Origin of the sequence: Methanolobus sp. WCC4, from assembly GCF_038022665.1 — an archaeon.
In the GTDB taxonomy this organism is placed as follows: domain Archaea; phylum Halobacteriota; class Methanosarcinia; order Methanosarcinales; family Methanosarcinaceae; genus Methanolobus.
Genome location: NZ_CP150629.1, coordinates 1,211,103 through 1,326,445 on the forward strand (window position 1 = coordinate 1,211,103; position 115,343 = coordinate 1,326,445).

General features: G+C 44.9%; 106 protein-coding genes and 2 tRNA genes (2 of these 108 cut by a window edge). 38 read left to right on the top strand and 70 right to left on the bottom strand.

All coding sequences use genetic code 11. The annotated features are described in order from the left end of the window. Nucleotides 1–2,229: the 5' portion of an FAD-binding and (Fe-S)-binding domain-containing protein gene (locus tag V7O63_RS06010; protein ID WP_340820601.1), read on the bottom strand. It extends 819 nt beyond the left edge of the window; 2,229 of the gene's 3,048 nt are visible here — the first part of the coding sequence; it begins with the start codon at nt 2,227–2,229; its stop codon lies beyond the left edge, outside the window. Nucleotides 2,230–2,448: 219 nt separating this feature from the next. Here V7O63_RS06010 and pyk point away from each other — a divergent pair, with 219 nt between their 5' ends. Together pyk and V7O63_RS06020 are read left to right on the top strand one after the other, a co-directional pair. Continuing rightward, on the top strand, nt 2,449–3,888 hold the full coding sequence (gene pyk, locus V7O63_RS06015; RefSeq protein ID WP_340820602.1) for a pyruvate kinase: 1,440 nt from the start codon (nt 2,449–2,451) through the stop codon (nt 3,886–3,888). Between the two features lie 99 nt (nt 3,889–3,987). Then, the gene (locus V7O63_RS06020; protein ID WP_340820603.1) at nt 3,988–5,700 is read left to right on the top strand and encodes a sensor histidine kinase; all 1,713 of its coding nucleotides are present in this window, start codon (nt 3,988–3,990) and stop codon (nt 5,698–5,700) included. 2 nt (nt 5,701–5,702) lie between these two features. Here V7O63_RS06020 and V7O63_RS06025 read toward each other — a convergent pair whose 3' ends face one another. From V7O63_RS06025 to V7O63_RS06040, 4 genes are all read right to left on the bottom strand, one after another. Next, nucleotides 5,703–6,683: a formylmethanofuran dehydrogenase gene (locus V7O63_RS06025; protein ID WP_340820604.1), complete on the bottom strand. Its 981-nt coding sequence runs from the start codon at nt 6,681–6,683 to the stop codon at nt 5,703–5,705. Between the two features lie 4 nt (nt 6,684–6,687). Beyond that, a complete protein-coding gene (locus V7O63_RS06030; protein ID WP_340820605.1) occupies nt 6,688–7,056 on the bottom strand; it encodes a 4Fe-4S dicluster-binding protein in 369 nt (122 codons plus the stop codon). Between the two features lie 17 nt (nt 7,057–7,073). Then, a complete protein-coding gene (locus V7O63_RS06035) occupies nt 7,074–7,415 on the bottom strand; it encodes a CGGC domain-containing protein (RefSeq protein ID WP_340820808.1) in 342 nt (113 codons plus the stop codon). 79 nt (nt 7,416–7,494) lie between these two features. Then, entirely contained in the window at nt 7,495–8,154 is a 660-nt protein-coding gene (locus tag V7O63_RS06040) for an NAD(P)/FAD-dependent oxidoreductase (RefSeq protein ID WP_340820606.1), read from the bottom strand. An 89-nt stretch (nt 8,155–8,243) separates the two neighbouring features. On the opposite strand from V7O63_RS06040, the gene V7O63_RS06045 reads away from it, so the two are divergent. The 4 genes from V7O63_RS06045 (at nt 8,244) to V7O63_RS06060 (ending at nt 11,046) form a co-directional block, all read left to right on the top strand. Next, on the top strand, nt 8,244–8,600 hold the full coding sequence (locus V7O63_RS06045; protein ID WP_340820607.1) for a helix-turn-helix domain-containing protein: 357 nt from the start codon (nt 8,244–8,246) through the stop codon (nt 8,598–8,600). A 104-nt stretch (nt 8,601–8,704) separates the two neighbouring features. Further along, nucleotides 8,705–8,890: a PspC domain-containing protein gene (locus V7O63_RS06050; RefSeq protein WP_340820608.1), complete on the top strand. Its 186-nt coding sequence runs from the start codon at nt 8,705–8,707 to the stop codon at nt 8,888–8,890. A gap of 119 nt (nt 8,891–9,009) precedes the next feature. Beyond that, nucleotides 9,010–9,675: a YbhB/YbcL family Raf kinase inhibitor-like protein gene (locus V7O63_RS06055; RefSeq protein WP_340820609.1), complete on the top strand. Its 666-nt coding sequence runs from the start codon at nt 9,010–9,012 to the stop codon at nt 9,673–9,675. Between the two features lie 45 nt (nt 9,676–9,720). Further along, a complete protein-coding gene (locus V7O63_RS06060; RefSeq protein WP_340820610.1) occupies nt 9,721–11,046 on the top strand; it encodes a glycerate kinase in 1,326 nt (441 codons plus the stop codon). A 24-nt stretch (nt 11,047–11,070) separates the two neighbouring features. Here V7O63_RS06060 and V7O63_RS06065 read toward each other — a convergent pair whose 3' ends face one another. Beyond that, nucleotides 11,071–11,913 carry a TatD family hydrolase gene (locus tag V7O63_RS06065; RefSeq protein WP_340820611.1) on the bottom strand — a complete coding sequence of 281 codons (843 nt, stop codon included), beginning with the start codon at nt 11,911–11,913 and terminating at the stop codon, nt 11,071–11,073. Nucleotides 11,914–12,020: 107 nt separating this feature from the next. Here V7O63_RS06065 and V7O63_RS06070 point away from each other — a divergent pair, with 107 nt between their 5' ends. After that, nucleotides 12,021–12,254, top strand: coding sequence for a hypothetical protein (locus V7O63_RS06070; protein ID WP_340820612.1), 234 nt, complete (start codon nt 12,021–12,023; stop codon nt 12,252–12,254). Between the two features lie 242 nt (nt 12,255–12,496). Beyond that, on the top strand, nt 12,497–14,722 hold the full coding sequence (locus V7O63_RS06075) for an NADP-dependent isocitrate dehydrogenase (RefSeq protein WP_340820613.1): 2,226 nt from the start codon (nt 12,497–12,499) through the stop codon (nt 14,720–14,722). A gap of 79 nt (nt 14,723–14,801) precedes the next feature. On the opposite strand, the gene V7O63_RS06080 is transcribed toward V7O63_RS06075, so the two are convergent. From V7O63_RS06080 to V7O63_RS06100, 5 genes are all read right to left on the bottom strand, one after another. Then, nucleotides 14,802–15,557 carry a sulfite exporter TauE/SafE family protein gene (locus tag V7O63_RS06080; protein WP_340820614.1) on the bottom strand — a complete coding sequence of 252 codons (756 nt, stop codon included), beginning with the start codon at nt 15,555–15,557 and terminating at the stop codon, nt 14,802–14,804. A gap of 89 nt (nt 15,558–15,646) precedes the next feature. Next, entirely contained in the window at nt 15,647–16,246 is a 600-nt protein-coding gene (locus V7O63_RS06085) for an FmdE family protein (protein ID WP_340820615.1), read from the bottom strand. Nucleotides 16,247–16,421: 175 nt separating this feature from the next. After that, a complete protein-coding gene (locus V7O63_RS06090) occupies nt 16,422–17,138 on the bottom strand; it encodes an aromatic aminobenezylarsenical efflux permease ArsG family transporter (protein WP_340820616.1) in 717 nt (238 codons plus the stop codon). Next, nucleotides 17,139–17,582, bottom strand: a complete 444-nt coding sequence (locus tag V7O63_RS06095) for a nitrophenyl compound nitroreductase subunit ArsF family protein (protein ID WP_340820617.1) — start codon at nt 17,580–17,582, stop codon at nt 17,139–17,141. Between the two features lie 209 nt (nt 17,583–17,791). Further along, nucleotides 17,792–19,138, bottom strand: coding sequence for an isopropylmalate synthase (locus V7O63_RS06100; protein ID WP_340820618.1), 1,347 nt, complete (start codon nt 19,136–19,138; stop codon nt 17,792–17,794). 255 nt (nt 19,139–19,393) lie between these two features. Here V7O63_RS06100 and V7O63_RS06105 point away from each other — a divergent pair, with 255 nt between their 5' ends. Beyond that, nucleotides 19,394–19,897 carry an amino acid-binding protein gene (locus V7O63_RS06105; protein WP_340820619.1) on the top strand — a complete coding sequence of 168 codons (504 nt, stop codon included), beginning with the start codon at nt 19,394–19,396 and terminating at the stop codon, nt 19,895–19,897. 36 nt (nt 19,898–19,933) lie between these two features. On the opposite strand, the gene V7O63_RS06110 is transcribed toward V7O63_RS06105, so the two are convergent. Together V7O63_RS06110 and V7O63_RS06115 are read right to left on the bottom strand one after the other, a co-directional pair. Then, complete coding sequence (locus V7O63_RS06110; protein ID WP_340820809.1) at nt 19,934–21,142, bottom strand: NAD(P)/FAD-dependent oxidoreductase; 1,209 nt, start codon at nt 21,140–21,142, stop codon at nt 19,934–19,936. Nucleotide 21,143: 1 nt separating this feature from the next. Continuing rightward, the gene (locus V7O63_RS06115) at nt 21,144–21,866 is read right to left on the bottom strand and encodes an HAD family hydrolase (protein ID WP_340820620.1); all 723 of its coding nucleotides are present in this window, start codon (nt 21,864–21,866) and stop codon (nt 21,144–21,146) included. A gap of 181 nt (nt 21,867–22,047) precedes the next feature. On the opposite strand from V7O63_RS06115, the gene V7O63_RS06120 reads away from it, so the two are divergent. Next, nucleotides 22,048–22,191, top strand: coding sequence for a hypothetical protein (locus tag V7O63_RS06120; RefSeq protein WP_340820621.1), 144 nt, complete (start codon nt 22,048–22,050; stop codon nt 22,189–22,191). 71 nt (nt 22,192–22,262) lie between these two features. Here the strand turns inward: V7O63_RS06120 and V7O63_RS06125 are convergent, their stop codons facing one another. Then, nucleotides 22,263–23,105, bottom strand: a complete 843-nt coding sequence (locus V7O63_RS06125; RefSeq protein WP_340820622.1) for a winged helix-turn-helix domain-containing protein — start codon at nt 23,103–23,105, stop codon at nt 22,263–22,265. Nucleotides 23,106–23,324: 219 nt separating this feature from the next. Here V7O63_RS06125 and V7O63_RS06130 point away from each other — a divergent pair, with 219 nt between their 5' ends. After that, nucleotides 23,325–24,464 (top strand): hypothetical protein, encoded by a 1,140-nt coding sequence (locus V7O63_RS06130; protein ID WP_340820623.1) that lies wholly within the window; start codon nt 23,325–23,327, stop codon nt 24,462–24,464. A gap of 46 nt (nt 24,465–24,510) precedes the next feature. Here the strand turns inward: V7O63_RS06130 and V7O63_RS06135 are convergent, their stop codons facing one another. Beyond that, nucleotides 24,511–25,452 carry an alpha/beta fold hydrolase gene (locus V7O63_RS06135; RefSeq protein WP_340820624.1) on the bottom strand — a complete coding sequence of 314 codons (942 nt, stop codon included), beginning with the start codon at nt 25,450–25,452 and terminating at the stop codon, nt 24,511–24,513. 20 nt (nt 25,453–25,472) lie between these two features. Then, nucleotides 25,473–25,544, bottom strand: a tRNA-Arg gene (locus V7O63_RS06140). A 409-nt stretch (nt 25,545–25,953) separates the two neighbouring features. Between V7O63_RS06140 and V7O63_RS06145 the strand changes: the two genes are divergently transcribed. After that, the gene (locus V7O63_RS06145; protein ID WP_340820625.1) at nt 25,954–26,148 is read left to right on the top strand and encodes a MoaD/ThiS family protein; all 195 of its coding nucleotides are present in this window, start codon (nt 25,954–25,956) and stop codon (nt 26,146–26,148) included. Between the two features lie 17 nt (nt 26,149–26,165). On the opposite strand, the gene fdhD is transcribed toward V7O63_RS06145, so the two are convergent. Genes fdhD through V7O63_RS06160 form a run of 3 tightly spaced genes read right to left on the bottom strand, consistent with a single transcriptional unit; the run spans nt 26,166 to nt 28,544 of the window. Beyond that, a complete protein-coding gene (gene fdhD, locus V7O63_RS06150) occupies nt 26,166–26,987 on the bottom strand; it encodes a formate dehydrogenase accessory sulfurtransferase FdhD (RefSeq protein WP_340820626.1) in 822 nt (273 codons plus the stop codon). Then, nucleotides 26,988–28,169, bottom strand: coding sequence for a cysteine desulfurase (locus V7O63_RS06155; RefSeq protein ID WP_340820627.1), 1,182 nt, complete (start codon nt 28,167–28,169; stop codon nt 26,988–26,990). It abuts the gene before it with no gap. 54 nt (nt 28,170–28,223) lie between these two features. Continuing rightward, complete coding sequence (locus V7O63_RS06160) at nt 28,224–28,544, bottom strand: helix-turn-helix domain-containing protein (protein ID WP_340820628.1); 321 nt, start codon at nt 28,542–28,544, stop codon at nt 28,224–28,226. A gap of 316 nt (nt 28,545–28,860) precedes the next feature. Here V7O63_RS06160 and V7O63_RS06165 point away from each other — a divergent pair, with 316 nt between their 5' ends. Then, nucleotides 28,861–29,610: a HesA/MoeB/ThiF family protein gene (locus V7O63_RS06165; RefSeq protein ID WP_340820629.1), complete on the top strand. Its 750-nt coding sequence runs from the start codon at nt 28,861–28,863 to the stop codon at nt 29,608–29,610. A 5-nt stretch (nt 29,611–29,615) separates the two neighbouring features. Continuing rightward, on the top strand, nt 29,616–30,023 hold the full coding sequence (locus V7O63_RS06170) for a molybdenum cofactor biosynthesis protein MoaE (protein WP_340820630.1): 408 nt from the start codon (nt 29,616–29,618) through the stop codon (nt 30,021–30,023). A gap of 29 nt (nt 30,024–30,052) precedes the next feature. On the opposite strand, the gene nadA is transcribed toward V7O63_RS06170, so the two are convergent. After that, nucleotides 30,053–30,985 carry a quinolinate synthase NadA gene (nadA, locus tag V7O63_RS06175; protein ID WP_340820631.1) on the bottom strand — a complete coding sequence of 311 codons (933 nt, stop codon included), beginning with the start codon at nt 30,983–30,985 and terminating at the stop codon, nt 30,053–30,055. Nucleotides 30,986–31,221: 236 nt separating this feature from the next. On the opposite strand from nadA, the gene V7O63_RS06180 reads away from it, so the two are divergent. From V7O63_RS06180 to V7O63_RS06190, 3 genes are read left to right on the top strand one after another with little or no spacing between them, the layout of a single operon-like run. Further along, entirely contained in the window at nt 31,222–31,884 is a 663-nt protein-coding gene (locus V7O63_RS06180) for a cobalamin-dependent protein (protein ID WP_340820632.1), read from the top strand. Then, entirely contained in the window at nt 31,881–32,918 is a 1,038-nt protein-coding gene (locus V7O63_RS06185; RefSeq protein ID WP_340820633.1) for a uroporphyrinogen decarboxylase family protein, read from the top strand. Before V7O63_RS06180 ends, V7O63_RS06185 begins: the two co-directional genes overlap by 4 nt. 4 nt (nt 32,919–32,922) lie before the next feature. After that, nucleotides 32,923–34,608, top strand: a complete 1,686-nt coding sequence (locus V7O63_RS06190) for an ATP-binding protein (protein ID WP_340820634.1) — start codon at nt 32,923–32,925, stop codon at nt 34,606–34,608. A 74-nt stretch (nt 34,609–34,682) separates the two neighbouring features. Here V7O63_RS06190 and V7O63_RS06195 read toward each other — a convergent pair whose 3' ends face one another. The 26 genes from V7O63_RS06195 to V7O63_RS06320 form a co-directional block, all read right to left on the bottom strand. Further along, entirely contained in the window at nt 34,683–35,039 is a 357-nt protein-coding gene (locus V7O63_RS06195; RefSeq protein WP_340820635.1) for a DUF1641 domain-containing protein, read from the bottom strand. 12 nt (nt 35,040–35,051) lie between these two features. Continuing rightward, a complete protein-coding gene (locus V7O63_RS06200) occupies nt 35,052–36,242 on the bottom strand; it encodes an FAD/NAD(P)-binding oxidoreductase (RefSeq protein ID WP_340820636.1) in 1,191 nt (396 codons plus the stop codon). A gap of 238 nt (nt 36,243–36,480) precedes the next feature. After that, nucleotides 36,481–36,792, bottom strand: a complete 312-nt coding sequence (gene rpsJ, locus V7O63_RS06205) for a 30S ribosomal protein S10 (RefSeq protein WP_340820637.1) — start codon at nt 36,790–36,792, stop codon at nt 36,481–36,483. Between the two features lie 36 nt (nt 36,793–36,828). Beyond that, nucleotides 36,829–38,097 (bottom strand): translation elongation factor EF-1 subunit alpha, encoded by a 1,269-nt coding sequence (gene tuf / locus V7O63_RS06210; protein WP_340820638.1) that lies wholly within the window; start codon nt 38,095–38,097, stop codon nt 36,829–36,831. Between the two features lie 125 nt (nt 38,098–38,222). Beyond that, nucleotides 38,223–40,421 carry an elongation factor EF-2 gene (locus tag V7O63_RS06215; RefSeq protein ID WP_340820639.1) on the bottom strand — a complete coding sequence of 733 codons (2,199 nt, stop codon included), beginning with the start codon at nt 40,419–40,421 and terminating at the stop codon, nt 38,223–38,225. A 44-nt stretch (nt 40,422–40,465) separates the two neighbouring features. After that, complete coding sequence (locus V7O63_RS06220) at nt 40,466–41,026, bottom strand: 30S ribosomal protein S7 (protein ID WP_340820640.1); 561 nt, start codon at nt 41,024–41,026, stop codon at nt 40,466–40,468. 4 nt (nt 41,027–41,030) lie between these two features. After that, complete coding sequence (locus tag V7O63_RS06225; RefSeq protein WP_340820641.1) at nt 41,031–41,459, bottom strand: 30S ribosomal protein S12; 429 nt, start codon at nt 41,457–41,459, stop codon at nt 41,031–41,033. Between the two features lie 50 nt (nt 41,460–41,509). Next, on the bottom strand, nt 41,510–41,935 hold the full coding sequence (locus V7O63_RS06230) for a NusA-like transcription termination signal-binding factor (RefSeq protein WP_340820642.1): 426 nt from the start codon (nt 41,933–41,935) through the stop codon (nt 41,510–41,512). 14 nt (nt 41,936–41,949) lie between these two features. Continuing rightward, entirely contained in the window at nt 41,950–42,237 is a 288-nt protein-coding gene (locus V7O63_RS06235) for a 50S ribosomal protein L30e (protein WP_340820643.1), read from the bottom strand. Between the two features lie 104 nt (nt 42,238–42,341). Next, on the bottom strand, nt 42,342–43,484 hold the full coding sequence (rpoA2, locus tag V7O63_RS06240) for a DNA-directed RNA polymerase subunit A'' (protein WP_340820644.1): 1,143 nt from the start codon (nt 43,482–43,484) through the stop codon (nt 42,342–42,344). 1 nt (nt 43,485) lies between these two features. Beyond that, entirely contained in the window at nt 43,486–46,131 is a 2,646-nt protein-coding gene (locus V7O63_RS06245) for a DNA-directed RNA polymerase subunit A' (RefSeq protein ID WP_340820645.1), read from the bottom strand. Between the two features lie 13 nt (nt 46,132–46,144). After that, nucleotides 46,145–47,959: a DNA-directed RNA polymerase subunit B gene (rpoB, locus tag V7O63_RS06250; protein WP_340820646.1), complete on the bottom strand. Its 1,815-nt coding sequence runs from the start codon at nt 47,957–47,959 to the stop codon at nt 46,145–46,147. Next, nucleotides 47,952–49,577, bottom strand: coding sequence for a DNA-directed RNA polymerase subunit B'' (locus V7O63_RS06255; protein WP_340820810.1), 1,626 nt, complete (start codon nt 49,575–49,577; stop codon nt 47,952–47,954). Before V7O63_RS06255 ends, rpoB begins: the two co-directional genes overlap by 8 nt. Before the next feature lie 138 nt (nt 49,578–49,715). Then, a complete protein-coding gene (locus V7O63_RS06260; RefSeq protein ID WP_340820647.1) occupies nt 49,716–49,952 on the bottom strand; it encodes a DNA-directed RNA polymerase subunit H in 237 nt (78 codons plus the stop codon). A gap of 52 nt (nt 49,953–50,004) precedes the next feature. Continuing rightward, a tRNA-Lys gene (locus V7O63_RS06265) sits at nt 50,005–50,081 on the bottom strand. Between the two features lie 333 nt (nt 50,082–50,414). Next, nucleotides 50,415–51,647 carry an adenosylhomocysteinase gene (locus V7O63_RS06270; RefSeq protein WP_340820648.1) on the bottom strand — a complete coding sequence of 411 codons (1,233 nt, stop codon included), beginning with the start codon at nt 51,645–51,647 and terminating at the stop codon, nt 50,415–50,417. 69 nt (nt 51,648–51,716) lie between these two features. After that, on the bottom strand, nt 51,717–53,015 hold the full coding sequence (locus tag V7O63_RS06275) for an amidohydrolase family protein (protein ID WP_340820649.1): 1,299 nt from the start codon (nt 53,013–53,015) through the stop codon (nt 51,717–51,719). A gap of 54 nt (nt 53,016–53,069) precedes the next feature. Further along, nucleotides 53,070–53,702, bottom strand: a complete 633-nt coding sequence (locus V7O63_RS06280) for an HD domain-containing protein (RefSeq protein WP_340820650.1) — start codon at nt 53,700–53,702, stop codon at nt 53,070–53,072. Beyond that, nucleotides 53,693–54,463 (bottom strand): 4-phosphopantoate--beta-alanine ligase, encoded by a 771-nt coding sequence (locus V7O63_RS06285; protein ID WP_340820651.1) that lies wholly within the window; start codon nt 54,461–54,463, stop codon nt 53,693–53,695. The genes V7O63_RS06280 and V7O63_RS06285 overlap by 10 nt, the downstream gene beginning before the upstream one ends. A gap of 37 nt (nt 54,464–54,500) precedes the next feature. Next, nucleotides 54,501–55,442, bottom strand: a complete 942-nt coding sequence (locus V7O63_RS06290; RefSeq protein WP_340820652.1) for a prohibitin family protein — start codon at nt 55,440–55,442, stop codon at nt 54,501–54,503. A gap of 71 nt (nt 55,443–55,513) precedes the next feature. Beyond that, the gene (locus tag V7O63_RS06295) at nt 55,514–56,398 is read right to left on the bottom strand and encodes a pantoate kinase (protein ID WP_340820653.1); all 885 of its coding nucleotides are present in this window, start codon (nt 56,396–56,398) and stop codon (nt 55,514–55,516) included. Then, complete coding sequence (gene coaBC / locus V7O63_RS06300; RefSeq protein ID WP_340820654.1) at nt 56,399–57,643, bottom strand: bifunctional phosphopantothenoylcysteine decarboxylase/phosphopantothenate--cysteine ligase CoaBC; 1,245 nt, start codon at nt 57,641–57,643, stop codon at nt 56,399–56,401. Nucleotides 57,644–57,713: 70 nt separating this feature from the next. Next, nucleotides 57,714–58,046: a DUF86 domain-containing protein gene (locus tag V7O63_RS06305; protein WP_340820655.1), complete on the bottom strand. Its 333-nt coding sequence runs from the start codon at nt 58,044–58,046 to the stop codon at nt 57,714–57,716. Next, nucleotides 58,036–58,365: a nucleotidyltransferase family protein gene (locus V7O63_RS06310; RefSeq protein WP_340820656.1), complete on the bottom strand. Its 330-nt coding sequence runs from the start codon at nt 58,363–58,365 to the stop codon at nt 58,036–58,038. Before V7O63_RS06310 ends, V7O63_RS06305 begins: the two co-directional genes overlap by 11 nt. A gap of 166 nt (nt 58,366–58,531) precedes the next feature. Then, nucleotides 58,532–59,209 (bottom strand): M48 family metalloprotease, encoded by a 678-nt coding sequence (locus tag V7O63_RS06315; RefSeq protein WP_340820657.1) that lies wholly within the window; start codon nt 59,207–59,209, stop codon nt 58,532–58,534. A 20-nt stretch (nt 59,210–59,229) separates the two neighbouring features. Then, nucleotides 59,230–59,589 carry a BlaI/MecI/CopY family transcriptional regulator gene (locus V7O63_RS06320; protein ID WP_340820658.1) on the bottom strand — a complete coding sequence of 120 codons (360 nt, stop codon included), beginning with the start codon at nt 59,587–59,589 and terminating at the stop codon, nt 59,230–59,232. A gap of 262 nt (nt 59,590–59,851) precedes the next feature. Between V7O63_RS06320 and V7O63_RS06325 the strand changes: the two genes are divergently transcribed. From V7O63_RS06325 to V7O63_RS06335, 3 genes are read left to right on the top strand one after another with little or no spacing between them, the layout of a single operon-like run. Further along, nucleotides 59,852–60,961 (top strand): FtsX-like permease family protein, encoded by a 1,110-nt coding sequence (locus V7O63_RS06325; protein WP_340820659.1) that lies wholly within the window; start codon nt 59,852–59,854, stop codon nt 60,959–60,961. After that, entirely contained in the window at nt 60,954–61,655 is a 702-nt protein-coding gene (locus V7O63_RS06330; RefSeq protein ID WP_340820660.1) for an ABC transporter ATP-binding protein, read from the top strand. Before V7O63_RS06325 ends, V7O63_RS06330 begins: the two co-directional genes overlap by 8 nt. A 52-nt stretch (nt 61,656–61,707) precedes the next feature. After that, nucleotides 61,708–62,172 (top strand): Fe-S-containing protein, encoded by a 465-nt coding sequence (locus V7O63_RS06335; protein WP_340820661.1) that lies wholly within the window; start codon nt 61,708–61,710, stop codon nt 62,170–62,172. A 93-nt stretch (nt 62,173–62,265) separates the two neighbouring features. On the opposite strand, the gene V7O63_RS06340 is transcribed toward V7O63_RS06335, so the two are convergent. After that, nucleotides 62,266–62,838 (bottom strand): hypothetical protein, encoded by a 573-nt coding sequence (locus V7O63_RS06340; RefSeq protein ID WP_340820662.1) that lies wholly within the window; start codon nt 62,836–62,838, stop codon nt 62,266–62,268. Nucleotides 62,839–62,989: 151 nt separating this feature from the next. Between V7O63_RS06340 and V7O63_RS06345 the strand changes: the two genes are divergently transcribed. The 6 genes from V7O63_RS06345 to V7O63_RS06370 all read left to right on the top strand — a co-directional run bounded on the left by V7O63_RS06345 (nt 62,990) and on the right by V7O63_RS06370 (nt 68,687). Further along, on the top strand, nt 62,990–64,051 hold the full coding sequence (locus V7O63_RS06345; protein WP_340820663.1) for an endo alpha-1,4 polygalactosaminidase: 1,062 nt from the start codon (nt 62,990–62,992) through the stop codon (nt 64,049–64,051). A 118-nt stretch (nt 64,052–64,169) separates the two neighbouring features. Further along, the gene (locus V7O63_RS06350; protein ID WP_340820664.1) at nt 64,170–64,991 is read left to right on the top strand and encodes a formylglycine-generating enzyme family protein; all 822 of its coding nucleotides are present in this window, start codon (nt 64,170–64,172) and stop codon (nt 64,989–64,991) included. A gap of 104 nt (nt 64,992–65,095) precedes the next feature. Next, nucleotides 65,096–66,121 (top strand): Vms1/Ankzf1 family peptidyl-tRNA hydrolase, encoded by a 1,026-nt coding sequence (locus tag V7O63_RS06355; protein WP_340820665.1) that lies wholly within the window; start codon nt 65,096–65,098, stop codon nt 66,119–66,121. Between the two features lie 13 nt (nt 66,122–66,134). Then, nucleotides 66,135–66,701: a hypothetical protein gene (locus V7O63_RS06360; RefSeq protein WP_340820666.1), complete on the top strand. Its 567-nt coding sequence runs from the start codon at nt 66,135–66,137 to the stop codon at nt 66,699–66,701. 25 nt (nt 66,702–66,726) lie between these two features. Next, entirely contained in the window at nt 66,727–67,500 is a 774-nt protein-coding gene (locus V7O63_RS06365; RefSeq protein ID WP_340820667.1) for a 23S rRNA (uridine(2552)-2'-O)-methyltransferase, read from the top strand. 179 nt (nt 67,501–67,679) lie between these two features. Then, nucleotides 67,680–68,687: a hypothetical protein gene (locus V7O63_RS06370; RefSeq protein WP_340820668.1), complete on the top strand. Its 1,008-nt coding sequence runs from the start codon at nt 67,680–67,682 to the stop codon at nt 68,685–68,687. Between the two features lie 56 nt (nt 68,688–68,743). On the opposite strand, the gene V7O63_RS06375 is transcribed toward V7O63_RS06370, so the two are convergent. Continuing rightward, entirely contained in the window at nt 68,744–69,034 is a 291-nt protein-coding gene (locus V7O63_RS06375) for a DUF211 domain-containing protein (protein WP_340820669.1), read from the bottom strand. A 146-nt stretch (nt 69,035–69,180) separates the two neighbouring features. Between V7O63_RS06375 and V7O63_RS06380 the strand changes: the two genes are divergently transcribed. The 3 genes from V7O63_RS06380 to V7O63_RS06390 all read left to right on the top strand — a co-directional run bounded on the left by V7O63_RS06380 (nt 69,181) and on the right by V7O63_RS06390 (nt 71,594). Beyond that, a complete protein-coding gene (locus V7O63_RS06380; RefSeq protein ID WP_340820670.1) occupies nt 69,181–69,819 on the top strand; it encodes a histidinol phosphate phosphatase domain-containing protein in 639 nt (212 codons plus the stop codon). A gap of 27 nt (nt 69,820–69,846) precedes the next feature. After that, nucleotides 69,847–70,494, top strand: coding sequence for a cyclase family protein (locus V7O63_RS06385; protein WP_340820671.1), 648 nt, complete (start codon nt 69,847–69,849; stop codon nt 70,492–70,494). A gap of 221 nt (nt 70,495–70,715) precedes the next feature. After that, the gene (locus V7O63_RS06390; RefSeq protein WP_340820672.1) at nt 70,716–71,594 is read left to right on the top strand and encodes an archaellin/type IV pilin N-terminal domain-containing protein; all 879 of its coding nucleotides are present in this window, start codon (nt 70,716–70,718) and stop codon (nt 71,592–71,594) included. A 23-nt stretch (nt 71,595–71,617) separates the two neighbouring features. Here V7O63_RS06390 and V7O63_RS06395 read toward each other — a convergent pair whose 3' ends face one another. The 22 genes from V7O63_RS06395 to V7O63_RS06500 form a co-directional block, all read right to left on the bottom strand. Then, nucleotides 71,618–72,208, bottom strand: coding sequence for a hypothetical protein (locus tag V7O63_RS06395; protein ID WP_340820673.1), 591 nt, complete (start codon nt 72,206–72,208; stop codon nt 71,618–71,620). 29 nt (nt 72,209–72,237) lie between these two features. Beyond that, nucleotides 72,238–72,783: an XTP/dITP diphosphatase gene (locus tag V7O63_RS06400; protein WP_340820674.1), complete on the bottom strand. Its 546-nt coding sequence runs from the start codon at nt 72,781–72,783 to the stop codon at nt 72,238–72,240. Further along, a complete protein-coding gene (locus V7O63_RS06405) occupies nt 72,776–73,348 on the bottom strand; it encodes a Kae1-associated kinase Bud32 (RefSeq protein WP_340820675.1) in 573 nt (190 codons plus the stop codon). The genes V7O63_RS06400 and V7O63_RS06405 overlap by 8 nt, the downstream gene beginning before the upstream one ends. Further along, complete coding sequence (locus V7O63_RS06410) at nt 73,339–74,364, bottom strand: bifunctional N(6)-L-threonylcarbamoyladenine synthase/serine/threonine protein kinase (RefSeq protein WP_340820676.1); 1,026 nt, start codon at nt 74,362–74,364, stop codon at nt 73,339–73,341. Before V7O63_RS06410 ends, V7O63_RS06405 begins: the two co-directional genes overlap by 10 nt. Before the next feature lie 38 nt (nt 74,365–74,402). Then, nucleotides 74,403–77,837 (bottom strand): PGF-pre-PGF domain-containing protein, encoded by a 3,435-nt coding sequence (locus V7O63_RS06415; protein WP_340820677.1) that lies wholly within the window; start codon nt 77,835–77,837, stop codon nt 74,403–74,405. Between the two features lie 479 nt (nt 77,838–78,316). Next, on the bottom strand, nt 78,317–83,449 hold the full coding sequence (locus tag V7O63_RS06420) for a PGF-pre-PGF domain-containing protein (protein ID WP_340820678.1): 5,133 nt from the start codon (nt 83,447–83,449) through the stop codon (nt 78,317–78,319). 183 nt (nt 83,450–83,632) lie between these two features. After that, nucleotides 83,633–88,414, bottom strand: coding sequence for a cobaltochelatase subunit CobN (locus V7O63_RS06425; RefSeq protein WP_340820679.1), 4,782 nt, complete (start codon nt 88,412–88,414; stop codon nt 83,633–83,635). A gap of 189 nt (nt 88,415–88,603) precedes the next feature. Next, nucleotides 88,604–93,823, bottom strand: a complete 5,220-nt coding sequence (gene cobN, locus V7O63_RS06430; RefSeq protein ID WP_340820680.1) for a cobaltochelatase subunit CobN — start codon at nt 93,821–93,823, stop codon at nt 88,604–88,606. Between the two features lie 157 nt (nt 93,824–93,980). Then, nucleotides 93,981–94,352 carry a DUF2149 domain-containing protein gene (locus V7O63_RS06435; protein ID WP_340820681.1) on the bottom strand — a complete coding sequence of 124 codons (372 nt, stop codon included), beginning with the start codon at nt 94,350–94,352 and terminating at the stop codon, nt 93,981–93,983. Continuing rightward, entirely contained in the window at nt 94,349–94,972 is a 624-nt protein-coding gene (locus V7O63_RS06440; RefSeq protein ID WP_340820682.1) for a MotA/TolQ/ExbB proton channel family protein, read from the bottom strand. The genes V7O63_RS06435 and V7O63_RS06440 overlap by 4 nt, the downstream gene beginning before the upstream one ends. Before the next feature lie 2 nt (nt 94,973–94,974). Continuing rightward, the gene (locus V7O63_RS06445) at nt 94,975–95,649 is read right to left on the bottom strand and encodes a DUF2162 domain-containing protein (protein WP_340820683.1); all 675 of its coding nucleotides are present in this window, start codon (nt 95,647–95,649) and stop codon (nt 94,975–94,977) included. A 401-nt stretch (nt 95,650–96,050) separates the two neighbouring features. Beyond that, complete coding sequence (locus tag V7O63_RS06450; RefSeq protein WP_340820684.1) at nt 96,051–96,200, bottom strand: 30S ribosomal protein S27ae; 150 nt, start codon at nt 96,198–96,200, stop codon at nt 96,051–96,053. A gap of 2 nt (nt 96,201–96,202) precedes the next feature. Next, complete coding sequence (locus tag V7O63_RS06455; RefSeq protein WP_340820685.1) at nt 96,203–96,547, bottom strand: 30S ribosomal protein S24e; 345 nt, start codon at nt 96,545–96,547, stop codon at nt 96,203–96,205. Then, the gene (locus V7O63_RS06460) at nt 96,528–97,121 is read right to left on the bottom strand and encodes a GTP-dependent dephospho-CoA kinase family protein (RefSeq protein ID WP_340820686.1); all 594 of its coding nucleotides are present in this window, start codon (nt 97,119–97,121) and stop codon (nt 96,528–96,530) included. Before V7O63_RS06460 ends, V7O63_RS06455 begins: the two co-directional genes overlap by 20 nt. Continuing rightward, nucleotides 97,122–97,307, bottom strand: coding sequence for a transcription elongation factor subunit Spt4 (gene spt4, locus V7O63_RS06465; RefSeq protein WP_091936300.1), 186 nt, complete (start codon nt 97,305–97,307; stop codon nt 97,122–97,124). It abuts the gene before it with no gap. 21 nt (nt 97,308–97,328) lie between these two features. Further along, complete coding sequence (locus V7O63_RS06470) at nt 97,329–97,898, bottom strand: DNA-directed RNA polymerase (RefSeq protein ID WP_340820687.1); 570 nt, start codon at nt 97,896–97,898, stop codon at nt 97,329–97,331. A 79-nt stretch (nt 97,899–97,977) separates the two neighbouring features. Then, nucleotides 97,978–98,346 (bottom strand): PIN domain-containing protein, encoded by a 369-nt coding sequence (locus V7O63_RS06475; RefSeq protein WP_340820688.1) that lies wholly within the window; start codon nt 98,344–98,346, stop codon nt 97,978–97,980. Beyond that, nucleotides 98,343–99,569 (bottom strand): translation initiation factor IF-2 subunit gamma, encoded by a 1,227-nt coding sequence (locus V7O63_RS06480; RefSeq protein WP_340820689.1) that lies wholly within the window; start codon nt 99,567–99,569, stop codon nt 98,343–98,345. The genes V7O63_RS06475 and V7O63_RS06480 overlap by 4 nt, the downstream gene beginning before the upstream one ends. Nucleotides 99,570–99,807: 238 nt before the next feature. After that, nucleotides 99,808–100,563: an ATPase domain-containing protein gene (locus V7O63_RS06485; protein WP_340820690.1), complete on the bottom strand. Its 756-nt coding sequence runs from the start codon at nt 100,561–100,563 to the stop codon at nt 99,808–99,810. Nucleotides 100,564–100,687: 124 nt separating this feature from the next. Continuing rightward, nucleotides 100,688–101,845, bottom strand: coding sequence for a formate--phosphoribosylaminoimidazolecarboxamide ligase family protein (locus V7O63_RS06490; RefSeq protein ID WP_340820691.1), 1,158 nt, complete (start codon nt 101,843–101,845; stop codon nt 100,688–100,690). A 74-nt stretch (nt 101,846–101,919) separates the two neighbouring features. Further along, on the bottom strand, nt 101,920–102,525 hold the full coding sequence (locus V7O63_RS06495; protein ID WP_340820692.1) for a stage II sporulation protein M: 606 nt from the start codon (nt 102,523–102,525) through the stop codon (nt 101,920–101,922). Between the two features lie 3 nt (nt 102,526–102,528). Beyond that, nucleotides 102,529–103,377 carry a DUF63 family protein gene (locus V7O63_RS06500; RefSeq protein ID WP_340820693.1) on the bottom strand — a complete coding sequence of 283 codons (849 nt, stop codon included), beginning with the start codon at nt 103,375–103,377 and terminating at the stop codon, nt 102,529–102,531. 258 nt (nt 103,378–103,635) lie between these two features. On the opposite strand from V7O63_RS06500, the gene V7O63_RS06505 reads away from it, so the two are divergent. The 9 genes from V7O63_RS06505 to V7O63_RS06545 form a co-directional block, all read left to right on the top strand. Then, a complete protein-coding gene (locus V7O63_RS06505) occupies nt 103,636–104,700 on the top strand; it encodes an NAD(P)-dependent glycerol-1-phosphate dehydrogenase (protein ID WP_340820694.1) in 1,065 nt (354 codons plus the stop codon). Between the two features lie 58 nt (nt 104,701–104,758). Then, nucleotides 104,759–105,208: a UPF0179 family protein gene (locus V7O63_RS06510; protein WP_340820695.1), complete on the top strand. Its 450-nt coding sequence runs from the start codon at nt 104,759–104,761 to the stop codon at nt 105,206–105,208. Between the two features lie 102 nt (nt 105,209–105,310). Then, the gene (locus tag V7O63_RS06515) at nt 105,311–105,934 is read left to right on the top strand and encodes a DUF2150 family protein (protein ID WP_340820696.1); all 624 of its coding nucleotides are present in this window, start codon (nt 105,311–105,313) and stop codon (nt 105,932–105,934) included. Nucleotides 105,935–106,026: 92 nt separating this feature from the next. Next, nucleotides 106,027–107,403, top strand: a complete 1,377-nt coding sequence (gene cfbE, locus V7O63_RS06520) for a coenzyme F430 synthase (RefSeq protein WP_340820697.1) — start codon at nt 106,027–106,029, stop codon at nt 107,401–107,403. A 167-nt stretch (nt 107,404–107,570) separates the two neighbouring features. Next, complete coding sequence (gene cfbD / locus V7O63_RS06525) at nt 107,571–108,701, top strand: Ni-sirohydrochlorin a,c-diamide reductive cyclase catalytic subunit (protein WP_340820698.1); 1,131 nt, start codon at nt 107,571–107,573, stop codon at nt 108,699–108,701. Beyond that, nucleotides 108,698–109,492, top strand: a complete 795-nt coding sequence (gene cfbC / locus V7O63_RS06530) for a Ni-sirohydrochlorin a,c-diamide reductive cyclase ATP-dependent reductase subunit (protein WP_340820811.1) — start codon at nt 108,698–108,700, stop codon at nt 109,490–109,492. The genes cfbD and cfbC overlap by 4 nt, the downstream gene beginning before the upstream one ends. A gap of 59 nt (nt 109,493–109,551) precedes the next feature. After that, on the top strand, nt 109,552–111,003 hold the full coding sequence (gene cfbB, locus V7O63_RS06535; RefSeq protein ID WP_340820812.1) for a Ni-sirohydrochlorin a,c-diamide synthase: 1,452 nt from the start codon (nt 109,552–109,554) through the stop codon (nt 111,001–111,003). A 571-nt stretch (nt 111,004–111,574) separates the two neighbouring features. Next, complete coding sequence (gene glgP / locus V7O63_RS06540; RefSeq protein WP_340820699.1) at nt 111,575–113,257, top strand: alpha-glucan family phosphorylase; 1,683 nt, start codon at nt 111,575–111,577, stop codon at nt 113,255–113,257. Between the two features lie 202 nt (nt 113,258–113,459). Beyond that, nucleotides 113,460–115,343 carry the 5' portion of an S-layer protein domain-containing protein gene (locus tag V7O63_RS06545; RefSeq protein WP_340820700.1) on the top strand. 4,278 nt of this gene lie beyond the right edge of the window, so only the first 1,884 of its 6,162 coding nucleotides appear in the window; its start codon is at nt 113,460–113,462; the stop codon falls past the right edge of the window.

The window sequence follows — 115,343 nt, forward strand, 5'->3', positions numbered from 1 at the left end:
CACTTCAGAATAGTGCTTTGCCTCAATGTCAAAGCTCATTCCCAGTTTCTCAGCCCACTGCGGATATATCGTTCTCCACATAAGCAGACATGCAGGACATGAAGTGACAACGGTCTTGGCACCTGCCTTCTGCATGTTGGCGATGTTCATTTTCAGGATCCTCTCGAAAACGTCCCATTTTCCTGCAACAAGCATTGGTATTCCACAGCATGCTTCCTTGTCACCAAGGTATGTGAACTCAATTCCCGCATCATCCAGCAGGCGTGCGGTTCCGATAGCAACGTCCTTTTCAACGAAGGATGCGGTACAACCGGCGAAATAGGCGATCTCAGCCTTGTCCTTTATCTTTGCTTTGAGATCATCAGGCAGCCATTTGGCCCTGTCCTCACGATAGCTGGCCCAGATATTCCTCTGGTTATCCAGACTCTGTGCCATGATCTCGAATGGAGGAATGGTCATCATGCCTCTCTTCTGGACGAAGTTCTCCCTGAGCGTCATCCATGAGCGCTCGATCGGAAGGTCCAGTTGACAGTTATGGTCACACATCTCACACGTGGTACAGGCAAGGAAAGTATCCACCTGTTCCTGGTCAAGGGGCATCTTCCCGGCAAGGTGTTCCTTGATGAAGAACCATTTGCCACGTGGTGACTGTGATTCCCAGCCACGGCCGTAGTACTGGTCACACTCATTGACACAGTATCCGCACTGTGCACAGGTGTAAGCATGGGATATGATGTCTCCGGGCAGTCCTTTCTCATCTTTGAATTCCTGATCACCCACACCTGACATATTTCCAACCGCACGTGCCATTGGTTCGAATGTCTTTGCAAGGGAAAGTCCCGTATTGATCATGGACTTGCCTGTCATGGTCTCAGGGTTCATGATATCATCAGGGTCGATCTGCTTCTTGAAGTCCTGAATTGTTTTAAAGCGGTCCTTGTACACTTTCTCTGCCTGACTTGCAAAGTAAAGACCGGAAGCGTATATTCTTCCACCATTCTCCTCTGCGATCTTCACAATGCTCAGTGCGAGAGGGAATGCGAGGTTGTACTTGAATGACCTTTCAGAGTGTGGCATGAAACAGAGCATGATCGCCTCGTCACCCTTTGTCACCATACCTTCAACAAGGACCGGAAGGCCGATCTTCTTCTCTATCTCGGTGAACATCGTGTCGATCTTGTCAACCGGTACAACAACCTCTGCCGGGATGAACGAAGGACCGAGTCTCTTGACCTTCATGGACCTGAACCATTCCTGAGTCTCATGTTCAGCGATCTCATCAGGAAGCTTCTCTCCTCCTGCTTCTTTGATCACGCTTTCAAGGTCACTTACATCCCTTGACTCAGGATAGGCGAAGTTGCATATGTAGGAAAGTGGCAGCTCCGGTCTGTGTTCCTCAACCGTCTCGCCGTAATGTGTTTTATAAGGAGACTTGTTCTTCATCTCGGCCCACTGTGGATTCAGGAAGGAGATCGCCCATATCGGGATATTCCTCTCACCAACCTTTTTGATAGCTTCCTTCATGCTGGCAGCATCAGGGAACTTTGCTGAGATGGCTGCGGTCTTCTCGTATTTTCTTAAGTTAAGTGTGACCTGTGTGATAATTCCGGTAGTACCCATGGTACCTATGATCTTTCCAAGCTCAGCACCTGAGAAATCCTTTACCTCGCCGGTCGGTAACACTACCCTTGCTGATTCCATGGTGTCCTGTGACCAGCCGTATTCATAACTTCCGTAACCCACGCCGTTCTGGGCAAGCCATCCTCCGACGGTTGCTGCCATGGCACTTGAAGGGACTGCCTGCAATGCAAGTTCTTCCTCGTTCAGCTTTTCTTCAAGGTCATGCCATACGGCACCTGCACCAACTGTGACTTTGAGATTGTCCTTATCAAGATCGATGATTTCTCTCATTGGAGTTACATCGGCAACGATACCACCTTTTGTCGGGATGATACCTCCATATCCTGAGGATGCTCCTGCCCTTGGGACCACAGGGATCTTATATTTACGTGCAAAATTGATGAGTTCAACAGCCTTTTCTTCATTCCTTACTTTTACAATGGCAGCAGGTTTTGAGTTTCCGACCATCGTTTTGATGAGTGATGGTAATGCTCCCACATCATGTGTGTAAAAGTGTCTTTCCTTATCTTTGAAGTTAACTCCTTTTCCAAAAATATCCGCAAGCTCTTCCTTTTGCTGGTCCGAAAGTTCATGAATTGTATTTCCCATTTTATACTAACTCCACAAGTTCTATTTGTTTTTAGTAGATGTTAATGATTTTCACTTAATATAGTGACTATATGCGGACTATATATACTGAATTATATACTGCAGAATACGGTTGAATTATGGCAGTTCTGTATGGCTTTCATTATCCTCCTGAATTATTCCGGAACATTCCATAATTATATCTGGAAAAAGTTACAATTACTACCGGGAGAAGGAAACATGCATTTACCTGATCATAAAACAAAGATCGTATGCACTATCGGACCTGCGTCATCTTCAGAGGATGCGTTGCGAGGCCTTATTCATGAGGGAATGGACGTTGCCAGGCTGAATTTCTCGCATGGTGACCTTGATGATCATCGCGTTATTATCAGAAGGATAAGGAAGATCGCTGATGAGCTCAACAGGGTGGTAGCTATCATGGCCGACCTCCCCGGTCCTAAGATAAGGGTGGGTTCAATTGAAAATGAGCCTATGATGCTGACATCGGGTTTACATGTCGTACTTACTCCAAGGGATGTAAAGGGTAAGGATTCGATCATCCCTGTCCAATATAAACAGATAGCAGAGAGTGTCACACCAGGCAGTCCTATCTATCTGAACGATGGTTTCATCCAGCTTGATTGCAAGGATATCGTTGATGGGGATATCCATTGTGATGTGGTTGTAGGCGGCCCGCTATTTTCCAGAAAAGGTCTCAATCTCCCCGGTTCACGGATACTGGTAAGCCCGATAACAGGAAGGGACCTGGAAATTATAGATTTCGGTCTTCGGGAAGGTATCACCATATTCTGCCTGTCGTTCATAGAATCCAGGGAGGATGTTATTCAGGTAAGGAACTATGCTGCAAGCCAGGGCAAAGAGGTATTCCTTGTTTCAAAGATAGAGAGAGAAGAGGCTGTAAAGAACATAGATTCAATTATCAAGGAGAGCGATGCTATCATGATAGCCCGTGGTGACCTCGGTGTTGAGATCCCTATCCAGAAGGTTCCGATAGTTCAAAAGGACATCATACACAAGGCCAACCTTATGAGCACTCCTGTTATCACAGCAACCCAGATGCTCGAGTCAATGACAGAACACATCAGGCCAACACGTGCAGAGGCAACAGATGTTGCAAATGCGATCATCGACGGGACAGATGCAGTAATGTTGTCAGCAGAGACTGCTGTGGGAAAATATCCTGTTGAGACGGTCAGAATGATGGCAATGATAGCTCACTCCACGGAAAAATGGCGAGACCATACAACTATAGGCCTCGAGATGATGAAAAAGGCCATTCAGCGCATGAATCCCACCGTGGAGGATATGATCTCAATACAGGTCAATGATGCTCTTCGCAGTCTGCCGATCAATTATGTTATGACCCCCACCGTATCCGGGAAGACCCCACGCCACATCTCAAGGTTCAGGCCTGACGTGTGGATACTTGCTTTCAGTCGCTATACCCTTACATGTGAGCAGCTTGCCATGCAATATGCAGTATATCCGGTACTTGTAAAGCAGAAAGTATCAGACTGGGAGGTCACTGCCATGGATGTCCTGGAAAAGGCCGATCTTGTAGGCTCAGGTGACATGGTTATACTGACCCAGGGTCAGGCATCAGGTCATGGCAGACCAGGTGGCACCAATCTTTTGAAGTTCATTGAAGTGAAGTAGCCAGGATCATTTAGAAACTCTTTTATATAATGCACATTCACTGTATATGTGCATTATTTGCATACATGTCACATTTGCATATAATGGGGGTTAATGTAATTGAGAGTTTCGGGTCTACCTATAAGGTCACTATTGCTCTTTATGATCGTTAGTTCGATCTTTGTTCCAATGGCCAGTTGCAGTTCGGATGTTTACAGGATAGGTGTGCTTTCTGTATATGGGGAAAAGAGTGAAACTACAGAACAATGGACCCCAACTGCGGAATATCTGGAAACCAGTATCCCAAATACCACATTTGAAGTGATCCCTCTTAATTATGATGAATTCGTTCCTGCAGCAACCAATGGATCGATCGATTTCTATTATGTGAATCCTATGGTCTACGTTGAACTGGCGAGACTACATGGGGCAGGCAGGATCGCAACTTTCCAGCCAACGTGGAACAATTCTTCTTGCGCTGGTTTTGGTGGTGTTATCATCACAAGGGCGGACAGGGATGATATCGATCTACTTTGGCATTTGAAGGGCAGGTCTTTCATGGCGGTCAATGAAAGGTCATTCGGTGGATTCCTGGCACCAGTGGAGGAATTGAAACAGAATGGCGTAGACTACAAGAAAGACCTTGGTGAACTTACATTTGGTCAGAAACATGACAAAGTGGTTCTTGCAGTTCTCAACGGGGATGTAGATGCAGGAGCTGTCAGTACCGGCACTCTGGAAAGAATGGCTCTGGAGGGCATTATAGATATCGAGGAAATAAAGGTCATTGGCCAGAAAGAATATATGGGTCATCCTTTCCTTGTCAGCACGGATCTTTATGCAGACTGGATGTTCGGAAAAGTCGCTTCAACGCCTGAAGATATTGGTAATAAGGTATCTATAGCCCTTCTAAGCATGCCTGCGGATAGTGATGCTGCCATTGCACTTGGTTCGGCTGGCTGGTCAGTCCCGGCAAGTTACAGTCCTGTAGATAATCTCATGAAAGAACTCAGGGTCAGTTTGTATGTCGATCATGGAAAGGTAACTCCTGCACAGTTTCTTGTTCAGTACTGGTATCTTCTGGTTCTTCTATTGATGTTGATAGTTCTCATGGGAATACACTCACGTCTGATGCTGGAAAAAACTAAAAAGGAACAACTTGAGGAATCTAACAGGCTTAAGGACCTTTTTGCAGATATTATGAGGCATGACCTGATGAATCCTGTAAATGTGATCAAGGGATTCAGTGATATTCTTTACATGGATGAGACCGACCCCGGGAAAAAAGAAACACTTGGTCTGATACGTGACCAGGCCGATCATCTTGCCTTTATGGTAGGGTCGGCAGCAAAACTTGCAAAGCTTGAATCCCAGAAGGAAATGGAATTCAAAGTGCAGGATATTGGTACTATACTCCGGACAGTGGCAAATAGATTCTCTTTGGAGTTCTCTGGAAAAGGGATTGGTCTGGACCTGAGTTTCGATGGTGAATATCTTTCCCGTATGAATGATATTATCGAGGATGTCTTTTCCAACCTTGTATCCAATGCCTTGAAGTACAGTCCAGAGGGGAGTAAGGTCAGCATCGATATTCTCGATTCAGGTGACTCGTGGAAGGTGACGGTCACAGATGAGGGTGATGGTATCCCTGATGAGGACAAGGAATATGTTTTCGAGAGGTTCAAGCGGGCTGATAAAAAAGGTATAAAGGGAACCGGTCTTGGCCTTGCCATCGCAAAGAGGATAGTGGATATTCACAAAGGTTCTCTTGGTATTGAGGACAATCCTGATGGTGAAGGTTCCATGTTCTGGGTCATGCTCAAAAAAGCATAGCTTCAGTCTATCTTACGCATGACAATGGACCCGTCACGCATGTGTACTTCTACGTATTTCTCTTTTTCCTTATCAGGTTCATACTTGTTGTAGAGCATGGATTCAACCCTTCCTGCATCCATGAGTTCCCTGATAAGTTTACTCTCCTCTCCTTTCATTCTGGACTTTGCAGCAGGAGGACTTGTCTTTGCCTTACTTTTGGAGTAGATCGAGCCACCTTCCATTCCGGCACCAATGAAACCTTTAGCATTCAGGAAGATGAGTTTTCCGTCTTTCATGTAAGCTCCGGCGAACTCTCCCACATCACCGTGAACAACAACGGTACCTCCATTGAGATGTGAACCGGTGTTCATTCCCGCATTACCATTCACTATGACCGTGGCTTTCTCTGCAAGCAGGCCGGTTCCGTTCCAGGAATCTCCTTCAATGACAACCTTTGCATCACAATTACATCTTGCAGCGACAGTTCCCCTGGCAATACCATCTTTGAGGACAAGTGTTTTCTGTTCTTCGCTGAACTCATTCCCTATGAGTTCATCCTCTCCAAGTCCGTTGCAGAGGATATCCGTGATCGAGCGGAATTTCCTGAAATCCTCTGCATCTGACACAAGTTCCACGATGTTACCCAGAGGATATTCAATATTTCCTTTGACATAGAGGGTTCCGGATACCATTCCCATACCGGTCTCCGGTCCGACATTCCCTGTTATGAATATCCTGCCTGCCTTTTCAGCCTCTCCACTTCCTCCGAAGTGTTTCAGGTCAGCACCCATACTGTAGGCGAAGTTCTTACCTGCATTTCCTATTATGTGAACCTCGCCACTGCTTTTCAGCTCATTTACAAGGTCCCTGTATGTTAGTTCCGTGCCTTTCTGGTATGGTATGACCGAATCAGGATCAAGGTTCTCGTTATGCCAGTGGAAATTAAAAGTGTAGTCGCAGAGGTGATCCACCTCTTTGACCAGCTCGATCTCTATGGTCATTATCTCATCCGTGGATAAGCCGTGGCAGGCATCTTGTGCACACCCAGAGACTTTCCATGTCATGTCTTACAGGTATGAGATAATTGCCCTGTTCCCCGCAGCCACAGCTGAAGCATTTGATCGAGATGTCTGTCTTCTTTTTCTGTGCCTCGGCCTTCCTGAGGTCGAAGGGGACAGCTTCCCTTTCCTCAATGGTGATAGCATCTTCAGGGCAGACGCCTATGCAGAATCCCATTCCGTCACAGAGTTCCTCAGCTACGACCTTTGCCTTTCCATTGATTATCTGTATAGCACCTTCGGCACAGGGTGAAACACATTTCCCACAGCCTGTACACTTTTCTTCATCTATCTTAACTATCAGTCTCTTACCCATGTTACTTCCTCCTGTATCTAATGATGTGTTCCTTCTACAAGTTTTATTCCTGCGTTCTCAACTGTTCTTTTTATCTCATCGATATGAGGACATTTGGGGTAGTTCTCCATTTGCATGCATGAACTCAAATGGATCACATCCACACCTCTTTTCTTCAATGACTTTAACAGGCGATAGACCCTGCGACCTGAGCATCCTCCGCAGGTGAAAAATGCAACCATCTCGGTGTTCTCATCATATTCACTGAAATGCATGCTCCTTTTGTTGAAAGCCATGAAACATCCGACTCCGGGACATGCTTCCGAAACGATATCGCATCTTATGATTGCGATCTTTGTTACAGGTTTAACATCTTCGATAGGATCAGCTCCGTTTTTAAGAAAATCTAAAAATAAGAATAGCAGGGGAGTCTTCCCCTGAAAAGATATGTTTCTGAATTTAAAGTCCTACTTCTTCCTTGAACTTGTCAAGCCCGATGTCTTCAATTACTCTTCCAAGGCGGTGTTTTGAACCGTGTGCCTTGGTGAATGCGATGATCTTCTCTACAAGTGCAAGAACTTCATCTTCGTCGAGTTCATCTGCAATGACATCTGCAATTCTTGGTCTGATAGCTGCATTACCACCGACCATGACAGTGTATCCCTTTGGTGTTCCCATGATACCTATGTCCTTGATAGCAGGTTCTGAGCATGAGTTCGCACAGCCGGAAACAGCCATCTTGAACTTGCATGGAAGTTCCATTCCGTGGTATTTCTCGTCGAGCTTGAGTCCGAGACCAACGGAGTCCTGCTGTCCACGCTTACAGAATGTAGTACCCGGACAGATCTTTACGCTCCTGACACAAAGTCCGATAGCTGCACCTGGTTTGATACCGAGGTCTTCCCAGGCATTGTCAATATCACCCTCTTTTAATCCAACGATAGCAACTCTCTGGGATGAGGTTACTTTCAATGTTGCTGCCTCGTACTTCTCGGCAACGTCGGCGATCTTACGAAGCTGTTCTGCTGAAACCACTCCACCAGGAAGATGTGGTGCAATTGCATATGTCTCCTGGTCTCTCTGCAGGATCGCTCCCTTTTCAAGTAAGTCTTTTGCCAATTTTGTCACTCCTTTTCCAAAATTCTGTTCTGGATACTAGTATATTGATGATACTTACTTATATATTGGGTGGTTTCCTATAGGATACTATGAAAGATTGCACTATTTACAAAACAGTCGACATTATCGGCAAAAAATGGTCTTTATGCATCTTACATGAATTATATAAAGGTGAGAACAAGCAGAAAAGGTTCAATGAACTGAAGAGTAAACTGCAGGATGTAACTCCCAAGACCCTTTCTACAAGACTGAAAGAACTGGAAGAGCATGGTCTTGTTGACAAGAATGTCGATGATTCGGTATTCCCGATAAGATCGGAATACACTCTTACACAGAGTGGGGAGGAGTTCCTTCACGTTCTTCAGAACATCAAGCAATGGGGCCTTAAATGGCAGTTCGAGAACCCTGATTGTGGCGGAACCAACTGTAAGACCTGCGAACTCTGATCCTCGAGATGCCCCGGGTCTCGCAAACACCATATATGAGCACTTCCATACTTTTATATCATAGATAGTATATGCTATATAAGAAATAATTAGTAGAGGTAATTATGGATAAACAATTAAGACGTTCAGTGAGTGACAAAATGGTCGCAGGAGTTTGCAGCGGTCTTGGCAACTACCTTGGTATCGATCCGGTAGTTGTCAGGCTTGTCTGGGCACTGGCCACACTCTTCAGTATGGGCACAGGAATCCTTGTCTATATTGTAGCATGGATAGTGATCCCGGAAGAATAGGACTCAAACCTTTAAGGAGAATAATATTTTCTCTTTCATTCTTTCTTCTCTATCTTGCATGGGTCATATGATCCACAAAAAATAAATAGCCTGTAAGTAGTGTATCACTTGTGGGAAATATGTACGGACTAGACAGTTCAGATACATCTATTTCAACTGGCGGTGCATTCACTGGTAAGTTTGCTGGAACATCTGTTACTATCATCCTTATATTGATAGTTCTTTCCTTTTCAGGATGCGTTGAACCCGGTATGGAAGAACCGGATGTGATCCCTGATCCTACAGATGTGAACATCACTCCTGATGAACCTTCCTTAATAGAGTATACTATCGATGACGATCCCATGAAGGAATTAACTGTGACCAGTCCTGCTTTTGATAATGGGGCCATGATACCGGAGATATACACCTGTGACAGCGACAATATCAATCCTTCTCTGGATGTATGGGGCATTCCTGATGGTGTTCCTTCATTATTGTTGATAATGGATGACCCGGATGCACCATCAGGCACTTTCACTCACTGGGTTGTCTGGAACATCCGTCCGGATGAGGTGATAAAAGAAGATAGTATTCCAGGTGTTGAAGGCGTGAACGATGCAGGCACTTCATCCTATGTGGGTCCATGTCCCCCATCAGGTACCCACAGATATTTCTTTAAATTCTATGCTCTGGATACGGAACTTGACCTTGAGGGCGGTTCAGAACTAAGTACTGTAGAAGATGCAATGGATGGACATGTTGTGGCTTACGGTGAACTGGTAGGTCTTTACAGGCGCTCATAAGTTCCGGCGGTATATGTTCTATCACCCAAATATGGATGCTATCATATGACAAACGATATGAGAAATGATGCGTATGCAATAATGTCAGAGGCTATCTCTGCAGTAGATCCTTCTTCCTGTGTCTATCGGACTGTGAGAATGGAAGACGGGAATATCCTCATAAATGACACTTTGTATGAGCTTTCGAAATATGAGAACATATATTGCATAGCTTTTGGAAAGGCTGCAACAGCCATGTCAAGGGCCATTGAGGATATCCTGGGTGATTCACTTACCAGGGGCATCGCTGTCACAAAGTACGGTTTTGGCAGTCCACTACATAAGATGGAGATATATGAATCGGGGCATCCGATACCTGATGCGAACAGTGTCGCTGCCGGACAGACAATCTATGACCTTCTTGAGACCACAGGTCCAGGAGACCTTATCTTCTTCCTGATATCCGGTGGTGGTTCTGCTCAGGTCACACATCCACGAAAAGGCGTGTCGCTCACTGATATTGTGAAACTCACCGATACTCTTATTCGTGCAGGTGCTACGATAGATGAGCTTAACACCGTGAGGAAACACCTCTGCTCCATCAAGGGCGGTGGCCTTGCAAGAATGGCATATCCTTCCGACTCGGTGAGCCTTATTCTCTCTGATGTCGTGGGTGACCCTCTTGATGTGGTAGCTTCAGGTCCCACGGTCCCTGACAGATCTACATTTTCCGATTTCAGGGAGATAGTCGACAGATACAGTATTGCTTTATCACCGGCTGTTGCCGGATTGATAGAGGATGGTCTGGAAGGTATGATCGAAGAGACTCCAAAAGCAGGTGATGTGGTCTTTGAAAAGACATCCCCACATCTCATAGGAAGTAATGCGCTTGCTCTCAATGAGGCCAGAAGTAAGGCATCTGAACTTGGATACAACACGATGCTGCTCAGCTCCTCCATCGTTGGTGAGTCTAAGGAAGTTGCAAAAGTGCTAGCAGCAATCGCACGTGAAGAAAGGTTAAGGGAAGACCCCCTCCCTCTTCCTGCCTGTATCCTCGCAGGCGGTGAGACCACAGTGACCATGAAAGGAAATGGCCTGGGTGGAAGGTGTCAGGAGATGGCGCTATCATTTGGAATGGAGGTAGCCGGCCTAAAAGGAGTGCTTTTGCTTGCTGTAGGTACCGATGGTAATGATGGTACCACTGACAGTGCAGGTGCATTTGCAGATGGTGAAACGATCCGGCGTGGAAAGGATATGAAAATGGATGCAAGGCGTGAGCTGTATATCAATAATTCGCATTATTATCTCAGGGAGACAGGCGACCTGATAGTGACAGGTCCCACCGGCACAAATGTAATGGATATCTACATGATCCTGGTTGACAGGTTCTAGGTATATATACTACCAACTGATGCTTCAGAGTTCGATATCCACATCGTAGACATATTCGGGATTTTCCTTGTGGATCTTCCAGAATGGTTCTTCCCCGAACTCTTCTGCCAGTTTTAATGTCCTTCTGGGTATGGTCTTTGGTCCGAGAACTGCTCCGGGTCTGTCCGGGTCATCGATGTAGTCGGTCTCCATCATGAACCGGGTTCCCTGTTCAAGTGCTTCCTCAATGGCACCTTTTCCTGCCAGGACCCCGGGGAATATACCAAGACGTTCGCAAACATCTACCAGTGGTGGAGCATAGTGCTTGACAACCCTGTGGAGTTTGATTCCGGTCTTTTTGGCACGTTCTGTTATATCTATAAGTTCCGGCTCTTCCACGGTTTCTGTATGGAGCTGGATCGCACAGTCCAGATCAGCTGCCAGTGTGAATCCGTATTCCATGACCTCGTTGGAGGCATCCCAAACTTCAGGACTAACGGGATAGTGAGGCCTTCCACTCTTCAGACCCACAGCAAGTCCCTTTTCCACATATCCGGCAGCGATGTCAAGTCCTCCTTTCATGGTCTCCACCGCCCTTTCAAGTTCCATGTATTCGGTGAGCTTTGTGATCTCTGCCGGATGCACTCCCAGAACCGGGAAGGATGTGACACCGGTCTCGTTTATCTGACGTGATATCTCAACGGTTTCATCAAAGACGGCTATCTGGTCCTCAGGCTTCGTTACCTTTATACCAAGGGTCCAGCTTGGTTTCATAACAAGGAATATGTGCGTTCCGCCTGTATTCTGGAACTCCTTTACGGCTTTGAGACCCTTTGCCCGTGGGTCTATGTGCATGTGCTCGTCCGTTATGGGGAAACTCTGTGTCATGCTTTTCTGTATGTTATTACTTACCTAAAATGCTACTGCCCTGAGCTCCGTGTACTCAATTGCAGGTCGTGAATAGCTATAAATGAACGTAACATCAATACAGGCCTATGAACATGAAGCCCTTTTTAACAAGGAGAGAAGTATGGCTCAGTCTGCTTTCGTTGCTTGGTCAGTTGATGATCGTATCCATTGCTTCTTTCATGCTGCTGAATACGGATGTTTCCATGGAGAGGGCTGCTATTCTGGTAATTGTGATAATTGGATTTGCTTTTGTTATTGCAGTTACCATTCTGAGACTTTTAAGGCTTGCAAAGGTCACGGGTCTTTATGGTAAGGAATGAAGTTTCAATTTTTTTAGTACCCATGTTTCCTTTCTGGGTATTACATATATATGATGCTGTCGTCAATAAAGCAATTTGTACTTAGCTTGCATTTTATAATATTAAATTATCAGAAGGTTGGAATTTGACAAGATCAGCAGCAGTGGTCAAGGGCGATGGAGTAGATCCGGACTGTCAAATTACAATTTGTTGAAAAGCTTATTGATCTTGATCAATATCAATTTACAGGGAAAAGGATTAACATGTCACAGAGATCTACAATCATTTATACGAAAACCGATGAAGCTCCGGCTTTGGCAACCAGCTCACTCCTGCCTATTGTACAGGCTTATGTGAAGAACGCCGGAATCACTATGGAAACGAGGGATATCTCCCTGGCGGGAAGGATCATTGCCCAGTTTCCCGAAAGACTGACAGAGGACCAGAAGATCTCTGATGCCCTTTCCGAATTGGGAGAGATGGTCTTAACTCCGGAAGCCAACATTATCAAACTACCCAATATCAGCGCTTCAGTTCCCCAGATCAAAGCGACAGTGGCAGAACTCCAGGCTAAAGGGTATGATCTGCCCGATTATCCCGAAGATCCTTCTAACGATGAAGAAAAGGCGATCAAAGCGAAATTCGATATTGCCAAGGGCAGTGCTGTTAACCCTGTACTGAGAGAAGGGAATTCTGACCGCAGAGCCCCTAAAGCTGTAAAGAATTATGCGAAAAAGCATCCCCATTCCATGGGAGAATGGAAGTCCGATTCCCGGTCCCATGTATCCAGCATGACCGACGGAGATTTCTACGGTAGTGAGAGATCAGTTGAAATTGAAGAGGCTACCAATTTCAGAATTATCTTTACAGATGACGCTGGTAATAGAACACTATTGAAAGACAAAGCCCCTCTTCTGACCGGAGAGATCATTGATGCATCTGTTATGAACAAAAAAGCGCTTCAGGCATTTCTGGCTGAACAGATAGAAGATGCTAAAGCTCAAGATGTCTTATTCTCCGTTCATTTGAAAGCGACAATGATGAAAGTTTCCGACCCTATTATCTTCGGTCATGTGGTTAAGGTCTTCTTTAAAGATATATTTGATAAATATGGCGATCTGCTTTCAGAATTGGGTGTCAATCCCAACAATGGACTGGGGGATCTCTATACAAAGATCCAGTATCTGCCTGAAGACAAACAGGCTGAGATCAAAGCAGATATAGAAGCTGTGTATACAAAAAGACCGGCATTGGCTATGGTCAACTCTGATAAGGGAATTACCAATCTCCATGTTCCCAGCGATGTTATCATCGATGCTTCCATGCCTGCAGCGATCCGCTCATCAGGTGGCATGTGGGGACCGGATGGGAAACTGAAAGATATGAAAGCCATAATTCCAGATCGCTGTTATTCTGGAGTGTATCAGGAAACCATTGAGTTCTGTCAGAAACACGGTGCCTTTGATCCATCAAAAATGGGAAGCGTTTCCAATGTGGGGCTTATGGCGCAAAAAGCTGAAGAATATGGCTCACATGACAAGACCTTTGAGATGACTGGTACAGGAAAAGTTCAGGTCATCGATGACAACGATAATGTACTCATTGAACAGCCGGTAGAGGAAGGAGATATCTTCCGCATGTGCCAGGTGAAGGACGCACCTGTTCAGGACTGGGTCAAGCTGGCCGTTAACCGGGCCAAAGCCACAGGCACTCCTGCAGTCTTCTGGCTTGATGAGAACAGAGCTCACGACTTACAGCTCATTAAAAAAGTGAACAAATACCTGAAAGATCATGATACCGCCGGTTTGGAAATATTTATCAAATCTCCTGTTGAAGCGACCCGTTTCTCATTGGAGAGAATTCAAGAGGGCAAAGATACGATATCTGTGACTGGAAATGTTCTGAGGGATTATCTGACAGACCTCTTCCCTATTCTGGAAGTGGGAACCAGTGCGAAAATGCTATCCATCGTTCCCCTGATGAATGGCGGTGGACTTTTCGAGACCGGTGCCGGCGGTTCTGCACCCAAACACGTACAGCAATTTGAATCGGAAGGTCACCTGCGCTGGGATTCTCTGGGAGAATTTCTGGCCTTAGCTGCTTCTCTGGAGCATCTGGGCAACAGTTATGATAATCCTAAAGCTCTGGTTCTGGCAGAAGCACTGGATAAAGCGACAGAGCTGGTTCTGGAAAATGGAAGATCTCCTTCCCGAAAAGTGAATGAGATCGATAACAGAGGATCTCATTTTTATCTGGCAATGTATTGGGCTCAGGCTCTGGCTGATCAGGAGAAAGATAGCGAATTAAAAGCGATCTTTGAACCTGTATCTAAAGCTCTGATGGAAAATGAAGAGAAGATCGCCAGTGAGTTGTTAGAAGCTCAGGGCAAAGCTGTGGATCTCAAAGGATACTATGCTCCGGATGAAGAGTTGAGATCCCGGGCCATGAGACCCAGTGCGACCTTGAATGGGATCATCGATTCCATTTAATTCTATTGTGGAAACAAAAGGGAAGCCCCGATTTCGGCCGGGGCTTTTTTAGTTTTTAATTTGTGCTATCTACACAAGATCATATCAATCCATACACGATCTTGATGGCCATTATCCACAAAACCACACCAAACATCTGTTTGATCGTTTCTGACTTCATTTTGCTATGCATTAGATGTGAACCTACCTGTCCTCCTATAAATGCAGCCAGAGCTGTATAGATCATGAGATTCATGTCCAGGTGTCCTGTTGTCAGGTGACCAAAGAACCCTGAGAATGAGGAGAACAACACAATGAAAGCTGATGTGGCTGAAGCACGTTTTGTCTCAAACCCAAGTGCGATCAAAACCGGTACAATGAACACACCGCCGCCAAGTCCGAGAAGCCCGGCGAAAAAACCGATCCCAAATCCAAGAACGATACCAATGAGGGATCTGTTCTTCTTATCCGTGGCATTAGTTGATGCATTCTTTGCTCCACCTTTTCCAAAAAATAGCATTCTTGCTCCGGCAAAGATCAGCACAATGCTAAGTATCCATAGCAGTATCTCAGTTGAAACGAACCTGGTAAAGTAAGCACCGAGTGGAGCTCCAATGATGGAAGTCACTACAAAAGGTGCTGCTACTTGCAAGTCTATCATTTTTTTTCTGTAATAGGTGATCGCTGCTGAGCTGGCAGTTATACCATTGAGAAGCAATGCTGTAGGTATTGCAATGAGCATATCAATGCCGAGCCAGTAAAATAAAGGCACATATACCAGGGAGCCACCCAGGCCAAGCATTGAAAATATAACGGCTAGAAAAAAGATGATAACAGCAATTAGAATAACATCCATATGACCAATTCCAGATCTTGTAGCAGTATATTATGTAAAAATGGTTGGTGCAATTGCACCTATTGCCCAATGTTCTAGTTTACTGTCACTCATTTGTCTGCACAGGGTTTGCAAAGTATTTTGCCATTAATCTCCTGCAATTTGTGAGCAAATGTACGTTCACCACATTCCTCACACAATCCTGTATCAAAAACTCCTTTTTTCTTTTCAAAAGCATAATCGAAAACCGGACTGATCACGAGGAAGTTTTCTTCAGGTATGCTTAGTATTTTGTTAACCAGGGGTTCTGCGATCTCAGAAGAAATGTCCTGTGGGAGTACGCCTGATTTCCTCTGTTCAACAAATGGTGATTGTAGCATATTGCCAAAGAATTCAGGTTTTATGTATGCTCTGACTGCCTTTTGATCTATAGTATCGATGAGTGTAAAAGCCATTTTTCCATGGTATGTCTTTTCAATATTACTTTTCCCATAAGTACAACCAGAAATAGTCATAAGACCATCAACAAAGCATCCGGCTGCATGATCATTTCCTGTCTCTGCGATCATGAAAAGCTCTTTATCCTTTGATCTGTCAACGCCAAGTGCATTCATAGCAGCAGCTCCGGCCCTCATTCCAAGCGGCATAGCAGGACACCTGTGGCCGTGAAAGGTAAATCCTGTTTCAAGATAGTCATTTACATTGATCATTTTAATTTCTCCATAGCTGGTTTGTACGATTTTGTGTATTAGTCACACAACCACTAATGTACAATTAATTTGTCTATATTTAAAGATGGCGGTTTCAAAAAGATTTGAAACACTCTGCTCATAGTGCTCAAGATATGCTATTATGATAGGTGATATTTTACAACCACGTCACCTATTACGTAAATACAAAAAGTCTTGAATAGTACAAGCCTACAATTATGAAAATAAGTGCTGCCAGCATTCTCATACCTTTCTCTATAATATGGATCCTATTGACGAATTTCCCTACTCTGGATGCTGAATACACTAGTAGTATAGAGAAAAACAATACAGGTAAAGCTGTTGCGATCGCAAATATCGAAGGTATGATTATCGGGTCCTGTGCGGCCAAAGCTATAGGAATGAGCATACCAAAGAAGAGTACAGCACTAAAAGGACAAAACGAAAGAGCAAAAATAAAACCAAGCAGAAAACCGCCCACATATCCTTTGTTCTTTAGTTTATCTCCCAGTGCACTGGTTACACTGCCTCCTTTGAAAGAAGGAAATCGGTCAGCTGTGATCATAAGGATTCCAAGGATTAGAAGAAATGGACCTAAAAGCAGTTCCCCGTTCTTTTGTAAGACTAAAGCAATATTCTGGCTGCTTATGCCTATCCAGATGATAGAGGATGCTACAAGCATATATGCTGTCATTCTTCCAAGTGTGTAGATCATACCAACAGTAAGTACATGTCTGCCATTGTCGATTTCCTTCGACATATAAGCTATTGATGTTATGTTGGTTGCCAGAGGACATGGGCTAACAGCAGTCATCAGGCCAATAAAGAAGGCAGCGATCAAAGGAACGTCACTGGTCCCCATGGATTGCATAAAGGCCATAAGATCGGTCATTTAGATTCCATCCATTTTTTCGTCGATGACTTTACTTAAATAGGACATATATTCTGCCTTATCATCGATCTTATACCAGACGTCCATGTTCTGCTCAGCAGAAAAACCATTTTCTGTATATGTGCCTATCCACAGAGAAGAATAGGCAACTCCATATCTTTGAACTAGTTCCTTGTTCTCAGGAAGCTCACTGTTCACATGCCTGAATACAAGTTTTCCTGATCTTAGTTCATCTGCAAAGTATGTATTCACTGTTTCCTCTGCATAAGATCCGACTGTCTGACAACTGTGACATTGGTTCATTCCATGGAAGTGAATAACTTCTATATGAGGATCTGATCTCAATGTGCTGTCAATAACCAGTGAAGTGCTTTCATCATTGTTCTCAACGCAGCCTGATGAAAGTAACGTCAGAACAAACAGAATGACCAGTATTTTTTTCATATTAACACAGTTCGATTATACATGAGGATGCATTTCAAATTCATTTGAAAATTTTATCTAACTATGTATTTAAAGATTTGTCTCTCCAAAGTTTATTCTTCGATGGCATCAAAAAAGGATTATTAACCAGTTATGATAAATTGGCGAATTCCCTCGCCAAAAAAAGAAAACGCATAGCTGCTATCCTCGGACAGCAGCCAAAAAAAGAATTAGTCTATAGTATCATGCATGCGAGGCTTGATCTCATTTAGACCACTTGACTCGCTTTCATCGCCATTCTCATCATGATCCCTGCGATGCATTTCCTTACTGACCATCTGGTTGAACATGAAGTATTTCTTCACGTATGCCATGATCTCTTCATCGGATATACAGGAAACCCTCTTCTCATCGTTGTAGAGTTTCTGGATCTCAGCCTGGATCGCCCTGAGGCGCTTATCGTTCTTATCTACCTCGATATTAACGTCCATAAGCTCGTTCAGTGTTTCCTGCACCTTATACCTGAGTACCTCTATACCGGATGAGTCACCAATGAGGAATATCCTCTTACCACCGACGATCTCAGGTGGATATGGTTCGTATGTGAACGGGTTCTTGATAACACCGGCAGAGTGAATGCCTGACTCATGGGCGAAGACGTTGTTACCTACAACGGATTTGTTCCTTGGGATACGGATTCCGATCTCATTTTCCATGAACTTTGAGAATTCAATGATAGCGTCAAGGTTGTATTTGTCGAATCCCTCGATACGTCTTGCAAGGAACAGCAGGAGTTTCTCCATCTCTGCATTACCTGCTCTCTCACCGATACCAAGGAATGTTACATTGGACCAGTTTGCACCATGCCAGTATCCTGCAATGGAGTTGGCAACTGCAAGACCGAAGTCATCGTGACAGTGTGTTTCGATGTTCTTGACATTGAGCTCGTCCTTCAGGTACTTTGTGATCATTGGTATTCCAAATGGTTCGTCAACACCTTCAAATGGTATGCCGAATCCAATGGTGTCACATACACGAATAGTACAATCCGGGTCAATGTCCATTATTTTCTTGATAAGCGGGAAAGTGAAACCATAATTATCTGCACGGGTCATATCCTCTATGTGAGCCCAGGTGCGAAGACCGTGATCAACTGCATACTGGAGTGCGTTGAGATATTTCTCCTCGGCTGTTTCACGGGTCAGTCCCATCTTGTCAACTATATGGGGATCAGATACGGACATCAGGACACCTGTTTCCTCAATGCCGTCAATGTTGAGGACCATGTCGATATCAGCAGGATTTGCACGTGCCCAACCAGTGATCTCAGGGAATTCGTATCCCTGGTCCATCATGAGCTTGATAGCTTTTCTGTCCCTTTCGTTATATACAAAAGTCTCAAGTTTCTCAATTCCTATCCTGTTCAGGTAGTTATATATCTGAAACTTCTGCTGACTCTTCATGACAATACCAGGCATCTGTGCCCCATCCCTGATAGTGCTGTCACTTATAGATACTTCCTGCCCGAGTGGTAATTTTATTTTAGGAAGATCATCATAATCCTTGTATATCTTCATTCCATTCCTCCATAATGTAATTCTGAAATTCCGGAAAGCATACCTATTGTAAAAACGGGTCAGTATCGGATATGAGCATCGAACTGAAAGCGATAGTGCTCCGGATGATTATCTTTGTTGAAAGTTGAACTTCATTTACTATAGGTGGCTTTCTACTTAAAACATCCTTTTGTTATCAAAAACCAATTAATTTTCTTAGTATGTTGTTGAAATGAACCTTTAAATCTTTATAATTTAAATGAGTACAGTATCCATATGTGGAGCACATTACTCGGGAAATTTGAAAAATATCCGGCCCAGCAAAAGGTCCTGAAAGTTATTTTTGAAAGGGGTTTCCAGGTAAATGATGAAGGCAAAGTTGCATCAGGTGCAATAGAGATAGCACACACACAACTTGCAAGGGAAGCAGGCGTTGACCGGCGTGTGGTGGATTCCACAACCGAGGTTATTCTGGCTGACGAGCAGTTGAGGAAGGTCTTCCAGAATATAAGGTCGATACCTTTCCTTCGTGATGTAGCCCCTCTATTGGGTCAGGGTGTCGTCATTATCACTCCGGATGATGCATCTCACAAGGGCATAATATCCGAGGTTTCCACAGTAATAGCCCGGCATAATATCAGTATCAGACAGGCAGTATCTGATGACCCGTATTTCACCACCGAGCCAAAACTCACCATTATCACGGATACCAAGGTTCCGGGAAGCATTGTAGAAGAACTGTTAAAGCTGGATTCTGTAAAAGGCGTGAGTATCTACTGAAGCACTTTCCTTTTTCTCTCTCTCTCTCTTCAGTTTTTAAAGAACAGCCTTTGCAAATGCACGGAACACTTTCAACATATGCACCGACCTGGAAGGATGTAGCATCTTCTTTATCAGTATGGAGGGATGGTCCATATCCCCATAGCGTGTGATAGTATCAAGAATTGCGGGATTATTCATTGACCCTATCAACTCATCGAGCTCTTTGTCCCCGAGTCCGCCAATGAAATTATGTATCCTCATTCCCATTGCAAGTTCCTTACCGATCTCTCCCCGCCATCTTCTGTCATATTCAGAAAGGAAGTTCGCAGAACTATCTTCATCAGCAGCAGCCTTGGCAGCAACCTCTCCAGCTATCTTCGCACAGACTGCACCGGTATATATTCCGCCTCCGGATGTTGGCTTGACCTGACCGGCAGCATCTCCCACAACAAGTACACCGTCAGAATATGTTCTCTCAAGCGGTCCAAGTGGTATCCCTCCCATTACAAGGTCGAGTTTCCCTCCTCCATATCTTGAAGCTACATGCGGGTTCTTTGTCAGCAGTTCCTCAAGTACCTGATGAGCATTCATCCCGGTTACGCAGTTAGGGTCAACTGCCATTCCGACCCTGGAAATGCTCTCGTTCACGGGCACGGTCCATCCGAAGAATCCCGGGACCTGTGAACCGACGAAAAGTTCCACAAAATCAGTATTCTCTGAGCTGTAAGGCACTTCTGCCTGTATCCCCGGAAGCACCTTTGTCACATTGCCCAGACCTGCCATCTTAGCTATCCTGCTTCGAACACCATCAGCAGCTATTATGACATTTGCTTCGATCGTTTCAGCTCTTCCTTTCCTCACAACAGATAACTTCTGCATCTTCCCGGATGTATCGATTCCCGTAGCCCTTGTGTTCAGCCACAGATCGACATCCTCTTCAAGCGCCATGGCTGCAAGCCGGCGGTCGAACATCTTCCTTGAAACAACATATGCCTTAGTCTCTCTTCCATCTATGGGCAGGGGGTCACCGTTCATTGGGTGGACGAATGCACCTCTTACCGAATTGAACACAAAGTCATCAGATGGTTCTATATCACACTCACTGACCGCCCGGGTGCTCAGCAGTCCCGTACATCCTACAGGGCTTCCTATGAACGCATGGTCCTCTACCATCAATGTCCTTGCACCGTGCATGGCGGCATATCTTGCTGCTGTGGAGCCGATGGGTCCGGCTCCAACAACGATAACATCATATCCTTTCATATCAACTTCTGTTCCCATTCCAGTTTCGGTCTATAATTATTTTAAGTAATTCCCTGAACGTATTTATCGTATGGTCAGGTCTTTCCTCTGCCTGCACACTATCCCCGGGGTGGCTGTGATCGCCATAATCTCCGTATTTTGCATGTACAGTCACCATTCCTATCTGTTTGGATGGAATGATATCCCTTCTGAGACTGTCGCCAACATAAAGCGTCTCGTGGGCTTTTAGACCCATGGAATCCAGAGCATAGGTGAAAGGCTCATGGGATGGTTTTTTGTGTCCGGTCATGTCAAAGGTGAAAAGTGAATCGAAACACCCGCAAAGTCCCGTTCTTTTGAGACGTCTCCCGGCATTTCTCCGGTCAGCATCAGTCAGTATCCCTATGTTCAGTTCCATTTCTTTCAGCTCCAGCATTGTATCTTTAACACCGGGATAGGGTTTGATGTTGCGTATCTTCTCCCTTTCATATATTGTACAGCATTCGTTGAACACCTGTTCCGAGTACTTACCGTATTCCACCAGATAATCACTGATATTCTCTACATCCTCAAATCCATATCTCTTCCTGCGGAAGTAGGATAACAGCTCATGTGGGTTCCCTGTTCCTATGTATTCCACAATAGCATTGCAGGCGTTCATCTTTGCTTCAATGAAGTCAAAGAGGGTGTTATCCATATCAAATATGATACCTTTTGTACGGCCACTATCTCTGATGCTGTCCATAACTTCGTCCTGTTTTCGAATTCTGATACTTCTGGTATTTCTGTATGCCGGAAAATATGCAGCATTCATATATCATATATTCGTCTGTGGTAATGGGTCCCAAACAAGGTTTATATATTATTCAGAGCTATATAAACAGGTGGAACTATCAATAAGGTGGTTCTGCAAACGAGGGAAAACAATGGTTACACAAATACAGTTAGAGCAGAAGGATAATGCTACACCTGTCCGGTCAGCAATTGCTGATGACCCCTGCGTGAGAAAAGAAGATGAAGGATTCTATTCATCCTGTGGTCAGGCATATATCCGGATCGACAGAAATTAGGGTAGGACTTTCTTCCTATATTCAGACGTCGGGCAATAGTCCCTACTTTCCATTTTTGCTTTTTTCATTCTTCACATGATCCTTTCAGATCTTTCCTTGTAGTGGGCGAAGAGTTCCTTCCCCCATGAGATCGCTGATCCTTCGGAACTTGATATGGTAGTACCATCGTATTTTCCAAAATTACCGGGTAGTGCCATTGAGAAGAACCTGTCACTTACAATGAGGTTCAGGGGTCTGACCTGCCCTTTGTAGACAAAGATGTTCGAACGTTCATCGCTGAAAAGGTTCTCTATCTCTTTTTCGTATTCCTCTCTCAGTGATTCGAAGATCGGATTGTCTGTCAGCAGTATATTGAGATTCTGTGGGACCTCTCCCCGGATGATCCTGTAGACATCTTCCGTCATTATCAGGTCGATCACACTTCCTTTTTCCATAAGACCGGAATATATGATGAGTTGTGCCGGATGATGCACCGGGACGAATGCCATTATCTTTTCAGAACCATTTATTCTCTGTAGCATGTCTTCCTGTTGTTCGAATATATCGGGCATCTGTGGCTCACATATATCGCAGTTGACAAGTTCCCCTATCCTGTAGAGAAGTTCTTCCGGTATGGGTTTCAGATCATGTTTAAGCCAATAGTTCCTGTACTTCTCATGGGCTTCAAGGGTCATCAGGAGATCTTCCATATTCCTCACTATCACTTTTCCCATGGTCGTGAGGGTACAGGTTCCCTTATAGTATGTTATCAGATCCCATTCGACAAGCTTCTTTATCTGTGGTATCATCGACTTCCATGGAAAGTCAAAAGCTGTCTTGATCTCATCCGAACTCTTTGCTCCGTCCTTCAGGAACAATAGTAACCCCTTCCTCTTCTCCGAAAGGAATAGCGTATCGATCAAAGATGATCGCATATAAACCCCTTTTACATTTGCTTTTAAAGGCATATATAGTAATTGGAATATTGCTATTGATGAGGAACATACAAATGATACATTCTTTTTCCAATGACGTTATCCTTTTCCAGGGCTGCCGATAAATTCGCACTACTGTTGCCATACCATGATGGTTTTGGCTATATCCCTTCAACTGAAAATATATTATGAGGAAGGGACCTCGGGAGGAATCGTCTAATGGGAAATATCAGGACATCAGTACTAGTTTCAGTTCTATTCATAACAGTGACATTACTATTCACATCGGCATCATTGGCAGCAACAGGCGCAGGCATGTCAGAGACATCAACGGACTCTGATAACGGAAATTATGAATTCCTGATGGTAAGGGTCGTCACTCCGGGCTCACTGGAGGTCACGGTTGGTGATACAGTTACCTGGCGTAATCTTCAGCGCCCCAAGATGCCGATAGTTCTTGTGAGCATTGATGGTCTATGGGATGACCAGGTTATCTACTACGGTAAGATCTTCTCATATACATTTGAAGAGCCCGGAACCTATGCATTCACGGTTGAGGACAATCCTGCTATGGCAGGAACTATAGTCGTATCTGAGAAAACGATGCGCTCGGCAGCCGATACATCTGAGGATGAGGGCATGATGGTACCGGAACCTGTGACTATGATGACACAGTCTGTCGAACAGGTTCAGAGCCGTATGCAGCAACAGATGATCGATGATCGTAATGAGTTCCTTATCGTCCGCACCCTGACACCCACTTCAATGGAGGTCTATGCAGGTGAGACCGTCACCTGGCGTAACCTTCAGCGTCCCAAGATGCCTGTGGTGCTCATAAGCGATGAGGGTCTGTGGGATGATGAGACCATCTATTATGGTAAGATCTTCTCCTATACCTTTGATGAGCCCGGAACCTATAGTTTCAGTATTCAGGACCATCCTGAGATGGCAGGAACCATTGTGGTCTCAGAGGAAAGGATGACATCTGTGGAAGATGAGGATATGGATGGGATGATGGTAGCACCCGGGCCTGTAATGATGAAGGAAGGCGAGGAGGTCGGAACCATGGAACAGGTCAGGGTACGCGAGATGGAGCAAACGAGGCAATATAACTATGAGTTCCTTCTCGTCCGTGTGGCAACCCCTGAATCGATGGAGATCGAAGCAGGCGAGACGGTTACATGGAGAAATCTCCAGCGTCCAAAGTTCCCTCTGGTACTTGTGAGTGATGATGGACTCTGGGACGACCAGACCATCTATTATGGTAAGATCTTCTCCTATACGTTCGAGAATTCAGGAACTTACAAGTTCAGTGTTCAGGGAAATCCTGCAATGGCAGGGACTATCGTTGTAAAATAGATATGGAAAGGCAAATTTCAACCTTTCCTCCTTTTTTATCTTCATTTTATTGGAATATTATCGCCAGTTCGTTTTGCAGGTCATCTGCCATCAATGCGGAATACCCGTGTGTGCTGCCATTCACATGATAGAACGCCTTTGGTTCATTCGCTTTATCGAAGGTCTTCTGTGCCGTTTCAAAAGGAATGATACTGTCATTGACCGAATGGAACATCACAATTCTTCGGGGTGCAATATCTGCAAGGTAGTTATCAGGGTCTATGGACCTGTAGAAACGATATGCTTCAAGGTCAATGCTCTCATCGACAACTATGTTATCCATGTCATATCCGCTTGTGCTGATGGCAACAACACCTTTTATATCCGGGTCGATAGCTGTGGCAATGATGGCGAACCTGCCTCCGTTGCTCAGTCCCAGCATTGCGATGTTCTGGCTGTCAACTCCTGACTGTTCACCGAGGACGTCTGCAGCAACCATTGCGTCATGGACCATCATATATTCCACCGGCTCCTCACCACTCATGAACAGCTCAAGGTCGCCCTGTGGGTCAATTCCTCCAAGATTCCTCTGGTCTATGGTTATGGATGCGTACCCGATCTCTGCGAGCAATTCAGGAATAGCGGTCTGCTGCTCCTTGGAAACACCTGCTCCCGGAAGTACGACGACACCGGGTACGGTTGTATCCTGATCCGGTAATCGTATCAGTGCTTCTATATCAGAGTCCCTGCTTTTGAAGGTCGATGTCTTTACAGTTGTATTGTCATCATTGATCTCAAGACGGCTGACGCTATATTCAGTTTCATCGATATGTGAATAGGAAAGGATCCCATCATCTGAAACTGACCACTCCTCCTCGTCAGAGCTAAGGCTCACTCCAATGACACCAGCTGCCATGAGCAGAATGCCTATTGCAAGTGGCAGCAATTTGACATTTATCTTCTGTTCCGGTGCCTTTCTTTTTCCTTTGTTGATGTGATGCTTGCTCATAGGATCACTCGATGTTTGTACGAACCTGCCGGGAATCGAACCCGGGTTCTAAGCTCCGGAGGCTAAAGTGATATCCACTACACTACAGGTCCACTATGTTGATGTAGGTCCATTCTGGATGTTTCTCATTGAACATAAATATAATGTTGGTCAATGTTGGTTCTATTCTGGCTTGTTGAGTATGGTCGGTTTTGTACATATGTATTCAATGTAGTATCATTCTGATTCATTTAGCATACATACGAACAAAAACCCTTAAATATCACAATTGTGTATTAGTAGTATTCACGATCGTGATGAAAAACGTATACCAAGGTTACAGGGTGGCTATACTATTGGCGGCATAGCTACTCTTTACCGTTGTACCATGCCTTGGCTTTGTGGTCTGATCCACATGAATCCTTCAGATGTGTTGGGGCATTCAATGCCCCATCCAAAAACGTACTCTCCTGAAAGTTTAAACCCCTTGTTTTATTTATTATCACGACAACAGGCTACAATATGAAAATAAGACTCCCCTCGGGCAAGATAGAAGATATGGACCTCGGTCCACTTACTGTTGAAGAATTATTGAGCAAGCTGAATATCAGTCAGGGTGAGGTACTGGTATCACGCGATGGCCAGATCATCCCTGAGGATGCCGTTCTCAATTCCGATGATAATGTACGCATAATGCAGGTTGTGTTCGGAGGCTAGACCGCACAGCCTGACTATCATACAACTTTTTCTTCATTCGTTCCCTCAACAGGTTTAGAGCTGTCAAGAGCCTCACATACTGGCTCTGGTATGCCTGTGATCCTCTTTCCCAATGAGTAAACGTTCATCTTCTTGCTTCTGACAAAACCGACTATGGTAAGTCCACGGGACCTTGCGATATCTATTGCAAGGGTGGTCGTTGCGCCCCTTGAGACAACTATGGGAATGTTGGCTGTCAGGCATTTCCTTACCATCTCCGATGATATCCTGCCGGAGCAGATGATATATGTCCTTGAAAGGTCGATGCCTCTCTCAAGCGCATAACCTATGATCTTGTCCAGTGCATTGTGCCTGCCAATATCCTCAACAACACAGACCTTTCCTTCGGCGTTGTAAAGTCCTACCACATGTATGCCGCCGGTCAGGACATGAAGTTCTGAATCAAGAGCCTCTTTGACCGATCCACGTATGACTCCTGCATCAAGTGTCAGGTCTGAGCTGATCTGCGGAAGCTTGGCTATGTCAAGATAGGACATCGAGCCGCCACAACCACTCAGGACGGTCTTCTTTGAAACAAGGATCTTGAAAGGGCTCTTTGTCAGGACACCTGCATCAGTACCCTCTATCTTGATAGATTCGATCTCATCCACATCCTTGATGATCCCTTCCGTATAGAGGAAACCAAGCACGAATTCCCTGAGCATATCAGGACTGATCATGGCTGTCAGGGCATGTCTTCCGTTAACTTTCACGGCAAGGGGCATTTCCTCTATGACCTGGTGCTCTTCCAGTTCAAAGGAATCTGCGTCTCCTTTGATGCAATCAACTTCTCTGTACATTCATAATCTCCTTACCATCTCTTTCATGGTCTCTATCAGTCTGTCAACCTCTTCTTTTGTATTATAAAGGTAAAGGCTTGCACGTACCGTTCCACCTTCGAGTCCCAGATGGTTCATAAGTGGCTGGCAACAATGTTCTCCTGATCTTACCATGATGGCTGCCCCTTCATCAAGGATATGTGCGACTTCATGCGGATGCAGTCCGTCAACATTGAATGAGACAACTCCTATCCTGTTGTCATCTCCAGGGCCGTAGACTGTCACTTTATCTGTGTCCCTCAGTCCTTCAAGCAGTCTTTTTGTGAGTATTTCCTCATGCTCTTTTATCTTTGACATGCCGATATCTTCAAGGTAATCCACTGCTCTGGCAAGTCCTATCATCCCGGAGATGTTCGGGGTTCCGGCCTCATATCTCTCATAGCCATCGACAGTGGTGTATCCGCTTACTGATACCTTATCTATCATTCCGCCACCAAGTAGCAGTGGGTTGATATCTTCCTCTTTCATCCACAATATGCCTGTTCCGGTAGGTCCAAGCATCTTATGTCCCGAAAAACAGAGATAGTCACACCCGAGTTCTTTCACATCTGTAGGCATGTGCGGGACAGCTTGCGCACCATCAACAAGCAGTTTTACACCTTTCTCATGGCATATCTCAGCTATTTCCTTTACAGGGAGCAGGTTACCAAGGACGTTTGATGCCTGTGTGACCGCAACTATCCTTGTCCTTTCATTGATCGTATTCCTGATCTCCTCTATGTCGATAGAACCATCAGGCTCTGTGTTCACCACTGAAACATCCACTCCTCTGTTTCGCAGGCGCATCCAGGGGAGAAAATTAGAATGATGTTCAAGGACCGTGGTCACTACGTTGTCACCTTTGTTCCATTTCATCCCACAGGCGACCATATTGATGGCTTCGGTGGTATTCTTTGTCAGGACAGTGGTGCCATCCTCTCCTCCGATGAAGCCGGATACCTTTTCATGGGCATGCCAGTATTTCTGTGAGGATATGTTCGTTAGCCTGTGTACCCCTCTTCCAACATTGGCACGGTATATCCTTTCGAACTCGTTCGTTGCGTTCACTACCTGTTCAGGTGAAAGACTGGTTGCGGCACTGTCCATATAGGTTATGTCTGCAAGAATGGGGAAATCATTTCGTATACTATCTACGTTAAGCATTCTGTTCCACCCGATGTATCAGGGTCTGTAATGAAGAATGGTATTTTTTACTTCTCACTCTTCGGTGCCAGTTCCGCATTGCCCTTCGTCCTGACGCAATTGCCGGCAGATCTCGCAGATCCTTCCCGAAAGGTCATCAACAGTACCTTTCTGCATATCTTCTGCGAGGGTATGTATGGCGCTTTTGATATCATCATCAAAAACAATACGATAGCCTCTTTTCTTTGAAAGGTACTGTGAAACGGCTGAAGGTGCCATGTCAAGTTCTCTGGCCACTTCCTGTTGTGAAAGGCCGCAATTGACAAGTTCTTCTGCGATAGCTGCCCTGATGGCCGGCAACACATCCCAGACTATTCTTTGACAGGGTAATTTCATGGTCCTTAGTTCCTGTGCATCATTAATATGTATTTCCTGCTATGGATATGACTCACAATTGTGAATAGGTTTTCGATCTTAAAAGTCTTTTCTGTTCTTTTTCCTTTTCCAATCCATTTTTCATTTTGGGAGTGTCTTAACTGTCTTTGCCCCGTACAATAGTATTATATATTCACAATTGTTAATATCGGGATGACCGGTTATATTCTGTCTCGTACAGATATCCGGTCAGGGTCAAAAGAGATAAGCTTTGACCTCATATTATTTACTTATCCAGTCATATATCTAATATTTACAGGCTTTAAGGACACATCTCATGTTTAGCGACGATGAACTTGAACGTTACAGCAGGCAGATCATGCTCTTTGGTGAGGATGGCCAGAAGAGGTTAAAGGACGCAACGGTCTTCATTGCAGGTGCAGGGGGGCTGGGTTGTCCGGTAGCGCTCTATCTTGCAGCTGCCGGGGTAGGGAACCTGAGGATCGCGGACCGCGATACCGTGGAGCGGACCAACCTAAACAGGCAGGTGCTTCACTGGGAAACGGACATTGGCAGGGAGAAAGTACTTTCAGTTGAAGAGAAACTTCGTGATATAAATCCCCACATCAATATCGATACATTCCATATCACCATAGATGATTCCAATGTAATGGAACTGGTAGGTGATGCTGACATCATAGTTGATGCAATGGACAACTATCCTGTACGTTATCTTCTGAACAAGGTCGCCTACGAGAAAGGTCTTCCACTTATCCATGGTGCTATCCGTGGTTTTGACGGCCAGGCTATGACCATAGTTCCGGGGAAAAGCGCCTGTTTTAACTGTGTATTCCCATCGCCCCCGCCTGTGGAAGTATTTCCTGTGGTAGGTGTGACTCCCGGTATTATAGCAATGGTACAGGTAAATGAGGCTATCAAATGTCTTCTCAGGAAGGGTGACCTCCTTACAGACCGGCTGATGATATGGAACGGTCTGTGTTCTGAAATGGAATACATGAGAGTGTCAAAGAGATGCGACTGCAAGATATGTGGAACTGAGCCAGATCCAAAAGACAAACAGGAGTGATGCTTATGATAAAGATAACACATGATGATTTCGACATAAATAAAATGATATCAGATGCCAGAACAGATAAAATGGGCGCAATGGTTACATTCCTCGGAACTGTCAGGGATGATGGTATGGATAGCCTTCAGTTCGAGGTATATGAGGAACTGGCTATCACAGAACTTGAAGCTATCCGTGACGAGGCATTCGAAAAGTTCGGGATAGAGAGCGTGGATGTCATTCACCGCATTGGTGACCTTCCGGTAGGCGAGAATATACTTCTTATTGTAGTGGGTGCAGGGCACCGTAAACAGGCATTCGATGCATGCGAGTACATCCTCGAACGCATAAAGGAAAGTGTCCCTATATGGAAAAAAGAGGTCGGTGAATCAGGAGAGCGCTGGATCCCGGGGGAAGCTCATAATTCCTGATCCCTTTTCATTTTCTAATTATCTTTCGATCACTTGATATCAAGCATTCTCTGGATGGCAAGTCTTGCCCTGTCTGCCACATCTTCCGGTACGGTTACCCTCGGGGTGAGAGTTTCAAGGGAGTTGTACACTTTCTGAAGGTCTGTTCTTTTCATTGTGATACATATCGCATTCTCAGATAGCGGGTAGTATGACTTATCAGGACAGTCATTCTTCATTCTGTGAATAATGCCTACTTCTGTACCGATGATGAATTCCTTCTTCTCGCTCCTGCATACGTGTTCTATCATACCTGATGTAGAATATACGTAGTCTGCAAGGTCTACTACCTCTGAACGGCATTCAGGGTGGACAAGTACATCTGCTTCAGGATGGAGCTTACGTGCATTCATTACATCATCCGGTGTTATCCTGTCATGGACAAAACAGAATCCTTCCCAGGGCATTACTTCCTTGTCGGTGAAGCGGGCAACATAGCTTCCGAGGTTCCTGTCAGGTACGAAGATAACCTGTTCCTCTTCAAGGGACTCGACAACTTTCACAGCATTTGAGGAAGTACAGCATATGTCACTCTCTGCTTTAACTTCGGCTGAGGTGTTCACGTAACATACAACTGCAGCATCAGGGAACCTCTCCTTGAGAACACGAAGCTCGCCTGCAGTTATCATCTCGGCCATAGGACAGTTCGCATCTGCTGCCGGCAGCAGTACCTTCTTCTCAGGTGAGAGTATGGCCGCTGTCTCTGCCATGAAGTCGACACCACAGAATACTATCACGTCGGCATCCAGATTCGCTGCCTTTCTGGCAAGCTCGAGGGAATCACCTGTGAAGTCAGCTATGTCCTGTACCTCTCCTATCTGGTAGTTGTGGGCAAGTATCACTGCGTTGTGCTCTTCTTTGAGTTTAAGTATCTTATTTTTGAGTGCTTTTGCATCAAGTGTTGTTTTATCAATATAGGTCATAAGTGGTACCTTATTTGTTATATGGTCTATATTAAGTTATAATTTGACATCGGTCGTTCACAATTGTTATTTGCTTCCGTTCCTATATACTTTTTACCACTATTTCTGAGGTGACCCGATTCCCTTGCAGTAGCACTTAAAATATTATTATGGGTATATTATTATGCTATCATATTTTTTGTGATCCGGTACATTTTTTAGTAGGGACTTTATATAAGTACATCTCACAACTGGACATGTGTATTGGTGGTGGATGCATAGTTAAGGTAAATTCTAATATACTGGAATTCGAAGATGCCCTTCTATCCCTGAACAGGGTAGCTGCAAAGAACATGGTGCTCGGAGAGTTCACCGGCGATAATGCCTTTGAGATCATAAATGAGATGATCTCCCCGGCACTTGAAAGTATTGGGGAGATGTGGGCAGACGGTAGGATCGCTCTGTCACAGGAATATATGGCAGGCAGGATATGTGAGGAGCTCGTGGAGATAATATTGCCTGTTGACGGACCTACAAGGAAGAATATGCCTGTGATCGGTATTACGACCCTTGGGGATGAGCATATGCTCGGGAAGCGTATTGTCTCTTCTTTCCTTAAGGCAAATGGATTCAATCTCTTTGATTATGGTGATATGGGACCTGGACCGGTATTACGGAAAGTGAAGGATGATGGCATTGAGGTCCTGATGGTATCGACCCTCATGCTCAACCTCGCCTATGGGGTAAAAGAGCTCAGAAATGGTTTTGATAATGAGAATATCAATACAAAGATTATAGTGGGGGGTGCGCCGTTCCTGTTCGACCGTGACCTGTGGAAAGAGGTTGGTGCAGACGGTATGGCAATTGATGCAATGGGGTCTGTAGAGAAGATCAATGAGGTTCTTGGGGTGTCACAATGAGCAGTGGGGAAATGACCTCCATGGAGAGGGTACTGACAACCCTCGGGCATGAAGAACCGGATAGGGTCCCATTCTTCCTGCTACTGACAACTCAGGGTGCCGATGTTTTCAATGTTTCCATTGAAGAGTATTTCTCAAAGCCTGAGATGGTGGCAGATGCCCAGATAAGGATGCAAAAAAAGTATGGTCATGACTGTTATTATTCATTCTATTACGCTTCCATTGAGATCGAGGCATGGGGCGGCAGATCTATATTCTACCCGGACGCATCTCCGAATTGTGGGAGACCGATTATCAGGGATATTGAGGATATCACATCTCTGGAAGCTCCTGATGTTTTTGAGTCCCCCCGACTTCAGAATGTCCTGAAAACGACCGCTATCCTGAAAGAACATTCAGGGGAGGATATCCCTATCATAGGTGTTGTTATGTCACCTTTTGCATTACCTCCTATGCAAATGGGCCTTGATCATTATTTCGACCTTATCTATGATGAGCCAGAAAAATTCGAAGAACTGATGAAAGTGAACGAAGAGTTCTGTGTTCAGTGGGCAAATACACAACTTGAGGCAGGTGCAACGGCAATATGCTACTTTGATCCTGTATCCTCATCAACCATTATTCCGCCGGAACTTTACAGGAAGACCGGTTTCAAGGTAGCAAAAAGAACCATCTCCAGAATAAAAGGTCTTACTGCAACCCACATGGCTTCTGGCAGATGTCTTCCCATTATCGATGATATAGCAGAAACGGGAACTGCGGTGATCTGTACCAGTGTTCTTGAGGACCTTTCTGAGATCAAGGAGGTATCTAAAGGTAAACTATCTGTACTGGGTAACCTTAATGGTATAGAAATGAGGCACTGGTCCCCGCAGGAAACCGAATACAAGGTAAAGGAAGCAATAAGTAAGGCGGCAGAAGGTGGTGGTTATATCCTTTCGGACAATCATGGAGAGATACCATATACAGTGCCTTCACGAGTCATCACGGACATCTCAAAGTCCGTAAACAAATGGGGTAAATATCCGGTTTAGAAATATGTTCTACGATCATTATGTCCTTGTTCCTGAATGTATCAGGGAAGAGATCGAGCACCTTATAGCTTATGATGTACATCTCAAGGGAATAAAAACTGCATATTTTATGCCATCAAAATCTGTGATCGATGGTAAAGCTATCATTGATATAATCAGGAATTTAAAATGTGATAATGACATTTTGCTTCTTTGTGAGAGGGCATGTCCTGAGGTATCGATCCCAGAGGGATACTGTGGGTCACTCAAGGTCAACAATATAGGGCACATCTATGATCTTTTTGTTGACAATATGATCCTAAAGGAACATGAGAATGAGGGTACTTTTGTCATAGTGCCGGGTTGGGCTGCTAAATGGGAAGAGAATCTGCAGTTCATCGACCAGTTCGATGGTGAACCTGACAGACCATTTTCAGATAGATATTCATCTGTTCTTATTCTGGATACCGGACTTCATCCTGATCTTATCGAAAAGGCAGAGGAATTCTCTGCATATGTCGATGTTCCTTTTAACATTCTTGATGTTGGCCTGGAGCATTTCAAACTGGCCTTTGACAACCTGATACTCCAATGGGGTATCGAGAAGAAACAGGAACAATTAAAACTCTGCAATCGTAAGGCAGCCTCATATGCCATGTCTATAGATTTCATAAAGACGATAGCAGATCTGACCGATGAGTCTATGGCAATTGATTCTATTTGCAAATTGTTCAGCACGATGTTCGCCCCGAAGAATGTGGTCTACTATTCGTTCCACGAGGAAGAAATGGATCTTAGATATTGCAGATCCCCCGAATCTGAAAAAGATGCGATAATGCAATTGAAGGATTCTGATGCGAACTATCTTGTTTTCGATACGGAAGATGGTTTTGCATTGAAGATCATGACCACAGATGATCTTCTGGGTATCATCGAGATACACGGGGTAGCTTTCCCTGAATATCTTGATGAGTATCTTAGTGTTGGTTATGATCTTGCAAAAGCTTCAGGTCTTGCAATATCCAATATAAGACGTTATCATGAGGTATTCAGGTCCCGTGAGGAACAGGTCAAACTCAGTGAGCTGCTTCGCAGTACGAATCGTATTCTAAGTCACGATATTGTCAATGACCTTCAGATCATACTTGGGGCACTGGACCTGCTTGAAGAGAACAACGACCCTACATTCTTTTCAATGATAAGGAAAGCCGCAAATAAGAGTGTATCACTGATAAAGGATGTGAAGGAGCTGGACCTGTCTTCATCTGATCGGGAGCAACTGGTCATTCAGGATGTCCGGCATATCATTGACAGTGTCATAAGCAAATATAATGCCGATCTTAGTGTAAAAGGAAATTGCCTGGTAATGGTGGATAAAGCTATGGTATCGGTCCTTGATAACCTGGTAAGCAATGCCTTTGTACATGGAAGTGCAAGTAAGGTGGACATCGATATAAAGGAAAGTGGTGGCACATGTGAGGTCACCGTTGCAGATAATGGCACAGGTGTTCCTGATAATATCAAACAGAAGGTATTCGATGAGGGCTTCAAATATGGAAGTACCGGACACACTGGCTTTGGACTCTTTATAGCTAAGCAGACTATCGAACGCTACAATGGTTCGATACGTGTAGAGGACAATATGCCATCAGGTGCTAAGTTCGTCATAGAGCTTGCAGCTGCAGAAACGGATGTGCATATTGTTAATTGATCTCTCCTTGCAGTGATCGAAGTAAAAGGAACGAAGATATTACGATGTTAAAAAGAAAATTGGGAATCCTGCTTCTAATCCTCTGTAGCTCTTCCAATGGCCTTGACAAGTGTCAGCATTACTCCCATACCTTTCTGGAAGTCCTCGTTACCCATCTGTTTGAGAAGTCCTCCAAGACCGACCTTTGGAGGGTCAAGCAAGGCTTTGTCAAGTTCAGGGTCCTGCATTCCTCTTTCCAGCACGTCGATAAGATCTGTGCTTATTACTGAATTGGTCAGCCTGAACACGGTAGCCATGATCTCGGCAATTCCCCGGGCCGTCTGGTCGTTCATGTAATCCTGCATTATCCTTGCAGTCCTTACAAGATCAAGGAAAGCCTCCATATCCTCAGGTGCGATCGGAATACTTGTTGGTATGTCATCATTTTCCATATTCATCCCTCCTTAGAACAACCCCTTTACACTCATATCCCAGTGCAGGTAGTAATACATACGGTATATGTACCATCCCATCTTCGTGGGTTTGAATGGTGCGGGCATAACACCATAGTTCCAGGTGGCAATGTATGCCTGCCCTGCTGATGATGGTGTTTCCATCTCTGTGATTATAGGGCAACCTGTTTCTCCTTCATATGGTACCTTTGTCCTGTTGCCGTAAATGTCATTTGTGAGGTTCTGGCTGACCACAAGTGCCTGGTAATGGGCTCCTATTCCGGTCTTTAGTATGTCTGCAGGTCCGTTGTCACCAAGTATGTAAACGTTGTCGTGGTTTCCTGAAGGGCTCCGATATTGTAATGTCGTCCTGTCACAGGGGATCCAGCCTTTCTCATCAGTGATGCCTGAATCCACAAGAACGGCCTGGGGTTTGTGTGGTGGCACTGCGATCAAAAGGTCATACTCTACCTTCTCTCCTTCTTTTGAAGTGAGTTCTTTTTTAGAGGCATTTACCTCTCCAAGAGGGAAACTTCTCTTTACCTCGATGTTCTTCTCTTTGAGAAGGCCACTCACAAGTTTATTGAACTCAGGTGGTCCGATAGGTTCCATTGGCCATAGCAATGTGAGATTGAACTGGTCTCTGTTCTTCATTACATTTCTGAGGTAACTATCAAGCAGGAATGTGAATTTTACAGGTGCTCCCGGGCATGGTATTGGCATTGCAGCAACTGATACTACTATATTGCCTTTGTCCATTTTCCTTATCTTTTCGCCAACCTGTGTGGCACCTTCGATCGAGGTATAGAATGTATTAAGTTCATCTGCAAGTCCGGGTATGGCGTCTGCATCGGCCCGTGCTCCCATAGCTATCACAAGGTAGTCGTAATTATATTTCTTCCCACTTTTGACACCTACTTCTTTACCGTTGAGGTTTACTGATGTGACCTCGCCATCATCTCCAAAGGCGGTGTTCACACGGGGACTGATGAGTTTCTTTCTTTTCCTGATTATATCTTCAGGTGTGTAGAGTCCGAATGGGAGAAAAGTAAATCCCCCCTGATTCACACTGGTGTCATCCCTGTCAAGAATGGTGATCTCCAGTTCATCTCTGGCTATCTTCTTCCTGAACTCCCTTGCAAGCTTGTTGGCTACCACAGAACCGGCATAGCCAGCTCCCAATATCAATACCTTTTCTTTCATATTTTAACCCCATATTTTGATGAGTTATTAGTTCAGATAAAAATTTCGGTACTGATATTTTCACTCAGTAGTATTTAAGCAAATGGAAGTACATTTAAATAAAGATGCATCTCAGCAGTTCTGTGTAAGATCTTCCATAGCCAGCACTGGCTGACTTTATGGAAGATGAGAAGTAGAAGGTTACAGATGTGATCTGTAACTTAAAGGATATAGTTATTGATCACAATAACTATAGTTTTTAGTTCTGGAGTACTATCTCGATGTTGATGTCCTTAGGAACCTGGATACGCATGAGCTGTCTGAGTGCACGCTCATCTGCTGCGATGTCAATGAGTCTCTTGTGTACACGCATTTCCCAGTGATCCCATGTAGCGGTTCCGTCGCCACTTGGACTCTTACGGACAGGTACTACCATCTTTTTGGTTGGTAGTGGAACTGGTCCTGAGATACTTACACCTGTTCTGTCTGCAATAGCTTTCACCTGATTGCAAACACCATCAAGGTTTACAGGACTGATTCCTGATAATCTTATTCTTGCTTTCTGTGACATGTTACTCTTCTCCTAAAAAAGGAAAGTTTGAGTGTCTTACTTCTGTGTGACACTCATGCACATGCCAGCTGCAATGGTCATACCCATATCACGGATAGCGAATCTTCCGAGCTGTGGGATTTCCTTTACTGGCTCGATTACCATTGGTCTGGTTGGCTTGACGGTTACGATTGCTGCATCGCCTGCCTTGATGAAAGCTGCATTCTCTTCCTTGACCTGACCTGTCTTTGGATCAAGCTTCTTGTCAATGGACATGAGAGTACATGCTGTCTGGGTTGTGTGGCAGTGGAATACAGGTGTGTATCCTGCTGTGATAGCGGATGGGTGCTGAAGTACAACGATCTGTGCTGTGAACTCATCTGCTACTGAAGGTGGCTTCTCGGAAGGACCACATACGTCTCCTCTGCGGACATCGTTCTTACCTACGCCACGTACGTTCCATCCAATGTTGTCTCCAGGTCCTGCCTGGTCGTGCTCCTCATGGTGCATTTCAATGGACTTGACCTCTCCACCAGCTCCACTTGGCATGAAAGTGACATTCTGTCCCTTCTTCATGATACCGGTCTCGACCCTACCTACTGGTACGGTTCCGATACCGGAGATCGTGTATGCATCCTGTACTGGGATACGGAGTGGAAGTGTGTCTGGCTTTTCTGGCTCCTTGAGATCGTTAAGGCATTCAAGAAGGGATGGGCCTTTGTACCATGGTGTGTTTGCGCTTGATGTTGTGATGTTGTCACCCTCGAATGCGGATGTTGGGACGAATGGGATCTCGTCTGCCTTGAATCCGACCATGCCGAGAAGCTGGCTTACTTCTTTCTTGACCTCGTTGTACCTGTCCTCGCTGTATTCTGCTGCATCCATCTTGTTGACAGCAATGATAAGCTGGTTGATACCAAGGGTCCTTGAAAGGAACACGTGCTCCTTTGTCTGAGCCATTACACCATCAGGTGCTGCTACGACAAGAACAGCTGCATCAGCCTGGGATGCACCTGTGATCATGTTCTTTACGAAGTCACGGTGACCTGGGCAGTCTACTACTGTAAAGTAGAACTTGTCTGTGTCGAATCTCTTGTGGGAGATATCGATGGTTACTCCTCTCTCACGCTCTTCCTTGAGTGAGTCCATTACCCATGCGAAAGCGAAGGATTCTTTTCCTTTCTCTTTTGCTTCTTCTCTGTATTTCTCGATAAGGTGAGCAGGTACTGCTCCTGTTTCGAACATCAATCTTCCGACAAAGGTTGACTTGCCGTGGTCTACGTGACCGATAACTGCTAAGTTCATGTGTGGTTTCTCAGCTGCCATTTTCATATCTCCTATAGTTTAATTATCAATATATCAGTTTGATTTGCCATAATAGGTCTTTTTACGTTTAAACCTTTCTGACGAAATAGGGTTTTTGCAGCAAAATACTGCAAAAATTCCCGCATTTACATACTAAGGTAGTCAGATGCCTGTGGAAGTTCCTTCTTAAGTCCTTTCCTTTCTCTGATACCACTAACTATCTCTGATGTCAGACTTGCCGGAAGTGTGTCAAATCCTGCAAACTCTGTGCTCCACATTGCACGGCCTTCGGTTGCTGATCTGATATCTCCTGCAAATCCGAACAGTTCGGATACTGGTGCCCTGGATTCGATGATGGTCATGTCACCTTCAGCGGTCATGTTGATGATGATTCCACGACGTCCCTGAATTTCCTTGGTAGCTCCACCCATGTTGTCCTGTGGGACCTGGATGAATACCTTCTGGTATGGTTCGAGAAGTGTGTCATCTGCCATGAGCATTGCTGCCTGGATACCCTGTCTTGATGCAGGTATTACCTGTGCTGGTCCTCTGTGGACAGCATCTTCGTGTAACTTTGCGTCAACGAGCTTGACCTTTACACCCATACATGGTTCCTTTGAAAGAGGTCCTGCCTTCATGACTTCCTGGAATCCTTCAAGGATGAGTTCCATGGTTTCATTGAGGTGCTGGATACCCTTTGTTACATCCAGGTATACATTGCTTTCAAATATGTCAACAATACCCTTTGCTTCGTCCTTGTCCATGCCTGCTTCAATGAGCTTTTCTCTGCGCTCTACCTCAGGCATGCGCATGGATATCTCGCCAGCCTTGATGAGGTCCCTGACCCCTTCCTCGAGTGGCTCGACCTCAACATAGAACCTGTTGTGCCTGTTCGGGGACTTACCTTCAACCGGTCCTGCATGGTTGCGGATGGTCTCACGGTAAACTACGATAGGTGGTGTGGTTGTGATCTCGACACCCTTGTCACGCTCGATCCTGTGTGCAATGACCTCAAGGTGAAGTTCACCCATACCGGCCATTAAGTGCTCACCGGTCTCTTCGTCAAGTGTGATCTTAAGTGTTGGGTCTTCCTTTGCAACCTGTCTCAATACTTCAACAAGCTTTGGAAGGTCCTTCATGTGCTTAGCTTCTACTGCGACGGTAACTACTGGTTCACTTGCGTGGGTGATACTCTCGAAAGGCTCCATGCCTTCAAGGGTTGTCACTGTTGAACCAACGATAGCATCTCTGAGTCCAGTTACAGCTGCAATGTTTCCGGCAGGGATCTTTTCCACTTCAAGTCTCTTCGGACCCATGAAAACACCTACCTGCTGGATTCTGTTTGTCCTTGATGTACCGGATACATATACTTCCAGACCACGTGTAAGTGATCCGCTGAACAACCTTCCGGTCGCGACTTCACCTGCATGTGGGTCCATTGTAATGTCTGTTACCATGAACGCAAGGTCACCATCAGGGTCTGCATTGAACATTGATTTACCAATAGCTGATCCCTTGTCACCGTGCCAGATTACGCCAACCCTTCCTTCCTGTGCTTCAAGAGGTGATGGAAGGAACCTGATAACCATGTCGTTCAGTACTTCGTGGAGTGGGCACTTTTCTGCGAGTTGCTTAATACCCTCTCCGCTTTCGTCCTTGTTGAAATCATAGATCTGCTGGAAACTTACACCGGTCTTCTGCATCATTGGTACGCTGATAGCCCAGTTGTACAGTGCTGAACCGAAAGCAACAGTACCTTCTGCTGCGTCGACTCTCCATCCTGCCTTGTAGCGCTCTTCGTTCATACCTTTGATGAGCTTGTTCACGTGGTCGATGAGCTTACCGAGTCTGATCTGCATCTCCTGTCCGTCGACCTGAAGCTCATTGATGAGACGGTCAACCTTGTTGATGAACAGGACCGGCTTGACGTGTTCCTTGAGTGCCTGCCTGAGTACGGTCTCGGTCTGTGGCATTGTACCTTCTACAGCATCAATTACCACTACTGCACCATCTACTGCACGCATTGCACGTGTAACGTCACCACCAAAGTCTACGTGACCTGGTGTATCGATAAGGTTGATGAGATATTCCTTGCCATCGTACTCGTGGACCATTGAAACGTTTGCGGAATCAATTGTAATACCTCTCTCCTGTTCCTCTTCATCAGAGTCTGTCCAGCATGCGTTACCTGCAAGTTCTTTAGAGAGCATGCCTGCGCCTGCAAGAAGGTTGTCTGATAATGTTGTCTTACCGTGGTCGATGTGAGCAACGATACCAATGTTACGTATCATCTTTGGTTCGCTCATGAGCGCTGCTACACGGTCGACCATTTTATCTTTAGCCATATTTACTACCTGATCCTTAATTTACTGACTCTGCACGTATTCGATTAACGTGCTGCCTTTGCGACTCTTTCCTTTGAGTCCTTCCTGTTGATGGAGAAGCACTTTGCATCGCGGTTAGATGCTGCAATGAGCTCTGCTGCAAGACAGTCTGCTGCACTTCTCTTGGATTTGAAAGCAGCCTGGTTTGCACCCTTTGTGATGTATCTGAGTGCGGAATCGACACGTCTCTGTGGAGCGGTGTCTACTGCCTTTGGTACGGATATTCCGCCGTACTTGAGTCTGACAACTTCTTCCCTTGGACCTGCGTTGGAGATTGCCTCGACAAGTACCTGTACAGGGTTCTTCTGTGTCCTGTTGTTGATGATGTCAAAAGCTTCAGAGACGATCATCATTGCTCTCTGCTTCTTTCCGGTGTTCTGTTGGTTACGCATGACGTTGTTGACAAGACGCTCAACGATGTTGATGTCTGACTTGTTGAACTGCTGTCTTGCATGCTTTCCGTTTGTGTGTGGGATGATCACAGGGTCAAGGTTAACGTACCTTCTGATACCCTGGTCAGCGACCTCTACTTCAGCGAGATCCCATTTTCCGAATAATTTTGACATTTGATTATCTCCTTGGTTTCTCTTTACGGCCAATGACCATCTCTCTTAAGGATACATTGTTCACAGCAGTGACCTTGAAACGTACACCTGGGATATCACCCATTGCACCACCCATACGGCCACCGATCCTTTCTACGGTAACTTCATCGTGTTCATCGATGAAGTTGATAGCACCGTCACCTGGACAGAATGCTGATACCTGACGACCGTTCTTGATCAACTGTATTCTTACACATTTCCTGATTGCTGAGTTTGGCTGTTTAGCCTCTACGCCCACCTTCTCAAGCACAATGCCTCTTCCCTGAGGTGCACCACTGAGTGGATCCGCCTTTACGTCAAGACCAAGTGCACGCCTGTTATAGCGAGAGTCCTTCCATCTTGCGTCCTTTCGCATGCGCTGAATAGTGTGAGCTGCATATTTTCCATTTGGCATATTTATGTCCTCCAATTATGTCTATGATGAGTATGATATTATTCGATGAATCATTGCAGGATGACATCATCTATATCGTGATGCCTCTTTGCAACAAGTTTGACCTTTTCAATGTTTTTTCCATTACGTCCTATGGCAAGACCTTTGTCCTTATTGGATACTTCTACATAAGCCAATCGCTTATTGTTCCTGCTTGTAATGTTCACCGACCTGACAGATACCGGACCGAATGCGTTCTTTATGAATGCAACAGGTTCGTCCGAGTATTCGACAAGATCTATCTGCTTATCCACCGTTTTCTTCATCCGGTTGATGTGGTCTCCTTTCTTCCCAATGGCAGCACCCATATCGCCTGCCTTGATCACATATATTAACCTGTCATCGTCGACAATACAGTCTTTGACAGTTGCCCCTGTAAGTTTTTCAAATAATGCGATAAATCGGATACCTTCAGTGGATAGCTTGATCTCGCCCAAATATCGCAACTCCTTTAAGCGGCGGCCAGAATGTCGGATTCTCCACTGTCAATGATAGCCATTGCAGCGATGATGTATGGTTTTCCGCATGCAGGTCCGAGTTCTGTTCCTGTGCCCGGGTAGTTGAGTATCGGTACGTTTGTGCTTTCGATCTTTGCTCTTACATCTGCAGGACAGTTTGCAGCGAGTACTACCATTTTTGCGTCGTCGTTCATGGCAGCATCGATGGTCCTGTTAGATCCAATGATCACCTTTCCGGTCCTGATCACTTTGATCAGGGCTTTGTCAATGTTAATGTCCATTTATATCAACTCATTTATAACGTCAGTTTGAGATTTGTATTAATAAGTGATTCCGTATATTTACTTTCTGGTTGTTCTTTATATACTTCTATATAATGAACCGATTATTTCGTAATTAGATGCACGTCTCCTGTTCCAAGCTTGATAGGCTGGCCCACGATAATGTTCTCTGTTACACCGTTCAGTTCATCGCGGTCCCCGCGCATACCTGCATCAAGCAGGTGATTCACAGTAACCTCGAAAGCTGCACGTGCGAAAACACTGGCCTTCTCACCAGAGATACCATGCCTTCCGATCTGCTTTACTTCACCATCACAGCACATGATATCAGATACCAGCATGATGTGTCTGATATCCACAGTAAGACCCTGCTCTGAAAGTGTGTTTGTAGCTTCTGTGATAATGGAGTTCCTTGCAGCTTCGATACCAAAGACCTCGTAGATCTCACCAATGTTGTTGGTGGTGGTCCTTCTGGCATCCACGCCTTCTATCTGAAGTACTTCCTTGAGCTGGGAACCTTCAGTATAAAGGGTGTATTCGTCACCATCTTTCCTGATAACTACCCTCTTGATACCTTCGATACCTTTCAGCGTAATGGAGTGTATGTTCTTTGCAAGCTGGAGAAGTTCACGGTAAGATGGAGCGTTAGGGGTCATAATGACCTGGTTCGCAACACTTTCCGATACATTGACCATCACATCAAGTTCCTCGCGGAGCTTGTCTGCGATCTCATCAGGTGTAAGTGACCTGTGGTTCAGTGTCTTCTCGTGAAGGTCGATGATCAGTTGCATGTTAGCAAGATCGGTCGTGATGTCCGCAAGGTGCTCGATGTGAGTTGCCTCTATCTCCCATGCAAGGTGACGTGCCTTATCCCTGTCATTCGCGTATTCTTCTTCCAGTGCGATGGTCATCATTGGTGTGCTTGGGGTCTTCCTTGCATCCACGATCTCGATGAGACGTGGCAGACCGAGTGTAACGTTAATTTCAGCGACACCAGCGTAGTGGAAGGTACGCATGGTCATCTGGGTACCCGGTTCACCAATGGATTGTGCCGAAACGACACCCACTGCCTCACAGGGTTCCACACATGCATATTCGTAACTGGCCATCACCTGCTCGATGATATCCTCAAGCTCTTTCTTTGAGACCCCTACCTTCATCACATCTTCCTTCAAGGTTTTCATGATGTTCTTCGGCAGGTCGAGCCCAGCGATCATTGCATCAATAGTAGCTTCACTGATTGTCATTTTAGTTCACCTCCTTCCCGGTGACTCTCCTGACGATACGGTGAATAGCCTCAGGTTTACTATAGTCACTCTTGGTGGAATCGATCCCGTCCTCTCCATACTTGAACTGGACAATGACTCCACGTGTCTCACGTACAGAACCGTCATACTGGACCTCAAGATCCTGAAGTGCGTTAACAAGTCTTCTCTGCAGGTAACCTGACTGGGAAGTACGGACCGCAGTATCTACAAGACCTTCACGACCACCAATTGCGTGGAAGAAGTATTCGGTCGGGTTCAGTCCGCTCTTGTAGCTCGCTTTCACGAAACCGTGAGCATCTGCACCAAGGTCACCCTTGTCGAAGTGTGGGAGTGTCCTTCCTGCATAACCTCTTCTTATCCTTTCACCACGAACCGCCTGCTGTCCTACACAGGCAGCCATCTGGGTAAGGTTAAGCATTGAACCTCTTGCACCGGACTTTGCCATCAACACAGCAGAGTTCTCAAGACCTAGCTGCTGACCTGCAATGTTACCGGTCTGGTCACGAGCCTTACCGAGTTCCTGCATGATCTTCATTTCAATGGTTTCCTGAAGTGTACGTCCTGGCAATGGTTCGAGTTCCTTTGCCTCATAGGCTTCAATGAGTTTTGAAACCCTCTCTTCAGCTTCATTCAGGAGATTTCCTATCTGTATCTTCGCAGTAGGTGGAATATCCTCATCACTTATACCGAAACTAAGACCTGTCTTCATCACACCACGGATAGCAAGTCTGGTGAAGTCATCTACGAACTTGGCACCGGCTTCTGAGCTGTATTCCTTGACCACTTTATCGAGGATCTTGCCCTTGAATGCACCAATGGACTGTTCGTCAATAGTACCCTGGAGCATCTCTCCATCTTCTATGACGACATAGGCATTGTATTCACAATCCTTCTTCTTACAGGTCTCACACTTGAAGCAGGCCTGTGCAGGGAACTCCAGATAGAGTCCTTTTGGAAGGATCTGGCTGAAGATCTGCTTACCGTTCCAGAGTGGTTCTCCGTTCTCGGAGTAACTTGCCGGTTCAGGAAGGTCCCTTATGTCGGATTTCCTGAGCAGTTCAAGAGCTGCGTTCTTTGTGATCGCGTTCTCGTTCCTTGTAAGAAGGAAAAGACCTGAGATGTGGTCGTGTATACCACCGATGATCGGTCCGCCGAAACGTGGTGAGAGAATGTTCTCCTGAACCTGCATGAGAATGCTGGCCTCGGCCCTTGACTCTTCGGTCTGAAGAACGTGCATGTTCATTTCGTCACCGTCAAAGTCCGCGTTGTACGGTGCACATACTGCAGGGTTGAGTCTGAATGTCTTGTTTGGAAGTACCTTGACCCTGTGGGCCATGATACTCATCTTGTGAAGGGAAGGCTGCCTGTTAAAGAGTACGATGTCGCCGTCCATGAGCTGTCTCTCGACAGTCCATCCGACCTCTATCTTCTCGGCAAGTTCTTCCTTGTTTGTCTCTGATACCCTGATACGTCTTCCATCATCCCGTATCGCGTAGTTGGCACCAGGGTGGACCTGATTACCGCGCTGTACGTACATGCGGAGAAGTTCTATGTTCCTGCTGGTAACTTTCTCAGGGATCGTCATGTGCATGGCGATGGCCATAGGTACGCCCACCTCATTGATACTGAGGTTTGGATCAGGGGATACTACGGTACGTGCTGAGAAATTGACACGCTTACCTGACAGACTTCCTCTGAAACGTCCTTCTTTACCCTTCAGACGCTGGGTAAGTGTCTTCAGAGGTCTTCCTGATCTGTGCCTTGCAGGTGGTACACCTGATACTTCGTTGTCGAAGAATGTCGTGACGTGGTACTGGAGTAGTTCCCACAGGTCTTCGATGATAAGCTGTGGAGCACCAGCATCCCTGTTCTCCTGGAATCTCTGGTTGATCCTGATAATATCTACAAGCTTGTGTGTAAGGTCGTCCTCACTGCGCTGTCCGGATTCGAGTGTGATCGAAGGTCTGACAGTTACCGGCGGTACCGGAAGTACTGTAAGGATCATCCATTCAGGCCTTGCGCTTTCAGGGTCCATACCAAGAACCTTTACATCCTCATCAGGGATGTTCTCGAAGCGGTCACGTATCTCTGTTGGTGTGAGCTTGTGTCCGTCCTCCACATAGTCGCTTGGTTTTTCGAACTTGATCTCAAGCTGTTCGGTAGAACAGTATGGGCATGATTTGGACTTGCGGGCTTCCTTGAATACCTCATTGATGATATTGTCAGGAAGGTGTCCCATTTCCTTTGATGTGTTCAACTGGTCAAGGAATTCATCTTTCTTACTTGCATCGAGGAGAAGCCTGCTACAGTTGCGGCATACAGAACGCAGTGTCTTGCGTATTGTCTTGTTGAATCCGACGTGTATGACCGGAGCCACAAGGTCTATGTGTCCGAAGTGTCCCGGACATTCTCCTGCACGGCTGCCACAGGTCTTACACTTAAGACCGGGGTCGATCACTCCGAGACGCAGGTCCATGAGACCCATGTCGATAGGATAGCCGTCGTCGTCATAGGTGTCAGCGGTAATGATCGCTGTCACGCTCATCTTCCTCACTTCACGTGGTGAGATAAGACCGAATTTGATCGCTCCGACCCTTTTTGGAATTGATGGAATATCATTGTGCATCCTTGATCACTCCTTATACTGCATCCTCAAGTTGCATCCTTGGAGCTACACCAAGGGATTTGATCTCGTCGAGCAGCAGTTTGAATGCGTAACTCATCTCTACAGGATGGATATCTGTCTCAGCACCACAGTTGGAGCAGTACCTGACATTCCTCTTCCTGTCGAAGGTCGCTACCATTCCACAGTGTCCGCAGACAAGTTCTACTACCTTGTCAGATTCATCGAGTAGTCTTTCCTTCAACGTCATTGCGGCACCGTGGCCGATAAGCACATCACGCTCCATTTCTCCGAAACGCAGACCTCCTTCACGTGCACGACCTTCTGTAGGCTGTCTTGTAAGCACCTGTACAGGTCCGCGGGACCTTGCGTGCATCTTTGATGCTACCATGTGGTGCAGTTTCTGGTAAAGAATAACTCCTACGAACACATCTGCCTGGATCTTCTTTCCTGTAACACCATCGAAGAATACCTCTTTTCCTGTGTGTGCGAATCCGTGTGTCCTGAGAGCTGCACGGAGGTCGTCCTCTTTCTCTCCTGAGAACGCGGTAGCATTGATCCTTCTTCCTTCCATGGAACCTACCTTACCACCGATCATCTCAAGCACGTGACCGACAGTCATACGTGAAGGGATAGCGTGTGGGTTGATCACAAGATCAGGTACCATTCCCTTCTCGGTGAATGGCATGTCTGCGAAAGGAACGATAAGTCCGATAACTCCCTTCTGACCGTGTCTTGATGCGAACTTATCACCGATCTCAGGAATTCTCTGGTCTCTTATCTTTACCTTTGCAAGACGTGTTCCGTTAATTGATTCTGTAAGGATGACCGTGTCGACGACTCCTTTCTCGTTGGAACGCATTGTGATAGCACTCTCTCTGCGCTGCTCAACGGTGATACCGAAGTCGGACTGTTCCTCAAGGAAACGTGGCGGACTTGTCTTTCCGATAAGTACGTCATTCGGACCGACCCTTGTCTCAGGGTTCACAAGACCGTCGATGTCGAGGTTTGCGTATGCCTCCGGGCTACGTGCTCCTCTGAACTCGGAGTCAGGGATCTCGAACTTGTCTTCCTGTCCACCGGGGTAACGTCTTTCCTCACCCTCGAATGTCCTGATGAAGTGGCTTCTTCCAAGTCCTCTTTCGATGGAACCTTTGTTGAAGACCAGTGCATCTTCAATATTGTGTCCTTCGTAGGACATGACAGCTACAACGAAGTTCTGTCCGGCAGGCCTGTCATCGAAATGGATTGATTCACAGGTCTGTGTCCTGACCATTGCCTTCTGTGGGTAGTGTAAAAGGTGTGCACGGGTGTCAGGTCTTAGCTTGGTGTTGGATGTAGATACACCGATACACTGCTTGACCATGGCCGCACCCATTGTGTTACGTGGGGATGCATTGTGTTCCGGGTAAGGTACCATTCCTGTACAGATACCAAGCATAAGTCCCGGGTTGATCTCCATGTGGGTGTGCTTGTCTGTGATGTCCTCTCCGTAAAGAGCGATAAATGCATTTTCCTCTTCCTCGGAGTCAAGGTATTCGACCTTTCCGGCCTTTGTCAGCTCATCGTAGGACATCTTCCCTTCTGCAAGCAGGGCTTCCTCTTCCTCTGTCATGAGCGCAACGCCATTCTTTACGATAATGAGTGGTCTTCTTGCACGACCCATGTCAGTGTTGATGAGTACTTCGTGAATGTCCTCATAATATGTGACGTTGATCTGTTCGGAGATCATTCCTGATCTGCGCTGTTCCCTGATGTTCTCTACAAGTTCAACAGGGTCAGTGTGGGTTCCTATGAGTTCTCCGTTAAGGAAAACCTTAGCTTCATTCATCGAGAAGTCCTCCCATATCATCTAATGATTCTGAATAGTTCGTATACCCGATCGGTTCCGGCTTTGCTTCTTCTGCTACTTCTGGCTTAGCTTCCAGCTCTTCAAGGTAGTCATCAAGTTCTTCGTCATATTCAGGAAGTGCTTTCAATGATGAAGTAAGGACGGTCTTCTCGACACCAAGGTCATAGAGGACGTTCTTGAGTTTCTTATCATCGTCCGTACCGGTTGAAAGCTCCACCATCTGCGCAAAGTTCTTCACAAGACCACAATTCGGACCTTCAGGGGTCTCTGATGGACAAAGTCTTCCCCATTGTGTTGGGTGAAGGTCACGAGCTTCGAAGTGTGGCTGTGCCCTTGAAAGTGGGGAAATTACACGCCAGAGGTGTGAAAGTGTTGATATGTAGTCTGTCCTGTCAAGCAATTGTGATACACCGGTTCTGCCGCCTACCCAGTTACCTGTTGCAAGTGGGTGCTGCAATCTGTCTGTGAGTACGTCTGCCCTTACAAGTGTGACCACATTGAGCTCACGGTTCCTCATGTTCGCTCTCTCGAGCTGGTATTTGATATCTCTTGAGAGTCTGTTGAATGCGACCCTGAACAGGTCTTCCATAAGGTCACCTGTGAGCTTGAGTCTCTTGTTGGAGTAATGGTCCTTATCATCCGGGTTACGCCTTCCAAGTGCAAGTTCGAAACATGATTCCGCCATTCTTCCAAGGAAACTTGCCTTTGCCGGCCTGTCGGTCGGTTCATTTCCAAGGTGTGGTAAAAGGTATCTGTCAATGACGTAATTGGCACGTTTGATCTGGTAGTCCCTTGCCTGTCCGGAAGCGACCCTTGAACCGATCTTCTCCATTGCATCCTCTATGTTGTCGACCTCTGCTTCTTCAAGGTTCTCGAACATGAACTTCATGATCTCAGGGTCTGTGGATACAGCCTTTACGAGCTCTTCATCAGTCTCCACACCGAGTGCTCTCATAAGTGTGATGAAATTGATACGTCCTGATATGGATGGGAATGATACTTCCAGAAGTGATTTCCTTCCTCTCTCTACGACCACGAGTGCCCTGTATCCTCTCCTCTGTGAGAACACCTTTGACACTTCGATGGTGTCTCCGTATCTCTCGCCAAATTCAGTGAGTATCTTGTTAGGAGCGAGGTCTTCCAGTGTCATGACCACACGCTCGGTTCCGTTGATGATGAAGTATCCTCCCGGGTCAAGAGGGTCTTCTCCGAATGTGATCATCTCTTCCTCAACTATATCGGTGAGGTTACATATATCGGATTTGATCATCACCGGAAGCTGTCCGATCTTTGCTTCCTGTGGCTCCTTTTCCTCATCATTCTCAACGACGCTCATCTGAAGGTAGAGTGGTGCTGAGTATGAGAGGTTCCTGAGCCTTGCTTCGTTCGGATAAAGATTCTCAATAGCTCCATCCGCTTCTTTTACCACCGGGTTCTCTACACGGATAGCACCCAGTTTGATGTAGGTGTCCTCGAGGTCGGTCTCGATGATCTTCTGTTCATCGATGATCTTCTGCAGACCTATCTCCAGAAACTTGTTATAGGAATCGATGTGATGCTGTACGATCTTATCTTTCGTGAAGAACGAACGTGGGATCTGTCCTTTAGTTAACGCTATGATAGCACCTTCTTTGTGTGATTTGTATTATGGTAACTTGTAATTGTAAAATGGTGTGTTGCGGTACATTGCAAAAAAAGACATGGCAAATGGTCTCTGTACTAATGATCGGTGATCTTATGCGATCACGAGTCGATAATAAAATGATTCGCCAGCAGTCTGACTGATGCGGGTGATCTTAACAACTTCCCCGACCTGTGCCCCAATTTCCTGAATAACAGGGTCAACAACCTTTATCTTTGGTAGTTGTTCCTTCTCAATTGCATATTGCTTTAAAACAGATCTAAGTTCGTCTTCCGGCATGATCTCATGTTTCGGGATTGACTGATGGTCGAGCAGGCTATATTTTCTCACTATTATTACTCCTCCCTCAAAAATGTGAACGTGAACACTCCTGTGCAAAGTGTGGCGGGCTCGTAGGGATTTGAACCCTAGGCCGTCTGGTTAAAAGCCAGACGCTCTGCCTGACTGAGCTACGAGCCCAATTTGTTGGGTGGGTTTGCTGAGGCTGCTTCACGTTCATCGACTTCGGTGTAGCGGGGGATAAAAGCACTTATGGGATATAAACTTTGCGTACTTCCCCGATATGTAAGGTCTCTTATAATTTACAATGAACTACTTCTACTTATAGGTTTTTTATAATATCTTCTTTTAGCATACCAAAAGCAGAATGTTTATATCATATTATTTTCGCTTTTTACAAAGTAGATGCAGATACTCCCCTCTGCAGATGTCCGAACATGTCCTATAAGCGATATTTCAGTAGTGTAGCAATGGTGTAGCAACCGGACACGTCGCTAAAAAAAAGATGGGGACTTATGTCCCGCATTCCCAGCCACTCATGTAGGCTGTCTGTTCCTCTGAGAGCTTATCAATGCTGATGCCCATTGACCTGAGCTTCATCTCTGCAACGCCTACATCAAGTTCATGAGGCACGCCATGTACTCCATCAGGCAGCTTGTTCTCTGCTATGTATTTGACACATAGTGCCTGGTTAGCAAAGCTCATATCCATTACCTCTGCAGGGTGTCCGTCACCTGCTGCAAGGTTCACGAGCCTTCCGTCTGCAAGTACATAGACACGTTTGTCCTTGAGCGTGTATTCCTTGATGTTGTTCCTGACGGTCTTCACAGAGCTTGCCATTGTAACGAGGTCCTCGAGGTTGATCTCAACGTTGAAATGGCCTGCATTTGCGAGTATGGCTCCGTCCTTTATTACCTCGAAGTCCTCTCTCTTCAGGATATCCCTGTTACCTGTGGTGGTGAGGAATATGTCTCCTATCTTTGCAGCTTCTTTCATAGGCATGACAGTGTTACCGTCCATACGTGCTTCAAGTGCCCTTATAGGGTCTATCTCTGTGACAATTACGTTTGCACCAAGTCCACTTGCACGCATTGCAGCTCCTTTACCGCACCAGCCGTATCCGCCGATAACAACGTTCTTACCTGCTACAAGGAGGTTGGTGGTTCTCATAATTCCATCCCATGCTGACTGACCTGTGCCGTAGCGGTTGTCGAAAAGGAACTTTGTCATTGCATCATTTACTGCGATGACCGGCATCTTCAGGGCACCATCACGTTCCATTGCCTTGAGCCTGTGGATACCTGTTGTGGTTTCCTCGCAGCCGCCAAGGATCTCGGGCAGCATATCCGTACGTTCTGTATGAAGCTTGAAGATAAGGTCCGCACCGTCATCGATGGTGATGTCAGGTTTTGTGTCAAGAACTTTGTCTATTGCCTCATAGTACTCCTCGGTACAGCAGTCATATTTTGCAAAACACTGGATGTTATCCTTCTGGTGAAGTGCAAGGGATACATCATCCTGTGTACTTAACGGATTACATCCTGCAATAGCTACCTCTGCTCCGCCAATAGCGAGTGTCTCCACAAGTGCTGCGGTCTTTGCCTCGACATGCAGTGCCATTCCTACTTTGTGGCCTGCAAGTGGTTTTTCTTTCTCGAACTGTTCCCTTATGATATTGAGAACAGGCATATGGTTAAGAACCCAGTCGATCTTCATGTTTCCGGATTCTATCATTTCATCGCTCATTTGAGATCTCCAGTTGTGCTAAAATTGAATTCAATATAGTGATTATAGTGTAATCTAGTGATCAGTGTCTCAATTGTCTACCTTGGATATAAGGTCTTTTGATATCCTGATCGCTGCATCTATTACTTCCTGCTCATCCATTGAGAGGACCTTTCCATCTTCCATGAGAACCTTTCCGTTCACAATGGTAGTGGTCACATCCTTTCCGCTTGCAGCGTATACCAGATGTGATGCAACGTCATATACTGGTGTGAGATGTGCCCTGTTCATATCGACTATGATCATGTCGGCATTGTATCCTTCCTTCAGCATTCCGCTGTTGATGCCAAGTGCCTTTGCACCGTTTGTGGTTGCCATCTCAAGCACCTTGCGTGCAGGGAGTACGGTAGGGTCCATGACACTGACCTTCTGCAGAAGTGCTGCAGTTCTCATTTCCTCGAACATGTCCAGGTTGTTGTTGGAGGCGCATCCGTCGGTTCCGAGGCATACGTTCGCTCCTGCATCAATGAGCTTGGCTACAGGGCATATGCCGGATGCCAGTTTCATGTTGCTTATCGGATTGTGGGATATGTTTACACCGTACTCGGCCAGTATCTTTATGTCACCGTCGGACAACCAGACACAGTGTGCTGCAAGTACGTCCGTTCCCCAGAAATCGATGCCTTTGAGGAAATGTATGGAACACATGCCGAAGTTCTCTTTCATATAATTGAGTTCTGCTTCGGTCTCCAGTACATGGATGTGCAGTTTAACATCATCCTTGACAGCCTGTTCCTTCACTCTTATCAGGAATTCCCTGGAACATGTGTTAGGTGCATGGGGACCGTACATGGTAATGATCCTGCCATCTGCCTTCCCGTTCCATTCTTTGACAAATGCAGTGCCCACTTCAAGTTCCCTGTCTGCCTTATCCTTATCTCCGAAGTCTATCATTCCGTAGGAAAGCGCAGCACGTATGCCTGCCTCGTCAACAGCCTGGGCCACCCTGTCCTCATGGATGTACATGTCTGCAAATGCAATGGTTCCCGAGCGTATCATCTCAAGGCATGCAAGCCTTGTACCTGCATAGATGTCCTCGTCCGTGAGCTTTGCCTCTGCCGGCCATATGTGGTTCTCCAGCCAGTCCTGCAACTGCATATCATCCGCATAGCCCCTGAATATGGTCATTCCGGCATGGCAGTGGGTATTGACAAGTCCTGGCATAAGGACGGAACCTTTAGCATCGATGATCTTCTCAGCGGTGTGTTCTGTGGAGGTTCCTATTTCCTTTATTTTTCCATCCTCTATTACAACGACCCCGTTCTCTATGTCACCTGCTTCCGGGTCCATTGTGAGGATATAGGCATTCTTTATTATGATATCAGCCATTATCTCTCTCCAATTGTCCTATAATGATTATGTTCAGTAATAGTAATGTAGTGATCAGACAGTTTCCTGCTTCAGTTCTTCCAGATACATACGCATTATCTCGAGTCTCTGCTCTGCGATCACCCTTGCGGTCTCCGTATTCAGTCTTTCAGGTATTCTGAAAGGTTTCCTCTCCATATAGTCATAGAAACCGTCGAAGGGGTCCTCTGTGTAAGCATTCATGGATGTCTCCTTCACAGTTCCGATGGTCTGCTTCAGTGCCCTTAAGGCTCCCATTGAGACAAGTGAGCGGAAAATACCGACAGCTCCGAGTGCATCTATCCTGTCCGCGTCCTGAAGTATCCGGGCCTCGATGGTCTCCGCCTTCATTCCACGACTGAAACGATGTGTGAGTATACATGATGCAACATGGTCTATAAGCTCAGCCTCTGCCCCACTTTTGCCCAGGAACTCACGTGCGATCTCAGCACTGTATTCTGCGTGGTTGCCGCCTTCCTCATGTTCCCGAACGATCCCGACATCGTGCAATAATGCTGCAAGACGAAGTACTTTTAGGTCACCACCTTCGGTTTCCTGTATTTTCATACAGGTGTTCTCAACGCGGTTGATATGTGACATGTCATGGGTGCTCGGTTCGCCTTCAAGTATCCCTGCAACGAACTGCCGTGTGCTCTCTATCAGATCCATTTGATACCTCGCTCTTCAGCTTTGTTCTTAAGATTCTCCTGCATGGAGTACAGGGAATCTGATATGACCCTGTCATTGTCATAAGCATCTATGACATCAAGAAGTGAGTCCTTGCTCTTCCCTTTCATATCCTTTGTGAACTGCACCATATTGCTAAGTGCCCTTGTCACATTGTCTATTATAGATACTGTAGCACTGAGTGATGTCCTGGAAAGCGGGTTAAGGTCTATCGTAATGACCGTCTTTCCCATTTCCACAAGCTTCTGGCATCGGTCGCCATCCTCAAGAGGTACCAGGACAACATCCGCACTGAAGATGCCATCTTCATCAACAATGGCCCTGTCGTGTGAAAGGTCAAGTCTCTTCTCTCCCTTTCCTCCAAGGACGACACCTGCACCCTGTGACCTTAGATGTTCTGTTATCTTATGGATCCTTGCATCACTTCTGTGGAACAGGTTCACCTCCAGCCTTGCACCAGTGACGTCGGCAAGAGATACCATAAGGTCAGGCACAAGTGCCGCAGTGTTCCCGTTCACGGATATTATGGGGTTCCTTGCAAGGAGTATATGAGCAACCGCTGCCCTTTCAGCAATGGCTGCTGATTCGGTGGTCCTTTCCCCTATCAGGTAATCAAAGGCCTCACCACGCCCCTGGGCAACAAGTCCCTGCTTGCTGGTGATGCCTATGTTCACTCCTTCTACTATCTTTTCCCTTGTGATGAGGGATTCGTATCTGGGATGGTCCTTCGGGATATCTGTCATTCGGATCGTGTCTCTTCTTGTTTTTTGTCAATTCAGGTCATTTGCTGGCATCAAGTATTATTCCCTGGTCGGTAGGTACCAGCATTGTCTGGATATCCTGTCCCTGCAGCATCTGTATGTACTTGTAGTTTATCAGGTCAGGGTTCTTTGCCAGTTGTTCGTTTATTATCCTGAGTGCTTCAGCCTCACCGTAAGCTTCTGCGATGGTAGCATTTGCAACACCGTTGGCTTCTATGATCTTTCTTTCGGCCTCAAGTTGCTCTTTCTCTTTTACGAAGATCATCCTCTGTGCTTCCTGGTCAGCCTGGAGCTTTGCTTCGATGGCTTCAGCAACTCTTGTTGGCAATACAACGTTCCTTACCAGTACTTCCTCTACAATGATGCCATCGCTTCCAAGTGCCTGGTCAATGTTTGTAAGCATCTCTCCTGCTACCAGCTGCCTCTCTTCACCATATACCTGCAATGCGGTTTTAGTGGATACGACCTCACGTATGGATGATCTTATCGTAGGGCGTATTATCTTTTCTGCATAGTTGGTTCCCAGATTCTGATGTACAGTGCTGACCTCATCGGGTATCAGTCTGTATCTGACAGTGATGTCAAGTCCCAGTGTGAGTCCTTCTACAGTAAGGGCTTTGATCTGGTCATCCCCTACTACCTGACCTTCACCTGTTATTCCGCTCATGGTGTATGTTTCACTTCTGACAGAGTATTTTGTAACGCTGACCCATGGAGGAACGATGTGTAATCCTTCTCCAAGTTCATCCTCTTCGACACCGCCGAACTGGTTGAATTTCACACCAACCTCTCCAGCCCCGACAGAGACGAATATCGAGCCGAACATTACTGAGAATACTATCAGGATAACAAAAATAATTGGTATTATGCGAGCAATTTTGCCAAGTATTGGCGGGATACCTATTGGAATCTCAGGTATCTTCTTCTGGGGTTCTGGTTCCCATTCTCCTTCAACGACCATCTTTTAACCTCTCCTTAATCGATTATGATCTTCCATTCCATTATAAATGGAACTGTTAAATATGTTTTCACTCACCCGATCCTGGTGCTTTCGTTCCTTATTTTGAAATGGAGGACAGTTCCAAATTCTGAGAATATATCATTAAGTTCAGTTCTCCTGTCAACAGGTGGTATGGAGAACACCGCATTCCCGAGCATTGCCTGTGATGCTATGACACCGATATTCCTGGAAGTTTCTATAGCTTCCATTACCTTTTCGCTGGCAAGCATGCTACGTATGGTGAACTCTCTTGAGTAAAACATGAAGTTATTAACAGAAGGCTTTTCCATGAGCTTTCTCATTGCTTCCTTTCCGGCATTATTGATGGATCTTACCATTTCAGGATCATTGAGCACTGATCTTGTAGACAGTTCTCCAAGGACCACACAGTACACGTCATTATCTTTTGAAGGGACCTGATCCACTGAAGCTATGGATGGTGCTCCGGGTGTCTTTCTGACAGTGATCCCTCCATGCACCTGTCCGGTGACGTCTCCAAGTCCGCTGCCATTGCTAACCTCTGCCACATGCGCAATGTCATTGAGCTGGTTTGCAGTATAATTAAGTGATAATGCATGGTTCAGCGCATAGGCTGTACCAAGGGCTCCGGCTCCGGAGGCTCCGAAACCACATCCAATTGGGATGTCCGATATGCTTTCGACCTTTACCGGAAGATCTGTCATTGATCCAACAACTGCCCGGCTGGTGTCTCCCGGGACCTGCTCCCCGTTAAGGTATATCTCTGTCCTTTCGATGTCATCTGAGACCGTTACAGTGGTGTGGACCCCTCTGTCCAGTACCACTCCACAACCGGTCGAGCCTTTCTTCATGGGTTCCACATGGTCGTGTATCTGAAAAAAGCCTGTAATATGAGCCGGTGCAAAAGCCCTGGCTGTCAGTATACCCTTCTCTGACATCTATTCATCGTCCTTCGCGGTCAGCAGTGATGTGATCTCATCCATAAGGACACTTGCAATAAGACTTTTGGGACCTTCGATGTTAAGGTCCTCTTTCTTGCCGGAGTATAATATAGTAACATTATTGTTATCTGTTCCAATTCCGCCTTTGCTGACCTCATTGGCAACTATCATATCAAGTCCGGAAGTCTCAAGTGTCTTCCTTGCTCGTTTGAGCAGTTCTTCAGTATCAACTCCGGCCTCTGCCTTGAATCCGACTATCTTTGTCCGGGGATGTGCTTCTTTTGCTTCTTTTATGAGCTTGCGTGTGGGTCTGAATTTAAGCTCAAGCCCTTCATCGGACTTGATCTTCTGTTCACTGGCGTCAAGTGTATAATCTGCAATTGCAGCAGCACTTATAAGGACATCATGTCCCTCTCCGAGCTCATAGAGCACTGCATCGGTCATCTGATCAGCTGTTTCAGCATATATCTCATTGATGCCTGTAACTCCAAGTCTGTTCCTGTGGACTATGGTCACATCAGCACCTCTGCGGTAGGCTTCAAGTGCCAGTTCATTTCCGGTCTTTCCGGATGCCCTGTTGGTAAGGATGCGTATGGGGTCTATGGACTCTGCTGTGGATCCGCTTGTAATGAGTATCTTCTTTCCGCAAAGTGTCCTTTTCCCTATCTCCCGCTCAACCTCGAGAACTATCTCATCATTTCCGGCTATCTTGGCTATTCCTTCTTCTATCTTTGGTCCGATGAACCGGATGCCCCAACTCTTCATCTTCTCTATGTTCTCTCCGACCGCTGGATGGTCATACATGTCCTCATGCATCGCAGGTACTATCATCACGGGTTTGCCTGCCCCGATCGCTGTGGTCGCAAAGGTCGTCACAGGTGTATCGTCTATTCCTGCTGCGATCTTCCCGATGGTGTTGGCCGTTGCAGGTGCTATCAGTAAAAGGTCCGCCCTGCCGAGGTTGCCAAAGAATTCCACATGCTCTACATTTCCGGTTATCGCTGTGATCACTTCATTTCCGGTTGCATATTGCAGGGCCATCGGGTTGATGATCCATCCGGCACTCTCGCTCATCACTGCATATACATCAGCTCCCCTGCGGATGAACTCACGGGCAAGCTCCACTGTTCTTACAGCAGCGATACTACCTGTGACCGCAAGCACGATGGTCTTGCCTTTCAATGAGTCTGATCTTGTGGACTTGATCCAGAGTGTCGGGTGTTCATTTGGAGTTTGAGGCATATTTATGTCCTTATTCGATCTTATGTGGATTAGTTGATCTTTATTATTTAAAAGAGGATGGTGAATTCTGTTACTCTGACAGAATTGTATTTACGAATCTATTAAGCTCAGGAATATCTTTTTTGGCAGTATTCCAGACTTCTTCCAGGTCGACACCAAAATAGGCATGTATCAGCTTATCTCTCATTCCCGCGATCTCTTTCCACGGGATCCTGGGATATTTATCTGTTGTATTTGAAGATAGATTCTTTGTGGCTTCACCAATTATCTCCAGTTGCCTGACAACAGCATCCTGAACAAGCCTTTTATCCAGGAAATCTTCAAAGCTCATGCCAGAAGTGTATTCTTCTATTTGCTCAGTAGCATCCAGGATGTGATTAAGAAAAACAGAATCATCCTTCACAATAGATGCTCCTCAGTTCATTTTTGACCATGGGTGAAATGTATGGGCTCAATGCTTTTTCAGTAACCATGTCAATTTTTGTACCCAGCAGATCCTCGAATTCGTTCTCGATCCTAATGTGATCGATAAGACTCTTTCCTTTAGAGAATGTTACCAGAAGATCAATATCACTGTTCCCGGTTTGTTCTCCTCTTGAAAAAGAACCAAAAAGCCCCAGAGAAACTATGTCATTCTTCCTGCAAAGTTCCATTACATCTTCCCCTACGCTCCTGTCAAGGCCAAGGGATTCTACAAGATCGAATATGTCGTTGATTTCCATGTGTTCTTCTCTTTTAGGTGGAGTATTATCTTTTTTATCTTCATTTCCTGTTTAAGAACTGTGGTTACATCTTATTTCGCATTATTATTAGCTATCATTCTTATTAAATTTCTTGCAGGGCATTTCATTCAATGTTAAGCAAATTCAGGCAGGATGATCCCTTCACCTAAACCAACTTCGCCCTTGCCGACTCCAGAGCACTTCTGCCAACAGTCTTTTCTGCAAACCTGTCAGCAAGTATCTCCAGTTCATCCTGGGAGTGGTTCCTTGTGAAACTCATGACTGCCAGTTGCCTTAGTATCGGGGTCCTGTTATTGTGGCGAAGATGCCATACCTCATGTGCAAGGATAGCTTTCAGTTCCTGGGTATCTGTAAGTTCCAGCATTCCTATGGACAGGAATATGGCTTTTCCAGATGCGAAAGCTCCGGGTACTGCAGAATCATAGTAATATACTGTTGCCCTTATGCCAAGCTCATCGACAAATTCCTGCGGCCAGTCCATGATCTCTGTTATCGGCCTGGCTTTGTATCTTTTGATAAGTACCTTATAATATACTCCTGGCAGGATGAGGATGATCGCGGTGGATAATATCACATAAGCCGTATATACCTCAAGGCTTAGCATCTGGCTGCACCGCATGGCACGGAAGACCAGTGCAATGGCAGAGATGACTGCCAGTTGTCCCAGAACAAGTGAGATGAGTCTCTTTTTAGTATCTGTGCTTTTCAGGTACAGGCTGAACATGATCACGGCCGCCAGAAGTGTCACTCCTATAAATGCCAGAAGGCCGGAATCACTGATACAGGTGACATAACATTGTAACTCATCCCTGATGCTGAACATATTCTACCTGCCCTAAAAGGTCACTTCTTTTTATTGTATGTGTGAAAATTCTCGATCGCCACTTTGCCAAAGGTATCCACAAGACTGTCCAGCACCTTTTGTGTGATATGGTTTGCCGTGTTGTCCATGGAATCGGAAGCAGAATAGATATATCTCACCTTTGATTCGCTCCTGTCCAGTTCCCTGTTCGCATAGCCTGCTTTCACAAGCCTGTCAAGGGTTCCGGCAACGCTGGATAAAGGGATATCGGTCTTTTCTGTGATCATGGAAGTTGTCAGCTCTTCATTTTCCCATAGAACCTGCATTATCTGCGATTCAATGGGACTGAAGAATTTGGTCAATCCTTCATTTGAGAGGTTTATTCTGTCCAGTTTCACCATGGCTTTACAACTGTTGTAAAGCCATATATATCTTGTTGGTCCTTTTCCTGATCTATTTTCCTTAAGTGCTTTACATCAGCCGTAAAGTTAATCTACGTTTACACTTGTTGTAAAGTATTGACTTTACACTTACTGTATAATAGTTGCGATCAGGCTATTCGGAGAAGAAAAAGCGAATCATGACAGGGGAAATAAGATGCATTTACACTCTTTTGTATTGAAGGATCTATTCAGAAGAAAAACAAAATTAATGGTGGCAGTGTTGGGTGTAGTGGTTGCTGCGGCTGCAATTGTTGCTGTCATTACCACATTCTCAGTGGCAGAGGAAAGTTTCCATGAGGCAACCAACAAGTTCGGTGCCAATGTAGTGGTCAGACCTGCTATCGAGTCAATTCCACTCGTGGATGGATATTCCACCATGGGCTCACTCTATGCCGGGAACAACTACATAGAGGAATCTGATATTCATAAGATCTACACGATCAGGGACAATGCCAGTCTTTCAGTTGTAGCACCACGGCTTTACGGCATTGCAGAACTTGAAGGCTCTTCTGTCGTTGTAATGGGCATTGATCCACAGCAGGAGCGAAATCTGAAGCCCTGGTGGATGGTCAGGGGACACTGGCTCCCAGACGAGGATACTGAAGAACCTGAGGCATTGCTGGGTTCGGATATTGCTTTACCTCTGGGCCTGACGGAAGGTTCAATGATCACACTTTCCAGGGATAATATCTCAATTGATGTCCGGGTCGCAGGTGTGATAGAAAGCACCGGCGACAACGAGGACGGATACGTGATACTTCCTCTTGCCACTTCCCAGTATCTTCTCTCACAGGAAGGAAAGGTCAGCAGTCTGGAAGTGAGGGCATTATGTAACGCCTGCCCGGTGGAAGAGATGAGTCGGCAGATAGAAGGCGTTCTTCCGGGTATCGAGGCAAGGGCCATGAGCCAGATAGTCCAGAACGAGATGGCGATAGTGGATCACACTAAATCCTCGGCCATGGCAGTCTCGATCATCACCCTGCTTGTAAGCACCCTTACCGTTGCTTCCACAATGCTTGCCTCTATTAACGAGAAAATGAAAGAGATAGGTATCATGCGTGCTATCGGCGCCAGTGACATCCAGATACTTTCCATGCTCTTCTTTGAAGGTGCACTTATCGGAGCTGTCGGAGGTTTCATTGGTTTCTTTGTTGGTACGCTGGCTTCATTCATTACAGCCCCTATGCTGGTCTCGCAAACACCGTCCCCAATGTGGAATATTTTGCTTCCTGTTGTAGGCATCTGTATCCTTACAGGAATGCTTGCTTCCCTTGTCCCGGCAAAACGGGCTCTGGGTATCGATCCTGCGGAGGTATTGAGAAGTGTCTGAAGAGAATAATGGCCTTGGTCAGGTTCATGATCAGGATATGATCCGGATAACGGATGTGACGAAGAACTATAGTATAGGTTCCGGTGCGGTAGAGGTTTTACACGGTATCAACATGTCAGTCAAAAAAGGCGAATTCGTCTCCATTATGGGCCAATCCGGTTCAGGAAAGACCACTCTGATGAACCTTATCGGAATGCTGGACAGTCCTACAGGCGGAAGTATCAGTATAAACGGCACTGAGGTCACAGGTCGTTCTCAGAAAGAGCTTGTCCAGATGAGACGAAAGACTGCAGGCTTCATTTTCCAGCAGTTCCACCTCATCCCTTCATTGACGGCTTATGAGAATGTTGCTCTGCCATTGGTATTTGCCGGTGAGAAGGATGATGGTGCGGTGGCAAAAGCAATGGAGAAGGTGGGTCTTCATCACAGGATGCATCACAGGCCCTCAGAACTGAGTGGTGGGGAACAGCAGCGTGTGGCTATTGCAAGGGCAGTTGTCATGCAGCCGCAGATCCTGCTCGCGGATGAACCCACAGGTGCCCTGGATGCGGTCACTGGTACTAAGATCATGTCCCTGCTGAGATCGCTGGCCGGTGAGATGACAGTTATCATGGTGACCCATAACAGGGAACTTGCTGATCATTCTGATAGAATTATCGAATTACAGGACGGCTACGTAAAGAAATCAATTTAAAAGCAATATCGGGAGTAATAATATGAATCGAAAAATGGTCTTTGTGTCTTTATTGGCAATTCTAGTTTCCCTTTCAGCACTGGGATGTATCGGCTCTGATGATCCTGCATCCGCAGGTCCTTCTGAACCTGTGGAAGGAACATGGATAAAATCGAAGGTGAGCGGGGATACGGTGTCCATACCTGTCAGCTCGGTCGAGCTATACACCAATATCCATTCAAAAGTGAACACGGAAGTTGGTGAGGTCGCTATTATGGCTTATATGCTGGATGATGAGATAATCGTCAGATCCAATGTATGTCCTCCATGTGGTTCTATAGGATTCACACTTGAGGATGATATTCTGGTATGTGATGCATGTTCCACGGTCTTTGATGCAACCACAGGTGACGGGGTCATGGGGGCATGTGTGGCCTATCCAAAGGAAAATATCCCATACACGATATCGGATGGTAACATCGTCATGGATATGGATGATGTTGTGACAGCTCACAGGAATACAGTAGAGATAAACTGAGGCCTTGCGCAGTCCTATTTTGAATGAATAAGGTTCATGACCTTATTCTCTATTTTTTACGAACACTTTTCTGAATAAGACCCTGAAGAGTGGTCACTGCCCGAATAACAATTTCAGGATTGGAAGCATGAACAGACCATAGATCAGATACTGGCCGAACAGCGCGGCAAAGGCAAGTGGATATCGCCTGATCACATTTGAACTCACGCCGGAGAACCTGTCCTCATTGAGCATATGCGCCAGCATGGGGAAGATTCCGTAAACGAACATGACAATGACCGCATACAGGAATCCAAATACAGGTTCAGTGAATATTCTCAGGAATACCTGTCCTGTCTCTTCTACGAATATGCCGTAAATGCCTGTTATCAGGAAAATTTCCTTGCTTGTGTATCTCATTCTCCTCAGGACCAGGTACCATGCAGAGATCACAAAAAGATAGTACACAAAACCAAAGATAATATCGTTGAGCGGATCTGGGCTTAGAAGTATCCTCTGTTCAGCAGGTTTTGGAAGGTTATCTATAATTGCAAAAATTTCGGTCAAAAGCCCGAACAGAACTCCTGCTCCGATAAAAGATATCTTCAATGGATATTTTTCGAGAAGGGCACTTAATCTCTCTTTGAACAGATATGTGAATATCCACATCGGAAATATCAGGTTCATTGGTTCATTCTTTAGTCCATGTATTGTCAGAATGATACTAAGAATAATTAGGAGTGTTCTTTTCCAATTCATTTGGTTTGTTATAGGGGCTTTTATCTTTTGTATTATTGCTTTAACAAACTTTATCAAACTTTCAACACAACTACTAAATATGAATTTTCGTCCTTTTCTCCACACACTCCTGATTACACTCATACTCATGACACCTGGCTGTCTGGACAACGAAGCGGATACTCCTGATAATATTGAAAACGATAATGTTTCCGAAATCACTGATTTCGATGTCTCTGATAATAGTGATAAATCTGTTCCTGAAACAGACTACCGCCAGCAAATGCGTGATTTTGTCATCGACATCAGCACCTACTCAAAACAAAAAGACCCTGACTTCATAATCATTCCGCAGAACGGACAGGAACTACTGACCACAGGTGGCGAGCCTGATGACCCATTGGAACAGGATTACATTGAAGCCATCGATGGGGTTGGAAGGGAAGACCTCTTCTTTGGATATGATGACGACAACGTGGCTACAGATGAAGAAGATACAGAATATATAGTATCATTGCTGGATATTGCAAAGGACAACGGTGTAGTAGTGCTGGTAACGGATTACTGCTGGACCAGATTTTACGTAGATGCTTCATATCAAAAGAATACAGACCGGGGTTACATCTCATTTGCTGCTGACAGCAGGGACCTTGATACTATTCCTGACTATCCGGCAGAGCCATTCAATGTCAACGATGATGATGTCGATTCTCTCGATGATGCTAATAATTTCCTGTACATCATCAACCCTGAGGTATTTGACAGTAAGGAAGAGTTTCTGGAAAGCCTTCAGGAAACTGATTACGATGTGATCCTTATCGATCTGTTCTTTTACGATCTGCCTCTGACATCTGATGATATTGATTCATTGAAGATCAGATCCAATGGAGCTTCGCGGTTGGTGATCGCTTACATGAGCATCGGTGAGTCTGAAAGCTATCGTTTCTACTGGGATGACTCATGGCATATGGGGTCGCCTGAGTGGCTTGAGGCTGAGAATCCTGACTGGGAAGGGAACTACAAGGTACGTTATTGGGACGAGGAGTGGCAGGCTGTCATCTACGGGAATGAGGATGCGTACCTGGATATGATAATTGATGCGGGATTCGATGGTGTCTATCTGGACATTATCGATGCTTTCGAGTATTTTGAAGAGAACTGACCGTAGATTTGATCAATGTGTTTTTCGTCAGGATCATCTTATGGTCCTGTGCGTTCAGTCACAAATGGATATCTATTAATAATATAATGCCTGAAAAATCTCGCAGAGAGGACTTTTCATGTGGATAGGTATAAAAAAAGCAGTAGTGATTCTGGCGGTGCTCTTGCTCGCTATATCAGCGACAGGATGTACTTCTGATGATAATGGTAGTGATAATGGGGGCAGCAGTTCTGCCGCAAATGGTGATGAGTATACGAACTCCATAGGTATGGAGTTCCAGCGCATAGAGGCTGGCAGTTTTGATATGGGGACCTCCCAGTATGCATACTCCCAGCCTGTACATGAGGTAAGGATCGCTGATGCATTCTACATCGGCACCTATGAGGTAACACAGGCACAGTGGGAAGAGGTCATGGGCAGCAATCCTTCTGAGTTCAAGGGTGACAACTATCCTGTTGACAGTGTTTCATGGAACGACGTTCAGGAATTCATCGACAATCTCAATGAGATGGAAGGAATCACAAAGTACAGGCTTCCAACCGAGGCCGAGTGGGAATATGCAGCAGCGGCCGGAACAAATACACTCTATTCATTCGGCGAGATCGATGAGGATGAAGGTCCGTTCCTGAAAGACCATGCCTGGTATCAGGAGAACTCATATGAGAGGACCCATAAAGTAGGCGAGAAACTTCCGAACCAATGGGGACTCTATGATGTTCACGGCAATGTATGGGAACTTGTACAGGACAGCTGGGTCGACAGCTACAGCAGTGCACATGAGGATGGCAGTGCAGTTGACAAAGGTGAAGGCTCCCTGAGGGTTGCCAGAGGTGGAAGTTACTCAAGCAAGGAAAATGCACTTTACACTGCATACAGGAAAAAGCAGGACCCACGCGATGGCAACTCTATGACAGGCTTCCGTCTTGTGATGGATGCCTGATCTCCCTTTTTTATTCTTTTTTCTGGTTCTATTTTTTTATCCCGTCTTGTGCAGGAACAAATAGGCAGATTATTTATTCAGTAAGTCTCTATCTCTGTTATTAAATGATAGAGAAGGAAAAGATCGTTGGCAATATCAGTTCTGTCTTCAACAGGTATACCGGTAAGGAAGAGATGGAACATGAGATCAATAAACTGCGCTCACATATCGTCGAGCTTGAACTGGATGTACGGACTGCCAACATAAGATATGAGAAGAGTTCCGAGTCTGAAAAAAAGGCAGTTGCAGCCAGACAGGAAGCCGAAGAAAAACTGAAGGCTGCAGAGGTCAGGCTCCTGACCCTTGAACACGAGCTTGAGAAACAGCGAACTGATTCACCATCCGAATTATCGTTCAATCGTGTTGACCAGTTCAGCAGGGAGCGGACAACCGAGTTCCTCCGTTCACTGTCATCTTTCAAACATACGTCAGGTTCACTTATCACTGTCCATGTAGCTGCCGGGGAGCAACTGGATGGCATAAAGGACAGTGAAGCCCTTATGGAGCTGATCGATGGGGAGACCCTTGCAATGGCAGAGAAAGTTGTCTCAACAACAGGATATGTATTGTTCTACTCTCCTGACCATCTTGTTAACGAACTGATAGTCCCTCCTTTGCCGGTGAAGGGCTCTAATTGGAATACTGGTGATACATTTGACACTGGAACTCTAACTGGACTGTTGAAAGAGGAAATGAGCTTATGCGTACTTGTAGCACATGCCGGTGAATCCTTTGTGGGATATTCCCTTGATTCAGAGGAATTCGATTCATTCCAGGTGATCAAGAGCAGTGTTAAGGCCAAACATGGAAAGGGTGGTTTCAGCCAGAGGAGATTCGAACGTTTGAGGGATGAGGATATTGCACATCATATCGACAAGGTGAAACTGGCTCTCAAGGACATGTTCGATGAGCTGGAGGGAAGTGTCGACCGTCTCTTCATAGCAGGTGACCCGCAGCTTGCAAAGGAGATGACAACCGTTGTTCCACTGGACATCGAACAGATATTCTCGTCATCGGATATCCGTATAGAGAAACACAATATATCTGAGATCATGAAACAACTGCTGGTGTGCCGCAGGTACAGGTTCTGAAGAGGTCATTAGTATGGTGACAAAAGAGGAGATATACGGTATTATAGATGCCATAGGTGCTTTGACCCTGGATGAGATCGATCAGGTGGTAAAGGAGATGTCACTTATCAGGGGCGATGTTCCCATGGCCTTACCTTCTATAAGAAGTATCTGTGAAGAGGCTGAACATGAAAATCTCATAGTTGCTGTTTCCTGGGAAGAGGTTAAAGGCATGGATGAAAGTGATTACTCTTACTATATCTCCGGACCGAATGCTTTTCCTGAGGTGCCCTTCGAACTGAGCGAGGTAATTGACATCTTGGAACTTTCAAAGAGGGAGGTCGATATGAGCAAGGTATCCACACGAATAAACCGGAATCTTCACAAGAGGATAAAGAACCTCGAGAGCAAGATATGTTCGGTCAGCAAAGGCAAGGTCCTTTCGCATGATCTGGAAAACCTGGAGCACCGCTATAGTGACATACTGAACCAGTATTACGACCATAGTTTCTGGCTTCCTGATGATATGTCGGAGGTTGAGGCAGAGATAGGGGAACTCAGTAGCAGGATCGAGGCTCTCAGGGCGGCACAAGGTATTTGACCTTTAGGTATTATCAGGAATCAATATGGCAAGAGACAGACGCGACAAGTACTACTGGAAAGCCAAGGACGAGGGCTATCGCTCCCGTGCATCGTACAAGCTTTTCCAGATCAATAACAAACACCACGTGATAAAAGAAGGTGATACGGTAGTAGATCTGGGTGCTGCTCCCGGTGGCTGGCTGGAGGTAGCGAAGGAACTATCAGGTGGTCGCGTGGTCGGTGTCGATCTCAGAAGGATCTCTCCTATCGAAGGTGTTGAGACCATAGTTGGTGACATCACTTCCGACAGGACCATCAAGAAGATATTCGGACTTGTTGGGGCAGGTGGGGCAGATGTTGTCATATGTGACGCTGCACCGAACCTGAGTGGTAACTGGAGCTACGACCATGCGAGGTCCATTGACCTTACCCGCTCTGCTCTTGGATGTGCGAAGAAGATCCTGAAACCAAGTGGACATTTTGTTGTGAAGGTATTCCAGGGAGATATGTTCAATGATTTCCTTGAAGAGGTCAAGGATAATTTCACATTTGTACGTTCCTATTCCCCCAAAGCCTCAAGGTCCCAGAGTGCCGAGATCTATGTAATTGGCAAGAAGTTCCTGACCGCTCCTCTCAGGCGCAATGATGAGTTCGATGTAACGATAGAAAAACTCGGATCTAGCGGTGATGGTGCAGTTCTTATCGAGGATTTCGTGGTCTTTGTCAAAGGTGTCGAAATTGGCGATCATGTGAGGATAAAGATACAGGATGTAAAGCCCAATTTTGCTTTTGCCGATGTTATAAGTAAACTGGAATAGCTACCGTGCACAGGTAGCAAACCCCTACATTCTTAAAAAGAACTTGTTCTATATACTTATGCACTTAAGTAATATATTTTTTATATAAGATATACAGTTCTACCTTTGTTACTTTCTTTAGAGTACCTCATGTCTGAGTTCTCTTTGAAGTTCCTCTGCAAAGATAGAAATGTGATCCCATGAACGATGAAGCCCCTGCTCCAGATAGGAACTCAAAGCAAATGCGCCTTATTGTTGCTGCTATTGTGCTCCTTATTGCAGTCTACGGTCTTCTTGGAGACTATATAGAAGAGCAGAGGACATTGTATGAGGTTGATTCTCTCTGGGATGAGGCATCGGATTTGCGCGAGACCGGTAGTTATGATGGGGCATTAGAGGTCTATAATTCCGTATTTGGGGTAATATCATCGAATGAATATCCACTTCAATATGGTATGAACCACTATTACAGGGGAAGGACCTATGAAGGAATGGCTTCAGCGGACCCTGTAAATGGATCAGATAACCTGCAGAGCAGCATCTATGCTTACGGTCAGGCTCTGAAGTTCATCTCCAAAGAAGAGTCTCCGGCTGAGTATGCAAGGATACAGCATGGTCTGGGGGATGCATACCTGAAATTATATGCTTACCAGGGTGATAGTGAAACACTGAGCACCTCCATTGAATATTATAATGTGTCATTGGAATACTATTCCATAGCTGCTGATCCTATATACTTTGCATCTATTCATAACAAACTTGGGAATGCCTGGCGTAAGAAAGGCAATTCAGAAGGTGATATAATTGCCCTTGAGAATGCCCTTGATGCATACACTGAGTCTTTGAGGGTCTTCAGGGCAGATGTGTATCCTCTTGAGTATGCAGGTGTCCAGAACAACCTTGGTAATCTCTATATCGAGATATCGGTATTTGGCAATGAAAAGGACAACATCGGCAATGCCATAGTCGCCTTCAACAATGCACTTGAGGTATATACCATCGAAACCCGGCCGGTGGAGTACGCTACCGTCCAGAACAATCTTGGAAATGCCTACTTCGCGCTTTCAGAGATAGAGGACAAAGAAGGTAATGTTGAATTGGCTGTAACTGCCTACCATGAGGCATTGAAGGTATTCACAATAAGCCTGTTCCCTGAGGAACATGATGGTGTTATCTACAACATTGCAAAGGCTTACAAAAGTCTGTAATTGAAAAATATGTGAAAAAGGGTAAAAAGTGTTAGATAAGGCCGATCATTTGTCCTTTATCTTTCCTGTAGTGTCTGGACCTCTTCAACAAGACGCTTTCCGGCAGCGATCTCATCGATACTGTGTATAACAGCTCCGAGTTCCTCGATGGCCATTTTTATTTCCTCGTAGTCAAGTTCCTCGCCTTCAACAGTGATCTTGACCGTTTCTGTCTGCTGGTCTACCTCATAAAGACTTAGGTTCACACCATGTACTCCCGGGAGTACGCTGAGTGTCTTGGACAATTCAACAATAGATGGATGATGGGGTTTAAGCACATCCAGAACCAATCTCCTAATTCCTGTCAATATCTCATCCTTCCCTTTCAGAGGTCATATTCTGAGTTCAAGCCTATGAACATAGAACATTATATTATTTTTGTTTTCCTGTGGAATGCATTTATCTAACTTCAGGACATAAGGGGACATATTCTCAGTACCTATGAGGTATTCTTATGATAGATATGCATACTCATACTATTTTCAGTGATGGTGAACTTATTCCCAGTGAACTCGTCAGAAGAGCGGTGGTTCACGGATACAGGGCAATAGGTATCACAGACCATGCTGATTTCTCAAATGTGGAACACATCATTAAAAATGTAAGCAAGGCAAAGTACCTTGAAGATGAACTTGATATCCAGGTGAAGGTGGGTGTGGAGATAACCCATGTCCCGCCAAGGAAGATCGCTCCTCTTGCGAAGCTGGCAAAGGACCTGGGTGCGGAGATCGTCGTAGTCCATGGGGAAACGATAAACGAGCCTGTAATGCCAGGCACAAATGCTGCATCAGTAGAACTTGCAGATGTTGATATACTTGCCCACCCCGGTTTCATCACGGTCGAGGAAGCAGAGATCGCTAAGGAGAATGATGTCTGTCTTGAGATCACTGCAAGGAACGGCCATAACCGTACCAATGGTCATGTTGCGAAGATCGGTATGGAAACAGGTGCAACTCTTGTGGTGGACACCGATACCCACAGTCCCGGGAATCTTATCACAAGGGATTTCGCTCTGAAAGTGGCTATGGGTGCAGGGCTTACTGAAAAGCAGGCAGAGGACGTTCTGAACAACTCACTCCGTTTCCTGGAGTGAATATTCTATTTTACTTTCTGTTTTGAGATGAAAGGGAAGATAATAGATATAACCACTGGGATATCTATTGATACGCCAGTATACGATGGTGACCCTGTTCCTGAGGTAGAAAAGGTCTCTTCTATTGAAGAAGATGGTTTCGTAGTTTCAAGGATAAGTATTGGAACACATACGGGGACCCATGTCGATGCACCATCTCATATTTTCAAAGATGGGATATCGGTTGATGCCATCTACCCCGGAAAACTTATGGGGAAAGCTGTTTTACTCGACCTTTCTTCCGGTAAGGGCCATATAACAGCAGATGAACTTGAAAGACATTATCTTCCATTTGTGGGTGAGGATGATGTATCGGTTCTTCTGATCAGGACTGAAGCAGGTCCATCTTCAAAAAACCCATTGAATTCTGAACGACTTCTTGCGGCAACTGCAGGTGAGTGGATATTAGAGCATGGATTTTCTGCAATAGGTGTTGACAATCTTACGATCGATGCAGGATCATCATTGCCCAACCATCATCTTCTTTTATCCAATGAAGTGGGCATTGTTGAGTATTTGCACTTATGTGAGGTAATTGAAGGTGTATATTATTTCATATGTCTTCCGTTAAAGGCAATGGGCTGTGATGGTGCACCCGCACGTGCAATTCTTATAGATGATCCCTGTTTTGGATAGTTACCGCCATGTTCTTTGTTTGATCTGGACAGGTCAATTTAAATATCAGATGTGCTATATTTCATTGTATAATTCATTATAGATATTATAATGGTAATACAAACTATCCAATAGCATATTAATAAAAGGATTAATATAGTATAACTGGCAATATAATCCTGTTACACGATTGCTAAAACGTTTCATGAGGGAATCGCACGAAAGCAAATCAGAAGCATTCAATGCACAGTGACAACCGTGCACAGGTAGGTATAGGTACCCTGATCATATTCATATCCATGGTACTTGTGGCAGCAGTAGCCTCTGCTTTATTGATCAAGACATCAGGTGTGCTACAGCAGAAAGCGTCACAGACCGGTCAGGAGACGACACGTGAGGTTGCTTCAAATATGCGTATCGACCGTGTAGAGGGTGCTCGTGCTACCTATAGTACGGTTACGGTAACCGATGGTACTCCTTCTGGAACTAATTTGACTACATCCAAAGGCGGAATGATCGAATGGATCTCCGAATCGGGTGCATTCAATATTTCTGTAGATGGTGGCGATACGGTAGAAGTTGATGAATATTCCTATTATGAGCATCGTTTTTCAAGTTCTGGTTCTCATAATTTCACCGTTACCGGTACTTCCGGCACTACTACTGGCTCAGTTATTACAAGTGATGCGGTTGACTATGGTGAGATTGCCAAGTTACATATTTCCGTATCTTTAGGTCCTGGTAGTGAGGATGTTGATCTTTCACAACTGATCATCTATCTTTCCGATGGCTCGCACGTTGCCAATGTAAGATACAATACTGCAGATCCTGATGATGAGATTCATCTACCCACTGAAGAGTATTTTTCTGTAAGCCCTATACGAACTCGTGATCAAACTGTCTTCAAAGCTACCCAGCCTGTTTTAAGAACAGGTGACATTATGGAAGTTGTGGTCGATATACGAAGGGTTTTTCAGGCAGATGACGACGAGTACGAAGGATTACCACCAAGGACCGAGGTGTCCTTCCAGGTGAGGCCGGAAGCCGGAGCTCTTGTAGTATTTGACTTTACAACACCAGGTGCTTACTTCGATGAGAAGTATATACTGCTCAGGTATTGAAGATACTGAATGTACTATCTTACTTAAAAATTAGATAATGTATATTTTTTATCTTCCATTATAAGTTCAAAATCAAAGTTTCCTTTCACTGGTCCTTCGAGTACCAGTCCTATGTTCCTATTGTTATCCTGATCACTATCAGGTATCCATTTACCAGTGTTATTATCGAAAGTTCCTTTTCTAAAAAAAATGGTATCGCCATCAATATGGTATCTATCCTTAGCACCGTTCCCATACTGGCATATGATCGTATTGTTCTCCTGGATCCAATATGAATCAGTTAAGTTTCCGTTCATATCAGGATCAGGGTCCACACCAAAGGCAAGATAACTGACTTGTGGCAGGGAAAGTTCGACCGTGCAGGTCGACCCGTCCGGTCCGGTAAGGTCAGAGATATCCCTTGCATATCCGTTCTGTATTGACATAAGCTCTACTCTTACATCATCTATCTGCTTGCTGTCCTTAGCTCCTGAATGGACAGGTGACAGGCTGTTCCATGAGAAGGCCATAAGGAAGATGATGGCTCCGGTTATTAAGAGGTAGAATACCATCTTCAGTGGAATTGTATCAGCACCACGTGTATCTCTGACGAAAGAATTTCCTTTAGCCCCCACCAATACCACCTTTTTGTTCTATTATCGACTCAGTCCAGCCATTCAAGGAATTTGTCGAGCGCCCTTCTTCGATGCGAGACCGTGTTCTTGAACTCATCCCCGAGTTCTCCGAACGTCTTTCCGTTGTAATCGAATATAGGGTCATAACCAAAACCACCGGTCCCCAATTCCTCAAAAGTGATCTTGCCTTCCACGGTTCCGGTGAATGTAAGAGGCTCACTTCCGGGCTCGCAGTATCCGATAACGGACTTGAACACAGCTCTCCTGTCGGTCTCACCTTCCATTATCTTCAGGACCCTCTTGTTACCGAGGTTCTTTTCAACAAAAGCGGAATAAGGTCCGGGAAATCCATTGAGCACATCGATGAACAGTCCTGAATCATCGACCATGACAGGCATTCCAAGTCTCTCTGCTGAAAGCTTTGCACCATATGCGGCAATGGGTTCAAGCTCATCTTCCTGAAGTTCCGGGTAACCATCTTTATTCTGTATGACCTCATATCCTCTGGCTGCAAGTATGTCCTTTACTTCCCTGAACTTACCCTTGTTTCCTGTAACGAATACTATTTTACGCATATCTTCCTCGTTTTTCTATCTCTTTCACTCTTTCGAGCACTTCATCTGCCTGTTCGAAATCCTGTCTGTATCCTCTGCAGAATGCCTCTATTAGCTTCTCATGGTTCCTGTGTGTACTTTCAAATGTCTGGAACAGGACATGTACATCCACACCCCTGGCTTCGGTACTGCTGTCAAAGAATGAGAGTCCGAAATCTATCATGTATATCCTGTCCTGATAAAGTAAGAGGTTGGATGTCGTCAGGTCGCCGTGAACGATTCCTGCTTCATGTAGTTCAGCAACAAGTACCCCGATACGTTCACTGAGCTTCTCATCGATAACATGTTTCAGTGCAGTTCCATCTATGTACTGCATCTTTATCGTGGAATTCTCGATGTCATAGATGACAGGTGTAGGAACTCCGGCTCTCCTTGCTTCTGACAATAATCTTGCCTCTGCCTTTGTCCTTTCTTTCCGTATCCTTTCATCAAGTTCCCTGAGGCGGTAGTTCTTCGGTACTCTTTCCTTGATGAGCACTCCCTCTTCCACTCTCACGGTTGCTTCGGCACCACTTGTCAGATACATCCTTGCCTACCTCCATCAAAGTCATCAGGGAGCCATGTTACATCGACCTCATCAGGTCTGAAATTAGGGTTAACGTGTGAGTTCTCTACATCGATCACATTACCTGAGTCATACATGAGAAGTCCCAGGTATGCTATCATGGCACCGTTATCTCCCATGAATCTCTTCTCAGGTACGTAGAATGAGGCGCCACGTTCAGTACACATTATATCAAGCATTTCCCTGAGTCTCATATTAGCTCCGACACCACCTGCAAGAAGGACCTCATTCTTTCCTGTGTGGGCAAGGGCGCGTTCTGTGACCTCTACCACCATTGCAAAGGCAGTCTCCTGGAAAGAATAGCAGACATCTTCCATTGAATGCTTCTTTAAAGCCTCGGTGGCAGCTGTGGATAGTCCTGAAAAGGAGAGGTCCATTCCTTTGACAACATAAGGGAGTGGGATATATTTCGATGCATTCCTGGCAAATTGCTCTATCTGTGGTCCACCGGGATGTCCGAGACCGGCACTCCTTGCGAACTTATCAAATGCATTACCAAGTCCGATATCCAGTGTCTCTCCGAACACTCTGTATCTTCCCATGCGATAGGCCAGTACCTGTGAATTCGCACCGCTGACGTAGAGGGTCACAGGGTCAGTTGCAGGGGTTTTCCAGCGTCCTACCTCGACATGCGCAAGACAGTGGTTCACACCTACAAGAGGAACATCAAGACTAATGGCAAGCATCCTGGCAGCGGTTGCCACAGTACGAAGGCATGCCCCAAGTCCGGGTCCCTGTGAGAAGGAGATCGCATCTATCTGAGAGGCATCAACACCTTTCTTCTTAGCTTCCTCAAGGACACCTTTTACAACATAGGAAGCATATTTTGCGTGATGCTGGGCTGCTTCCCTTGGATGTATCCCGCCTGTGGGAGGCCGGTACATATCAGATACCTCAGCGATCACGTCATTCTCATTAACGATAGCAGCACTGAGGTTCCATGCGGTCCCCTCAATGCCAAGTACTGTTCCTTTCAACTTGATATCTCCGACGCTAAAAGGGGTGCAGTTGAATATTAATTTTGCTGTTTCCTGATGAGTGCACAACTGATCGCTAGTATGGCCATAGTCAGAACTACGGATATTGCCGGAAGTTTTGCATTATCTTCTTTATCTTCCTCATCCGTGGTCTCAGCATTGTTATCCATGGCTGTTATGGATACATCGGCCCTTTCCGCCCCCATACCAGCTTTTTCGGCTTGAACGACCAGCGGCTCTTCTGCTGTAATGGCAAAAGGAGAGAACCCTGGTGTACTTGCTTCAAAGTAGAGGTATTCCTCGTCAGAACCACTCTGTTCGGTAGAGAGTTTTTCCCATACATCCTCACTGTACCTGTTCAGGGTGATGGTATCAGTGTCTATATCATTATCCTGTACCCAATCTTTGCTGACCTTGAAACCAATGACAGGGTTCTGGATGTTGCCTTCTATGGCATAGCCTGTCTTACCGACCCAGATGTTCAGATTCCTGTAGACAAGTCCGGGAGCAGGTTCATCTGCAAGTGCGGAAGTATCCTTCAATATCTCAATAGTGGTGCTTATCTTTCCTGCGTTCTTGAGGGATGTGTAGCGAATGTAGTCGATATCGTTCTTCTCATCATCGAAATCGAAGTCCACTATGTCATCCTTGCCGGCATAAACAGTAAGTACATCCTTAAAGCCGATGTTCTCATACTCTTCACCTGATGTGCCTCCGCCACCACCGCCTCCTCCTCCGCCACCGGAAGAGCTGGTTGTGGATGTTGTTGCTACATTGGTTCTTGTGATATTAATGGAAGTTGTGTTTGTATTCCCTGCTGAATCAGTGACGTTCGCATAGATTATGTTAGTACCTACAGAAAGGTCCACTGTTTCTACGAAGGTTCCATTTATTTCTTCAACAGATGTTTCAATTCCGTTTACCGTAACAGATGCCGGGGAGCCAGTTCCATTAGCTATGCCTGAAATGCTAACTGATCCTGACGCTGTTGAACTTCCATCTGAGGGTGAGGTAATAGCGATAGTTGGTGTTGAATTGTCTATAATAAATGACCAACTGTGACTCATGAAGTTGCTGTTATTATCGGTGGCATTGACCATGACATCTATAGTCTGATTGTGGACAAACTCCATGTCTGTAACATTTGATATGTTATAGCCCATCGATATCGATGTGTTTGTAAAATCAACCTGACTTCCATTAATGATCATTGAAATGCTGCTCTTGTTCACACCGGATGCGTTGTCTGCGATATTTATGTAGATAAGGGGCAGTGTATCATTGATATACGAACCATTTGCAGGCATTTCTCCAAATGAATAAGGTGATGAGGTGTCATTTATATTGATCATGACTGTGTCAGGCTCTCCAGAGTTGCCTGCAGTATCATTGTATTGTATGGTATAATTGAAATTACCCAATCCAATGCTTGTATTTACCGGAATGCTAAGGTTTGTGTCATTTGTCCACTGTTGTGGTGAAATTATCTCAGTTCCATTGAGCAGAACCCAGTAATATGCCGGATGAAGATCGAACAGTTTCCAGTATGTGAAGTTTGCAGTGCTGTTTGCTGAAAACTCGATGTTTGCCGGTTTTGTTGATGTTGGCTTTGTTGTATCCACAATAAAGGACCATAAGTGGGTGGTACTGACACTTAAATTGTTTTCCACAGTTACTGATACATTTATTGTACCGTCGGGATATGCCTGGGAGGTTATATTCTCTATTCTGTATCCGTCATCGATCGTTGTATTTGTAAAGACCACAGGTGAACCGTTGATGGTCATATTGAAGCTAGTTAGATTAAGGCCATTTCCTCCATCGGTAATATTGACAGCTACATTGGTGATATTGTTGCTTGTGTAAGAGCCATTGACCGGAAACTCATCTGAGAACAAAGAGGCATTTATTGTTATATTGTACGCATTTAATGCATCGGCTCGACCGTAACCAAACTCATAATCAAAACCTGCAGCCCCTAGATCAATTGCAGAGGAGAGCAGAATATCTCGAATCTCATCTGCCGACATTTCAGGCGTGACAGACCAGATCTGGGCTGCAATGGCTGCCACATGGGGTGCTGATGCACTGGTTCCGTAGAAAGGATCTGAAAAACCTCCTGCACCTGTTATACTCACGCCATCTATCCCGACGATATCAGGTTTTGGCCGCAAGACCTGTGATGGATATGAAATTGTCACCGGACCCTGGGATGAGAAGTATTCTATATCTTCAGGGGTTGATGCTCTCACGGCTCCCACAGCGATAACATCTGGAACTGCAGGGTGTCCAAATATGGAATCGGCAGTAGTGAGATTATTAGTTGAAATTGAGGCTCCATTTCCCGGATATATGTAGAGTTCAAGCGTTTTTGGAGCTGAATTATTGTAGTTCTTTATCTTTATTGTAGTATTGAATGTTGAACTATATGGATTTGAGAGCCCAAAGGCTTCTATTGAATCATCATCTCCATTCTGAGAGCTGCTGCTAGTTGCTAAAATATCTCCATTATCCTTATTGAATAAATAGAGATCATAATCATTCCCGGATGAACCAAAATTGTCATCCCATTGTAATACAACCGTTGCTGTGCCACTGGAGGGGAGTGTCAGATCAAAGGATCTGTTGTGAAAATCATCCCCGTCGTTAGAATAATCTCCCTGATAATGTCTGGAACCCGAATTCCCTGCAGAGGATACATAAATAACATCGTTGTTAGCAATCACATCAGCAATATGTGATGCAACAACACCATCTTCAAAAAAAGGCTCCAATAACCAGCCAATATCATCGACTATTACATCACAGCCTGCATCTACAAGTGCATCAATACCAGAGTTAAAGGCAACTTGATTATTACCCATATCATAGAAATAAAGCTCAGCCCCAGGTACCATATCATGTATGATCTCAAGCATTGCAGTACCCTCATCACCTCCTTGTGTGTTACTAAGTACTGTTATGTTTGGCAGATCACCAGAGGCTCTGGCACTTTCCCAGCTATCCACTCCATCGGATATCACTCCTATTTTCATTCCAGTCCCATTGTATGAATAATTTGTACGTACTAGATCGGTTCTATGAATTGTATCCCCCTCTGTGATAACCGAACCAATCCTTACTTCTGGTGGCATTACTGTTCTAATATTCCTCACACTTTCAATTCCTGCCAGCTTTTCCAGGTTTCCGACCTCTACCCACGCAACAGCGATCTTGTTCTTTTCATCTCTATCTGTTATGTCCCACACATATGGTTCGATGTTTTCAATGTTTGATGATGGAGTGAGATAGATGTATGTGTAGACCAGATCATCTGGAATTTGGGTATCAACATTTTTGGAAATGAAGTTTGTAGTGCTTAATTGAGTAGGAGCATCCATCTGAATTTCGGCAATTTCTGATTCTTCATCAAGCTCGTTCTCGTCAATTAGTTTAAGGAGGTCGGTGCTCAACTTTTGTTTTGCATCCGTCATATTGGATTTGGAGTATTCTATTTGAGATATGCTTTCAAAAGCAGCTGTAGAATTTGTAGTCAAATATGTATCATTTGAATTATTAGGGATATCTGTACTTATTGCATAGCTTACCCCAACTGAGAGTAGTATTAAAGAAATGATTCCAAAATTGAATATCAGTTTTTTAGTTTTCATTTCTAATCCTCCTTTTCAATAAGCACAGCAATTTCAGAAATAGCGTTATCAGTGTTTATATGTCCTGTTTTTAGAACTAGAAAGCTACCGGTATTTGTATTTTCGGTGCTTGCACTCGCTGTGGCGATTGCAATGATGAGTACGAACAAGATCAGAGGTATGTTTTTATTACGCATGGACTGTCATCCGTAGGTTATATTGCAAATGACACTATATTATCACAAATATATTTATATCTTCTGTGGCATAAAAATATGGATGTCTCTATTGCACCCGTATTGTATCTTCTGGTAAAAAAGAATCTAATGCTTCCTCATGAGGAAGCAGACAAAAGATATTATCAAACCGCTTATCAGGGCAGAGAGTGCTCCTATGCTCTTTTCTTCCTGATTCTCAGCTTCAGTTGAACTACTGATGTTAAGATCAGGTGTATCATCAGATTCTTCTTCATCCGGAACCGAGGCAAGTCTCACATTGGCTTCACCGGTGATTACAAAAGGTGAGAATCCCGGTGTGCTTGATTCGAAGTACAGGTACTCATCATCCGAACCTGTCTGTGTGGTCGGAAGTCGTCCCCATCCGCCATCATATCTGTAAAGCACAATGCTATCTTCCTCAATATCATTGTCCTCGATCCAGCTTCGAGAGACTCTGAATCCAATGACAGGGTCATCGATATTGTCTTCAGTTGCATATCCAACCTTTCCGACCCAGATATTTATGTTCTTGTAGATATCTCCCACAGGCAGTGAGTTGACGAATGCTGACCTATCTTTCAATACTTCAATGGTTACGGAGATAGTTCCTGAATTCTTAAGTGATTCGTAACTTACATACTGGATATCATTGCCATTCCTGTAGAACTCGAACTTCACATTACCTGTTCCTACAAAGACCGAGCTGACATCCTTTACTTCGATGTTCTCGAACTCTTCACCTGAGGTGCCACCGCCACCTCCTCCTCCACCGCCACCTCCGCCGGAAGAGGGGGATGTAGTGGCTGGTGTGCTGGTGTCTTCAGCAATGTTAACTGTTACTACATATTCCTGATTTGACCCGTCTCCTGCAGTTACATTATATACCACAGGTTCTGTGAAATTCTGCACTATTCCTGTATCAGGGGACAGTTTATGTCCTGTACATTCAATTATTGGCACCAATGCTGTAACATTAGTTCCATATGGTACTGTCAGCTCAATTGTCCTTGCTGTTTTGTTGATAGTTCCTTCAACGGCAGGTTCCTCAAACTTGAAGCTTGTTATTTCCTTAGCAGTACTCGATGCAATGTAAACTGTTACTGTGTATGGTTGTGCCGTCCCATCCTCGGCAGTTACCGTATATATGACCGGACTCGTAAAGTCCTCCACTGTTTCATTTTCTGGTGATATTGATTGTCCTGTATGGACTATCGTTGGAATAAGTGCCGTAACGACCGTTCCATTTGGTACCGTAATTTCAATGTTCTTCTCGGATTCGTTTATCTGTCCGGTAGCAACAGGGTTTGTGAACTTGAAGCTTGTAATCTCCTTTTCCGTGTTCGGAGCTTCATTCACCGTTACTGTGTATTGCTTTTTCGATCCATCCTCTGCTGTCACTTCATATTCAACAGGGTTTGTGAAGTCCTTTTCAGTTCCACTTTCAGGTGATATTGATTGTCCTGTATGGACTATTGTTGGAGTAAGAGCTGTCCTATCCGTTCCATATGGTACTGTCAGCTCAATGGTCCTTGCTGTCTGATCAATTGTTCCAATAGCATCAGGACTTGTGAACTTGAAGCTTGTAATCTCCTTTTCCGTGTTCGGAGCTTCTATCACTGTTACTGTGTACTTCTTTGTTGACCCATCCTCTGCTGTCACTTCATATCCTACAGGGTCCGTGAAATCCTTTTCCACTCCGCTGGATGGTGTTATTGATTGTCCCGTATGAACTATTGTTGGAGTAAGTGCTGTCCTATCCGTTCCATATGGTACTGTCAGCTCAATGGTCCTTGCTGTCTGATCTATCGTTCCCGTTGCATCAGGACTTGTGAACTTGAAGCTTGTAATCTCTTTTTCCGTGTTCGGAGCAATATTGACCGTCACAGTGTACTGTTTTGTAGTTCCATCTTCTGCTGTCACTTCATATTCTACAGGGTTCGTGAAATTCTTTTCCACTCCGCCAGATGGTGTTATTGATTGTCCCGTATGAACAATTGTTGGAGTAAGTGCTGTCCTATCAGTTCCATGTGGTACTGTCAGCTCAATGGTCCTTGCTGTCTGGTCAATTGTTCCAGTAGCATCAGGACTTGTGAACTTGAAGCTTGTAATCTCCTTTTCCGTGTTCGGAGCTTCTGTCACTGTTACTGTGTACTTCTTTGTTGACCCATCCTCTGCTGTCACTTCATATTCTACAGGGTCCGTGAAATCCTTTTCCACTCCGTTGGATGGTGTTATTGATTGTCCCGTATGAACTATTGTTGGAGTAAGTGCTGTCCTATCAGTTCCATGTGGTACTGTCAGCTCAATGGTCCTTGCTGTCTGATCAATTGTTCCAGTAGCATCAGGACTTGTGAACTTGAAGCTTGTAATCTCCTTTTCCGTGTTCGGAGCTTCTGTCACTGTTACTGTGTACTTCTTTGTTGACCCATCCTCTGCTGTCACTTCATATTCTACAGGGTCCGTGAAATCCTTTTCCACTCCGTTGGATGGTGTTATTGATTGTCCCGTATGAACTATTGTTGGAGTAAGTGCTGTCCTATCAGTTCCATGTGGTACTGTTATTGTTATGGTCCTTGCTGTCTGATCAATCATTCCCGTTGCATCAGGACTTGTGAACTTGAAGCTTGTTATATCCTTTTCTGTGTTTGGAGCTTCATTCACCGTTACAGTGTATTGCTTACTTGATCCATCCTCTGCTGTCACAGTATAGGTTACAGGGTTTGTGAAGTCCTTTGCAACTCCGCTTGCTGGTGATATTGATTGTGCATTGTGGGTAATAGTTGGCTCAAGGTATGAGACACCAGTTCCATATGGCACAGTCAGTTCTATTGTTCCTGCAGAATTATCTATTATACCATTTGTCACAGGGCTAGTTAGTCCAAAGCTTGTGATCTCAGGACCAACATTGAATTCCCATTCATAAGAGAACTGCTGTCCACTGTTCGTTGTAGCAGTGATTGACACGGTATGTTCTTCTGCCTGATATGCAACAGATGTATCGTGCTTGATTCTGTATCCATCAGTTATGACAGCAGAGGTAAATGTAACAGGATTTCCATCGATTGTCATTTCTATAGAACTTTGATCAACTCCTCCGGGATGGACAACATCGGTTGATATTCCAGTTGTGCTGTTAGATGCATATGAACCATTTGCAGGGAACTCATTGTTGTCACAGGTGAATGAGAATACAAGTGCAAAAGGCTGTTTTTCGTTAGGTACGTTATATCCATCTACAGTAATGGTATAGTTACCTTCTACTGTCGCGTCAAGGTCTATCCCTTCAACATTGTTTATATGATCAGGACCATCGTTTCCATAATATATACCCGATTCATCTTCAAGTGTCAGATCAAGGTCGTTGACAAGTGATTTACTTGAAAAAGTCGGACCCGGATAATCAGTCCACACGAGAGTGGCCCTTGCTGGATTTCCACTTTCAACATAATCGTATGTATAATTCCAGGAATCATCTGTGTCCAGGGAGATATCATCATAGTAGGCTATTACTTCTGGATACGTAGCAAGGATGGAGTTCTCAACATCAAGACGCCCCCAACCCTGTGAATAATCAGGTCTGCCCACAATCTCCTGTGTACTGCCAGTTCCGAACTGGCCAGGTGTCATATCAAAAGCGCCATTCAGAAGAGTTGCTTTAAGTAATGCAGCACTCGGGTTTGCAACATTTTCAATATCGGTGTAGTATTCTCTGACTATGGCTGCGGAACCAGCAACAATGGGCGTTGCCATACTCGTACCGCTCATGTAGGTATAGTCTTCGTATCCTGTTAAACTGGATTGTGTAGAGTATATATAGGTGCCAGGTGCAACAATATCCGGTTTGATCCTACCGTCCTCTGTAGGCCCTCGACTGCTGGTAGCGGCAATCCCGCTTGTATTATCTGCTTTATAGTCGCCTTTGAGTGGAAGTTCCTGGAAGTACAGTCCTCCATAAGTTACTGCTGTGAATTCCGGTCTATAATTCTCAGAAGAACCAACTGCTATACAGTTCTTTGCTGTTGCTGGTGAGGTAATTGAGTCTTCATCGACAACTCCGTCCTTATCAAGATCTCTTCCTTCATTGCCAGCTGCAAACAGGATCAACATATCAGGGTGATTCCATGTGAACCAATCTAAGGAATATGTATAGGCATCATACGTACCATAGTATTCGTAATATTCATCATCGTATTCCCATCCCCAACTGTTTGTATGTATCCTGGCATCTTCTTCGTACGCTTGCTGGAAAAGTAAGGATATGTCACCAGGTATCCCTACAAGCGAGCCACTATCATTTCCTGCAGCCTGAAACACTAATGATGCTTCGGGTGCTATTCCAGAATACTGCCCACCTGACATTACACCATTTCCAAGTACCGACCCTGTGACATGTGTTCCATGCCCATTCTGGTCCTCTGATCCATCTTCTACAAGATCAATAAGGCTATTGACCCGCCCTCTTATATCCAGATGTAATGTATCCTTATTCCCCGTATCCAGTCCAGTATCACAAACAGCAATGATCTGCCCGCTACCATTCAGTCCCAACGTATTGTGCACTGTGTTGACATTGACAATCTCCGATGCAACATCATTGGAGATGGTTGGTTGTTTGTAGTGTTCTATCCAGCAGACACCGTTGATCGCAGTAATTGGATCAATTGTTGTGGTTGGGGTCTGTGCTCTGAGCATCCTGCCGGACCTTACACTTATTGTTCCGCCAATGTCAATGATCTCTGAAGCAATATTCTCAGATTCTTTTTCATCGAATATCAGTACGATAATGTCCGAGATGTCTTCGGATTCGGATGAGATCTCCAGAGCTGAGGTTGTTACCACGTCATCAGTGTACTTATATTCAGGAAGGAACTCACCTGTCCAGCGCACGAACTCGAGTGTTTCTACCAGTGTCTTCTCAGTTCCGTTCATCCTGAGCACAAAAGCATTATCAGGGACATAGTCAAAGGTATCTGCTCCGGCATCTTCAACTGCAGATATCCATTCCTGTGTAACCGGTCCATTGAATTGCACGATGTAATATTTCTTCGAACTATCCTGAATTTCAGATGTTGAGGATGTTTGCATCGTATTCTGCTCAGATGCACTTTGTTCGATGATATCATCTGTATCAATGTTACCTGCTTTCAGGAATATCACATTATTATCACTTGCAGAAGATGCCATAGGAGAAAGCAATATAGTAATGATCGATATGACTACAATTGTTTTTAGATTCATGTCCCAACCTTTTTCGTACCACTTTTTGAATAGAAATACCTGTGCGCTAAATATATTCATTCAAACTGGTATATAAAAACAAACGACTATCTAAAAAATAATATAAATCAGTCTGAAATATAAAAGGCAGTCACAGTTACTTAAATAAAAAAGAAATGGCACTTTCAGAAGTGCCATTATAGTTCAGAACATCCTTTTTCTGAATCCTGCGGCAATGATTCCAAGTAAACCAAGCACCAACACAGAAGCTAGTATGTCAGAACCTGTTACTGAGTAACTGCTGCTTTTAGATTCTTCAGGTATTGAATCCTTTGTCATCTCATAGCCTTCGACATAATTGCTTTCAGTAGGTGATCTCATGGAAGCTTCCATTTCCATGTTCTCTCCGGCACCAGCATCAGTGTATGTTTGGTTCCCTCCACTGTTTTCCACAACATTTAGTTCAGTACCGGTACTGCTTGAACTCTGGCTTTTGGTTGGACTTGCTGTGCTCTGTGTGGATGTAGACTTTGAAGACAAGGGAGATGGATTTCTGAGGTCATCCATGATTTTCTTGTAAGCATCCATCTTTTCTTGTGAGACATCAATTCTTCCGGAATCAATCGCACTCTGGATAAACTCATCCATTAGTGGATTGCCACATACATGGTGACAGCACGATGGTCCATTTTCGATAACACTATCTAATAGTTCATTTACAAGATTTTCTAGGATTGCATCAGGTGCATCCCAATATTCCATTCTAATGGCTTCTATCATCCTGCCCAGTACTGATTGATACGCATCTGGATACTGATTCCAATAATCTTTCATTTTCGGATTATTCACATATGTCTGGTAGAACTCTTCCCAGAGATTGTCACTAACCACGTCTGTAGTAACATCCCAACCCCATAGGTATTCAAATGCACTGCTGAACATTCCAGCTCCGGCGTATCCTTCTCTCATCATTCCATCGATCCAGGTAGGATTCAGGTAACGTGAACGTATATTCTCCATGAAGTATTCCTTGAAAGGTACCACTTCAAAGTTGGTCGGGTCCTTTCCGGAAGATACGAAGAGTTCAGGAGCTTTTCCACTGATATGCTCTATGGCAAGGCTGAGTCCTCCGAAGTACTGGTAGAAATCATCGTTATCCAGTGTGTCATAGAGGTTGGAATTATCAGAGTGAATAGCCGCATCGACATCTCTCAGGTTCTCTCTGAGCAGTTCTGAGGCGTCATATCCCCAGAGGTCCGTGCCGTATGCATATCCCATCTTGTCAATGTAGAGTTCAGCGATCTCGGATTCGTTTTCCCATGTACCACTGGCACTTACTGCATTACCTACAGCGATCTCATAGGTTCCATCCATTACTGCAAAGCAGCGCATAGTGGATAATGTTGTGGCAAGTTCATGGGCTTCAGTCTCATTCATGCTCTCAAGTAAATTCTCGTATAGTGCCTGATAGATAGCCTGAGTGCTCTCATTGACATAGTTTGGATACTCTCCCTGTTCTGCAGTGTTAGCAAGTCTTACGGCTTCATCAAGCATCTTGAGCTTGTTCGGGAAAGCGTCACGCATACCTGCAGTAGCATACACGATATCGATACGTGGTCTTCCTGGCATATCCGAATTATAGTTTGGAAGGAGTTCGTCCTCGGGTATCAGTTCAACACCTGTGACCTTACCGTTCCTGTCCCAGACAGGCTGTACACCAAGCAGGTACAATGCCTCGGCTTCAAGAGTACCGTGGTCCCTTATGAACTCGACACCGAACCTTGAGAATGCAACCTTGCTTGGATATTCACCATATTTGATGTAGTACTGGTCTATCATGTCCTGTGCCAGTGTCTTGCCTATTTCCCAGGTTGCTGCAGATGGATACAGTTCAGGATTGACACCATAGAAGTTCCTTCCAGTAGGCACTGCATTGGGGTTCATTATCGGATCGGTTCCCGGTCCGGCAGGAATGAAACCTGCACTCAATGCATAGATGATACGGTCCATCTCAATGGATGAATCAAGAAGGTTCTGCCTGCATGACAGGCCAAACTCAAGATCGAGTGCTACGGATGCATTCGTCTCATTATAGACCGCCATCTGGGCATCTGCTATCGAGGTTCCATTGGTGATGACTTCCCAGACCAGAAGTTGAACCTTTGTATCGTTCAGAGGTATACCCAGTGGATACTCATCTTCAGGATAGTATGCACCAGTGACATTATCATCGAAGTAACTTCCCATCATGGACCGGACCATCATTGACAGTTCATCACTGTCAGGGTCGGTCATGTTGGTTGAAGGTACCTCACCCAGGGTGTGCAGGCCGAATGGTATGTTCTCACTGGAGATATCCTCTATGTACTCGTGCAACACGTTCTTTACGAACAGGCTGAAGTTCGTCTCATCCATGGCATAGAGGGTTTCTGTATCGACATCAAGGTCGCTATCAAGATGGGCTTCTGTCATTGATCTTATGATCTGGTCCTGGTATGCTTTCTTTGTCCTTTCATCAAGTTCCGGTCCGTAATACTGCTGTATGTACCTTGACACATTTCCAAGTTCACCGTAGATGCCACCTTTGCCCAGTGTTGGTGTCAGATGGTCGATGATCAGTGCATTTCCACGATATTCAGCGGTTAGTCCTTCTCCTACATTAGCTACGATGTAAGGATAGATGTTAGGCAGGTCCTGTAGAAGTACCGGTGCCCATTCTTCTGAACGGTTAAGTCCGTAAGCCTGTCCTGGTAGCCATTCATGGGTGCCATGTGTACCAAGGTGGATGATGGCATCTGCATCCCATTCATCGTTGAGCCATAGATAGAAGGCTATGTACTGGTGTGGTGGTGGTACAAGGCTGCTATGATAAAGAGCGTCATCGTTCTGCAGGAATCCCCTTGCAGGCTGTGGCATTATCCATACATCCCCGAACTGCACTGTAGGAATGACAATGAATTTTTCCCCGGTATCGTTCTCCCATATCATGAGGCTCTTGTTCTGTGGAAGTTCCTCTGCCCATGGCTCTCCCCATTCTGTGATGACCTGTTCTTTGAGGTTTTCAGGTATCTCTGTCTCGAACCATTCATGGTATGTCTCCATTGGTATGAGCTGGAGTCCCCATTCGGTCCTGTTCTCTACCATTTCGTTCATGACACCAGGGGCCCATGAACCTGCATTGATACCCTGTTCCTGTATCATTTCCAGAAGAAGGCTATCATTCTCAGGAACACCGGTGACATTGAAGTCGCTGTTGTTCATCTTCTCAAGCAGAAGCCTTGTGCTCTCGATCACATTGAGATAGCTGGCTCCGATATTATCCTTGCCTGACGGATAGTTGTAGTAGATGATAGCAACTTTCTTGTCCTTGTTCTCGTTGAGTTTCAGCTCAGCCCAGTTTATGGACCTGTTAGCTATCCAGTCCACCTGTGTGTCCATTGCCTGGTATACCGTAGCATCTGTTTCTGGATCAGTGACACTCTTTCCAATCACAATGAATTCGAAGATACCATCGACATTAGGACCAATTGTCTTACGGACAACCTGTGAATTTGGAATGCCACGGTTTGCATCGGCCGGGTCAACGGTGCCAGTCTCTTCTACGACTATTCCTCTAAGTACTGGTACATCCAGAGCTTCGAGCTCTTCCAGGCCTTTTTCATTATCCCAGTAGTTGAGTCTGAAGCTTTTAAGTGAGATGACACATTGGACAAGTGGCTGTCCTTCTTCATCAGAATAATACTTCATGATGTCATCGAACGTATCGAATCCGGCAATCACATTGCAGTCCTTGGATTCAAGGTCCTTTATCAATGCATCTATTACCTGGGTCTGACCGGACTGGATATCCTCTCTATGGAACCACATACCGATAGTAGGGCGGGAAGGGTTGTAGACACGATGTTCTCCATAGTTATATTGTTGATACCAGTTGAGATATTGCTCCGTAGATTCGAAATAACCGTCCTCATAGTCCGGATGGTAAAGTCCCACATCCGGTAATGTCTGAGTGATATCTACATAGTTCCAGTTATCAGTTGCCTCTGACCTGTTAGTGTATTCCTTTGCAATACATATAAGGAAATTCTCTGCATTCCTTGGGTCTGTGGCGAACTCTGATTCTATGTTCTTATATGAATTAATCAGGGTTATATTCTCAGAACCACTGAATTTATGGTCAAAATATTCCGGAACCACTGACTCTTTGGAATATATGTCGATCAGTGTTGTGTTATTATTGTGGGCTTCAAGGAGCCATTGGTCTGTATCGTTGTAAATATCCCCGTTCATCATTTCACAGAAGATGGCATCCTGTTGTCTAAGAGTACCGTTCTCTCCTGCATCTATGATCTCATCACAGTATGCGGAATAAGTGCTGTAATTGTATGCCGGGATAAAAGCGAATTCCATGTTCTGGCTGTATGGGTTTGTCCAGCTTGCCCTTTCAAGGGTGGTGGAATATATTCCCCAGCCTGTATATGTTATTTTGATAACAGGCCACTGGTCTGTGATCTCAGGACGGTCGCTGTATTGTCTTGAAAGATACATCAGCAGGTTCTCACCATATCTTTTGCTGATATCCGTATCAACTCCCATATTACTGTAGTAATAACAGATCGGATCATCCTGTTTTCCATTGGATGAATAATCAAAGAATTCAGGAACTCCTGCAGATGTAAGGTCTATTAAAGATACGTTATTGTTATGTGCACTGTAAAGATATTCTGATATGGGATCATAGACCCCTGAATATAGCATATAACAGAATATGATATCCTGTGTTTCAAGGAAACCGTTCTCTGCTGCTTCCATCAATTCGTCACTTGGACCTGATGGACCGTAGCCCTGTATGAATGTGAATGATATATCATCTGCAATAGAACCGTTAGTACTGGCCTCTTCCAGAGACGCATGTGATGCAAATGAAATGTACGTGATATTTATCTTCTGTTCATCCGCTGCTGCAACACCAGTTAGTGATACCAACAACAATATACTTAATACTAATACTGATCTTATTTTCAATTGCATGTTATCCCCCGATAACGTGTTGTGACACTCCTCTGCTTGCTTGGCGGCGTTAGGGGAGTGTCCGAACAATCTCTTGTCCTATCCTCTTCTTCTTATCTCATAATTTGAAAAGGCGCAAAAAGAAAAGCGCCCAAATTTGTCTTTTCAGAATTGTCTTCTCTTCCAGAATCCTACGTATATTGCCCCCAGTAAAGCCAGTACAAATACGGATGCGAGGATATCAGAACCTGATATAGAAGGACTGTTGCTTTCCGTAGTGGCAGAAACAGTTTCCTTTGTCATCTCATATCCTTCAACATAACTATCTTCAACAGATGAACGCATTGATGCTTCTTCTTCCAGCATATCTCCGGCTCCTGTGTTGCTATAGGTGGTCTGGTTGCCTCCATTGTTCTCGACAACGTTCAGTTCGGTTCCGGTTTTACTGGAACTGCTACTGACGCTTGTAGTTTTCACATCCTGTGTGGAGGTATCATCATCAGTGGATCCGGTACCTCTTACTTCAGCCATGATCACATTATAATCGTCCATTTTATCCTTTGAGACATCTATCCTTTCAGAGTCAATAAGACTCTGAATGAACTCATCAAGAAGAGGATTACCACATGTGTGATGGCAGCAGGTAACACCGTGTTCTATCACAGTATCCAGGTATTCGTTCACAAGGATCTCAAGAACTTCATCTGATGGGGTCCAGTGACCTGTACGGACGACATCGATTAGTCTTCCGGTTATTGATCCATATGCATGAGGATTGACCTCTTTCATCCATTCGGATACTTCGCTATCCGCTACAAATTTGTCATAGACCTTGTCCCACATGTCATCTGTAACAAGATCAGGTGTTAAAACCTCTATTCCCCAGAGATTCTCAACGAATTCCATCATCATCCTGGAGCCTTCATACCCATGTTCCATCCAGCCTTCGATGTTCACATCACTGAATACTGTGTACAGTTCATTTTCAAGATATGTCTTGAGGTCCTCCATCGTAAGGTCATCCGGATTCTCAAGGTTCGCAATGAGGATCTCGGGCATCTCTCCAGTTAGCTCTTTTATGGCATTGGCCAATCCCGATACGTATTGGTAGAAGTCATCGGTATTTGTAGCACCATATGTACTGGAACTTCTGCTGTGGACGATCACATCTGTTCCATTCAATGCATTCTCAAAGATGACAGTATTCTCTATCTCGATATCCTCTCCTGTCTGGAGCCTGATGTATTCCCCGATGGTCTGTCCCCAGATATTCTCTCCGTAGATGTAACACATCCTGTTTATGTAAAGTTCCGCAAGTTCGGTGCTATTCTCGTTGGTTGAAGCTGCATTTGCCATTCCGGTTCCATAGGCACCAGGTGCTGGCCCGAATATGCTGAACTGTGCAACATCAAGCGACAGAGTCTCATTTTCTATTGATCCATCGTAAATGGATTTAAGGTCATCAGTATTCTGTTTGACATAGTTAGGACAATCTGCGGTCTCTTCCTGTTCGTAGGCAAGTCTTACAGCTTGATCGAGAAGTTTGATCTTTCCGGGGAAAGTATCCCTGTAAAGACCTGATATCTGTATGAGCACATCAACACGTGGTCTTCCAAGCTCGGAGGAATTCAATGCAACCAGTCCTGCAACTTCTCCATCATCCCATACTGGCTTTATGCCCATCAGGTAGAGTATCTGTGATTCCATGACACCTTCGTGGCGTGTTGTTTCACCAGCCCAGAGAATGTATCCCACCTTTGTTGGATATTCTCCGTTCTCAGCATAGTATTCTGCAAGCCACACATCAATGAGTTCAACGGCATTGTCCCATGCTGCTTTTGAGGGTATCAGGTCTTCATCAAAGGAGTAGAAGTTCCTTCCTGAAGGTAATGTTTCCGGCTTCTGTACAGGGTCACCGCCAAGGTTACCTTCGATGTATTCACCGTCCATTGCATTGAGGACCTGTTGTACTTCATTGTCAGCCTCTCCAAGTAATTCTGCGTAGCTTATGGACGTGTTAAGTTCTTCGCCAATTTCTGCAGTTGAAGTTCCAAGTATCTGTATCTGGGCTTCTGTGGTGGACATGTTCTCAAGCAATACAAGAGTTAACAGGTCGTTTGACGCATTATCGGATGCATTGTACGTTTCAATAAGTTCTGAGAAGTCATCTCCCATCATGGAGTTGACCATTCCTACAAGCTCTTCTCCTTCTGGAGCTTCTCCAAGTACGTGCAGCCCGTATGGCATGGAAAGACTCTTAAGATCTGTAAGTACGTCATCCACTTCCTCAAGGAAACTATCAATTGTCTCGTTACTCTCTGCCAGGCTCATGTTCACCTTGTCATCAAGTCCAAGTTCAATCGTAAGGTTGACGATCTCATAGAAATGTACCTGCTTGTACTCATCTTCTGCAACTGATGTCCTGTATGAGGTGATCTCGCTGCTAAGTGTCGCATAATCACCATATAGGCCAGCAGATACGACCGGAGGTATCAGGTGGTCGATCATTACTGCGTTACCTCTGCGTTTTGCCTGTAGTCCTTCTCCCAATCCATCCATTACGTAAGGATAGATCACAGGTATGTCCCCTGTCATAATTGCAGGCCACTCCTCTGCCAGAAGGCCGAATTCCTTTCCAGGAAGCCATTCTACAGTTCCGTGTCTTCCCATGTTCACCATGACATCAGCATCGAATTCATGCTGTAACCAGAGGTAGAATGCAATGTACTGGTGGTGTGGTGGAAGTTCTGTGTCGTGATAAAGCACCTCCTTATCCTGCAACCATCCTCTTGTTGGCTGTGGTGCAAGGATCACATTGTCACTGATGCTTATCTTCGGGATGACGATGAACCTGTCTTCATTCTCATCCGTATAGACCATGATCTCGCCAGGTGCCTCGCCCCACATCTCTGTGACCTCGTCCCTTCTCTCCTCAGGGAGCTCGTAGAACCATGAAAGGTAGATACTTTCAGGAATGAGTTCCACCTCTCCCGTTTCCACCATTGTCTCAAGTTCTCCGGGAGCCCACGTTCCTATATTTCTCCCCTGATGGACGATAAGGTCTACAAGTTCTGTTTTGTTTGGAATGAGGTTGCTGTTGATGTCATATCCTTCAGTTTCCATCCCTTCAAGAAGGTTCACGATACTGGGCATGGCCTCAAGATATGATGCACCGATGTTGTCCTTTCCACCACCATGGTTGTAGTAGATGATGACAACCTTCTTGTCAGATTCATTTTCCAGACCAAGATTCGCCTGTGCAATTGCACGATCTGTAAGCCAGTCAACCTGTTCATCCACGGCAATATATGCTTCTGTAGTAGTATTGGCAACCTGAATGGTTTCTAAGGCTCCGATCATGATAAGATCAATGACAGCTTCACCTTCAGGTCGGTAGAGTCTGTTCATGTTGGCAGCTGGTAGCGGGACATTTGAGCTCTCCCATTCCGAAATATTCATGGCCGTATTCAGAACAGCACTCATTACAGGTACATCAAGTTCTTCCATGTCAAAATAATTACCAAGGAAGTTGAAAGAAACTACAACATCTACCTTTGTCTCTTCACTGTAGTTCAAGAAACTATCAATATCAGTATTTTTATCCCCATAGCAGGCAATTACATTGGTTCCTTTATCTTCAAAGCTATCTATGAGTTTATCAATTGAATCAATATCGTCCAGATAGTATGAACGATAGAATGTAATGGCTACAGTTGGAGCATTTTCATCAAATGCATGTCCATCTGTCCTGTTAGCATACCACTCAAAGTACTCTCCAGCATCAAGCATCATGTACTCAGGAACTCTATCTGTTATTGCAGGGTGGTATATAGCAGCAGGTACATATACAGCACTTTCAACTGTAAGGTCATCACGTCCGTAGTATTCTTTTGCCAGATAGAAGATGAGATTGTCAAGGTTTGTATCATCTATGGCAGTTCCCGACCAGTACTCATAAAGATCAGCTTTGAAATCTTCTTTATCATCACAATCTGATGGAATTGTATAATTACTTTCAGGCAGTTCCGTATTATCCCCAATAACCAATGCTCCATTATCGATAGCATTCTGAACCTGTTCTTCAAATTTTGATGCAGATTCTGAGGCGACCATTATGGAATATATAATATCTGTGTTGTTGAGGTCAAGATCTTCCGGTATATTATCTGTAATATAATAACTGACTGTAATGTTATAATCCGGGTTTGAGTTAATTCTCTGTGTAAAATTAGCGAGTTCTTCCTTGTAGGATGAATATCCTGTTATGATAGAAACGTTCAGATGTGGAGCATTACTTACCTCTACAGTTCCTTTTTGTTTCAATAAGACCAGATCACTTACTTTGTAGTAATATGTGCTCATTGCATAGAGATAAGTTGTTCCTGAAATTGATGATTGGTCAAGGTATGCCAGTACTTCGTTCTGGTCGATATCAGAGCTGCTGGACACCTGGAGTTCAATATCATTGATATCTGCACTGTCCACAGTTATCTCGATCATTCCATTGTACCATCTCCATTCATCATACTTTTTCGAGTATGACTGATTGACAGAGTACAGTAGATACTCTCCATTCGGAATATCTTCAAAAGTAAAATTACCATTAATATCGGATGTAGTGTTAGCTACAAGTTCATCTGTTTGTTTATCTACTAGTACCAGATCACTTATTTTGTAGTAATATGTGCTCATTGCATAGAGATAAGTTGTTCCTGAAATTGATGATTGGTCAAGGTATGCCAGTACTTCGTTCTGGTCGATATCAGAGCTGCTGGACACCTGGATTTCAATATCATTGATATCTGCACTGTCCACATTTATCTCGATCATTCCATTGTACCATCTCCATTCATCATACTTTTTCGAGTATGACTGATTGACAGAGTACAGTAGATACTCTCCATTCGGAATTTCTTCAAAAGTAAAATTACCATTAATATCGGATGTAGTGTTAGCTACAAGTTCATCTGTTTGTTTGTCTACCAGTACCAGATCACTTACTTTGTAGTAATATGTGCTCATTGCATAGAGGTAAGTTGTTCCTGAAATTGATGATTGGTCAAGGTATGCCAGTACTTTGTTCTGGTCAATATCAGAGCTGCTGAACACTTGGAGTTCAATATCATTGATATCTGCACTGTCCACATTTATCTCGATCATTCCATTGTACCATCTCCACTCATCATACTTTTTTGAGTATGATTGGTTGACAGAGTACAGTAGGTATTCTCCATTCGGAATATCCTCAAATACAAAATTCCCGTCTGCATCACTGGTCGTATTTGCTACCAGATAATAATCATTTTCTTCTGCCGTTGCTACTGTTGTTAGTGACAGTAACAACAATACACTTATGAACAATGTCATTATTCTCTTATTTTGCATGTTATCCCTCGATAACGTGCAGCATTTCGGTTACTTTGCTTGCAGGCTGTACCGAAATGCTCCACCATCTTATTTTATCAGATTTCCTATCCACCAACCACAATGTTAAGTCAAGTTGTTTTAACACAAGCAAACTTGAATCGAAAACGCAAAAAAATTAACCGGAAGTTGTATTACCTCCATCTTCTTCTTCAGGAACGTAAACCACCCTTCCGTCAGCAAGTTTGTAAGCAGTACCAAGTGCCTCTCCAGACCCACCACCGATCTGGTCTGTCATGTTCAGGACCTCAATGGGTTTACCCTGTTCCTTGATGATTATCTGCATATCCTTCTGCCCCGGGTTCTTGACCAGGGTTATATCCTCTGTAGGACTGAGAAGTTCCGGCATCTGGTACGACATCACCAGAGCTACAAGGAGTGCCACGGAGAAGACCATTGCAATGTCAAAAAGGTTGGCAACCCCGGTCAGGGGGTTCTGCTCGTCCTCATTATTGATGAGTCCTGTTCGTCTGAACCTTCTCCTTTTCACTCCCCTACCTCCAGGGTGTCGAGGATATAGTCTATATCGGCCATATCCTGCCAGTACCATCTTTTCCTTATCTGTGTAAGCACGTAACCGATACTTCCTGCGAACAGTCCGATGACCGTTGTAGCAAAGGCTATCATCAGGTTATTTGCAAGTTGCTCGATATTACCCTGTGAAAGGCCGATAAGTGCAGGTCCGAGTGGGATAAGAGTTCCCATAAGTCCGAGCATAGGTGAGATGGTAGCTACGATCCTGGTCTGCTCAAGTCTCTTGGCCATCCTTATCTCGTATTCCTGTGACAGCCATTCAATGGCAGGGATCATATTCTTCTCAAGATGGTCTGCAGCTGCTGTTGCAAAATTTGTTACCATGAAGTTCTGCTTTATGTTACGCAGTGAGCCTGCAGCCCTTCCGTATTCCTGTGAACCTGTATATTCTCTGACCTCGCTGCAACAGAGTTCAAGGTTCCTGACATCACGATGTCTTTTTGCATATTCAGAAAGGAACTCTCCGATAAGCATCAGAGAGAATACCACTATCAATATCAGACATATCACTACCGGATACAGTAGTGATGAAGAGAATGTATACAATATACCAAACAACGAAGATGTTGCATCCATTTTTATTGACCTCTTATGTTATTGAGGGCGTATCCCCCGATTATAAATGCAGTGAATATCAACAGTGGGATCAGCTCGAGCTCTCCTCCGCTGTTCAGTGCAAGGTTGAGCTTCTTTGCTTTGATGTATGCAGGGACTATCATTGCTCCGAGAAGGTAGAATATCCCCAGGAACATCATCGCTGTTCCAAGGTCCTCAGGTGTTCTTTTCATTTTTCTGAAGACCCATGTGGATGATATCACTGATATGAAGAAAACAAGTCCTACCAGAATACCTACCTTCCAGCCACTTACTTCAAGTGTTGAGGCCAGTATCATACAGGACACAAAAAGAGCTGTAAGACATACGGGACAGGGGACCGATATCACAAGGAAGGTCCTTTTTGAGACATCATGTCCACAGTTCCATTTCTTTTGGGTGTATATCCCTGCTCCAATCAGAACAAGTGCTATGAATACGTGCAGTGTCATTCCAAGGTTCGCTATGCCTTCCAGATATGACTGGTCCACCATTTCCACCAGACTTCCAAGTATTATGGATATGAGGAAATAACCGCTTGCAAGTATCAGAACATCTTTTTTCCTGACTGTAGAGAATCCACATCCTACTCCGGTCTTTAACCCAAATATGAAGATACCTGTCAGTATGCCTATGACGGCTGCATAAACGTAACTCATTTGACCACCCTTTTACTGATTCGATTTGTTGTTTAATTGCTAATTTGTGTATTGAATTATAATTAGTTTATTTGCTTTTAATTAATGCTAATTATCAAATACAATCATTAATGTTTGTAAATTAGCTAATATATGCAAACAAAGTCTCCACTAATAAACCTTTCGGATTATTTTGGCCCAAAATAAGTATCAGTAGATGCAAATATTTTCAATGTGCCGGAGTAATCTGTATAATAAAAATATTATATTTTATGAGAAATTACTACCTTTTCGTTGAAGGATACTTCTTCAGCTATGAAGTTACATGTGAACTGAATAAGGATGTCACTACTCAGTAACAACGAACATAAAATCAGTAAAAATAGAAAAGAAGACAACCCATACGGGTTGTAGAAAAATGATTATTTCTTGAACTCTGTGTAGCCGCACTTGCCGCATGCACGCCTGTCCTTGTGCTCTGCGAGGAAAACGCCCTCTCCACAGCGTGGGCAGGACTGGTGTGTGCGCTCGATGGAATCGCCGCTTACCTTGTAGTAATCTTTAGCTGCCATGATCATTCCTCTGTTGTCTCTTCAGCTGCTTCCTCTGCAGGTGCCTCTTCTTCCTCGACGACCTCTGGCTCAGGGAGCTTGTTCCTTTCAAGGACGTATGCTTCTTCAACCTGTTTCATGCGTGCTTCGTCCTCATAGATCTTGACGTAGACCTTGAGTTCCTGCTTACCGAACTCGTTCTCCATGTTCTGAACGATCACAAGTCCCAGTGGTACTGTGAGCATAGCTGCAAGTTTGTCTTTCACATCATTCCTTGATGGTGTAGCACCCTCAAAGTTGACGGTGAGGTTCAATTCGCGCCTGTTGAGGAGCGCATTATTCTTATCTTTAGTGATTATGATATCCATCCAGTTTCCTCCGAATAGCTTCTATTTGTTCTGTAGCATGGTCCTGTCCATTGAGTATCTCAGTCAACAGGTCCTTCATTTGTTCCTTTTTATCTAATGTTATCTTAACAAGTACAACACCTTCGTCCGGCTGTCCATAGAGAACAGCTGACCCTTCCGGTGCCATAAGTATCGCAGGCACAGCTGCAAGGTCCTCCTCGCCGCGCACAAATATCCTGACATTTTCATCTGCTTTTAACGCATTTCCTACTGCGTCTATCAGATCCTCGGTTATGACCCCTGCTGGATTGTCAACGGATATTTCGGTGAATCCTTCATATCTGGTGCCCACTACGACCCGGTCTGATGCCGGTCCGCGTTTAGTACGGTCATCCACTATAAGGATGTCCGGTATTATTCCAAGATTGAGCAAGTGGAAGGTAGTAACATCACCCACGGATATAAGTTTTGTGGGGGTACCCAGGTCTTCTGAAAGTTTTACTATGGTATCGTCGCCCTTACCTTTGTAAAGACGTCCGAATATCTCACGAAAACGTGGGCGCAGTGTATCTGGTAATGTTAAGTGAAGGCCCAATTAGCGCACCTTCAATGCATATTTATCTGCAACCTTTACGTCCATCTTCTTTGCTATCTCTGAACGCTCAGGGTCTATGATTATTACCATGCCGCTCCAGTCAGCACTGAGATTGCTTGAACCACAGATCGGGCATGTCTGTCCATTGATTATTCTGTGGCATTCCCGGCAAACCTGTTCACTCATCTGATCTCTCCGATATTATCTTTATTCTGCATCTTTTTCTGCAGTTGGCCTTCTGGCTTCATCGAGCCATTCGATCTTGCCCAGGGAATGCTGACGCATTGTAAGTCCGATCTTACTTTCCCTTGGTTCCCTCTCATTGATACTTACCGCAACGATACGGGCTCTGACCTTGTCGCCTTCGGAAAGTGACCTGCCACCACCTTTGCTCACAAGTCTTCCGTTCTTTCCGTCATATGACATGAAATCATCAGTTACCTGGCTCACGTGAAGAAGTCCGTCCATAGCTCCAATGCTTACGAAAGCACCGAAATCCACAGTCTCCACAACCTCACCTTCAATTACTTCCTGAATGGTTGGCACAAATACGATAGCCTGGAATTTCGCATCGTAATATACAGCACCATCACCGACCAGAATATGGCCCTCTCCGATCTCATCTATCTGTGTGATAGCAACGATAGCCCCGATCTCCTTGTCGATCCTGCCTTCAAGTTTCCTTTTCAGGGCATTCTTGACATTCTGGTTAACATCCTCACCTAAAAGATCAGGTGCAACTCTGATTGTATCGGCAAGCTTCATCTTCTTATACATATGAATGACTCCAATGATCCTTTGAAATTATATTATAGTTATTTAATTAGTTTTACAACTTATATGGTTTTAAACTGATCTATGATACTATCTCGAGCCTGTTCTTCTGCCTCAGACATATGACCGGAACTTCCTTTTCCTCAAGTCTCCTGCGAAGTCCTGTATCATTTGTGAGCACAGATGCTGCAAGGTTCGTTGCAAGGTCAAGGATCACATCATCGGCATGTCCCTGTGCTTCGATGACCTCACATCTTTCTGCCATTGCCCGTGCAACCTTTGCAGCTGTCCTGTCAGCTCCTTTGAGAGTTCTTATCAGTCTGTCCAGTTCATTTATCACGGCTGTAGGGACAAGATGTTCATCATAGCCCAGCCTTTTCAATTCCTCGAAGATATCGACATTGAACTGAACAGGTATCATCAGTGCGTTGGTATCAATAATTACCTTCAATCCTCGATAACTCCTACACCAATAAGTCTCCAGCGTGAGCCTACGCGTCTGCTTATAGCGACCGTAGATCCGCTCTCTGCACATACAGGTCTCTTCAACTTGACCTCTGCTATATCCTTACGTGCACTGGTCACTACACCAACAGTTGTCGCTGTACCTACGTTCAGCATCAGTGGTTCACTGGTCTTTATAGGGTCGATCTCTTCTTCGTCAGAGACACCGACAACCCTCTTGAGCAGGTGAAGCTCCAGTTTGAGGTCATCGCGTGTAGGTGGTAAAGTATCAGGGATACCTGCAACCTGTCCTGTAAGTGTATCACTCTTTGTAAGTGTAGGATCAAGGGTGGTACCAACGGCAAGCAATCCTCCTGGTGTTGCTTCCTCAACCTGGTCCTTACCGGCAACGATCAGTGAGACCCTTGTCTTTATTGGAACCCATCTGGTGGCTCCGTCGCTCTCTACCTTTCTTCCGGGTCTGACCTCAAGTTCATCACCAGGGTGCAGAACGCCTTCTGTGAGTGTTCCTCCAATGACACCACCGGTTATCTTCTCGATAGGTGTTCCTGGTTTGTTGATATCGAAGGACCTTGCAATAAGCATGTGCGGTGGTTTGTCGATCTTGTGTGCAGGTGACTTGATCATCTCTTCTATTGTCATGATCAGAGCATCGATGTTGATGTTCTGCTGAGCTGAGATCGGTACGATAGGTGCATCCTCAGCAACAGTTCCCTTCACGAATTCCTTGATCTGATGGTAGTGCTCGATGACCTGCTCCCTGGAAACAAGGTCGATCTTGTTCTGGACGATAACGAGGTTCTTAATGCCGATAATATTCAATGCCATCAGGTGTTCCTTTGTCTGTGGCTGCGGGCATGTCTCGTTCGCTGCGATCACAAGGACGGCGCCGTCCATAATAGCTGCACCGGACAGCATGGTTGCCATCAAGGTCTCGTGGCCAGGCGCATCTACAAAGGATACGGTCCTTAGTTCTTCAGATGGTTTGCCACATCCTTCGCATTTATCTGAAACGGTGTAGCACTGGGGTTCTGGGCAGTCAGGGCATTTCCTGAAAGTGGTGTCGGCGTATCCCAGCCTGATAGATATACCACGCTTCATCTCTTCGCTATGTGTATCTGTCCATACTCCTGACAGTGCGCTGACAAGTGTGGTTTTTCCGTGGTCGACATGACCTACCATGCCGATATTAACACTAGGTTGACTCAATTTTTGATTTCCCTCCCGGTTGGGCAATGTTTTAGAAGTGTAATAAGTTCAGTATAAGTTCTAATATATTATCTGTTTAGGTTTTGGTCTATCATTCGATTAATCATATTTAAATGATTTCGAACGACCAGAAAATGCAAATACCTGTTGGTATGGCAAACCATGCCTAATTCCTTTAATAATGTATATAGCTTACTATGATGGGCAATAACACTAGTGATCGTGTGTACTTGCAGGATCACAATATAGCATCAAGTGCATCGTTGATAATGTCATCCCGCAGGAATAGCTTCTCGATTATGATGCCGCTTTTTGTTATCTTGAAGTTAAGAGGTTCCAGTGTTAGGGAAGTACATCTCATTTTAGGGATGTACATCTGACGGATGCCTCTCTTGGATATGGGGTCACGTTCCATGTCAAGTTCTATGGTCCCAAATGCAGTATGCTCTGCGATGCTGTTCTTTGCATCTGCGTCTTCATGTCCCATTATAAAAAGTGTGGTGCATTTCTTAGCATAGAGGATGTCGTTTATTGTAAAGAACTTATCAGCGAATTCTTCTGTAGAGTGGTAAAGTGAGAGCATGTCAAGATTGTCCAGTACCACGATATCTACATCATCCGGTATTTCCTGTACGTTCTCTACACAATCCTTTTCCATAAATCCGATTCCGCTTCCATGCCTTGCAGCATTGTGTATCCTGTTAGTTCTGGTCTCAAAGGACTTTGTGATAAGTAGTGTTCCTTTGTCTATGCAGGCCTGAAAATCGATGCCGATACTAAGTGACTGTTCGAGAAAACTTTCCACATTGACATGTGTTAACATGAGCATGCACTTTTTCCCGTCTTTGCAAGACTGGTAGAGAAAATGAGTTGCAAGCAAGGACTTACCTGAACCTGGCGGTCCTGTGATGAGGATGCCCTGCTGAGAAGGATAACCGCCCTGCAGTATGTCATCCAGCTCTTTTATACCGGTAGATGTCCTGCCTATATGCATGTAGTATGTATTATTCACTACATTATATAAAAAGACTATTATTCGAGTGCTGTTATTAATTTGCGGTTGTGAATAAAGAGGAATGTTCGGGTCTGACCCGAACATTATGGTAAAATAGTTTTCTTTATGTAATGATCTTGTCGAGCTGGTCTGTCTCGATTGCCCTTCTTATCTCGAAAGCAACACGGCGACCCGTGCTCATTGGCTTTCTCCATATGGTGTTTCCGTATGGGTGACCAACTGACATGTGGACATTTGTTCCTCCACCGACACGTGGTGCTACATCATATATGTAGAAGTTCAGGTCCTTGTCGACACATGTCTGGAGGCAGAACGGACCGATGACACCAGGGTCATAGTGTTTCTCTGCAGCCTTGATGTATTTCTCGGAAAGCTCGAATACCTTCTCAAGGAGTGATTCCCTGAGTGTTGCGGAGTTATGACCACATACGGTGTATTCAGGTGTGAGCTGGTGTTCTGCAAGTGTCATCTGCTGTGGTGCAGGCAGACGTACATGTCCGTCCAGACTTGTCTCAAAGCGCCAGTCGATACCAAGTATCTCAAGCTTGTTCATCTCTGTCTCGACAGGTGAGTAGAACATGTCGAAGTTGAACACCGGACCGATCACATAGCGCTCTATCCTTGCGTTATCAAGTGCATCCTGTGTGATAACACCCTGTTTAAGCAGGGACTGGGCCTTCTGCTGGTACTCCTCATAGGTTCCTGCTGTGAAGAAACCCCTTTCCAGTTTCTTTACTGCGTGAGGGAGCTTTACCATCACAAGTTCCTCGATGTCCTGTGGGTCAGCGATCCTTTCAGGGAATGGCAGTCCTGCCTTCTCAAGGAGCCAGTAGTAATCCTGGTCTATACCTCTCTCCTCGCTACGGAGCATGTTCCTGCTTCCTACAAGAGGCACCTTGAAATCGTTCTCCACTTCATCGATACCACAGTATGATGTGAAAGAACGGTTAGGGATGAAAAGTACATTCTCTTCGACCAGCTTCTTCTGGACTTCCTGTGAGGTTGTCTGACTGAACTTGTCCAGCATTATGTGCTCGTCCACGATACCACGGACGATCTTGCCATTGCTGTCTCTCTGTGCTTTGAAATAATCCGTATAGGTCTTCTCGCGTCCCTGCTGACATACAGCAAATGTCCTGAAGTCCTCTTCGATCGCGCCGTCAAAGACATCAAGTGCTGAATGTGATGCCACAGCGCCTATCTTGACCTTATCCATGTCATAATCTTCAATGATCTCTGCGATCTCTTTTCTGTCTATCATTATTTGCCCTCGATTTTGCCCAGACATTGTATTTACTGTTTATAAACCTGTTTACGCTGAAAGTAAGCGGTGATCTAAATACCTGTTACCAGATAGATTATTAGCGGTGTTATGAAAGTCTCTATTATTGCTGCAAGTAATATTAGTGGGAAAAGCCAGTGCAGGTAGAACTTGATCCCTTTTATTATCTCTTCCTTAAGGTCAACAGGTTCCGAACGGAGTGCCTGCAAGGCAGTGTATCCTATCTTCATTCCCACAGCAGATGATATGATAAGCATTGGGATCTCAATAATTCCATGGGGTGTCAGACCTGCTATTACGAACAATGCCCCGTTCTCGACGGTCATGTAATGTGCAAAGATACCAAGGACAAACCCGTTCAGGATAAGGAATCCGAATGGGACTATGCCAAGGATGAAGCCCAGTAGTATTGAGAAGAACATCTTGATGGCATTGTTCGCAAAGATGAACAGCATTATCTCTATGGCTGAAAGTCCTTCAAGCATCTCTGCAAGTTCTTCCAGCCCTCCGAGTGATTCCAGTGAAAGCGAAGGGTCCATAGCATAATAGACGTAACCTGCAATACTTGATATTAAAAATAGTATGAAGCTGACCAGAACAAAGGGTTTCAACTCATTGATATAGGTCCGGAATCTCTCTTTTGTGTTCTCATCGTGCATGGCTCATACTCCGAGTGCCATCCTGATCGTGTTCCTGCATGCAGGTGATAATCCAAGGACTATGATTACCAGTTTCAGGAAGGTCTTCAGTGTCTCTGATTCCCCGTCCTCGTCAAAATGATTATCCATTATATATAATACCGGAATGAATATAGATAGTTTTAACGGATACATGACAAGTGCAGTACCTGTGAGTTCGATAAGATATGCCGGAACCACATGTTTCTCATAATATCCAAGGAGATCGATCCCTGCGATGGTCGATGATGCGTCCATCAGGTGCACCCAGAGGATTGCCATGTTGATCTTACTTTTTAGCAGGTCCAGACCGATGTGGTCAAAGAGGTACTTCATAAGCAGAAGTATAACGCTTGCTGCACCAATTACAAAGACCGGCAACCATGGAAGGACCAGATCCTCAAGGTAGAACAATACCATGAGGTTCACGACGAACCATGCAAGTCCGAAATATGCAAAGGTCTTAAGGTAATCTCCGCTTCCCTTTAACCTCACTATCCATTTTGATAGCACCAGGAAGAACATCGTTATTGCGAACACGAAAAAATAGATGTTTGGGGTAATGAAAATGTAACTTGCCGGAGCAGTTATTATTCCCGTATCCTCTATGACCCTCAGGGATGAACCTGCAAGGACAAAGGGAACTATTGCTGCAGTAAGCCTGTCATCGATATTGATGTCCAGTTTTCTCAGTAGCTTGACAACGCCGAATATACAGATTCCGAGCAATATGGCCCATGTTACGGTATTTACGATATTGTAGCCACTATCGTGAAGTATGGGGTCTATGTAATAATTGTTTATGAATTCGGTGAGTTTATCTATCAATGGCATCATGATCACAGCAGTAATATAATATAGGAATATCCTAATACAACTAACACTTAATAGGTTTATTGGAAAAGCGGAACTCGACGAGAGAGTTCCGAATCAGTATACTCCTATCAGCAGCCTTCTCTTCAAAAAGGCTCGTCATCAGCATGGTGTTCGATAGGGTATGGACCATGGCCTTTTCATCATTTGATATGGTCTGGTATGATCATCCCCTATCATTCAATATCAATTAATATTCAGTTTTTGGCAGGTATATAAGTGATCCCGGCAAAAGGCAAAAAGAAATGGATGCAGTTACCAAGAGATGTTGTTGTGGGTCCTGATGTCATCTATGACGTGAAGGATGTCTGCGATGACCTGAAACTCAAAGAGGGTGCTTTCATAGTCACCGGTCAGAACACCCGAAGGATAGCAGGAGATGTTGTGTTCGACCTCCTTGAAGATAGTGGTTGTGAACCGGGTATCATAGTATCTAACGAGGCATCCATGGAGGATGTCCGTAGAGTGGTCGCTGAGGCCAGGGCTGCAAACTCCGAATACCTCCTGGGTGTCGGGAGTGGAAAATCCATAGACGTGGCAAAACTTGCAGCCACACAGCTCAGTCTTCCATTCATAAGTATGCCAACGGCTGCTTCACATGATGGTATAGTTTCCTCAAGGGCATCGATACATGATAAAGGCAGGAAATCCTCTGTAGAGGTGAATGCCCCAATGGCAGTGATAGCAGATACACAGATCATTTCCAGTGCACCTTATCGCCTGCTTGCTGCCGGATGCGGTGATATTATATCCAATTATACTGCGGTACTGGACTGGGAACTGGCCCACAGGTTAAGGAACGAGCCTTTCAGTGAATACGCCGCAGCTCTTTCCAGAATGACGGCACAGATACTGATGGACTCCCCGGAAGACATCAAACCCGAACTTGAAAGTTCGGTGAGGATAGTTGTCAAGGCCCTTGTTTCCAGTGGTGTTGCCATGAGCATCGCAGGTTCCTCAAGACCTGCATCAGGTTCCGAACACATGTTCAGTCATGCTCTTGATATGCTTTCTCCCGGCTCGGCCCTGCATGGTGAGCAGTGTGGCGTGGGGACTATCATGATGATGTACCTGCATGGTGGCGACTGGAAGAAGATAAAGGAGTGCCTGGAGATCATCGGTGCACCCACCACAGCTGAAGAACTGGGGATCGAAGATAAGTATATATTAGAGGCGCTTCTTGTTGCACATGAGATACGTCCGGAGAGATATACGGTACTCGGGGCGGGCCTGACCCCGGAAGCAGCAGAGAAGGTCGCACGACTGACAAAAGTTATTTCATGACCATTCCCTTACTTATCATAATATCATATCTGTAATTTCAAATATCAAGGTGATCCATATGACAGAAACCAACACTACAATTACACTTATCGGCTCAAGACTTGCAAAGGAAGGCGAAGATTTCATATTCATGGGAGAAGCCCGCGAATGTGGCAAATGCAAGCTGAAGCGGACATGCCTGAACCTTGACCCGGGCCGCAGGTACCGTGTTGCGAAGATCAGGGGAGATACGGTCCACAATTGTTTCATCCATGAGGGCGGGGTATTGACCGTAGAGGTCGAGAGTTCACCTATCCTTGCAGCGATCGAATCACGCAAGGCTGTAGAAGGTTCAAAGATAAGCTATCAACTTCCGGAATGTGAGGAGTTCGATGACAGTGTCTATGACATCCTGTACCCTGAAGGCCTTAAAGAAGGGGACAAGTGCACAGTTGTAAAGGTGATCGGTCCAATGGATGAGGAACTGGTTCACGGATGTTCATTGAAGAAGGTTGAACTTAAACTATAGTTCCCTTGCGAACAACTTTTATATAAAAAAGCAATTCGTAAAGATAAGAAAACTATCGCATAGATATCAAACTTATGATCATATATCAATAGAGGTAATTGAATGGCAGGGAAGGCAGGTGAATCATTTCATTATGATTTTTATACAGCAGAACGCTGGAACAACTGGATCAAACAGATAACAGAAAGTGATTTCAAGTTAGAGGAATCCGATGAACCACAGGGAAAGGAAGGTGCTATCTTCGTAAACATGGAAGATGACATAATCCTTGCATGCCTGAAGATCATCGCCAAGTACGAGAGGGAACAGATCCCACAGGAATCCGCTCTGGAATACATCGGAGATATAAGGGATATCGCACTTGCTGAGATCGACAGCATCTCTGAGGATGCGGACCTTATGATAGTCTCTCTTCAGACATCGCTTATGGGAAGCTTTGCAGCATGTGAAGCATACATATCCGGGGATTATGACGAGAAAGATGAGATCGGTGATCTCGTAAAGGTTGCCCTTGAAGCAGAATCCTCAGAAGACATTGAGATCGCACTTGGCACGATCGCTGAGATCGGTGCTCTTGTCCTCAGTGGAAAGGAACTCTCAGAGAAGGTCATGGAAGAGGTTCCTTATGGCCTTGTTGCAGAATGGCTTGATGGTATCGAATCCATCTACGCTGCAATGCAGGGCTCTGACAGTTACAAGGATGATGAAGAAGACGATGGAAAGTAAGTAGATCAGGGAAATCGTTCCCTATTCTCTTCATTCTTTCTTTTAGCCTTTAACCTGCTTTTTCTCTTTTTGTTCTAATTCATATGGATAACATGTTCGATCATAGCAATATTGCAGTCCTTGACCTTACACATGCAGGTATCATTATCGCTGAGAAGTTCTCAGGTCTTGGTTTTAACGTAACTGCGGTCGATGTCTACAGGACGGTGGACGAGGATGTTCTATCTCGACTTTGTTCAGAGAATGACATACGGACTTCAAAGGAAGCAATAGGCGTTGATGACTTTGACCTTATAGTAAGTCCTGCCCATCTGGGTCCTGAATATCCCATGCTTGCAGATGCAAGGGAAAAAGGCATCGAGATAATCACTCATCATATGGCGGTGGGTCACATATTAGCAATGACCGACTCTCTCAGGGGTGCTAAGGTCATTGAGATCACGGGTTCCAAGGCAAAGACAAGTTCAGCATCCCTCCTTGCCGGTATGCTCTCCATGAAGGAGAGGGTCGTACTTCACACATCCAGAGGCCTGGAATTGTGGGAGAATGGAAGTTCAAGGGTCCTGCATCTTGGTTTTAGCATAGCACCGGGAAGTGTACTGCTTGGAATTGACAAACTGGAGGAACTTGGTGTAGTTGCAGCCTGTTACATCTTCGAGATATCGATAGGCTTGACAGGCTTTGCAGATGTTGGCGTGATCACTACACTGGAGCCGGACTATCTGATAGCGGCATCGACCTCCAATGCGAGTGATTCAAAGATGAGTGTGCTCTCCTATGGTAAGCCGAAAGAGGTATTTTTCCTGAATGCCAGGGATGAGAAGGCACTGGATAAGGCAGATGGGAATAACAGGGATTATCTCACATTCAGTGATTCCGGGGAGATAAGTGCTGACCTTCAGGCTTATTTTGAGGATAATATGGTTGTTTTCAAGGATAAGGATGGGCTTTTCAGTTCGGTACTTTCACCAAATTACAATTATGGTTCATACGCAACAGCCTTCGCCGTTTCAGCTTCAGTGGCATTGAGGATGGGAGTATCTAAAGATGATGTATCTGCGGTTGTCAGTTCCTTTGAAGGCTTGCAGGGAAGGATGCAGGAAAAGCAACTTTCCGGCAGGGTACTTATCGACAATTCCAATTCCGGCATGGACATACGCTCTGTTGAAAAGGCACTGGATTATGCTTTGAGTAAAAGTGCTGATAATGTCAATTCTGGCAGGATGTTCATGGTAATTGGAGAGGAGGCTGCACAGGTATGTGAGGGTCTGCCACCAGAGGATGTTTCTGGGTTCATTGGCAGACGTGGTACTGATCTGGAAATGATCATACTTGTGGGTGAGAGGATGCAGGGAATATCTGAGGAAAATGTCATTTATGCATCAGGACTTGAAGAGGGACTGGAAATGGCATTTAAGCTTTCATCTGAGGATGATACTATCCTTTCATGCGTGAAATGTTTCAGATGATGATGCTTATTTTATCTTTATTCTTTTATTATGATCAGTCCTTTTATATGATAAAGGAATAGATAGTGCAGAAAAATGGACTTACTTTAAGTATACTATTTATTACGAAATTAAACAATTATAATAATCTAACTAATCTACAATCAAAGAAGTATATCGGGATACATATGGCAGAAAACGATATTTCTATAATACACCCGCGGCCAAGTTCCATCGTGGCTGCGTTATATACATTGCGTGACCTGAATGTTGATGTTGCGATACTCCACGGTCCGCCTGGTTGCTCATTCAAACACGCAAGGCTGCTTGAGGAAGATGGGATACACGTTGTGACAACAGCCCTTGATGAGAATGGTTTCGTCTTCGGAGGGCGTGATGAACTTTCTTCCCTGCTGGAGAAGGCCAATGAGATGTTCAACCCGAAACTTATCGGTGTCGTTGGAACCTGTGCCAGTATGATCATCGGTGAGGAGCTCCGTGAGCCTATTCAGGATGCTAACCTTGATGTTCCTGTCATAGAGGTGGAAGTGCACGCAGGATATCCTAACAACACAAAAGGTGTGCTGATTGCACTTGAATCTGCATGTGAGGCAGGTGTCATCGATGAGGAGGAACTCGAAAGACAGAAGGTCCTGCTTGAGGAAGCGACAAATGTCGAGAAACGTCACGGTGCAGCAAGCAAGGAATATCTTGTTCCTTCACGTGGTGACCTGAAGTACAAGGTCGCTGAGAAAGTTATCAATTACCTGAAAGAAGGCAAGAAATGCCTCACCATCATGAACGCCAAGAAGGAGACCGGCTACATGTTCGCCGACATCACCGTTGCTATCAATGAAGTGGCTGCACAACTTGGTGTTGCAGACAATGTCATCAACATGGCAAATGTGGATGATACACTTGGTCTTCCCCGTGTACGTCACCATGCAACCAGTATCATGAACGACTTCAATGAGAAGGGAGTACCGATCCATGAGGTGATTGGTGGTATGGACGAGTACCCGATCGCAGGTGACAGGGTAAGTGAACTCATCGCTGAGAAATACAGTGACTTCGACTTTGCTGTTATCACAGGAGTACCACATGCGATACCAATGGACAATCTCAAGGACATGGATGTGATTTCAGTGACCAACGGTCCGAGACAGGTCTTCCCTCTCAAGGATATGGGACATTCCAATGTCATTGTTGAGATCGATCTGCATCCAAAGACACTCGGTGTGAGCAATATAGTCGAGTCAGAGTTCGGTGCAACAATGCGTGAAGTGGCAAAGGACATGCTGAATGAGGAGGCAGCCTGATGGAACAGAAAAGGATAGCCATCTATGGTAAAGGCGGCATCGGAAAATCCAGTACAGCTTCCAATGTTGCAGCAGCCTGTGCCGACGAAGGTTACAAGGTTATGATCATCGGATGTGATCCGAAGAGCGATTCATCCATCACACTACTTGGTGGCAAGAGGATACCCACCATCCTTGACCTGCTCAGGCAGAAAATCGAGGTAAAGGAAGAGGATATCGTCCATGAAGGCTACAAGGGCGTGAAATGCGTAGAGGTAGGCGGTCCTGAGCCAGGTATCGGCTGTGCAGGGCGCGGTATCATCGTTGCTATCCAGAAGTTGAAGAAGGTATGCAAGTCCATTGATGATATGGACCTGATCATCTACGATGTTCCGGGGGATATCGTATGTGGTGGTTTTGTGGCACCTATACGCAAGGGACTTGTGAATGAGGCTTACATCCTTACATCCGGCGAGTACATGCCTCTCTATGCTGCTAACAATATCTGCAAGGGACTTGCCAAGATCGATACACCTCTCTCCGGCATTATCTGTAACTCAAGAAGTGTTACAAGGGAAGAGGAGATCGTGAGGAAGTTCTCCGAGGAGATCGGCAGCAAGCTTATGGCTTTCATACCAAAGGAACAGATCGTCCAGGATTGTGAGAGGGATGGCTTCTCCGTGCTTGAGAAGGCTCCAGATTCCTCAGTTGCCGGTGTCTATCGCGAGCTTGCACACTCTATTATGTCCAACGACAGTTCCGTACTGCCATCATCACTTGAAGATGAGAGACTGCGTGAACTCACACGTTAAGGTCTGATATCATGTCTGAAAACTCCTCGGTTCCGGAAAAGAAGGAGATTAAGGAAACTATGGAAACTATGGGCACTAAGGAAATACCAAGGATCCTCCTGTCAGCTGGAAGTTCATCCTCCGGTAAGACCACGATCACCATAGGTCTGCTTGCGGCTCTTACTGAAGCAGGTTACAAGGTCCAGCCATACAAGGTGGGTCTGGATTATATCGATCCCAGTTACTACACTGAGATAACCGGTCGCAGGGCTCGTAATATAGATGGTTTCCTTATGGATGAGGAGGGTGTCAGGGATGTTTTCATCCACGGTGCAGAGGTCGGTGAGGATGCTGATATCGCTGTCATCGAGGGTGTCCGTGGCCTGTACGAGGGCTTTGACAGCTTCACGGATACCGGCAGCACCGCACAGATAGCCAAGATCCTGAAATGCTCTGTTATCCTTATCGTGAATGCAAGGAGCATCACCCGTTCAGCTGCTGCTCTTGTCAATGGTTTCAAGGACTTCGACAAGGATGTGAATATAGTCGGTGTGATCCTCAACAACATTGGTGGTCCAAGACACACAAAGAAGGCAACCGAGGCTATCGAACACTATACAGGTATCCCTGTTATTGGTGTTATCCGCCGCAACAATTCAATGAAGATATCCATGAGGCATCTCGGTCTTGTTCCTGCAATAGAGGAACGCCGCCGTGCCGATAATTATGATGAACGTATCGAGTTCATCAAGAACACTGTCAAGGAAGGGATACAGGTCGACCGCCTTCTTGAGATGGCAAATGCGGCTCCGGGACTTGAACGACCTTCAAAGACCGTTTTTACCCCACGTGAGCTTGAAGGTGAGCCTCCGGTCATTGGTGTTGCACTTGATGAGGCCTTCAATTTCTATTATCATGACAATCTCGAACTGCTGGAGATGGCAGGAGCCGAGATAAAATACTTCAGTCCGATACACGACAGCAAACTACCCGATGTGGACGGACTCTACCTTGGCGGCGGCTATCCCGAGCTTTTCGCCGCAGAACTTGAGAACAATGTCTCCATGCGTGAGGATGTACTTGATGCCTCGCGTTCAGGTATGCCCATCTATGCAGAGTGCGGCGGTCTGATGTACCTGACCGAGAAACTGAGCACAGGAGTGAAAGGACAGGGAGCTCACCACATGGCAGAGATGCCTGAATCAACCCACGATATGGTCGGCGCGCTACCCGGACATACCCTCATGGGTCACAAACGTGTGGTCAGCTACAATATCGGTTCATTAGCAATGGATTCCGTTATTGGCAAAACAGGCAATTCCTTCCGGGGCCATGAGTTCCACCACTCAGAGGTAACCAACATACCAAAGGATGCGAAGTTCGCTATCAAACTTTCCAGAGGAACCGGAATAATCGATGGCTGGGACGGGCTAACGGTTGATAATACGCTGGGGTGCTATGCTCATCTGGTTGCGAGTTCCTACAGGGAGTTTGCGGGAAGCTTTGTGGACTTTGTGATGAAGAACAGATGATTTTATTGTTGTTTTTATTCATTTTTCCCATCTAATATAATTTCCAGGTTTTTCGGCTTTGTAGAGATCCTGTTAATTGCAACTTTGAACTCAGCAACTTTAAACAACTGCATTAGTTCAATGGTCTTCAGGATTGTGGTGAAGGAATATGTCGCCTGCTTCGGGTGGTAACATTGATCATTGTCTGTCACTGATATTTACAGATCAATTAGAAATACAAGGCTGCAGTGAACTATTATTTTGACTGATCGGAAGTCATGAATTTCTTAAACCATCCCGGAGGGTACGGCGAAGCCGGCACGATCAGAAAAGAAGAATGAGATAATCAGTTGCTTTCACTCGTATTCTGCATGCCGATAATTAAGAACCGGAATGTTCCTCATAAGATTGGGGTCTTGAAGTGTTTCTTCTTGCAGAGGTCTACAGGAATAGTTAAGGTACGGAGCCATAAAGGATCTGGAACTTCTGGAATGACCGGAAATACCGTTTGATCAATATCAAAAGGTCTTTTTATTTTCAAAAGAATTCTCTATATATCAAATGATATTCATGGGCACAGGTGCAGGCAAACATGGAAAATATGCATAAGGTAATTGGTCACAAGGGATGGAAGATCGCTTATTTCTCTATGGAGATCGGGTTAAAGAACGAGATGCCAACTTATAGTGGTGGCCTTGGTATCCTTGCCGGGGACACGATCAGGGCAAGTGCAGACCTTGGTCTTCCCCTTATCGGTGTGACCCTGCTTAACAGAAAGGGATATTTTCTACAGAAGGTCGATGAGGCCGGCCGGCAGACAGAACATCATCAGGAGTGGTCCCCTTCGGATTATATGGATCTCCTGCCTTACGAAATTACGGTAAGGATGCAGAAAAGGGATGTCAGGATAAGGGCATGGCTCTATGAACACCAGAGCCTTACAGGTTCGAAGATACCTGTGATCTTCCTTGATACTGATGTTGAAGGCAATTCCTTAGAGGACAGGATGATCACGGATAGTCTTTACGGAGGGGACAGGTCTTATCGTCTGAAACAGGAAATGGTGCTCGGTATAGGTGGTGTGAGGATGCTCAACAGCCTTGGATGTTCCATTACCAAATATCATATGAACGAAGGTCATTCAAGTCTCCTTGCCATTGAACTGCTGCGTCAGAACAACATGCAGCCTGAAAGGGTAAGGGAGGAATGTGTCTTCACTACCCATACTCCTATAGAGAGCGGCCATGACAGATTCTCACATGACCTCGTACTTGATGTAATGGATGAGGATGTGGATCTGGATGCTCTAAAGCAGTATGGGGGAGAATATGAACTTAATATGACCCTGCTTGCTTTGAATCTCTCCAACTACATCAACGGTGTGGCAAAAAGACACAGGGATGTTTCCAGGAAGATGTTCCCGGGATACGAGATATCATCTATAACAAACGGTGTACATTCATATACCTGGGTCTGTCCATATTTCAGGAAATTGTATGACAGGTATATTCCGGGGTGGGCTAATGAGCCGGAACTTCTGGTCAGGGTTCAGAGCATACCTGATAATGAGGTATGGGATGCTCATATGCTTGCAAAGAAGGAGCTTATCGACCATGTGAACAGCAGGTCCAATGCAGGTCTGGACTATGATACTCTGACGATAGGTTTTGCAAGACGCTTCACCGAGTACAAGAGACCTACCTTCATTTTCTCAGAACTGGATAGATTGAGAAAGGTCAACGAGGCCGGGAAGATCCAGTTGATATTCGCAGGAAAAGCGCATCCACGCGATACTATGGGAAAGGCATTCATTGAAAAGATATTCCAGTATATGGAAGAGCTCAAAGGTGAGATAAAGATAGCTTATCTTGAGAACTATGACATCGACCTTGCCATGAAGATGGTTTCAGGTGTGGATATCTGGCTGAACAATCCCCGAAAACCGCTGGAAGCATCAGGGACAAGTGGTATGAAGGCAGCTCATAATGGTGTTGTGAACTTCAGTGTGCTCGATGGCTGGTGGATCGAGGGATGCGTGGAAGGTATGACCGGCTTTGCAATAGGCCCTAAACCAGAGGTTGATAAGACCCTGGAACAGATTGAGAAGATGGAGCTTGATGACCTGTACAATAAACTCGAATACATAATGATCCCTAAGTACTATTGCAGGAGAGACGAATGGGTCAGCCTGATGAACAATTCCATCGAGATGATCGCTTATTATTTCAACAGCCACAGGATGATGCGTCACTATGTGACCGAAGCTTACCTGTGAGCTTTGTTCCTTCTTTTTTTTTCTATTTTAAGTCTGTTCTTAAAGTGATAGATCTGATTATTATACATCAGTATAAATTAATTATGTTTAAATATCAAAAAAACATACTTCGAGTGGGTGGACTTTCTTGAAATCTTATTGTCAAAAAACGATATTTTTAATGTTAGTGACTTTCTTGTTAGTACTCTTTGCAGGAAATGCAATGGCTGAAACCATGAAAGTTGACTGGAACGGTACTGGTGATCATATGTCTATTCAGGCTGCAATCGACAATGCGTCATCTGGAGATTCAATTGTTGTCATGCCGGGAAACTATACTGAGAATCTGCTGGTGGATAGGTCGGTTTCTATCTTTTCGGAGTCAGGGAATCCTGCAGATACGGTGATTCAGCCTTTTGATCTCACTGAGAAACTGATAACCATAAATTCAGATAATGTAGTAGTTAATGGCTTTACTGTAACTGGTGCCAATGCGTCAAAGGCTATATTCCTCTATGAGTCCTCTGGATGTTTGATAGAGAACAATATAGTTAGCTCAAACAAATATGGAATATACCTGAACAACTCTGATAATAATGAGGTTGTTAACAATACCCTGCTTTCAAACAACTTTATAGGTCTCTGTCTTTTTGAAAGTGATGACAATTCTGTTCGTTCGACTTATTCATCAGGCAATTTCATTGGTTTTGATCTGGTAAGTTCATGTAATAATGTTCTCTCGGATAATACACTCGAAAGTGATGGGGCATATGGGATATACTTCCATCAGTATTCACATGACAATTCCATAATGAACAATAATATTAGCAATACTTATTATTTTGAACCTCTTGGATCAAGTACTTTAATTTCAGCAAGTATGGAACCTATCTCATCAAATGAGAACAAAGAATTCGATGTATATCTTTTTGCAGATAGCAGCCAAAAAATGCTGAATGAATTCTCAATTTCTGAGTATGATCAGTCATCAACAAGCACTGCTCCTGGTGTATATGGTGGGCTTGGTCTATTTCTTAATAGGGATAACACAGGAAACATAATAGTAAGCAATGTTGTTGAAAACAGTTACATTCGTGGAATGCACTTTGGATATAGTTCATCAGGAAACACTATTTATGACAATTACTTCAATAACACAGATAATTTCTACCAGTACTACAACAATACCAACATCTGGAATATAACACTAACACCGGGTGAAAATATTGCAGGTGGCCCATATCTTGGTGGAAATTGCTGGACCAATCCTTCAGGTACGGATTTCAGTCAGACACATGTGGATCTAAATGATGACGGGATATGTGATGAATCGTATTCTATCGATCAATACAATGTAGATGAATTACCTCTTTATTCGTATCAAAATCTGCTTCCAGAAGCTTCAATATTCTCAATTTCACCGGGTTATGTAAAGACTGGTGAGTTAGTTCACTTTGCAGGAATTGGTATCGATTATGATGGATACATTCAGGAATATGGCTGGAGATCCAGTATAGATGGAGAACTGAGCGATGATGCTTACTTCAGCACAAATACATTGTCACCGGGAAATCACACTATCTATTACAAAGTAAAAGACAATGAAGATGAGTGGTCAGCAGAAGTCATAAGTCACTTGACGGTTGAAAATGATGATGAGGCATATATCAGAAGTCAGGTTTATAATGGCAGTGATCTCAACTCTATTTTTAACGAGAATGCCATACATATTGGAAGCGGACATTATGCAATTGAAATAAACTCATCCAATTTTAAAGCCTTTAATTACGATCTGGATACAAATACAGGCAGTGAATCATTTAGGATATGTAATTCAACTAATTTCAGCCATTCAGCAGATGGCAGGACAATTGAAGAAGGAATTATCAACTACAAAACTGAAATTCTTCAGGTAAATTACGAAGCAGACTTTGGTAATGAAGAGGCGTATGGATCAACACATCCTACCACATATCCATCAATAGGATTCTTTGGTGACAGATATGTTTCTCTCTCAGATGAAAATCCAGATGAAATTGTAAAATTACTTTTGGATAGCGATGATAAACATCTGATTAGAAAAAGTTCTTCCTTAGAACTCCATGAA

Bases quoted from the DNA above. Each gene is read 5' to 3' on its own strand.
- V7O63_RS06370 (WP_340820668.1), top strand. From the start codon at position 67,680: ATGAACGATGAAGCCCCTGCTCCAGATAGGAACTCAAAGCAAATGCGC.
- V7O63_RS06050 (WP_340820608.1), top strand. From the start codon at position 8,705: ATGGATAAACAATTAAGACGTTCAGTGAGTGACAAAATGGTCGCAGGA.
- V7O63_RS06390 (WP_340820672.1), top strand. From the start codon at position 70,716: ATGCACAGTGACAACCGTGCACAGGTAGGTATAGGTACCCTGATCATA.
- cobN (WP_340820680.1), bottom strand. From the start codon at position 93,823: ATGCAAAATAAGAGAATAATGACATTGTTCATAAGTGTATTGTTGTTA.
- fdhD (WP_340820626.1), bottom strand. From the start codon at position 26,987: ATGTACAGAGAAGTTGATTGCATCAAAGGAGACGCAGATTCCTTTGAA.
- V7O63_RS06110 (WP_340820809.1), bottom strand. From the start codon at position 21,142: ATGAAAGGATATGATGTTATCGTTGTTGGAGCCGGACCCATCGGCTCC.
- V7O63_RS06500 (WP_340820693.1), bottom strand. From the start codon at position 103,377: ATGCCATTGATAGATAAACTCACCGAATTCATAAACAATTATTACATA.
- nadA (WP_340820631.1), bottom strand. From the start codon at position 30,985: ATGACCTATATTGATAAAACAACACTTGATGCAAAAGCACTCAAAAAT.
- rpoA2 (WP_340820644.1), bottom strand. From the start codon at position 43,484: ATGACAATCAGTGAAGCTACTATTGATGCAATGATCGCTGGGCTCGAC.
- V7O63_RS06495 (WP_340820692.1), bottom strand. From the start codon at position 102,525: ATGCACGATGAGAACACAAAAGAGAGATTCCGGACCTATATCAATGAG.
- V7O63_RS06415 (WP_340820677.1), bottom strand. From the start codon at position 77,837: ATGACGGATGCAAAACAAAAGTTGAGCACCGACCTCCTTAAACTAATT.
- V7O63_RS06105 (WP_340820619.1), top strand. From the start codon at position 19,394: ATGTGGAGCACATTACTCGGGAAATTTGAAAAATATCCGGCCCAGCAA.
- V7O63_RS06225 (WP_340820641.1), bottom strand. From the start codon at position 41,459: ATGCCAAATGGAAAATATGCAGCTCACACTATTCAGCGCATGCGAAAG.
- V7O63_RS06195 (WP_340820635.1), bottom strand. From the start codon at position 35,039: ATGGAAAATGATGACATACCAACAAGTATTCCGATCGCACCTGAGGAT.
- V7O63_RS06165 (WP_340820629.1), top strand. From the start codon at position 28,861: ATGTTTAGCGACGATGAACTTGAACGTTACAGCAGGCAGATCATGCTC.
- V7O63_RS06245 (WP_340820645.1), bottom strand. From the start codon at position 46,131: ATGCACAATGATATTCCATCAATTCCAAAAAGGGTCGGAGCGATCAAA.
- pyk (WP_340820602.1), top strand. From the start codon at position 2,449: ATGCATTTACCTGATCATAAAACAAAGATCGTATGCACTATCGGACCT.
- V7O63_RS06510 (WP_340820695.1), top strand. From the start codon at position 104,759: ATGACAGAAACCAACACTACAATTACACTTATCGGCTCAAGACTTGCA.
- V7O63_RS06075 (WP_340820613.1), top strand. From the start codon at position 12,497: ATGTCACAGAGATCTACAATCATTTATACGAAAACCGATGAAGCTCCG.
- V7O63_RS06485 (WP_340820690.1), bottom strand. From the start codon at position 100,563: ATGCATATAGGCAGGACATCTACCGGTATAAAAGAGCTGGATGACATA.
- V7O63_RS06400 (WP_340820674.1), bottom strand. From the start codon at position 72,783: ATGCGTAAAATAGTATTCGTTACAGGAAACAAGGGTAAGTTCAGGGAA.
- V7O63_RS06470 (WP_340820687.1), bottom strand. From the start codon at position 97,898: ATGTATAAGAAGATGAAGCTTGCCGATACAATCAGAGTTGCACCTGAT.
- V7O63_RS06170 (WP_340820630.1), top strand. From the start codon at position 29,616: ATGATAAAGATAACACATGATGATTTCGACATAAATAAAATGATATCA.
- rpoB (WP_340820646.1), bottom strand. From the start codon at position 47,959: ATGAATGAAGCTAAGGTTTTCCTTAACGGAGAACTCATAGGAACCCAC.
- V7O63_RS06155 (WP_340820627.1), bottom strand. From the start codon at position 28,169: ATGCTTAACGTAGATAGTATACGAAATGATTTCCCCATTCTTGCAGAC.
- V7O63_RS06115 (WP_340820620.1), bottom strand. From the start codon at position 21,866: ATGGACAGCATCAGAGATAGTGGCCGTACAAAAGGTATCATATTTGAT.
- V7O63_RS06055 (WP_340820609.1), top strand. From the start codon at position 9,010: ATGTACGGACTAGACAGTTCAGATACATCTATTTCAACTGGCGGTGCA.
- cfbB (WP_340820812.1), top strand. From the start codon at position 109,552: ATGGAAACTATGGGCACTAAGGAAATACCAAGGATCCTCCTGTCAGCT.
- V7O63_RS06125 (WP_340820622.1), bottom strand. From the start codon at position 23,105: ATGCGATCATCTTTGATCGATACGCTATTCCTTTCGGAGAAGAGGAAG.
- V7O63_RS06420 (WP_340820678.1), bottom strand. From the start codon at position 83,449: ATGAATCTAAAAACAATTGTAGTCATATCGATCATTACTATATTGCTT.
- V7O63_RS06200 (WP_340820636.1), bottom strand. From the start codon at position 36,242: ATGAAAGAAAAGGTATTGATATTGGGAGCTGGCTATGCCGGTTCTGTG.
- V7O63_RS06405 (WP_340820675.1), bottom strand. From the start codon at position 73,348: ATGTATCTGACAAGTGGTGCCGAAGCAACCGTGAGAGTGGAAGAGGGA.
- V7O63_RS06190 (WP_340820634.1), top strand. From the start codon at position 32,923: ATGTTCTACGATCATTATGTCCTTGTTCCTGAATGTATCAGGGAAGAG.
- V7O63_RS06030 (WP_340820605.1), bottom strand. From the start codon at position 7,056: ATGGGTAAGAGACTGATAGTTAAGATAGATGAAGAAAAGTGTACAGGC.
- rpsJ (WP_340820637.1), bottom strand. From the start codon at position 36,792: ATGTCACAGAAAGCAAGAATAAGATTATCAGGAATCAGTCCTGTAAAC.
- V7O63_RS06310 (WP_340820656.1), bottom strand. From the start codon at position 58,365: ATGGAAATCAACGACATATTCGATCTTGTAGAATCCCTTGGCCTTGAC.
- V7O63_RS06455 (WP_340820685.1), bottom strand. From the start codon at position 96,547: ATGGATATCATAATCACTAAAGATAAGAATAATGCGCTCCTCAACAGG.
- V7O63_RS06340 (WP_340820662.1), bottom strand. From the start codon at position 62,838: ATGAACCTGATATTTCCGATGTGGATATTCACATATCTGTTCAAAGAG.
- glgP (WP_340820699.1), top strand. From the start codon at position 111,575: ATGGAAAATATGCATAAGGTAATTGGTCACAAGGGATGGAAGATCGCT.
- V7O63_RS06445 (WP_340820683.1), bottom strand. From the start codon at position 95,649: ATGAGTTACGTTTATGCAGCCGTCATAGGCATACTGACAGGTATCTTC.
- V7O63_RS06285 (WP_340820651.1), bottom strand. From the start codon at position 54,463: ATGACAGATATCCCGAAGGACCATCCCAGATACGAATCCCTCATCACA.
- V7O63_RS06235 (WP_340820643.1), bottom strand. From the start codon at position 42,237: ATGGACATTAACATTGACAAAGCCCTGATCAAAGTGATCAGGACCGGA.
- V7O63_RS06095 (WP_340820617.1), bottom strand. From the start codon at position 17,582: ATGAAAAAAATACTGGTCATTCTGTTTGTTCTGACGTTACTTTCATCA.
- coaBC (WP_340820654.1), bottom strand. From the start codon at position 57,643: ATGCCTCAAACTCCAAATGAACACCCGACACTCTGGATCAAGTCCACA.
- cfbD (WP_340820698.1), top strand. From the start codon at position 107,571: ATGGCAGAAAACGATATTTCTATAATACACCCGCGGCCAAGTTCCATC.
- V7O63_RS06280 (WP_340820650.1), bottom strand. From the start codon at position 53,702: ATGGATCTGATAGAGAGCACACGGCAGTTCGTTGCAGGGATACTTGAA.
- V7O63_RS06290 (WP_340820652.1), bottom strand. From the start codon at position 55,442: ATGGTCGTTGAAGGAGAATGGGAACCAGAACCCCAGAAGAAGATACCT.
- V7O63_RS06120 (WP_340820621.1), top strand. From the start codon at position 22,048: ATGGTTACACAAATACAGTTAGAGCAGAAGGATAATGCTACACCTGTC.
- V7O63_RS06145 (WP_340820625.1), top strand. From the start codon at position 25,954: ATGAAAATAAGACTCCCCTCGGGCAAGATAGAAGATATGGACCTCGGT.
- V7O63_RS06215 (WP_340820639.1), bottom strand. From the start codon at position 40,421: ATGGCTAAAGATAAAATGGTCGACCGTGTAGCAGCGCTCATGAGCGAA.
- V7O63_RS06180 (WP_340820632.1), top strand. From the start codon at position 31,222: ATGTGTATTGGTGGTGGATGCATAGTTAAGGTAAATTCTAATATACTG.
- V7O63_RS06360 (WP_340820666.1), top strand. From the start codon at position 66,135: ATGGTGACAAAAGAGGAGATATACGGTATTATAGATGCCATAGGTGCT.
- V7O63_RS06080 (WP_340820614.1), bottom strand. From the start codon at position 15,557: ATGGATGTTATTCTAATTGCTGTTATCATCTTTTTTCTAGCCGTTATA.
- V7O63_RS06295 (WP_340820653.1), bottom strand. From the start codon at position 56,398: ATGTCAGAGAAGGGTATACTGACAGCCAGGGCTTTTGCACCGGCTCAT.
- V7O63_RS06085 (WP_340820615.1), bottom strand. From the start codon at position 16,246: ATGATCAATGTAAATGACTATCTTGAAACAGGATTTACCTTTCACGGC.
- V7O63_RS06450 (WP_340820684.1), bottom strand. From the start codon at position 96,200: ATGGCAGCTAAAGATTACTACAAGGTAAGCGGCGATTCCATCGAGCGC.
- V7O63_RS06380 (WP_340820670.1), top strand. From the start codon at position 69,181: ATGATAGATATGCATACTCATACTATTTTCAGTGATGGTGAACTTATT.
- V7O63_RS06270 (WP_340820648.1), bottom strand. From the start codon at position 51,647: ATGAGCGATGAAATGATAGAATCCGGAAACATGAAGATCGACTGGGTT.
- V7O63_RS06185 (WP_340820633.1), top strand. From the start codon at position 31,881: ATGAGCAGTGGGGAAATGACCTCCATGGAGAGGGTACTGACAACCCTC.
- V7O63_RS06065 (WP_340820611.1), bottom strand. From the start codon at position 11,913: ATGACACAGAGTTTCCCCATAACGGACGAGCACATGCACATAGACCCA.
- V7O63_RS06060 (WP_340820610.1), top strand. From the start codon at position 9,721: ATGACAAACGATATGAGAAATGATGCGTATGCAATAATGTCAGAGGCT.
- cfbE (WP_340820697.1), top strand. From the start codon at position 106,027: ATGTTCGATCATAGCAATATTGCAGTCCTTGACCTTACACATGCAGGT.
- V7O63_RS06440 (WP_340820682.1), bottom strand. From the start codon at position 94,972: ATGGATGCAACATCTTCGTTGTTTGGTATATTGTATACATTCTCTTCA.
- V7O63_RS06160 (WP_340820628.1), bottom strand. From the start codon at position 28,544: ATGAAATTACCCTGTCAAAGAATAGTCTGGGATGTGTTGCCGGCCATC.
- V7O63_RS06275 (WP_340820649.1), bottom strand. From the start codon at position 53,015: ATGGCTGATATCATAATAAAGAATGCCTATATCCTCACAATGGACCCG.
- V7O63_RS06090 (WP_340820616.1), bottom strand. From the start codon at position 17,138: ATGACCGATCTTATGGCCTTTATGCAATCCATGGGGACCAGTGACGTT.
- V7O63_RS06045 (WP_340820607.1), top strand. From the start codon at position 8,244: ATGAAAGATTGCACTATTTACAAAACAGTCGACATTATCGGCAAAAAA.
- V7O63_RS06490 (WP_340820691.1), bottom strand. From the start codon at position 101,845: ATGATAGACAGAAAAGAGATCGCAGAGATCATTGAAGATTATGACATG.
- V7O63_RS06355 (WP_340820665.1), top strand. From the start codon at position 65,096: ATGATAGAGAAGGAAAAGATCGTTGGCAATATCAGTTCTGTCTTCAAC.
- V7O63_RS06220 (WP_340820640.1), bottom strand. From the start codon at position 41,026: ATGTCAAAATTATTCGGAAAATGGGATCTCGCTGAAGTAGAGGTCGCT.
- V7O63_RS06135 (WP_340820624.1), bottom strand. From the start codon at position 25,452: ATGAGCAAGCATCACATCAACAAAGGAAAAAGAAAGGCACCGGAACAG.
- V7O63_RS06320 (WP_340820658.1), bottom strand. From the start codon at position 59,589: ATGGTGAAACTGGACAGAATAAACCTCTCAAATGAAGGATTGACCAAA.
- V7O63_RS06345 (WP_340820663.1), top strand. From the start codon at position 62,990: ATGAATTTTCGTCCTTTTCTCCACACACTCCTGATTACACTCATACTC.
- V7O63_RS06025 (WP_340820604.1), bottom strand. From the start codon at position 6,683: ATGACCATAGAGATCGAGCTGGTCAAAGAGGTGGATCACCTCTGCGAC.
- spt4 (WP_091936300.1), bottom strand. From the start codon at position 97,307: ATGAGTGAACAGGTTTGCCGGGAATGCCACAGAATAATCAATGGACAG.
- tuf (WP_340820638.1), bottom strand. From the start codon at position 38,097: ATGGCAGCTGAGAAACCACACATGAACTTAGCAGTTATCGGTCACGTA.
- V7O63_RS06130 (WP_340820623.1), top strand. From the start codon at position 23,325: ATGGGAAATATCAGGACATCAGTACTAGTTTCAGTTCTATTCATAACA.
- V7O63_RS06100 (WP_340820618.1), bottom strand. From the start codon at position 19,138: ATGAAGATATACAAGGATTATGATGATCTTCCTAAAATAAAATTACCA.
- V7O63_RS06315 (WP_340820657.1), bottom strand. From the start codon at position 59,209: ATGTTCAGCATCAGGGATGAGTTACAATGTTATGTCACCTGTATCAGT.
- V7O63_RS06515 (WP_340820696.1), top strand. From the start codon at position 105,311: ATGGCAGGGAAGGCAGGTGAATCATTTCATTATGATTTTTATACAGCA.
- V7O63_RS06070 (WP_340820612.1), top strand. From the start codon at position 12,021: ATGAACATGAAGCCCTTTTTAACAAGGAGAGAAGTATGGCTCAGTCTG.
- V7O63_RS06385 (WP_340820671.1), top strand. From the start codon at position 69,847: ATGAAAGGGAAGATAATAGATATAACCACTGGGATATCTATTGATACG.
- V7O63_RS06365 (WP_340820667.1), top strand. From the start codon at position 66,727: ATGGCAAGAGACAGACGCGACAAGTACTACTGGAAAGCCAAGGACGAG.
- V7O63_RS06350 (WP_340820664.1), top strand. From the start codon at position 64,170: ATGTGGATAGGTATAAAAAAAGCAGTAGTGATTCTGGCGGTGCTCTTG.